This is a genomic window from Clostridium sp. AF28-12 (assembly GCF_003435225.1).
Taxonomy (GTDB): Bacteria; Bacillota; Clostridia; order Lachnospirales; family Lachnospiraceae; genus Pilosibacter; species Pilosibacter fragilis.
This window is the reverse complement of record NZ_QWGJ01000002.1, coordinates 1158-116500: the sequence shown is the minus strand read 5'-3', so window position 1 is coordinate 116500 and position 115343 is coordinate 1158. Positions and strand designations below refer to the sequence as shown.

General features: G+C 49.5%; 101 protein-coding genes, 1 pseudogene and 1 riboswitch. Of the genes and pseudogenes, 14 read left to right on the top strand and 88 right to left on the bottom strand.

Going from position 1 to position 115343, the window contains the following annotated elements; translation table 11 throughout:
* Positions 1-221 precede the first annotated feature (221 nt).
* From DWY93_RS02735 to DWY93_RS02715, 5 genes are all read right to left on the bottom strand, one after another.
* Positions 222-557 (bottom strand): hypothetical protein, encoded by a 336-nt coding sequence (locus tag DWY93_RS02735; protein WP_015554237.1) that lies wholly within the window; start codon positions 555-557, stop codon positions 222-224.
* An 84-nt stretch (positions 558-641) separates the two neighbouring features.
* Positions 642-1394 carry a 4-hydroxy-tetrahydrodipicolinate reductase gene (gene dapB / locus DWY93_RS02730; RefSeq protein WP_117469438.1) on the bottom strand — a complete coding sequence of 251 codons (753 nt, stop codon included), beginning with the start codon at positions 1392-1394 and terminating at the stop codon, positions 642-644.
* A 20-nt stretch (positions 1395-1414) separates the two neighbouring features.
* On the bottom strand, positions 1415-2299 hold the full coding sequence (dapA, locus tag DWY93_RS02725; RefSeq protein WP_015554235.1) for a 4-hydroxy-tetrahydrodipicolinate synthase: 885 nt from the start codon (positions 2297-2299) through the stop codon (positions 1415-1417).
* Between the two features lie 130 nt (positions 2300-2429).
* Positions 2430-2611: riboswitch (Lysine riboswitch) on the bottom strand.
* Positions 2612-2622: 11 nt separating this feature from the next.
* A complete protein-coding gene (locus tag DWY93_RS02720; RefSeq protein ID WP_117471740.1) occupies positions 2623-3129 on the bottom strand; it encodes a cob(I)yrinic acid a,c-diamide adenosyltransferase in 507 nt (168 codons plus the stop codon).
* Positions 3130-3271: 142 nt separating this feature from the next.
* The gene (locus tag DWY93_RS02715) at positions 3272-3910 is read right to left on the bottom strand and encodes a single-stranded DNA-binding protein (RefSeq protein WP_015554233.1); all 639 of its coding nucleotides are present in this window, start codon (positions 3908-3910) and stop codon (positions 3272-3274) included.
* 490 nt (positions 3911-4400) lie between these two features.
* Here DWY93_RS02715 and DWY93_RS02710 point away from each other — a divergent pair, with 490 nt between their 5' ends.
* On the top strand, positions 4401-5252 hold the full coding sequence (locus tag DWY93_RS02710) for a YihY/virulence factor BrkB family protein (RefSeq protein WP_117469437.1): 852 nt from the start codon (positions 4401-4403) through the stop codon (positions 5250-5252).
* 17 nt (positions 5253-5269) lie between these two features.
* Here the strand turns inward: DWY93_RS02710 and DWY93_RS02705 are convergent, their stop codons facing one another.
* The 9 genes from DWY93_RS02705 to ruvA form a co-directional block, all read right to left on the bottom strand.
* On the bottom strand, positions 5270-6076 hold the full coding sequence (locus tag DWY93_RS02705; protein ID WP_015554232.1) for an amidohydrolase family protein: 807 nt from the start codon (positions 6074-6076) through the stop codon (positions 5270-5272).
* Between the two features lie 69 nt (positions 6077-6145).
* Positions 6146-6598 (bottom strand): NUDIX hydrolase, encoded by a 453-nt coding sequence (locus DWY93_RS02700; protein WP_117469623.1) that lies wholly within the window; start codon positions 6596-6598, stop codon positions 6146-6148.
* Positions 6599-7009: 411 nt separating this feature from the next.
* Positions 7010-8026: a UDP-glucose 4-epimerase GalE gene (gene galE, locus DWY93_RS02695; protein ID WP_015554230.1), complete on the bottom strand. Its 1017-nt coding sequence runs from the start codon at positions 8024-8026 to the stop codon at positions 7010-7012.
* A gap of 395 nt (positions 8027-8421) precedes the next feature.
* Positions 8422-9852, bottom strand: a complete 1431-nt coding sequence (locus tag DWY93_RS02690) for a penicillin-binding transpeptidase domain-containing protein (RefSeq protein WP_242990508.1) — start codon at positions 9850-9852, stop codon at positions 8422-8424.
* Positions 9839-11173: an FtsW/RodA/SpoVE family cell cycle protein gene (locus DWY93_RS02685; protein WP_117469436.1), complete on the bottom strand. Its 1335-nt coding sequence runs from the start codon at positions 11171-11173 to the stop codon at positions 9839-9841. Before DWY93_RS02685 ends, DWY93_RS02690 begins: the two co-directional genes overlap by 14 nt.
* 10 nt (positions 11174-11183) lie before the next feature.
* Positions 11184-13403 carry a U32 family peptidase gene (locus DWY93_RS02680; protein WP_117471739.1) on the bottom strand — a complete coding sequence of 740 codons (2220 nt, stop codon included), beginning with the start codon at positions 13401-13403 and terminating at the stop codon, positions 11184-11186.
* 10 nt (positions 13404-13413) lie between these two features.
* On the bottom strand, positions 13414-13746 hold the full coding sequence (locus tag DWY93_RS02675) for a cell division protein ZapA (RefSeq protein ID WP_015554226.1): 333 nt from the start codon (positions 13744-13746) through the stop codon (positions 13414-13416).
* A 191-nt stretch (positions 13747-13937) separates the two neighbouring features.
* Positions 13938-14936 (bottom strand): Holliday junction branch migration DNA helicase RuvB, encoded by a 999-nt coding sequence (ruvB, locus tag DWY93_RS02670; RefSeq protein WP_117469434.1) that lies wholly within the window; start codon positions 14934-14936, stop codon positions 13938-13940.
* A gap of 207 nt (positions 14937-15143) precedes the next feature.
* Positions 15144-15761 (bottom strand): Holliday junction branch migration protein RuvA, encoded by a 618-nt coding sequence (gene ruvA / locus DWY93_RS02665; protein ID WP_117469433.1) that lies wholly within the window; start codon positions 15759-15761, stop codon positions 15144-15146.
* A gap of 320 nt (positions 15762-16081) precedes the next feature.
* Here ruvA and DWY93_RS02660 point away from each other — a divergent pair, with 320 nt between their 5' ends.
* Entirely contained in the window at positions 16082-17161 is a 1080-nt protein-coding gene (locus DWY93_RS02660; protein WP_117469432.1) for a ribonuclease H-like domain-containing protein, read from the top strand.
* A gap of 137 nt (positions 17162-17298) precedes the next feature.
* Here the strand turns inward: DWY93_RS02660 and DWY93_RS02655 are convergent, their stop codons facing one another.
* From DWY93_RS02655 to DWY93_RS02620, 8 genes are all read right to left on the bottom strand, one after another.
* Positions 17299-17880, bottom strand: a complete 582-nt coding sequence (locus DWY93_RS02655; RefSeq protein WP_117469431.1) for a DUF5662 family protein — start codon at positions 17878-17880, stop codon at positions 17299-17301.
* 4 nt (positions 17881-17884) lie between these two features.
* On the bottom strand, positions 17885-18769 hold the full coding sequence (hslO, locus tag DWY93_RS02650) for an Hsp33 family molecular chaperone HslO (protein ID WP_117469430.1): 885 nt from the start codon (positions 18767-18769) through the stop codon (positions 17885-17887).
* A 3-nt stretch (positions 18770-18772) separates the two neighbouring features.
* On the bottom strand, positions 18773-19534 hold the full coding sequence (locus DWY93_RS02645; protein ID WP_117469429.1) for a class I SAM-dependent methyltransferase: 762 nt from the start codon (positions 19532-19534) through the stop codon (positions 18773-18775).
* Between the two features lie 81 nt (positions 19535-19615).
* Positions 19616-20131, bottom strand: a complete 516-nt coding sequence (locus DWY93_RS02640; protein WP_117469428.1) for an SEC-C metal-binding domain-containing protein — start codon at positions 20129-20131, stop codon at positions 19616-19618.
* Positions 20132-20316: 185 nt separating this feature from the next.
* Complete coding sequence (locus DWY93_RS02635) at positions 20317-21615, bottom strand: CapA family protein (protein ID WP_117469427.1); 1299 nt, start codon at positions 21613-21615, stop codon at positions 20317-20319.
* A 331-nt stretch (positions 21616-21946) separates the two neighbouring features.
* A complete protein-coding gene (locus DWY93_RS02630) occupies positions 21947-23599 on the bottom strand; it encodes an ABC transporter ATP-binding protein (RefSeq protein ID WP_117469426.1) in 1653 nt (550 codons plus the stop codon).
* A 1-nt stretch (position 23600) separates the two neighbouring features.
* The gene (locus DWY93_RS02625) at positions 23601-25418 is read right to left on the bottom strand and encodes an iron ABC transporter permease (RefSeq protein WP_117469425.1); all 1818 of its coding nucleotides are present in this window, start codon (positions 25416-25418) and stop codon (positions 23601-23603) included.
* A gap of 238 nt (positions 25419-25656) precedes the next feature.
* The gene (locus tag DWY93_RS02620; protein WP_117469424.1) at positions 25657-27078 is read right to left on the bottom strand and encodes a hypothetical protein; all 1422 of its coding nucleotides are present in this window, start codon (positions 27076-27078) and stop codon (positions 25657-25659) included.
* Positions 27079-27659: 581 nt separating this feature from the next.
* Here DWY93_RS02620 and DWY93_RS02615 point away from each other — a divergent pair.
* On the top strand, positions 27660-28535 hold the full coding sequence (locus DWY93_RS02615; protein WP_117469423.1) for a phosphoribosylaminoimidazolesuccinocarboxamide synthase: 876 nt from the start codon (positions 27660-27662) through the stop codon (positions 28533-28535).
* A gap of 157 nt (positions 28536-28692) precedes the next feature.
* On the opposite strand, the gene DWY93_RS02610 is transcribed toward DWY93_RS02615, so the two are convergent.
* The 17 genes from DWY93_RS02610 to DWY93_RS02530 all read right to left on the bottom strand — a co-directional run bounded on the left by DWY93_RS02610 (position 28693) and on the right by DWY93_RS02530 (position 50036).
* On the bottom strand, positions 28693-29784 hold the full coding sequence (locus tag DWY93_RS02610; RefSeq protein WP_117469422.1) for a M20/M25/M40 family metallo-hydrolase: 1092 nt from the start codon (positions 29782-29784) through the stop codon (positions 28693-28695).
* An 82-nt stretch (positions 29785-29866) separates the two neighbouring features.
* A complete protein-coding gene (locus tag DWY93_RS02605; RefSeq protein ID WP_117469421.1) occupies positions 29867-30715 on the bottom strand; it encodes a response regulator in 849 nt (282 codons plus the stop codon).
* Positions 30716-30755: 40 nt separating this feature from the next.
* Positions 30756-32483: a sensor histidine kinase gene (locus DWY93_RS02600; protein ID WP_117469420.1), complete on the bottom strand. Its 1728-nt coding sequence runs from the start codon at positions 32481-32483 to the stop codon at positions 30756-30758.
* Entirely contained in the window at positions 32480-33514 is a 1035-nt protein-coding gene (locus DWY93_RS02595) for an ABC transporter substrate-binding protein (protein WP_117469419.1), read from the bottom strand. Before DWY93_RS02595 ends, DWY93_RS02600 begins: the two co-directional genes overlap by 4 nt.
* A 322-nt stretch (positions 33515-33836) precedes the next feature.
* Positions 33837-36482, bottom strand: a complete 2646-nt coding sequence (locus tag DWY93_RS02590; protein WP_117469418.1) for a hypothetical protein — start codon at positions 36480-36482, stop codon at positions 33837-33839.
* Between the two features lie 524 nt (positions 36483-37006).
* Complete coding sequence (gene hgdB, locus DWY93_RS02585) at positions 37007-38158, bottom strand: (R)-2-hydroxyglutaryl-CoA dehydratase subunit beta (RefSeq protein WP_021904088.1); 1152 nt, start codon at positions 38156-38158, stop codon at positions 37007-37009.
* 3 nt (positions 38159-38161) lie between these two features.
* The gene (gene hgdA / locus DWY93_RS02580) at positions 38162-39604 is read right to left on the bottom strand and encodes a (R)-2-hydroxyglutaryl-CoA dehydratase subunit alpha (RefSeq protein ID WP_117469417.1); all 1443 of its coding nucleotides are present in this window, start codon (positions 39602-39604) and stop codon (positions 38162-38164) included.
* A 78-nt stretch (positions 39605-39682) separates the two neighbouring features.
* Positions 39683-40474: a (R)-2-hydroxyglutaryl-CoA dehydratase activase HgdC gene (gene hgdC, locus DWY93_RS02575; protein WP_021904090.1), complete on the bottom strand. Its 792-nt coding sequence runs from the start codon at positions 40472-40474 to the stop codon at positions 39683-39685.
* A 123-nt stretch (positions 40475-40597) separates the two neighbouring features.
* The gene (locus DWY93_RS02570; RefSeq protein WP_117469416.1) at positions 40598-42367 is read right to left on the bottom strand and encodes a carboxyl transferase domain-containing protein; all 1770 of its coding nucleotides are present in this window, start codon (positions 42365-42367) and stop codon (positions 40598-40600) included.
* Positions 42368-42460: 93 nt separating this feature from the next.
* On the bottom strand, positions 42461-43270 hold the full coding sequence (gene gctB, locus DWY93_RS02565) for a glutaconate CoA-transferase subunit B (protein WP_021904092.1): 810 nt from the start codon (positions 43268-43270) through the stop codon (positions 42461-42463).
* Positions 43271-43291: 21 nt separating this feature from the next.
* Positions 43292-44392, bottom strand: a complete 1101-nt coding sequence (locus DWY93_RS02560) for a CoA-transferase (RefSeq protein ID WP_345941818.1) — start codon at positions 44390-44392, stop codon at positions 43292-43294.
* A gap of 143 nt (positions 44393-44535) precedes the next feature.
* Complete coding sequence (locus tag DWY93_RS02555) at positions 44536-45678, bottom strand: sodium ion-translocating decarboxylase subunit beta (protein ID WP_117469414.1); 1143 nt, start codon at positions 45676-45678, stop codon at positions 44536-44538.
* A 16-nt stretch (positions 45679-45694) separates the two neighbouring features.
* Complete coding sequence (locus DWY93_RS02550; protein WP_117469413.1) at positions 45695-46129, bottom strand: acetyl-CoA carboxylase biotin carboxyl carrier protein subunit; 435 nt, start codon at positions 46127-46129, stop codon at positions 45695-45697.
* A gap of 49 nt (positions 46130-46178) precedes the next feature.
* Positions 46179-46460 carry an OadG family protein gene (locus DWY93_RS02545; protein ID WP_015554205.1) on the bottom strand — a complete coding sequence of 94 codons (282 nt, stop codon included), beginning with the start codon at positions 46458-46460 and terminating at the stop codon, positions 46179-46181.
* A 457-nt stretch (positions 46461-46917) separates the two neighbouring features.
* The gene (locus DWY93_RS02540; RefSeq protein ID WP_015554204.1) at positions 46918-47718 is read right to left on the bottom strand and encodes a gluconate 5-dehydrogenase; all 801 of its coding nucleotides are present in this window, start codon (positions 47716-47718) and stop codon (positions 46918-46920) included.
* Positions 47719-47773: 55 nt separating this feature from the next.
* A complete protein-coding gene (gene kduI, locus DWY93_RS02535) occupies positions 47774-48616 on the bottom strand; it encodes a 5-dehydro-4-deoxy-D-glucuronate isomerase (RefSeq protein ID WP_117469412.1) in 843 nt (280 codons plus the stop codon).
* A 208-nt stretch (positions 48617-48824) separates the two neighbouring features.
* Positions 48825-50036, bottom strand: coding sequence for an MFS transporter (locus DWY93_RS02530; RefSeq protein ID WP_117469411.1), 1212 nt, complete (start codon positions 50034-50036; stop codon positions 48825-48827).
* Between the two features lie 165 nt (positions 50037-50201).
* On the opposite strand from DWY93_RS02530, the gene DWY93_RS02525 reads away from it, so the two are divergent.
* Positions 50202-51137, top strand: coding sequence for a ketopantoate reductase family protein (locus tag DWY93_RS02525; protein WP_015554201.1), 936 nt, complete (start codon positions 50202-50204; stop codon positions 51135-51137).
* Positions 51138-51342: 205 nt separating this feature from the next.
* Complete coding sequence (locus DWY93_RS02520; protein ID WP_117469410.1) at positions 51343-54045, top strand: heavy metal translocating P-type ATPase; 2703 nt, start codon at positions 51343-51345, stop codon at positions 54043-54045.
* 196 nt (positions 54046-54241) lie between these two features.
* Here the strand turns inward: DWY93_RS02520 and DWY93_RS02515 are convergent, their stop codons facing one another.
* The 24 genes from DWY93_RS02515 to DWY93_RS02400 form a co-directional block, all read right to left on the bottom strand.
* Entirely contained in the window at positions 54242-54508 is a 267-nt protein-coding gene (locus tag DWY93_RS02515; RefSeq protein WP_242990507.1) for a hypothetical protein, read from the bottom strand.
* Between the two features lie 150 nt (positions 54509-54658).
* The gene (locus tag DWY93_RS02510) at positions 54659-55666 is read right to left on the bottom strand and encodes a beta-methylgalactoside transporter (protein ID WP_117469409.1); all 1008 of its coding nucleotides are present in this window, start codon (positions 55664-55666) and stop codon (positions 54659-54661) included.
* Positions 55667-55685: 19 nt separating this feature from the next.
* Positions 55686-57218 (bottom strand): sugar ABC transporter ATP-binding protein, encoded by a 1533-nt coding sequence (locus DWY93_RS02505; protein ID WP_117469408.1) that lies wholly within the window; start codon positions 57216-57218, stop codon positions 55686-55688.
* Positions 57219-57327: 109 nt separating this feature from the next.
* Positions 57328-58455, bottom strand: coding sequence for a galactose ABC transporter substrate-binding protein (locus tag DWY93_RS02500; protein ID WP_117469407.1), 1128 nt, complete (start codon positions 58453-58455; stop codon positions 57328-57330).
* Between the two features lie 235 nt (positions 58456-58690).
* Positions 58691-59698: a galactose ABC transporter substrate-binding protein gene (locus tag DWY93_RS02495; protein WP_015554195.1), complete on the bottom strand. Its 1008-nt coding sequence runs from the start codon at positions 59696-59698 to the stop codon at positions 58691-58693.
* 12 nt (positions 59699-59710) lie between these two features.
* Positions 59711-60682: a substrate-binding domain-containing protein gene (locus DWY93_RS02490; protein WP_117471738.1), complete on the bottom strand. Its 972-nt coding sequence runs from the start codon at positions 60680-60682 to the stop codon at positions 59711-59713.
* On the bottom strand, positions 60672-62471 hold the full coding sequence (locus DWY93_RS02485) for a sensor histidine kinase (RefSeq protein WP_117471737.1): 1800 nt from the start codon (positions 62469-62471) through the stop codon (positions 60672-60674). The genes DWY93_RS02490 and DWY93_RS02485 overlap by 11 nt, the downstream gene beginning before the upstream one ends.
* Positions 62472-62491: 20 nt before the next feature.
* Positions 62492-64132 carry a response regulator gene (locus tag DWY93_RS02480; protein ID WP_117471736.1) on the bottom strand — a complete coding sequence of 547 codons (1641 nt, stop codon included), beginning with the start codon at positions 64130-64132 and terminating at the stop codon, positions 62492-62494.
* Between the two features lie 295 nt (positions 64133-64427).
* Complete coding sequence (locus tag DWY93_RS02475; RefSeq protein WP_181968479.1) at positions 64428-64823, bottom strand: GGDEF domain-containing protein; 396 nt, start codon at positions 64821-64823, stop codon at positions 64428-64430.
* 22 nt (positions 64824-64845) lie between these two features.
* Positions 64846-65040: a hypothetical protein gene (locus tag DWY93_RS02470; RefSeq protein ID WP_117483249.1), complete on the bottom strand. Its 195-nt coding sequence runs from the start codon at positions 65038-65040 to the stop codon at positions 64846-64848.
* A gap of 357 nt (positions 65041-65397) precedes the next feature.
* Positions 65398-66276, bottom strand: a complete 879-nt coding sequence (locus DWY93_RS02465; RefSeq protein WP_117469620.1) for an MBL fold metallo-hydrolase — start codon at positions 66274-66276, stop codon at positions 65398-65400.
* A 29-nt stretch (positions 66277-66305) separates the two neighbouring features.
* Positions 66306-67706: a Na+/H+ antiporter NhaC gene (gene nhaC / locus DWY93_RS02460; RefSeq protein WP_117469400.1), complete on the bottom strand. Its 1401-nt coding sequence runs from the start codon at positions 67704-67706 to the stop codon at positions 66306-66308.
* A 202-nt stretch (positions 67707-67908) separates the two neighbouring features.
* Positions 67909-68850, bottom strand: coding sequence for a translation elongation factor Ts (gene tsf / locus DWY93_RS02455; protein ID WP_117469399.1), 942 nt, complete (start codon positions 68848-68850; stop codon positions 67909-67911).
* 97 nt (positions 68851-68947) lie between these two features.
* A complete protein-coding gene (rpsB, locus tag DWY93_RS02450) occupies positions 68948-69673 on the bottom strand; it encodes a 30S ribosomal protein S2 (protein ID WP_021904111.1) in 726 nt (241 codons plus the stop codon).
* Between the two features lie 388 nt (positions 69674-70061).
* The gene (gene codY / locus DWY93_RS02445) at positions 70062-70844 is read right to left on the bottom strand and encodes a GTP-sensing pleiotropic transcriptional regulator CodY (protein ID WP_015554182.1); all 783 of its coding nucleotides are present in this window, start codon (positions 70842-70844) and stop codon (positions 70062-70064) included.
* Positions 70845-71080: 236 nt separating this feature from the next.
* Entirely contained in the window at positions 71081-73177 is a 2097-nt protein-coding gene (gene topA / locus DWY93_RS02440) for a type I DNA topoisomerase (RefSeq protein WP_021904113.1), read from the bottom strand.
* A 21-nt stretch (positions 73178-73198) separates the two neighbouring features.
* A complete protein-coding gene (gene dprA, locus DWY93_RS02435) occupies positions 73199-74305 on the bottom strand; it encodes a DNA-processing protein DprA (protein WP_117469398.1) in 1107 nt (368 codons plus the stop codon).
* A 17-nt stretch (positions 74306-74322) separates the two neighbouring features.
* Entirely contained in the window at positions 74323-75858 is a 1536-nt protein-coding gene (locus DWY93_RS02430; RefSeq protein ID WP_147324184.1) for a YifB family Mg chelatase-like AAA ATPase, read from the bottom strand.
* A gap of 500 nt (positions 75859-76358) precedes the next feature.
* Positions 76359-77294 carry an alpha/beta hydrolase gene (locus DWY93_RS02425; protein WP_181968478.1) on the bottom strand — a complete coding sequence of 312 codons (936 nt, stop codon included), beginning with the start codon at positions 77292-77294 and terminating at the stop codon, positions 76359-76361.
* Between the two features lie 341 nt (positions 77295-77635).
* A complete protein-coding gene (gene argF / locus DWY93_RS02420; protein WP_117469396.1) occupies positions 77636-78547 on the bottom strand; it encodes an ornithine carbamoyltransferase in 912 nt (303 codons plus the stop codon).
* Positions 78544-79728: an aspartate aminotransferase family protein gene (locus tag DWY93_RS02415; protein ID WP_117469395.1), complete on the bottom strand. Its 1185-nt coding sequence runs from the start codon at positions 79726-79728 to the stop codon at positions 78544-78546. Before DWY93_RS02415 ends, argF begins: the two co-directional genes overlap by 4 nt.
* A 143-nt stretch (positions 79729-79871) precedes the next feature.
* On the bottom strand, positions 79872-80741 hold the full coding sequence (gene argB / locus DWY93_RS02410) for an acetylglutamate kinase (RefSeq protein WP_021904119.1): 870 nt from the start codon (positions 80739-80741) through the stop codon (positions 79872-79874).
* A gap of 50 nt (positions 80742-80791) precedes the next feature.
* Positions 80792-81730, bottom strand: a complete 939-nt coding sequence (gene argC, locus DWY93_RS02405; protein ID WP_181968477.1) for an N-acetyl-gamma-glutamyl-phosphate reductase — start codon at positions 81728-81730, stop codon at positions 80792-80794.
* Between the two features lie 516 nt (positions 81731-82246).
* Positions 82247-82906 carry a Crp/Fnr family transcriptional regulator gene (locus DWY93_RS02400; RefSeq protein ID WP_242990506.1) on the bottom strand — a complete coding sequence of 220 codons (660 nt, stop codon included), beginning with the start codon at positions 82904-82906 and terminating at the stop codon, positions 82247-82249.
* A 190-nt stretch (positions 82907-83096) separates the two neighbouring features.
* Here DWY93_RS02400 and DWY93_RS02395 point away from each other — a divergent pair, with 190 nt between their 5' ends.
* The 3 genes from DWY93_RS02395 to DWY93_RS02385 are packed head-to-tail and all read left to right on the top strand — an operon-like array spanning position 83097 to position 85554.
* The gene (locus DWY93_RS02395; protein WP_117469394.1) at positions 83097-83801 is read left to right on the top strand and encodes a GTP-binding protein; all 705 of its coding nucleotides are present in this window, start codon (positions 83097-83099) and stop codon (positions 83799-83801) included.
* Positions 83798-84550, top strand: a complete 753-nt coding sequence (locus DWY93_RS02390; RefSeq protein ID WP_117469393.1) for an ATP-binding cassette domain-containing protein — start codon at positions 83798-83800, stop codon at positions 84548-84550. The genes DWY93_RS02395 and DWY93_RS02390 overlap by 4 nt, the downstream gene beginning before the upstream one ends.
* A complete protein-coding gene (locus DWY93_RS02385; protein WP_117469392.1) occupies positions 84547-85554 on the top strand; it encodes a hypothetical protein in 1008 nt (335 codons plus the stop codon). The genes DWY93_RS02390 and DWY93_RS02385 overlap by 4 nt, the downstream gene beginning before the upstream one ends.
* Here DWY93_RS02385 and DWY93_RS02380 read toward each other — a convergent pair.
* The 4 genes from DWY93_RS02380 to DWY93_RS02365 all read right to left on the bottom strand — a co-directional run bounded on the left by DWY93_RS02380 (position 85527) and on the right by DWY93_RS02365 (position 90969).
* Positions 85527-85889, bottom strand: a complete 363-nt coding sequence (locus tag DWY93_RS02380; protein ID WP_242990505.1) for a sigma factor-like helix-turn-helix DNA-binding protein — start codon at positions 85887-85889, stop codon at positions 85527-85529. The two genes, DWY93_RS02385 and DWY93_RS02380, sit on opposite strands and share 28 nt — an antisense overlap.
* Before the next feature lie 10 nt (positions 85890-85899).
* Positions 85900-87615: a recombinase family protein gene (locus DWY93_RS02375; protein WP_242990504.1), complete on the bottom strand. Its 1716-nt coding sequence runs from the start codon at positions 87613-87615 to the stop codon at positions 85900-85902.
* Between the two features lie 602 nt (positions 87616-88217).
* The gene (locus DWY93_RS02370) at positions 88218-89498 is read right to left on the bottom strand and encodes an SLC13 family permease (RefSeq protein ID WP_117469391.1); all 1281 of its coding nucleotides are present in this window, start codon (positions 89496-89498) and stop codon (positions 88218-88220) included.
* A 34-nt stretch (positions 89499-89532) separates the two neighbouring features.
* Positions 89533-90969 carry a M20 family metallopeptidase gene (locus DWY93_RS02365; protein WP_117469390.1) on the bottom strand — a complete coding sequence of 479 codons (1437 nt, stop codon included), beginning with the start codon at positions 90967-90969 and terminating at the stop codon, positions 89533-89535.
* A gap of 345 nt (positions 90970-91314) precedes the next feature.
* Between DWY93_RS02365 and DWY93_RS02360 the strand changes: the two genes are divergently transcribed.
* Positions 91315-92622, top strand: coding sequence for a hypothetical protein (locus tag DWY93_RS02360; RefSeq protein WP_117469389.1), 1308 nt, complete (start codon positions 91315-91317; stop codon positions 92620-92622).
* 225 nt (positions 92623-92847) lie between these two features.
* Here the strand turns inward: DWY93_RS02360 and DWY93_RS02355 are convergent, their stop codons facing one another.
* Positions 92848-93036 (bottom strand): hypothetical protein, encoded by a 189-nt coding sequence (locus DWY93_RS02355; protein ID WP_117469388.1) that lies wholly within the window; start codon positions 93034-93036, stop codon positions 92848-92850.
* Positions 93037-93483: 447 nt separating this feature from the next.
* Between DWY93_RS02355 and DWY93_RS17060 the strand changes: the two genes are divergently transcribed.
* Positions 93484-93660, top strand: a complete 177-nt coding sequence (locus DWY93_RS17060; RefSeq protein WP_158553079.1) for a hypothetical protein — start codon at positions 93484-93486, stop codon at positions 93658-93660.
* Between the two features lie 37 nt (positions 93661-93697).
* On the opposite strand, the gene DWY93_RS02345 is transcribed toward DWY93_RS17060, so the two are convergent.
* Entirely contained in the window at positions 93698-94012 is a 315-nt protein-coding gene (locus DWY93_RS02345) for a helix-turn-helix transcriptional regulator (protein ID WP_117504982.1), read from the bottom strand.
* 34 nt (positions 94013-94046) lie between these two features.
* Positions 94047-94325: pseudogene (locus tag DWY93_RS02340) on the bottom strand (sigma-70 family RNA polymerase sigma factor); the annotation flags it as partial.
* Positions 94326-94704: 379 nt separating this feature from the next.
* Here DWY93_RS02340 and DWY93_RS02335 point away from each other — a divergent pair.
* Complete coding sequence (locus tag DWY93_RS02335) at positions 94705-95271, top strand: carbon starvation CstA 5TM domain-containing protein (RefSeq protein WP_242990503.1); 567 nt, start codon at positions 94705-94707, stop codon at positions 95269-95271.
* A gap of 248 nt (positions 95272-95519) precedes the next feature.
* Here the strand turns inward: DWY93_RS02335 and DWY93_RS02330 are convergent, their stop codons facing one another.
* The 4 genes from DWY93_RS02330 to DWY93_RS02315 form a co-directional block, all read right to left on the bottom strand.
* The gene (locus DWY93_RS02330; protein ID WP_117469385.1) at positions 95520-96830 is read right to left on the bottom strand and encodes an FtsX-like permease family protein; all 1311 of its coding nucleotides are present in this window, start codon (positions 96828-96830) and stop codon (positions 95520-95522) included.
* Positions 96817-98733: a CARDB domain-containing protein gene (locus DWY93_RS02325; protein ID WP_242990502.1), complete on the bottom strand. Its 1917-nt coding sequence runs from the start codon at positions 98731-98733 to the stop codon at positions 96817-96819. The genes DWY93_RS02330 and DWY93_RS02325 overlap by 14 nt, the downstream gene beginning before the upstream one ends.
* Positions 98734-98810: 77 nt before the next feature.
* Complete coding sequence (locus tag DWY93_RS02320) at positions 98811-99659, bottom strand: ABC transporter ATP-binding protein (protein WP_117469384.1); 849 nt, start codon at positions 99657-99659, stop codon at positions 98811-98813.
* Between the two features lie 232 nt (positions 99660-99891).
* Positions 99892-100932 (bottom strand): hypothetical protein, encoded by a 1041-nt coding sequence (locus tag DWY93_RS02315; protein ID WP_117469383.1) that lies wholly within the window; start codon positions 100930-100932, stop codon positions 99892-99894.
* Positions 100933-101134: 202 nt separating this feature from the next.
* Here DWY93_RS02315 and pyrB point away from each other — a divergent pair, with 202 nt between their 5' ends.
* A complete protein-coding gene (pyrB, locus tag DWY93_RS02310) occupies positions 101135-102058 on the top strand; it encodes an aspartate carbamoyltransferase (protein WP_117469382.1) in 924 nt (307 codons plus the stop codon).
* Positions 102052-102474 (top strand): aspartate carbamoyltransferase regulatory subunit, encoded by a 423-nt coding sequence (locus tag DWY93_RS02305; protein WP_015554166.1) that lies wholly within the window; start codon positions 102052-102054, stop codon positions 102472-102474. The genes pyrB and DWY93_RS02305 overlap by 7 nt, the downstream gene beginning before the upstream one ends.
* A gap of 101 nt (positions 102475-102575) precedes the next feature.
* Here DWY93_RS02305 and DWY93_RS02300 read toward each other — a convergent pair whose 3' ends face one another.
* Entirely contained in the window at positions 102576-103574 is a 999-nt protein-coding gene (locus DWY93_RS02300; RefSeq protein ID WP_117469381.1) for an isocitrate/isopropylmalate dehydrogenase family protein, read from the bottom strand.
* 21 nt (positions 103575-103595) lie between these two features.
* Positions 103596-104447, bottom strand: coding sequence for a DUF6282 family protein (locus DWY93_RS02295; protein ID WP_242990501.1), 852 nt, complete (start codon positions 104445-104447; stop codon positions 103596-103598).
* Positions 104448-104678: 231 nt separating this feature from the next.
* On the opposite strand from DWY93_RS02295, the gene DWY93_RS02290 reads away from it, so the two are divergent.
* Positions 104679-105599 (top strand): LysR family transcriptional regulator, encoded by a 921-nt coding sequence (locus tag DWY93_RS02290; protein WP_181968476.1) that lies wholly within the window; start codon positions 104679-104681, stop codon positions 105597-105599.
* A 64-nt stretch (positions 105600-105663) separates the two neighbouring features.
* Here the strand turns inward: DWY93_RS02290 and DWY93_RS02285 are convergent, their stop codons facing one another.
* From DWY93_RS02285 to DWY93_RS02225, 12 genes are all read right to left on the bottom strand, one after another.
* Positions 105664-105858 (bottom strand): hypothetical protein, encoded by a 195-nt coding sequence (locus DWY93_RS02285; RefSeq protein ID WP_117469378.1) that lies wholly within the window; start codon positions 105856-105858, stop codon positions 105664-105666.
* A 532-nt stretch (positions 105859-106390) separates the two neighbouring features.
* Positions 106391-106936 carry a hypothetical protein gene (locus DWY93_RS02275; protein ID WP_147324183.1) on the bottom strand — a complete coding sequence of 182 codons (546 nt, stop codon included), beginning with the start codon at positions 106934-106936 and terminating at the stop codon, positions 106391-106393.
* Positions 106937-107025: 89 nt separating this feature from the next.
* A complete protein-coding gene (locus DWY93_RS02270) occupies positions 107026-108534 on the bottom strand; it encodes a recombinase family protein (protein WP_107001168.1) in 1509 nt (502 codons plus the stop codon).
* 400 nt (positions 108535-108934) lie between these two features.
* Positions 108935-109135: a hypothetical protein gene (locus DWY93_RS02265; RefSeq protein ID WP_107001169.1), complete on the bottom strand. Its 201-nt coding sequence runs from the start codon at positions 109133-109135 to the stop codon at positions 108935-108937.
* A 490-nt stretch (positions 109136-109625) separates the two neighbouring features.
* Positions 109626-110048, bottom strand: a complete 423-nt coding sequence (locus DWY93_RS02260; RefSeq protein ID WP_107001170.1) for a sigma factor-like helix-turn-helix DNA-binding protein — start codon at positions 110046-110048, stop codon at positions 109626-109628.
* Positions 110049-110856: 808 nt separating this feature from the next.
* Positions 110857-111393, bottom strand: a complete 537-nt coding sequence (locus DWY93_RS02255) for a hypothetical protein (RefSeq protein ID WP_107001171.1) — start codon at positions 111391-111393, stop codon at positions 110857-110859.
* Between the two features lie 635 nt (positions 111394-112028).
* Positions 112029-113444: a relaxase/mobilization nuclease domain-containing protein gene (locus DWY93_RS02250; RefSeq protein WP_117471734.1), complete on the bottom strand. Its 1416-nt coding sequence runs from the start codon at positions 113442-113444 to the stop codon at positions 112029-112031.
* Positions 113445-113523: 79 nt separating this feature from the next.
* Positions 113524-113814, bottom strand: a complete 291-nt coding sequence (locus DWY93_RS02245; protein ID WP_023042378.1) for a CD1845 family protein — start codon at positions 113812-113814, stop codon at positions 113524-113526.
* Positions 113815-113975: 161 nt separating this feature from the next.
* Positions 113976-114344, bottom strand: coding sequence for a VapD family protein (gene vapD, locus DWY93_RS02240; RefSeq protein ID WP_016306491.1), 369 nt, complete (start codon positions 114342-114344; stop codon positions 113976-113978).
* A 3-nt stretch (positions 114345-114347) separates the two neighbouring features.
* Positions 114348-114686: a hypothetical protein gene (locus DWY93_RS02235; RefSeq protein ID WP_016306492.1), complete on the bottom strand. Its 339-nt coding sequence runs from the start codon at positions 114684-114686 to the stop codon at positions 114348-114350.
* A 160-nt stretch (positions 114687-114846) separates the two neighbouring features.
* Positions 114847-115188, bottom strand: coding sequence for a plasmid mobilization relaxosome protein MobC (gene mobC, locus DWY93_RS02230; RefSeq protein ID WP_015553878.1), 342 nt, complete (start codon positions 115186-115188; stop codon positions 114847-114849).
* Positions 115188-115343: DUF4316 domain-containing protein (locus DWY93_RS02225; RefSeq protein ID WP_117471809.1), on the bottom strand; the 156-nt coding region annotated here is incomplete at its 5' end. The genes DWY93_RS02225 and mobC, both read right to left, overlap by 1 nt.

Genomic DNA, 115343 nt, shown 5'->3' with positions numbered 1-115343 from the left:
GGGTAGGAATTTTCTAAACTGAAAATTCCGTACAATACAGTGATAGCAGTGGATTTTGGTGATTTGGAGTGCGAAGCATCGGCAAAATCACGATGCAAAAGAAACAGGGAAATGATCTTCATACCCGTCCTGCAGACCATTTCCCCGCTGTCCTGTCTTTCCGGCTCTTTCTGCCGTGTTGAGTTTCATTCCCCGGCAGTCCTGGATTCCGGTCCGGATATTTAGTTTGCCTTGGTGGTCTCCCCAGCAGTGCCGTTCGCTCCCGCCGCAGTAGTTCCTGACATGCCGGTGACATCGTCCGTCAGGTTGTGGATGCCGTCACCCACGTCATCCACCATATCCCGGAGCACACCGCCACTCTCCCCGGCTGTCTGGGACGGCGCGTTCGTGCTCTGGTTTGTGCCGTTTGTCTGTCTCTCCATTGTGGTTCCCGCTCCCGCGCTCCCCGTATCCGGGGCTGTGGTCATATTATTTCCGTTCCCTCTTCCGCAGGCTGTGATGATTGCCGCGGTCATAATGAGAAGCGCGCATGCTCTGATCCATCTGATTTTTCCCATAAAAATAATCTCCTTTCTACGGCTATTATGTGCCATAGAAAGGAGAAGTATTTTGGAAAAAAATGTATAAAACTTTAACCTCTATCAACCGACCACATCAGCCATATCGTAAAGTCCTGCCGGCTTTCCTGCGAGGAATTTTGCAGCCTCCACAGCTCCCTTTGCGAAAATCTCGCGGGAATAAGCGGTGTGTGTGAAGGTGATGACCTCGTCGCGGCCCGCGAACATAATATCATGCTCACCGACGATGGTGCCGCCGCGCATTGCCTGGATTCCGATCTCCTTTGGATCTCTTGCGACACGCTCGGAGGAACGGTCATATTTATAATGATAGCTGTTGTCGAGGCTCTCATTGATGGCATCAGCAAGGGCGATGGCGGTTCCACTCGGGGCGTCGATCTTGCGGTTGTGGTGCTTCTCTAAGATCTCGATGTCAAATCCTGCTGCCGCAAGGACCGGAGCGACCTCTTTCAATGTCTTCATGAGAAGGTTGATTCCGATGGACATATTTGCGGAGCGAAGGACTGCGTCCACCTTGCTCGCCTCTTTCACATGGTTTAACTGGTCCTCGGAAAGTCCTGTGGTGCATAAAACCACAGGAACTTTCTTCGTCTCGCAGTAGTCCAACAGTCCGTCAACCGCCTTTGCGGTGGAAAAATCGATGATGACATCTGCCTCCGGGCATTCGTCGAGGGACTTAAATACCGGGTATCCGGCATAGTTTTCTGTGTTCATATCCACGCCTGCAACGATCTCGACCGCGTCATCCTTGGAAATAATGTCCGTGATCACATGACCCATCACGCCGTGGCAGCCATTCATAATTGCTCTGATCATGTTTTTCTCCTCGTATTTTATTACAGGATACCGAAATCCTGCATTGCTTTCTTTAATACTTCCTGGTGCTGCGGCTCCATCACTGTAAGCGGAAGTCTCGGCTCGCCTACGTTCTTGCCCATTAAGTTAAGCGCAGCTTTTACCGGAATCGGATTTACTTCGGAGAACAGGGCCTCGATCAGCGGCATTGCCTTTAACTGAATGCGTCTGCTGGCCTCGATATTGCCCTTGAAGAACTCTGCGCACATGTCATGTGTCTGCTTCGGAGCCACGTTGGAGAGAACGGAGATCACGCCCTTTCCGCCGAGAGCCAACATCGGAACGACCTGGTCATCGTTTCCGGAGTATACATCCACATAGCCGCCGGAGAGCTGAAGGATCTTCGCTGCTGCGGAGAAGTTTCCACTCGCTTCCTTGACACCCACAATATTCTCCACATGCCTGCAGAGATCAACGATGGTCTCCGGTGCGATATTCACGCCTGTACGGCTCGGTACGTTGTAGAGGATCGCCGGGATCTTGATGGAGTTGGCGATCTTTGTGAAGTGGGCCTTTAAACCGTTCTGGGTCGCTTTATTATAGTACGGGGAAACTAAGAGAACGCCGTCTGCTCCTGCCTCTTCGGCCTCAACAGAAAGCTCAACTGCTGTCTGTGTGCAGTTGGAACCTGTTCCGGCAACCACCGGGATTCTTCCGTTTACGACCTCACATACGAAGCGGATCACCTGAATGTGCTCCTCCTCAGATGTTGTCGCGGACTCGCCTGTTGTTCCCATTGCTACGATACAGTCTGTTCCAGCCGCGATCTGTTCCTCGATCAGGCTTTCCAGTACTTCATAATTTACCGTTCCATTTTCCTTAAATGGCGTTACAAGTGCTACGCCGGCTCCTTCAAAAATAGCCATCATGCGTCCTCCTCTTTATTATGTAAAAATTAAATGTCTAAGATAGATTGCGCTCTTTTGCGGAACAAAGAATCCTGTTTCACAAAAAAAGGAGCTGAAATCAAATAAGATGTCAGCTCCCGGATCTTTCAGATTAAGCAGCCCTCCATCTTTTTTCTAAAGATGACAGTCATACGGTTCTTCGCCGCATGCCCAGAAACGGGAGCCTTAGGGATTCACTTCCTGTCTCTTCGGCGCCATCCCCTTTTATCCGGCAGCCATTTCCCATTATCTGCCGGTCTACTCATGTCAGGCGCAACCTCTACTTATCATTTATGGTATCATCATTCCTGATGATTGTCAACGTCAATGTTTTCCATCCGTGAAATATCGGTTACATATTCTTCAATACCTTCCGGACACACGCGCCCGGTCATGACCAGCTCAGTCTCCTCATCTCTTGACTCAAGAAAACTCTGGAATTCTTCCTTCGAGATAATTCCCTGATCCACGATTCCAAGAATCTCATCCAGGATCAGGACATCGCACTCACCGGTCGTCATCACCTTTCTTGCGAAATTGAAGCCGTTTCGCATGTTCATCAGTTCCTCGTGCTTCTGATCTTCCGGAAGGTCCTCAAACCGCTCTTTGGAGTGCTCAAAACGGAAGAATTTGAGATCCGGCTCGAGACGCTTCAGGACGTCTGCCGCTCCTTCTCCCAGCATACCTTTCAAGAACTGTACCATAATGACCCTTTTTCCGCGGAAAACGCCCATCATTGCGTATCCCAATGCCAATGCGGATTTTCCGTATCCCGGTCCGCAGATCACACGGACTCTGTCACTTGCCATGATCATTCCCTCACTTTGTGTATACCGTTAGCTGAAGCTTTTTAAAGCTTCTATTATGCTATATTATCACATCTCTATCCTGTTTGCAAGAGATTTGCCTGTCTGTCAAAATTGCCCTCCCTGATGTCTTTAATATGTATTTCTACGACTCCGCATGATCCGCACATTCAAGCTTACTGACGGAGACTTCATAGGCCACACGCTTCTCGCACTCCGTCTCGCTGACCTTTTTCGTGTACTCCCTGCTCTGGACACGGCCCCAGATGAGGATCCTTGTTCCGACGCCAAATCCTGAGGCGTATCTGGCATTGCGGCCCCAGGCGATGCATGGGATATAGTCTGACTTGCCATACGGGCGGTTCACTGCTACTAAAAGGTCTGCGATCTCCCTTCCTAATGGCGTCTTCCGGTAGACCGGTTCTTTACAGATATATCCGTCCAGAAAGATCTGGTTCGTTTTCGTGTAGTCCGTGAACTCCTCCATAAAGCGGACCTCTCTGACAAACACGGACAATACCAGACGGTTCTTCGTCCCCTCGTGGCGGTTGTAGGACCGGAACTGACCGGAGGCCTCCATGGTGCAGCCCTGGTAATCCTTCGTCACATCGATCAGACGCTCTGATATCATAAGCGGAATAATGTCCGCCTGCTCACTCAAACGGTTCACGAGAAGATCCACAAGATAAAAGCCCTCCCCAAACACGGCATGGCTGAATGTGAATCCTGAAACGATCGTTCCAATTACGGTTACTTTGTTGTTTTCCATTCCTTTTTCTGTCATAGTATTTTCTCCTTTTTGATTGTTTTTTCCGCTATACGGCTTTTACCGTATATCTGTATGTAATTAGAACGTAAATTAGAACGGCTTTGTGTCATGTCTTTTCAGGTTTTTATCGACGGAAATCCCGGATTTTTTCGGTATTTCGGCATGATCTTCTATTTTTTCTCAATACAGTGGTGGCAGTGTTACTGTACACGGGTAGGAATTTTCTGAACTGAAAATTCCGTACAATACAGTGGTGGTAGTGGATTTTGCCGATTCGGAATGCGAAGCATAGGCAAAATCAGTTACTGTTTGCGCAAAGCGTGAACAGTAACGTGGCAGTGAATTCTGCCGCATGCTGTTTTTTTACCACTCTTGTTATTTTTCTCTCTTCATGTTAATATTTTATGATGTTGAGGTCAAAAAGTCTTTTGACCTCTCTGATATAGAAAGAAAGGGCATGACCGACAGGATACCTCCTTCGCGGTTATGGAAAGGTCAGGATCTTATGCTTCGCCTGCTACTCTTCGGACGACAGGTCTATTTGAAATATTCCATGGACGAAATGTCCGTTTATGCCGCACAGGCCTCATTTTTCATCATCATGGCGGCGTTCCCGTTTTTTATGGTGCTTCTGGCCCTGATCCAGGTGGCCCCCATGATCCATGAGGCAGATCTTCTGCGTTTTCTGCTGCCTGCGATCCCGGACCGGTTCCAGGGGCTTTTGATCTATCTCCTGGACAGCCTGCACTCCGATTCCCCGGCAGCGCTGATCTCTGTGACTGCTCTTGCGGCGGTCTGGTCCGCGGCAAAGGGAATGCTCGGGATCGAAAAGGGCTTAAACCGGGTATTCGGCGTCACATCGCCGCGAAATTATATCCTTCGCAGGGCCCTCTGCAGCGTTTATACCCTGGCATTCTCCCTGATGTGTGTGACGAGCCTTGCGCTCCTCGTATTCGGAAGCTTCCTGCAGGAGATGCTGTTAAAATGGTTCCCGGCCCTGTCCTATCTCTCCGGGATGATCTCCCTGGGACGCGGACTTGTGATGTTTATCATGCTGATGATCTTTTTCACCGCCATCTACACGGCACTTCCGCACCGGAGGCTCTCGATCTGCGGCCAGATCCCGGGAGCCATGTTTTCCGCCGCCGGATGGGCACTCACTTCCCTGGCATTTTCCGTTTACTTCCGGTATTTCGGCACATACGCTGTCACGTACGGAAGTTTGACTGCGGTGATCCTTTTTATGCTGTGGCTTTATGTCTCGATCTGCATCCTGTTTGTGGGGGCGGAGATCAACTGGTTTTTGCTGTTTTATAAAGAAAAGATCATGTCGATAAAAGAAAACGGACTGCCCTGATCAGGCAGTCCATTTTCTTATAATCCGTAGATTCTTTTCGCATTTTCATAAAAGACCTTCCCCCACTCCTCCTCAGGAATCAGCCATTTTACGACTTCGATGTAGTCTCCGTAGTTGGCTAACGGCCAGTCTGTTCCGAACATGAACTTTTCATACTGGCTGCAGTAGGAGATCCAGGTCTTTAAGGCATCAAAATATCCTCTCTGCTGCTCTAAAAGCTTCGGGAAATCGATCTTCCCCTCCAGAAGGCCGGAGAGATCCGTCATCACGTTCTCATTTTTCTCCACGACAGCCGCCGCGTCCAGGAGCCACGGATTGCCGAAATGGCACATGACAAAGTTTACATCCGGATGACGGACTGCCGCCTCGTCCAAGGTCAGCGGATGACTGTATTTTAAGTAGGCGCGGGAACCAGCTGTCTGGCCCATGTGGATCGCCACAGGCTTTTTGTACGCCTTTGCGAGATCATAGAGCGGCTCGTACACCTCATCCGTCACATACATCTTGTTGTATCCGGGATAGAGTTTGATTCCGACACAGGTATCCCGCTTTAAGTTCTCCTCCACCTGATCCAGGCTCTTCTTTTTGTCCTCGCTCACGAGAAAATCACGGTCGATCCCCACACAGTACCTTAGGAATTCCGGGTAGGAATGATCCACCGGGTCCACGCCCCGGTTTCCCATGACGACTCCTCCCTCAATATTGTATTTCTGATAGACCGCCCTTAAGTCTTCCTCTGTATTTTTATGTTCCGCCCGCACCGCGATCTCCTGGAAGTAGGGATTTTCCGGCACAAAGTGAAGATGTGCGTCGATGATCTTCATAGTCTCGCTCCTTAAGTCAATATACAGGAAAAACCCCTGTTTTAAGGGGTTTTCCTCCGTTTACGGGGCCTAGAAGTATTTCTTGCTGCCCCACAGATTACACCGTTTCAGATCCAGATATTCGTGATAGGCTTTCTCCAGAATCTGCTTCTCATTTGAGAATTTCAGAAGGTGGTACGCCTCATAATATTTGTAATATCCGGAATCTACGAAGTATTCTTCGCGCTGTGGTTTACTGTAATAACTGTCCGCCATCATTAAATACCAGTGGACTTCCTTTTCCACCGTATCCTGCGGCGTGTTAAATGAATACTGGCTCTTTCCGATGTACTTAATGATCTGGGCCTGGACCCCGGTCTCCTCCTTCACCTCTCTGAGAGCCGTTTCTTTAAACTCTTCTCCTGCTTCCACAGTTCCTTTCGGTAAGACCCAGCCTTCGTACTTGTTTCTGTAGTTCTTATAGAGAACCAGGATCTTGCCGCGAAATATAACCACACCGCCGCAGCTCGTTGCTTCTATCATTGCAATTCCTCCTGACAGGCATTCAAGGGATTCCGCCCGAAAGCAGATTCCGCAGGTGTGTTTTTTACTGAGTTTAGTATACTTCTTTTTACCCGTGTTTGCAACCACGTTTTCACTCGCAGAAATTTCCATAATGTGTTACAGTACACGGGCACTCCATGCCCGCGCACTGTAACAGGATTTTGCCGATGCTTCGCATTCCGAATCGGCAAAATCCACTACCCCCACTGTATTGTACGGAATTTTCAGTTCAGAAAATTCCTACCCATGAAAAGTAACCATAAGATATCTTCAGAAGGCCGATCATATATTTCACTGCGGTCCACACCTTACGCCGAAACAGAAAAACTCCGGCAGACCATACATCCGCCGGAGTTTCCTGTCTATGACCAAAGTTCAGTCATTCATTTTTTATGAACGATAACCATTCGGATTCTTGGACTGCCAGTTCCATGCGTCACGGCACATATCGTCGAGGTTTCTCTTTGCCTCCCAGCCAAGCTCCACCTTTGCCTTTGTAGCATCGGAATAGCATGTCGCGATATCGCCTGCACGGCGCGGTTTGATCACATACGGGATCTCTTTTCCAACCGCCTTGGAAAAAGCGTGGATCACGTCAAGAACGCTGTATCCGTGACCTGTTCCGAGATTATAGATATATACCGCCGGCTTATCATCAAATTTCTTTAATGCCTTTACATGGCCTTCCGCAAGATCCATCACATGGATATAGTCGCGGACACCCGTTCCGTCCGGTGTATCGTAATCGTTTCCGAATACGCCCACCTCTTTCAACTTTCCGATGGCAACCTGGGTGATGTACGGTGTCAGGTTGTTCGGGATTCCCTCCGGATCCTCTCCGATCAGACCGCTCTCATGAGCTCCCACCGGATTGAAGTAACGGAGCAGGATCACATTCCACTCCGGGTCTGCCTTCTGCATATCGGTAAGGATCTGCTCCAGCATACTCTTTGTCTGTCCGTACGGGTTTGTGCACTGTCCCTTCGGGCACTCCTCTGTGATCGGAACGAAAGCCGGATCTCCGTAAACGGTAGCGGAGGAGCTGAAGATGATCTTCTTCACGCCATGTTTTCTCATCACATCGAGAAGGATCAATGTACCGGTAATATTGTTGTGGTAGTATTCCCACGGCTTTGCGACTGATTCGCCAACAGCCTTTAATCCAGCAAAGTGGATCACTGCGTCGATCTTCTCCGCATCAAAGATCTTTTCCATCGCATCACGATCCAGCATATCTGCCTTGTAGAATGTCAGATCCTTTCCTGTGAGCTTCTTTACACGGTTTAATGCTTCTTCCGACGCATTGTAAAGATTATCAAAGACAACGACCTCATGTCCCTGTTCCAGAAGTGCCAGGCATGTATGGCTTCCGATATATCCTGCGCCGCCGGTTACTAAAATTCTCATGATGAACCCTCCCATGAATTTTGCCGTTCTGAGATACGGTTATTATTTCGGATCCTTTTCCCCAGATCCTGTCCTCGTTATCATTTTAACACTGCCCGTAATAAAAGAAAATATCATTTTTCTTTTATTCAATACAGATTTCTTTTTTTTACAGTAATTTTGTTACAGTTCAGCCATTACATCTTCTTGTTTTCATATTCATGAAAACAAGAAGCTTGGTGGTTCCACCATATGCTGATTTGGATGAAAAAGTGCTTATGCAAGCAAGCTTGCAACACACTTTCTCATTCAAACCAGCGCATGGCTGAACTGTAACGTAATTTTCTCCGCATACAGCACTTTTTCAGTTCCTCAGACACGTCCCGTATCTTACAGGCATATTTCCAAAAAGCACTCTACTGAAGCCATGCATCAAACAATTTCGCCGCGATCGGTGCTGCCGTATGCCCGCCGGAGCCGCCTTCCTCCACGATAACGCATACCGCGATCTTCGGATCATCCGCCGGTGCGAAACCGACAAACCATGCGTGAGTCTCTTTTCCCTTGTCGAATTCTGCGGATCCTGTCTTCCCTGCCACCTGGTAGGAATCCCGTTTCAGTGCGGATCCCGTTCCCACATTGACCACCTGTACCATCAGGTTCTTTAAGGCATCCGCCTCGTTCGGGACCATCAGCTCTCCTGCCACAGACGGGGAAAACTTCCGGATCACATCACCGCCGGAATTTTCCACATGATCCATCAGATACGGTTTCATTAAGATTCCGCCGTTTGCGATCGCCGCGGTGATCAGAAGATTGTGCATCGGGGACATCAATGTCTGTCCCTGTCCGATACTTGTCTGAAGCACTTCCCATGTCTCCGCATCCGGCTGCATGGAGAAGGTACTCTTATTGTACGGAATATCGAGAGGCAGGCTTCTGTTGAATAAAAGCTGCTCTGCAAGGTTCCGGTAGCTCGTCAGCTCAAGCTCTGTGCCGAGGTTCGCGAACGCTCCGTTGCAGGAATTTGCAAATGCCTGGGTGAAATCCTGGGATCCGTGTGCCTTCTTGTGATAGCACTGGATCTTGTTGTTCTCGAATGAAAAAATTCCACTGCAGTCATAGTGATAGTCATTGTACGCGCTCGGATGTTCTCTCATATACTCCAGGGCTGTGACGATTTTAAAGGTGGATCCCGGCGGGTAGAGTCCCTGAGTCGCGCGGTTTAACAGTCTCGCCTCCGTACTGTCCCCGTTTACGAGATCATTCCAGTTTGCCGCCACCTTATTCGGGTCGAAGGACGGCTTTGAAACCATGCAGAGGATCTTTCCGGTATCCGGCTCGATGGCGATGACCGCGCCCCGGTTCTTTCCGAAAGCATCCGATGCGATCTGCTGCAGATTTACATTCAGGGTCGTCACCACGTTGTCCCCAATGCTCTTTCTTCCCATGATCTCATCGGCGGTCTGCTCGATGAGGTTCGTGTGAGATCTCAAAAGGTCAAAGTTTGCCAGGGATTCGATTCCTGTCTTTCCCACCGTCGAATATCCTACCGCATGGGCAAACAGGCTGCCGTATGGGTATTCCCGCACCTCGGTACCGTTGGAATCCGTCGCCGTAACGGTCTTTGCAAGCACAGTCCCGTCATCCGCCAGGATCTTGCCGCGGGTGACCCGGTCCTGGAAAATAGTGGCTCTGGCGTTATACGGATTATCGATCACCGTATCGCTCTTTACCACGAGAAAATATCCCACATAGATTCCCATTGCGAGAAATAAAAATATTGCTGCATACACAAACCAGAGGATATTCCGGTTTGCCTTCGGATTCGGTTTACTCTTCTTCACTGGAATTCTCCTCCTCCTCTTCTTCCCCGCGTTTTAAGACATAAAGTCCCTGGATGACCTGGAATATGATAAAGGTCGAGACGATGGAGCTGCCGCCATAGCTCACAAGAGGCAGCGTCACACCGGTGGACGGGATAAACTTCGTCACCCCGCCGATGGTCAGAAATACCTGGGTAATATAAACACTTCCAAGTCCAAACGCGATCAGTTTATAGAACATCGCCTGCATCTTCATCGCGATCAGCATAAACTGCATATAACAGCCAAGGCATAAAAACAGGACGCAGAGCGCATAGAGTGCCCCCATCTCCTCGGAGATCGCCGCGAAAACGAAATCCTTGTCCACAACCGGGATCTTCTCCGGCATGCCCCGGTAAAGACCCATTCCGAACCATCCGCCTGTTCCGATGGCAAACAGCGCCTGTGCCACCTGGTAGCCCTTGTTTGCGATATCAGACCAGGGATCCGCCCAGGCCTCCACACGCCGTCTCACATGTGGGAACAGATAGTAAGCCGCAACCGCCGCCAGGGATCCGCCCGCAATGCCCGCACCGAACCAGAGATAGCTGGATGTGGCAACAAAAAGCATCGTCATGTAGGCGACGAAAAAGATCAATGCACTTCCAAGGTCCTTTGAAAGCACAAGCACCAACACATGAAGTGCCGCCACGACGGTGGTCTTTATGATCGTCTCCCTGTCCGTGGACTGGTAGAACATGGCTGCCACGAAGAACACAAAACTGATCTTCACAAACTCAGACGGCTGTACTGTAAATCCACCGAAGGAGAGGGAAAGCTGTGCGCCGTAGGAAGTATTTCCGATGACGCAGACCACTCCCAAAAGTACCAGCCCGAGTATTCCATAGACCCATGGGAACGTCACAAGCTGCCATACCCGGTCGATGATAAACGGGATGATCCAGGTGATCACCGCTGCCGCCGCCACGATCACGAACTGTCTCATAGCCCGGTCAGGGTTCAGCCTTGTGAGGATAATAAATCCCGTCGCCAAAAGCGTACACATATTGTTGACGAGCAGTCTGGAACTGTTCCTGTAAAACAGTCTCGTAAGGTAAATGTACAGCAGGAAAAATACCACCTGCGCACCGTAAAAGGCTAACATCGTCACAGATTCCGTGTTCAGCCAGATCAGGATATTCGCCAGAAAGTGCAGCATAAACATGCACACAAGCTGGCGTCCGCAGACGCGGTTTTTTCCCTCCTCATCCCGCATGGAAAAGAAGCGGAAATTGTAATAGGTATCCATGGCGATCAGAAGGATCATCAAGTATCTGGATATCTGTATGATCAGATTAGTCAATAATTATCACCTACTCCACTCCGCGCTTAAAGTGTCCGCGCGTAAACTGATTCCTTAAAACTGGCGGCTCCGCCGCTTTTTCACTCATTCCGTATTCCTCAAAGAACGCGTCCAGGATCTCGCCCGCCGCAGCTGGTTCCTCCACCGTGAAGTTCAGGCGGACCGCATTCGGCTTAAGCCCTGTGACCTGTTCGGAGAGTCCTAAAAGGGAAAGCGGCGCAGAATTGTAGATCGTATTGTAACAGAAACGACACTGGTTTACCACCGGGAACCGCATGTCCTTGCGGTCCTTTAACCACATGATTTCCGACTTTCCGGAACATCCAATCGTTGTTTTTCTGATACACTGGGCGGAGATCATCATCGGAAGATACCCGTATACGATCATCTCTCCCTGAACACCAGAATCCCGGATCTCTCTCTCGTTTAACTCCACAGGGATCGTCAATCGGTCTGCCCCATACCGCTCCATCGCCGCTCCCGCAAGGTGGTTCCAGGAATACATTCCCTGGTCGAAGTACATAGGAAGTTCAATTCCTGCTTCCCGGAGGAATCCCGGTTCTTCCATGGAACCGATACCAAGCGCGTCAAAACCGGCACTCGTTAAAAGCTCCATCTGCTTTCTGAAGTACTGTTCCGCCTCTTTCCGGAAGATCCTCGGCATCATAAGATAACACCGGACTCCCGCCTCATGACAGCGGTCCGCAAGCTTCTTCCACTCCTGGGCGTCAAAGCTCTCCGCCGCAAGATAAATTCCGTATGATCTTTCGGACAGCTTCCGGTACATCTTAAATTTCCCGAGAACCATCTCAAACTGCTGTTTCGTCTGGACAAAGACAGTAAATTCCGGTCTTTCTTCCAAATCAGCCTTTTCAGGCGCTCTCTCTTCTTCCTTTGTCGGTGGAACAGAACTGTTTCTCCGGTATCCGGAAAGGATCTCGTCCTGAAGCTTCTCCAGGACCTCGCGGCGCATCTTATTTAATGCCTGCACCGGCATAAACACATTTCCCTCACACTCCACGGTAAGGTCCGTGAACGTAAACATGGAATCACCGGTCTTTGAGAGCTGTTTTCTGATGCGCTCCGCGTCCATCGGGGCATTCTTTGCCTCCTCGGCGGGCTGGGATTCCTCCCAGGCTGTATTTCCCGCCGTATCCGACACGGAGCAATATCCCGGTTTTCCGACCGCGATGTACGCGCTTCCCGTCACAGGGATCTTCTTTTCCACATTCACATACGTGCGGTCCAGATAGTCGAAAAGTTCCTGGTCCACGTCGCGGTACTCCGGCTTTTCCTTTAAGACCACCATGTCCCGTCCGTTGTGGGTGTGGTAATAGCCCTGGGACTGTCCGCCCCGGTCGAAAAGAGCCAGCAGGGCATCCCTGTCTGCCTTCTCCACATGGTATCCGGCACGCCCCTCCTTCAAGTAGAGGTCCACGTATTTCCGGTAGATACTTACAACTCCTGCCGTGTAGCGCGGACTCTTCATGCGTCCCTCGATCTTTAAGGAACAGACACCCGCTTCCAGGATATCCGGGATCAGATCCAGGGTACAGAGATCCTTTAAGCTTAAGATATATTTTTCATTCTTTTTATTGACATATTTTCCGTTCTGCTCTGCGTCAAAAGGCAGACGGCAGGTCTGTGCGCACCGGCCCCGGTTTCCGCTCCGTCCGCCGATCAGGCTGGAAAACAGGCACTGGCCGGAATAGCAGTAACAGAGGGCACCGTGAACGAAGGTCTCCACCTCCAGACCCGTATCATCATAGATCTCACGGATCTCCTTTAAGGAAAGTTCTCTCGCCGGAACCACACGGACAGCGCCAAGGGCTTTCAGGTCTCTCGCGCTGTATTTCCCTGTCACCGTCATCTGGGTGCTGATGTGGACCGGAAGATCCGGGAAATGTTTCCGGATGTAGGTGAGCGCTCCCATATCCTGAACTAAAACGGCATCCAGTCCCGCCTCATAGTACGGTTTCAGATAGGAATACAGATCTGACATCTCTTTTTCCTTCACGAGCGTGTTGACCGTCATATAAATCCTGCATCCGTGAAGATGCATGAAGTTGATGGCTTTCACCATCGTCTCCTCATCCAGGTTGTTCGCGTAGGCACGGGCACCGAACCGGCTTCCGCCGATATAGACCGCGTCCGCTCCCGCGTTCACCGCCGCCACCATACTCTCGTAGGAACCGGCCGGTGCGAGTATCTCAACCGTTCTGTTTTTCATATTCTCTCCTTTATTCCGCCTTCTTCTCCGCGGATTCCTGCTTCATCTGAAGACCGATCAGCTCATGCTTTAAGCTGTAGATCTCCTTCTCCATCTCATCCTTCTGGCTGCGCAGCATCATCGCCTCCTGAAGTGTCTTAAAATAATCGTCCGCCAGGTTCAAATAGATCATGACTTCCTGGTAATCCTTATTCTGTCTCGTAAATCCCGGCTGTGCCTTTAAAACGGCGATCTTCTCATTAATATAGGCAGCCACCTTCTGCAGGTACTCCGGATCCTCCGCTCCTCCCAGCGTGTAGACATTTCCATTGATCAGCACTTCCGTATAGTTCTTCTCATCCATTTCTAATTCCTCACTTCTTTTGCATAACCGTCCGCCTGTTTTCCAGCCTGTACTCCCTCACGGCTCCACACGATCGATCCACAGATCCGCCGGACAGTTATCATCTATATAAAAATTGTCATTTTTTCTCTATCGTACAGATTTTTCAATTCAGAAAATTCCTGCCTGTATACTGCAGCAAATGTTTTTTTCTATTTCGCCGCATCCAGCCCAAGGTGCTTGTAGGCCAAATCCGTCGCCATTCTTCCTCTCGGCGTGCGCATAATAAGTCCGTTCATCAATAAATACGGCTCATACACGTCTTCCAGTGTCCCGGAATCCTCTCCGATAGACGCCGCCAGCGTCTCAAGTCCCACCGGACCACCGGAAAATTTCTGGATCAGGGTGAGAAGCAGGGTCCGGTCATTATTGTCGAGACCAAGCTTGTCCACATCCAGGATATCCAGGGCAAAATCCGCCACATGTCTCGTGATCACACCGTCGTATTTTACCTGTGCAAAGTCCCTCACTCTCTTTAAGAGGCGGTTTGCCAGTCTCGGCGTTCCCCTGGACCTTCTTGCGATCTCAAAAGCTCCTTCCTCGTCGATCTCAACGCCCAGGACCTTTGCGGAGCGTTTTACGATCACGCAGAGTTCCTCCGGTGTATAAAATTCCAGCCTCTGGATCACACCAAAACGGTCCCGGAGCGGAGCTGTTAAAAGTCCCACTCTCGTTGTTGCTCCCACAAGTGTAAATTTCGGAAGATCCAGTCGGATCGAGCGGGCGGATGAATCCTTTCCAAGCATGATATCGATGGCAAAATCTTCCATCGCCGGATACAGGACTTCCTCCACCTGGCGGTTCAACCTGTGGATCTCATCCACAAACAGGACATCTCCCTCCTGGAGATTGTTTAAGATCGCAGCCATCTCTCCCGGCTTCTCGATCGCCGGCCCGGAGGTCACCTTTAAGTTCACCCCCATCTCGTTCGCGATGATTCCGCAGAGCGTTGTCTTTCCAAGGCCCGGCGGGCCATAAAAAAGCACATGATCCAACGCCTCCCCGCGGCTCTTTGCCGCATCGATAAAGACCTTCAGCGTGGACTTTATCTTCTCCTGACCGATATAATCTTTTAAGTACTGTGGGCGCAGGGTCCCCTCTATTTTTTTGTCTTCCTCAGTTTCTTCGGTCGTAATGATTTTTCGGCTCATAACATTTCCTATCTATTTCTTCTATCAGACAGCCGTCTCCGGCTGCCATTTTTACAAAGTTTCGTAACGATTCAGTACCCTCACAGTTACGCGCAAAAATCCATTCTAAATCGGCTGTGCCGATAGGATTTTTGCCTTCTAGTCTAAGTTTTCTTACGGTCAGCGCAGTAAATGCGCAGACCTACCGAATAGTTACAAAGTTTCATCCTATAAGAATGCCAGATGCTTTAACGCGCCCTTCAGCACGTCCTCGGAAGTCATACCTTCTGTGATCGCAACCTTCTTTACTGCGGTCTGCGCCTCGGACGCGGAATAACCGAGGGCCGTAAGCGCTTCCACAGCCTCTTTTCCAGCTTCCGCCATTCCAGAGAGATCCGTTTTCGGGCTCTCCTCCAGATCTGCACCTGCAAATAATACGTCTTCTGCTTTTATTTTATCTTTGAGATCCAGGATGATCCTCTGGGCTGTCTTTGCCCCGACGCCGGGCGCCTTCGAGATTGCCTTCGCGTCACCGGAGATTACAGCCAGACGCAGCACATCCGGTTTCAGCGCGGAGAGGATTCCCAGGGCACTCTTCGGACCGACCCCGTTCACCCCGATCAGCTGGCGGAACATCTCAAGATCCTGCCTTGAGAGGAATCCGAAAAGACTCATTCCATCCTCACGCACGGAAAAATACGTGTAGATCTTCACTTCCTCCCCAAGACCCGGAAGCTCCCCGAGGACCGATGACGGAATAAAGATCCGGTAGCCAATATTTCCCGCCTCAACAACGACGGAATCTTCCCTCTTTTCTTCCAAGGGACCGCGTATATATGAAATCACTGAATGAACCTCCCTTTTCCTCATCATGTCATGATGCATGTCGTAATCATACCATAGCCGCCATTTAAGTGCAAGTGGAACCGCCGCGAGAATCGAACATATTTTCGATTTAGCTGTTTTTTGAAATATCTTCCCGGAAAACGCCGCCAGGCTTCTCCTTCGTTGACTTTCCATGTTTTCGCGGGTATAATCAGAAAACACGGAAGCAAAAATTCTTCCGCCTGTTCCATTCATGATTTGCCATATGCAGTTTTCCGAGCAGTCACCAGCATTTTTATGAACCCCAGGCGGATCAGCAATATAAGTATAAGGACTATCACATGATCACTATAGAAAAAACATTCCCTGGCACCATCGCCTATCCGTTGGAGCGCCTTGGCGATCCGGAAAAGCTTGTCTTTTTTGATATCGAGACCACCGGCTTCTCCGCCGACTACAACACCGTATATCTCATCGGCTGTATCTGGCCGGAGGGAGACCATCTCCGCTTCATCCAGTGGTTTGCAGACACGAAAGCCGCGGAGGCCGATGTCCTGACCGCATTTTTTTACTTTATAAAGGATTTTCGCACTCTCGTCCACTTTAACGGGGACATGTTCGATATTCCTTTTGTCACGAAGCGCGCCAAGGCCTTAAAGCTCACCCCCGCCTTTGACAGCGTGGAAAGCGTCGATATCTTCCGCCGGATCAAGCCCTTTAAGAAGCTCCTTGGTCTGCCGGACATGAAGCAGAAGACCATCGAGCGCTTTCTTAAGATCGGACGCAAGGACCTCTATAACGGCGGCGAGCTCATCAAAGTCTACCTGGACTATCTGAGGACTCACGATCAGGAAGAAAAACATCTTCTTCTCCTCCACAATGAGGACGACTTAAAGGGAATGCCTTCTCTCCTTCCCGTACTCTTCTATCCTGACTTTTTCGCCCAGGATTTCACCCTGGACGCGGTGCGGGAAGCTCCCGGCGAGACAGACCGGCTGATCCTCTCCCTCTCAGGGGACCCGGTGACGATCCTTCCGTCCCCGGTGGCTGCCTCCGTCCCCGCCTACGCTTTCCGGGCAGACAAAGACCGGATGGAGCTTTCCATCCGGGTCTACAAAGGTACATTAAAATATTATTATCCGAACTATAAGGATTACTACTATCTGATCTACGAGGATACCGCGATCCACAAGAGTGTCGGCGAATTTGTCGACAAGGACGCCCGGATCAAGGCGACAAAGGAGACCTGCTACACAAAGAAGGACGGCACCTTTCTCCCCCAGCCCGCAGATATCTGGGTGCCGGAATTCAAGACCTCCTGCAAGGATAAAACAGGATTCTTCGAAGTCCGGGAAGACTGCTTCTCCGATGCGGAAAAGCTGAACCGGTATATAAAAGAGATCTTCTCATTTCTCAAATAAAACCCGCTAATCCAGTATCTTCACACATCAGCCCTGCCGCCTGCGTCAGCTGCAGACGGCAGCGGTTATGCTGCAAATCTCATTCAATGCGAAAACATGCTTAGACACATTCCTGCACCGGACGCGAGTGCTTATTTCTAGTAATCCCCGTCCTTAAGAAGCTTCCTGATATATGCAAACGTCTTTCTCTCTCCCTTTTCCTTCAACATCAGCAGGATCTTATCCAGACATGCCTTCGTCTCCGGATGCATGACGATATATTCCTTATTTCTGGAAAAATATGTGTAGGGCGCCGCGTCCGTGTAGTTCTTTCCCTGGTAGATCTTCGAGGCCGCGATCCGGTCCATGACCATCTCCGCCAGGTAATTCACTGGCATCTTCACGCCGACGATCTTCCAGTGGTCCTCCGCTGTGGACACATCGGTCCAGTACTCGAAGTGATGCTTATTTCTCCCCTTGTGATGGAGCCATGCGGAGGAATATCCCTTTTCTTCCTTCTCCGCCGCGTTTGGACTCCGCGTTCCCTGATAATACTTCACGCCGGTCTTAAATTCCTCCCAGGAATACTTCGACAGATCGTGGAGCAGCCCCTGTTTAAAAAGTCCAACCTGAAAGCAGCCTTCCATGACCACCAGCTTGTGATGGGTGATGGTCAGAAAGTGATGCCAGGCGTTGTGGAGCAGCCGTTTTTCTTCCTCATTCAATTTAACAGAACTCATATTTTTACTCTCTCGTTGCCCTCTTAAGCATATCTTCCAGCTCATCCACAGAGAACTTATAATGCTTGTTGCAGAACTGGCAGTTGACCTCGATCTCTCTGCCCTCGTTGATCATGTCCTGGATCTCTTTTTTTCCGATGCTGATGATCGCCTTCTCCACTCTGGAGCGGTCACAGTCACAGTGGAACTGTACCGGCATCTTTGATAAGATCTCAAGTCCGAACTCGCCGAGGATGTCTGTCAGGATCTCCTCCGGAGTCTTTCCCGCATTCAGCAGTGCTGTGATGGAAGAAATTCCGGAAAGCTTCGCCTCGATCTTGTCGATGATCTCATCGGAAGCACCCGGAAGAAGCTGGATGATAAAGCCGCCTGCCTGACGGACCGTGTTGTCCTTATTCATTAGAACACCTAGGGCAACGGAGGACGGAACCTGCTCAGATGTGGCAAAATAGTAGGTCAGATCTTCCGCGATCTCACCTGTGACGAGCTGTGTCTGTCCCACATACGGCTCTTTTAAGCCAATATCCTTGATAACGCTCAAAACACCAAGGTCCAGGGAACCGCCGACATCGAGTTTTCCCTGTGCATTCGGCGGAAGCATTACATCCGGATTGAACGCATATCCTTTCACATCTCCATGGCCGTTGGCTGTGACAAGAAGTCCGCCCAGCGGACCGCTTCCCTCAATTCTAAGTGTTAAAAGGTCCTTCTCCCCTTTTAAGTCAGCGCCCATCATGGCAGCTGCTGTCATGAGACGTCCTAAGGCAGCCGTAGCCACCGGGCTTGTGTTGTGGGCATTCTTTGCGTTCTCCACCATATCTCTTGTCGTTGCAGCAAAGGCGCGGATCTGTCCCTCCGCAGCCGTCGCACGGATCATATAATCGTTCATGCTCTATTTCCTTTCTTTTCCATATTCTCTCGCGATCACATAAATACGTTCGCTGTCCTCCCGCGGCGGATTCTTCGTAAATGCATCGTAGGCGGCAACAAATTCCATTCCCGCTTCGTGGATGGCACTCTTCACCTCTTCCAGGGAATAAGCCCGCTGATAATGTGTCTCATGGTACTTTCGGAAGAGATCCCCGTCCTCACGGACAAAGATCGACAGATCATAGATATTGATCTGCTCCTCCTCATCGTACTGGTTGTCCCAGATAAAGCTGGAGTCATCCCGGTCTTCCGCGATCGTGTTGTCTCCCATGATCTCCCGGTATTTGTACTCCGTATTCATGTCGAAGATAAACACTCCGCCCGGATCCAGGTAATTGTTAACCAGGCGGAATACTTCTGTCAGATCCTCCGGCTCTAAAATATAATTCATACAGTCACAGATGGAGACCACCGCCGCCACCGTGCCGTAAAGTTCAAATTCCCGCATATCCTGACAGAGATACAAAATATCTTTTCCGGACTGTTCCTTCTTTTCCAGGGCAAGCTCCAGCATCTCCTCGGAGTTGTCCACGCCGATCATATCATAACCAGCGTCCGCGAGAAGCTCCGTGAGACTTCCCGTTCCACATCCGAGATCGAGAAGAATTCCCTCCGTAACCCCCTGTTCCTTTAAAAGCCCTGTCAGATATTCACACCATTCTTCATATGGAATATTATCCATGAAAGTGTCATAGACAGCTGCAAAACCTGTATATGCCTGCATTTTATCTCCTTGATCAGCCTCAGTCCGCGTACAATAATGAAAAAGCCACTACCCGCAATAGGTAATGGCTTACGTTTCATCTTATGCGTTGCGGCCGCAGCACTTTTTGTACTTCTTTCCGCTTCCGCACGGACACGGATCGTTCGGGTAGATCTTGTGGCCTTCGCGGCGTACGGTTCCGGAAGCTTTCTGCTTCTTGTAAAGCTCGGTTCTTGTCTCAGCGGAAAGGATCTCAGACCACTGCGGAAGCTCATAGAGCCAGGAAGCCTTAGCTTCTACCATATTGTAGTAAAGCTTTTCCGGATCGATCTCAATCTTAACAACGGTATCCTCTGCCATTGTGTCGATCGGGTTCTCATATCCCTTTAAGCTCTCATTGATTCCATCAAGGAAACCAGTCATAACGAGAACTTCTGTGCCATACTTCTCAGCAAGTTCTTTTACAGTTCCCTCAACAACTTCTGTCGGGTTGGAAAGGATCTTCTCGTAGATGCCTTTTTCGATCGTAAAATAGTTTGTCCAGAGTTCTTCTTTCTTTTTATCATCGAGACCATCGCCGTAAGCGAGGCTTCTCCATGTTTCAAGTAATGTTGCCATATCAGTTCCATCCTTTTCGTATACTGTTTCTATTTCTTTTCCGCACCATCCATTTTCAAAAGGGCAGACTGGTACAGAAAACGTCTAATGCACATTATAACATAGGATATTTTTTCTGTAAACAGGAAAATTTTTTGTGCATTGGAAATATTAAATGTGACAGGTCCGGTACGTGTTCTGTACCATTACTGGGCATTCTGCTTCGTAATATACCCCTCATCATCGATCACCGCCTCCGGAGAGATGCTTCTCATGTAATTGATGATCCGCTCCTTCTCCGCTCCTTCCGCCTTCGCCACGCGGCAATTCGACTGCTTCGCCGGAATAAACCGCAGGGATTCCAACCCCTCATCTCCGATCACCGCCTCCACGAGGCAGGAATCGAGCGTCTTTGAGTTGAAGAGATAGTTCCCGAGACTGTACACCACCGGGACATCTCCCTGGTAGCCAATGGGCTGCAGCACATGGGGATGGTCCCCGATGATCAGGTCCGCTCCTGCCGCCGCGATCTGGGGCGCCTGCTCCTGCTGCCAGTGATCCAGCTTATCAGTTCCTTCCGTCCCCCAGTGGATGTATACAATGACAAAATCGCTGTCCGCCTTCGCCGCGGAGATCACCTCCAGAAGTTTATTGATCTCCAGACACCGGAATACCCCCGGAGTTGTCTCCGTTGCCCCTTTGGTGTCCGGCGGAAGTGTCCGCTCGATCTGGGTTGCGGAGACGAAGGTGATCTTCCTTCCGTTTGCGATAAAGGATACCGGTTTCACCGCTTCATTCAGGTTTCGTCCCGCTCCCACATAGGGCATTCCGATGGCTTCCAGGGTGTCCAGGGTGTCTGTCAGGGACACTTCGCCGTAATCATAGGCGTGGTTGTTCGCCAGGGACACGAGATCCGCTCCCATGTCAAAGAGCCAGGACGCGTACTTCGGATCCGCACGGAACGTAAATTTCTTTCCCGCCGTGGGCGCTCCGCCCGTCGTATACGGAAATTCGTTGTTTACCATAAAGATATCGGCGCTCCGCATGATGGATAAGAGATCCGCGGAAATTCCACCCTCGATCCCCTGCCCCCTCTTTAAGAGGGATGCCATGATCGCGTAATGGGAGTCGAACAGGATATCTCCCGCAAAGACGATCCGCGTTTTTCCCGTCTCCGCTGTCTCTTTCACGTAGATCTTGTTCGCCGCCATGACTTCCGGGTCCTTTAAGAGGTCCGCGTAAGGATCCGCGGATCCCGTCTCCGCCTCGGAAGATTCCGTCTCATTCTGCTGCAGGACAACATGAGGTTTTTCACCGCCTGTTTTGCTGTCCACGCTCTCCTGTGTAGTATCACTATTCTCCGCAGGCTCAGCCGTTTTCATCTCCTGACTTACCTCAACCGCAGCCGTCGTCCGCACGGTCCCCGATGCCACACTGCTGCATCCGCCAAGCAGAACGACCGCCAACAGGACCGCTCCGCAAATTACCGCTATTTTTCTTCTCATCATACACTCCCATAAGCAGAATTCCTTTAAATTCCACCATTTTCCCTTTTGTTTTTTCTCCCTAAAGCTTACCAGATTTTTTCCTGTTCCGCAACATTACTATATAGAGAAAAAGGCGGCAAAGCCGCCCATTCGCAGCTCCACCGCCTTTATCCATCCTTTTATCGTAACTATTCAGTACCTTCATAGTTACACGCAAAAATCCATTCCAGATCAGCTGCGCTGATGCGATTTTTGCCCTCCAGCCTATGTTTTCTTACGGTCAGCGCAGCAAGTGCGCAGACCTACTGAACAGTTACCTTTTATCCTAACTTTTATCCTTTACTGCTTCTCAGCCTTTCACCGCAAGACTACCAGCTGTGATCGCCTTTCCAGACTTTCTGTCAAACAGAAGAATGTCCGTTCCCGCGATATCAACACCTGTCTCTTCGCCAAGTTTAAAAGTAACACCGCCGAAGATAACGCCTGTCAGCAGGTACTTTCCGATCCTGAGCTTCACGGTTGATTCCATGCCGGTCGGCATCGCACCGTAGATCGTGGATGCGATGGATCCGTCCTTTGAGAGTTTCAGCGCCTCCGGACGGATCGCCAGGACGAAGTCCTCGTTGGTGATCTCCGGCTCTTCCTCCACCGCATAGTCAGACTCGTCAACCTTCGCGATATGGTACTTAAATACCTCGTCCTTGTTGCTCTTCTCAACGGCCTTCTTATCCTTTAGCATCTCAATCCTCTGAGCTTCCAGATCAGCCGCGTCTTTATCCCTCTTTGCGAACCATGCCGCCATATCGATAGGCTCGTTCGGTCGGAATGTCGCTTCGAGATCATCCAGAATCTTAAATCTGAAACTTCCATCAGCCTGTTCTTTTCCCTTCGCCTCCACAAAGTTGATGGACGGATTTCCGACGAAGTCCGCTACGAAAAGGTTTGCCGGCCTGTTATATACATCAAGCGGGGCATCATACTGCTGAAGCACACCATTGTTGATCAGACAGATCTTTGTCGCCAGTGTCATGGCCTCCATCTGGTCATGGGTGACATACACAAAGGTACTTCCCGTCTCAACATGAAGTCTCTGCAGCTCATATCTCATCTCGAGACGGAGCTTCGCATCAAGGTTTGACAGCGGCTCATCCATGAAGAGAACTGCCGGTTCCGGTGCCAAGGTTCTCGCGATGGCAACACGCTGCTGCTGACCGCCGGAGAGCTCTGCCGGGTAACGGTTCATGAACATGCCGATCTTGACGATCCTGGAAACTCTGCGGACGGATTTATCGATCTCTTCCTTCGTGAGTTTTCTGTCTTCTGTCAGAACTTTTCCTCCGGATACGATGGCACATTCCTCATTTAAGGACTGCCCCTTTGACTCATAGGACTTCTTGATTCCGTCAAGCTTCTTTATCAGCTCCTCCGCCTTCGCCTTTGCGGCTGTGTCCGGATCTGCCGCGTCCTGAATCCCGTATCCGTAGAGGATCTTCGCGGTATAAATAGAGAGGATGAATGCGTCGATAAATTTCAGATAGACTTTATCCGTGTCGAGCTTACCTCTCTTATCGCGGCACTCTTCCACTAACTCTTTGATCTTCTTTCCGCTCTTCAGCGCCCGGATCAGCTCCCCCGTCGTCATGGCATCAAAATCGTATTTCGGAAGTTCTTCCTTGATATTGCTTAAACCAAAAGAAATATTCTGGTAAACGGTCATGTTCGGCCACAGCGCGTAGTTCTGGAACAGGAATCCGACCTTACGCTTATTGGCCGGAATGTTGATTCCCGCCTCACTGTCAAACACAACCTTATCTCCGATCTTGATCTGACCAGTCGTCGGTGTCTCGAGCCCCGCGATCATGCGGAGGATCGTTGTTTTTCCGCATCCGGACGGTCCGAGCAGTGTGATGAAGGAGTTATCCGCGATGTCGAGGTCCAGATGATCGACTCCGAAGAATTTTCCCCAGCGTTTTGTTATATTTCTCAATGTGATTTCCGGCATATTAATTTCCTCCTATTCCATCGTCAAGGCTTGCACCTGTCAGCTTATTGACTAACGTATTGAAGATCAGGATGGTAACGATCAGGATCAGGTTGATCGCGCTCGAAAACGCGTACAGACCCATTTCATCGAAATAGTCCAGCGTCGTCGAGAGGATGAAGCCCTGCGTACATAAGAGCAGGAACAGTGACAGTTCACGGAGACATGTCATAAACGGAAGCATGTATCCACTGATGATCGCGGATTTCTGGATCGGGATAATGATCCGGAACATTCTCTTCGTCCATGGAATGTCCTGTATGATCGCCGCTTCCTCGATCTCATTGCTGATCTGCAGCATGGAGTTTAACGCACTCCGGCTCGCAAACGGAATGTACTTGATCGTACCTGCGATGATCAGCAGCGTATATGTATTGAAGAGGTTGATCTTCTCGTTGGAGAACAGGATGAAGAATGCAGCACCGACAGCGATGGAGGGCATCAGATACGGAAGGAAGGCCACGCCGTTTACATAGCTTGCCCAGCGGCTTCTGCGGTTCTTCGCAACCGCGTATCCGATCAGGGTACCGATGGTACCTGCGATCAGCGCACAGCAGACAGCAACTAAAAGTGTACCGGCAAACGCGTGCCAGATCGTACTGTTATAGAGGATACCGTGCTGTCCGTACATACCGTTCTCGGTGATATTCTCTTTCGTGATCCACCATTTCGTGGTCAGGTTGCTTAAGTCTTTCGTGTAGAGGAAGCTATAGTCGCCCGGGTTCGGGAGGAACGTCTCAAGGGCGAAGGAAAAGATCGGGAAGATACTTGTGAAGAAGGTCAGAATGATCATCACAACTGCAATCGCGTATTTTCCGACTTTTCCAAGGTTCATCTTCGATAACTGACCGGATTTGCCGGTGACGGTCGTATAGTTCTTCCGGCTCTTTAAGCTCACCTGATTCATCGTGAGGATCGCCACACCGAAGATCATCATGATGATGGCTAAAATACTCGCCTCACCGGTGTACTTGGAGTTTAAGGAAATGTACTTCGTGGAAAGGGTGGTAAGTCCAAGATAATGCGGTACCGGGTAGCTTCCCATGGCGCTTCCGAATACGAGAAGGATCGTCGAGAGGATCGCCGGTTTTACCATCGGAAGCGTAATGCGAAACATCGTCTTCCATTTCGGTGTATCGAGGATCGTTGCCGCTTCTTCCAGATTTGCGTCCATATTCCGGAAAATTCCGCCGATCAGGATGTAAGCGAATGGCGCGTAGTGAAGTCCCAGAACCACAGAGCTCGGGAATAATCCCAGACACCACCATTTCGGCATGCAGATGCCGGTAAGGGATGCAAGGAGTCCGTTGGATGTACCAACGACTGCGTTGCTGTTAAATACGTTCTGCCATACAACCGCTAACGTCCACTGCGGCATGATGTACGGGAAAATAAAGATGGAGCTTAAATACTTTTTGAATTTCAGGTTCGTTCTTGTTACCAGAAACGCAAAGGTTCCGCCGTAGAGGATAGAGATCGTACAGGTAAAGACTGCTAAGAGGATCGTATTCCACAACGGCTTCCAGAGGTTTGTCTTCGCCAGACGGCTTGTAAAGAGGTCCACATAGTTGATCAGCGTGTAACCGGACGCCTTTCCGGCGAGATGGGCGTCAATGGTTCCCGGATGGATCGTGATCGTATCTTTTACGATGGCGATGATCGGCGCAACAGTGGAGAACGTCAGTACGATGCCGAACAGGAGAAGGATGATGTTCTGCGGTTTTGAAAAATATGTTTTTACACGATTGTATCTGTTCACAGAATTGTCCGCTCCTTTCATTTAAAACATGGATGCCGTTTTTCTCTCACGGCAGATGCCATATGTAACATGAGGGCGCCGCACACATGTACGGCACCCTCGAACTATCTTGTTTCATGCAACTGTTCAATAGGTCTGCGCATTCACTGCGCGGACCGTAAGAACGCGTCGCGCAGTAGGCAAAAATCCCATTGACGAAGTCAATTTGGAATGGATTTTTGCATGTAACTGTGAAGGCACTGAGCAGTTACAGGTTCATTTACTTTGCAGAGTCGCTGTACTTCGTGAGAAGCTCGATCCAGCTGCCGACTGTAAAGGAAACAGATGCACAGTAGTCCGGATCTTCCAGAACTAATTCGCCGTCTGTTGTCCACCAGTCATATCCACGGTCGTCCTTGCACGGGAACTGGTCTTCGCCGGCCTCGTTGTAGCCGCCCTTGCTGTGCTGGTAAGTTTCCTCGATCGCTGCTGCAACTTCCGGGTTAGCGGAGTAGCCGCCCATATCTTTGCCCCATGCGGAGAAGCCGTCCTCTGTACATGTCATGTACTGGATGAATGCGCATGCGGTCCACGGAAGCGGGCTGTTGTTTGTAACGAAGAGATAATGGCAGTAACCGTAACCACCGATGCCTTTGTAGCCATCCTGATAAGCGGCAACCTTAATGTTATTTAAGGAAACGCCTGCGGACTCTTCTACGGAACGAAGTTTGGAATAAACTAATAATCCGGCCTGGTCTGTTGCGGAATCCGTTACAAGTGTGTTGCAGATCGGGCCATCGTCTGTCTGCTCATTGTAGTTCTCAACCCAGAGCTTGATCCATGCGAGGGCATATGCGCCGTTCTCGCCAAGTCCAAGATCCTCAGCATCTGTTGCCATCTCGTCGATAACCGGTTTGAAGTATGCCTTCTTTGTGTCATCGAGAGCATCGTAAGCATCCTTTAACCATCCGGCATACTTATCTTCTGTCAGCATATATAAGAAGTTCTTTCCAACGATCTCGGAATCGATATCCATGTATAACGGATGAACGCCCTCTGCTACGAAATCCCAGCAGTTCTTATATTCAGCGCTTCCTGTGCTGTTATACATAAATACTTTATTTAATGTCTGTAACGGAAGGAATCCTTTATATGCGTCCGGTGTTGTTCCGTTTGCCTCTGCCCACTCTTTCGGGATGTAGGTCTTTAAGATTCCCGGCTGAACCATCTTTGACTCGATCTGGTTGCCATCCTGGATCAGGGTCATCGCGAAGGTTCCTTCTGTCTTTAAGGAGTCTGCGGTCAGCTGCTCAAAGATCTTATTGTTCTTCGGCTGCTGCCACTCATATTCCATTTTGTAGGATGGATCGATGGACTGCAGGTATTCGATGAATAACGGCAGTGCGCTCTTTCCGCGGCTGGAGTTACCAACACCATAGAAGGTCTTTCCGTTGGACTCTTCGATGGCTTTCTTCGCCAACTCTTCCATGGACATTCCTTCTGCTTCCTTGATGATCTTTTCAACATCAGAAAGATTGGTATCGTCTGTGGACGCAGCCTCTGTTGCCGCCTCGCTTGCCGCCGCTGTGGTCTCACCGCCGGCTGCTGCTGTCGTAGCTGTCGTTCCGCCACCGCCGCATCCCGCGAGGGACATCGCTGCCATGGAAACTGCAAGTGCCAATGACAAAGTACGTTTTCTCATAAAACTTTTCCTCCTTCATTTACTGGGTCATCTTGTTTCTCTCACGACTCATTTTATACTTTTATTATACCGGCGCGCAGAAATTTTTAACAGTGGACAAAACTGCGATAGTTTGTGGAATCCTGTGAATCTGTATAATTTTATTCCATATTTCTGATATTTTTGTGCATTTTCGACATATATTTTTCTGTGGCAGAATTGGAAGCACCGGCATATTGCTGTATATTCATTTGAGCATCATTCGTCCGCACACATTTTTCCCCATCATGCTGATCTGCAGGATCCCGTCAGTTCCGGACACCGGAGTTCAAAGTCGTCCATGTCTTTCTTATAACTGGTCGCGTACTTATTGGTATAGCTTATTTATAAATATTAGCACAACTTTTATATATTTTATCAAAAGCCTGTAAAATTCTTTATGCGATCCTATTTCCAAAACATTTATTTTTTCTTATGTAAATATTGTGCAAATTGAACATTGACAGAAACCGCCATTTAATGGTAACTTTACTGTAAGTTCGCTCAGCGTTTTTATGATACGACAAACGCTGCATAAGAAAATATAATGAAGAGGTGTAGACATGCAGGAATTAAAACCGATCAAAGAAGGAAAAGTACGTGAGATCTACGACAATGGTGACAGCCTTATCATGGTTGCTACCGACCGTATCAGCTGTTTTGACGTGATCCTTCACAATGAGGTTACCTCCAAAGGTGCTGTTCTGACCCAGATGTCCAAATTCTGGTTTGACCTGACAAAAGATATTGTTCCGAACCATATGATCTCCGTCGACACAAAGGATATGCCGGAGTTCTTCCAGCAGAAAAAATTTGAGGGCAAAACCATGATGTGCCGCAAATTACATATGCTCCCGATCGAGTGCATCGTCCGCGGTTATATCACGGGAAGCGGCTGGGCAAGCTACAAGGAAAACGGTACCGTCTGCGGAATCCGTCTTCCGGAAGGTTTAAAGGAATCCGACAAGCTCCCGGAGCCGATCTACACCCCGTCCACAAAAGCTGAGATCGGTGACCACGACGAGAATATCTCCTTCGAGCAGAGCATTGATCATCTCGAGAAATATTTCCCGGGAAAGGGCCGTGAATATGCAGAGCTCCTTCGCGACACAACGATCGCTTTATATAAGAAATGTGCAGAATATGCACTTACCAGAGGCATCATCATTGCTGATACAAAATTCGAATTCGGTCTCGATGACGAGGGCAATCTCGTGATCGGCGACGAGATGCTCACACCGGACAGCTCCCGCTTCTGGCCGGCAAAAGGCTATGAGCCGGGCCACGGTCAGCCGTCCTTCGACAAACAGTTCGCCCGCGACTGGCTCACTTCCCATCCGGGCAACGACTGGACACTTCCGCAGGAGATCGTCGATAAGACCATCGCGAAATATCTGGAAGCATATGAGATGATCACCGGGAAAAAATTAGAGGCATAACCCCCACAAACCTCCGCCTCTGAGTTTTTCCATTTAGTTCCTCATTTTTACGGAAAAAGCGTCCGGAATCCATTCCTATGGATCCGGACGCTTTTTTCTGTTGTTCTTTCTTCACCTGCCTGAGGGACACTGCCGTTTTCGGGTCCCTGTGATCTTCTTATTTTAAAATATCCTGTCTGCAGATATGGCGGATCTTTTCCGCGTCAAGTCCCCGGATCACTTCCACAGCAAGATCTGCTGCCGCTTCAAGGTCGGACTTCGCGCAGAAATTATAATGGGTATGAACATACCGGCTCGGGACGCCGAGAACCAGAACCGGAACTGCCTTTGCTGTCAGGCTGATCTTTCCCGCGTTCGTGCTTCCGCCGCGGCGGACTGTCTCCTGAAATGGAATTCCGAATTTCTTCGCAAGCTCCTCCGCATACTCAATAAACACCGGATTCGAAATATAGCTCTTATCCATCCTGCGAATCTGGACACCGCCCCGCATGTGCCCCTGGGTCTGGGCAGCACTGAAATAAAAATCATCCGACGGGGATCCCTCAAAAACAATCGCCAGGTCCGGACGGACAATCTGGGATGTAACTGTGGCACCTCTTGTTCCAACTTCCTCCTGAGCCGCAAACGCTCCGGTCACCCGTACCGCCAGCTGATCCTTCTCCCCGCACAGACGGGTCATGGTGTCGATAATGCATGCACATCCTGCACGGTTGTCAAACGCTTTTCCAAAGCAGAGGTCACGTTCCTCATCGTAGGAAAATGAAACTTCCGGGACTGCCGGATCTCCGATGGAAATGCCGAATACTTCTGTCACTTCTTTCCTGCTCACCGCGCCGACATCCACGATCAGCGTCTCAATACTCAACGACTGGGAGGCCCGCTCTGCCTCATTCATAAAATGAATCGGCTTGGACGAAATAATTCCCCGTACAAGCTTCCCGCTTCTGGTCCGGATCATCACTGTGTGAGCCGGAAGGTTCGTAAGGATCACGCCGCCGAGCATGAGGATCTCCAGGCTTCCGTTTTCTCTGATGCTCTGTACCATAAATCCACACTCATCCGTATGGGCATCCAGCATCACGACCGGTTTCTCCGGATCCTCACCGGGCATACGCGCATAAAGGTTATTCATCGCGTCATTTTCCAGCTCCAGACCTTTGCAGTACTTCGCAACCGTGCGGATTACATCCTCCTCAAATCCGCTCGGTCCAAACGCATCGCAGATCTCCCCAAACATCTTTACATTCATACTGATTCCTCCTATATTTTCATTTTAATTCTTACCTTTTTCCATTGATGGCCTCCAACGGCTTGTTTTTTCAGGATCCAGATTATTTTTCCTGTATCTCCGATGGAGCAACACCCGCAATTTTTTTAAATGTGTTAGAAAAATACGCAATATCTTTATATCCGACTTTTTCTGCCACTTCGTACACCTTGTTCCGGTGGTCCGAAAGCAATTCCACTGCCTTTTTCATCCGGTACCGCGTGAGCCACCCCATCACCGTATATCCCGTCTCTTTCTTGAAACAGTGGCTCAGGTGGCCTTCGCTGATCCCCACCGCACCTGCAATCTTCGCCACATTGATCGCACTTTCCCCGTAATGAGATGCCATGTAAAGCACCGCGTCCCGGACATATCCGGTAAGGCCCGCGGTATTTTCATCGAATGGCAGACAGAGCCGGATCACCGCGGCATTGATCTCTGGTCCGTCACCTTCCAAATCGTCCGGATATTGCCCCTTTACCGGTGCCTTATCCGGGACAGATCTGCTCAGACCGGTATCTCTTTGCTTCCCCCGATCTGTCTCGATCCGCTCTTTTGCCCTGAGGATCGCGCTCTCCAGCTCCCCGTCCTCGAACGGCTTTAGCAGATAATCAAATGCATAAAGCTTCAACGCCTCTCTGGCGTAGGAAAACTCGCTGTACGCGGTCAGAAAGATCACCTGTACCGGATTTTTCTCTTCCCGAAGCTTCTTTAACATCTCAAGACCGTTCATCTTAGGCATCCGGATATCACAGATCATCAGCTCCGGATTCTTTTCATGGACCAGCTCCAGCGCGTCCAACCCGTTTTCCGCCTCACCGACGACCTCGCAACCCAGCGAGGCCCAGTCCGTCTCACCGACAATGCCCATCCGGACGAACCGCTCATCATCTACAACGATCACCTTGAGCATAACAGCTCCCCCCTTCCCTTTTTCCATTCCCCATCGGTCATCAGGATCTGTTCTCCATACTGGGCGCAGGCTGTCCGGAGCCATTCACCGGTATTCTTATCGTTACCTTTGTTCCGCCTGCAGCCAGCCGCTCTGCCCTGAGACCGTAGTCTTTTCCATAATGAAGCCGGATGATCGTATCCACATTGTAAAAGCCGATGTGGCCATTCTTCTGTTCCTTGTCCCGGTTTCCGAGCCGTCGGATCACTTCATCGCTGATCCCGCATCCGTCATCTGAAACCTCGATCACAAGCTCCTTCCTTTCCAGATATGCCCTGACAAAAATATGCCCCCCATCCGCATCCGCCAGCCCATGGATCACCGCATTTTCCACAATGGGCTGAACGATGAGCTTTGGAACCAGGATCTCCTCCGTCTCAGGAGCGATCTCATAGCGGAAATCAAACTTTCCGTTAAACCGGATCTTCTGGATCTTTGCATAACTTTCCACCAGTGTCATCTCTTCCTGCAGCGTGATAAACTGGGCGCTTGAAATACTGGTCCTTAAGATCTTCGCAAGCTTTGCCGCCAGCGTCGCGATCTCCGGAATATGGTTCGCCTTCGCCACCCACTTCATCGTATCAAGGGTATTGTAGAGAAAATGCGGATTTAGCTGGGACTGCATCATGGCGATCTGGGTCTCGTTCAGCTCCTTTTCGCGCCGAACCCGCTCCTCCATGTAGGAGGAGATCCTCTTTGTCATGATATTAAAATTTTCCGCCAGTTCCCCAAACTCGTCCTGACGTTCCATGTCCACATGGGTATCCAGATTTCCCTCCTGAACCTCATCCATGGCATCATGAAGTACATGGATCGGCTTGGAAAGAAAGGAGCTGATCCCGATCGCGACACCAACACTTAAAAGAAAGCTTCCCGCGGCCATGAAAAGAAGAACTGTATACATGGATCTCGTGGTATCACTTGTAAAAACATGGGGACGGATCAGAACGCTGTAAAGCCCTGTATCCCCTAACTTTGAGACGTAGATACTGTTGTTGTTCCAAATCTCCGTCAGAGGTTCCCCCTGTAAAAAACGGTTTCTCAGAACATCTCCGACCGTCTCCCCCGATGCCGTGCCTACGCTGTACACAGTCTCCAGAAATCCATTGAGGATACAGATTCCGTCCTGACCGCTGTATGTACCGGAGAGCGCCTTCGCGAAATGCTCCGCCGTCATTGTGGCCACAAAATATCCGGAACATTCCTCTGAATTTCCGGTCACCGCTCTGGCAAACCGCAGGACCTCATCACCGCCAATCTCCAGATCACTCCGGATGATCAGGTCATTCGGATGGGCATGGGCCTCTCTCAGGATCCCCCAGTATACCGGCAGCGTCTGTCCGTAGGTACGGTTTCCTGTAGAATACAGGCAGGATCCGCCCGCATTGTAGAGATGAAATCCCGCCATCTCACGACATGCAGCGGTCGCCCCGTACAGACTGCGATACACTTCATTCTTCTTTCCAAAGCTTTCTTTTTTCAGCGCCTCGGCGACCAGCGGATCCGTACACAGTTCCTCCGCTGCGTCATGGTAAGCGTCAAACAGCGTCATCAGCTGCTGCTCTACCGCACCGGCAAGCTCCATATCCTTTTTCTCAAAATCTCTTCCGACCTTCACATTAAACATCTGAATCAGAAACACACAGCACACGATCAGTGGAAGAACAGACACAGCGAGAAAACTCACAAGAAGCTCACGCCGGAAAGATCTCTGGATAAAGTTCTTCATGATCCACCTCCGTTTCCTGCCATGAGCGCCGCCCATCTTTCCAAAATGGATTTCTGGTTTTTTACTGCCCATCCAAGATCGAAGTCCATGATCGATCCCTCTTCCTTCTGATCCGGGGTAATATCATCGCGGACCGTCCGTCTGTAAAGCTTCTCGACAGCCAGTCTCTGGACATCAGGACTCACGATAAAATCCACAAAAAGCTTCGCGTTTTCTTCATGCTCTGTCCCCCTGATCACCGCGCATCCGTCTGCCACCGCGCTGGTTCCCTCCCGTGGATAGACGATCGAGATCGCCGCGCCGCGGTCGATATACTTTTTCGCAGTTTCCTCCAAAGTCAGACCAACCAGATATGTTCCCTCTGACACCTCATCGAGCACGGCGCCAGATCCTGCCGCCATCCGGCGGCCGAGCACTCTGGCAAACTGTTCCAGGACCTCGTTTTCACGCATCGGCAGGACCTGGATCATCGTCTCCAACATCGTGCAGCTGCTGCCGGATCTTCCCGGATCCGCAAAGGACACCTTTCCGTCCCAGTTCCCGTCAAACAGATCCTCAAATCCCCGCGGGGCGGAAGCCGCGTCCACCAGCTTATTGTTGTAGATCAGAACAATGGGAAGCTCCGTAAACGGAGTCCAGACATGATCCTCAGTCCGGTATATACTCTCGATATGATCGCTCTGGGTGCTCTCGTATGACACGAAGCAGTCCTTAAAGACCTCATAGCTCTCCACACCTCCGCCGAACATCACGTCACAGGATCCCTTTTCCCCCTCTTCCCGGATCCGCTCCAGAAGCTCCGTTGTTCCTCCGGGAACCACTTCTACCCAGATTCCGGTCCGCTCCTCAAACTCCTTTATGATCGGCGCATAGACCTCCTGCTTGTGGGAAGTATACACCGTAAGCCTCTTCTCCTCACTCACCTTCTCCGGTCCCTGTCCGCTGCTCTCCCCTGCGCCACAGCCCGCCGCACTCATCGCCGCAACTGCAATTCCAAGGAATACCGCCCATACGTTTCTCTTTCCCTTCACTCCCCGAAATCCCCCTTTTGATTCCGATCCTGACTCTATCTGTAGATTTTTAGTAACTGTTCAGTAGGTCTGCGCACTTGCTGCGCTGACCGTAAGAAAACATAGGCTGGAGGGCAAAAATCCCATCAGCGAAGCTGATCTGGAATGGATTTTTGCGTGTAACTATGAGGGTACTGAATAGTTACGATTTTTATTATTCTATCTCTTATTTCGCAGCTCTTTCTAATCTATTCTAACACATTTCCCATAAAGATACCACTAAAAAAGATCCGCCACAAGAGTTTCCCCTTATAACGGACCTTTCCAAACATGATTAATTTTTTTACTGGAGCCACGCACCATCTGCACCGACCTTATAGCCGTCCGGTGTCGTCGCGTTCTTTACAAGAGATCCCTGTGGACCACCTGTCAGTTTATTAAAGTAGTACCAGATGCTGTCGATCTGATGCCATCCTGTAAGCATCTGACCTCTCGTACCGTCAGAAACCGGATTCAGATAGTACGTATAACCGCCATCCTCTCTCCATCCAGTTACCATATAGCCGCTCTCATTAAAATAGTACCAGCTGTTCACGCCATTCCACCCCAGCTCGATCCACTGACTCTTCGGCCAGGAACCGTCTGCTCTGCGATACCACCAGCCCTTTGCGTCCTGAACCCACTGGCCGGAAGCATCGGTCTTCTTTCTTCTATATGTGGTGCTCTGAGTGCCGGAATCGTCCGAGTCATCGGAGCTGCTATTGCTGCTGTTACCATCATTATTTCCATTACCTGGCTTATTCGGAGTTACCGTAGTTGTAGAATCGTCCGGTGTATTAATGATATTGTTATTACTTCTTGTTGCCTGTAACTCAAATGTACTGAAAGAATTTGTACGGATTTTCGCAGTTTTCATATCAACAGAAAGCTCCAGGGAAAGTCCATTCTTTGACTGACCATCCTTTACAATATCTTTTGTTCCATCTTCTCCAGTATGAACCAGCTTATACGTATATCCATATTTGGAATACATTCTCTGAACATCTTCCGGAAGCTCGATTTCCATAATAACCGGGCTCTTTAACTGTGTAGGATTTTCATCCTCTCCAGCATAAAGCTTTGCGTCAAATTTCATGAGCGCATTGCTTGCTGTCTGGGCAATCCGGAGCGTAACAGAATCTGCTTCATGTTCCGAATTTACACCTGCTGCCGCAAGTAATCCTTTTGCAGAAACTTCACCAAGCTTTTCCGTTTCTTCGAATTCTTCGGTTTCATCCTTTTCTACACCAGTCGTTACACCTTCATAAACTGCATTTAACGCTTCATCAGCCTTAACAATTACATCATCATGTAATGTATTTTTCTGATCTGTTGTTAAATTATTCATTCCACTGACAAGCTGATCAGCAAAATTTGTCTTCTCCCCCTCATCTGCTGCATCATTGTTAACAACCAGTTCAAGTCCATCAGTAAACGTCTTTACCGTTTCAGCACTATATGGTGCTGCAATCTCTACAATTATAACACCTGTAACTTTTCCATGGTCAATCGTGTATTCATTCATACCGACCTTCCATGATCCTGTATAGTCAGTTCTCTTATAACCTTTTGCATTAACCAGCCATAAGCCCATATCATCATCGATTTTGGTTCCCGCAATTCCATTCGTTACAAGAGCACCTGTTTTATCACAGTAAACCTTCTGTCTGCCACGTTCTACCCATTCACCACATGCAAGAATATTCCCTGTCCAGTTACCTTCATCATCATAAGAATCCTTATAGTAATATAACTTTCCATCTCTTTCAACCCAGGAATCACTATACTTGATGATTCTCTGACTATCCGGTATCATTTTAATCTGAACAGTCTTATATGTTTTATTACCATTCTTCAATACCGGCATAACTGTAAATGCTGATTTTCCTTTTGCAACAGCAGACAAGCTCCGAGCATCATTTTTGTCAATCGTTTTATTATTGGCATCTACATACTCGCCAGTATGTCTATAACCAACTATCTTGTTATCATAAGTCCTTTGTTCGAACAGTTTCATAACATCCGAAATCTTTGTCTTGGATGCATCAAAATATTTTTTCTGTTTTATGTTCGCGTCTGGATCTGCATCTGGGTTGGAAACATCTTCTCCCACTTCACCAAGAAGTTGCATTTCACCATCTTCTTCATACTCCGCTAATGCAACTTCCGCTGTCGCCATTTTTCCAACCCAGACATTCACATATCTCCTACGTGTATGTCCATTATCTTTTTTACTTGAATACAAAATCGGAATTTTATAACGTCCCAGTGGTAAAATTTCTTTAGAACATATTCCCGTAGATGTTATCTCAAAATTATCCTGGTACCATTGTATATCATCACGTTTATTTGTTGAGTCAATTCTAAGATCCGGTACATCAATTACAGATACTGTCTTAGATCCAAGGCGTGCAATGAGATCAACATTAACAACTGAAGGACTATCATAATATGTCTGCTTCGCGGACACGATATATCCTCTATCTTCATCTGGAATTGCATCCCAATCATCACCAATTCCCTGCGCATCAACCTCCGCAACATAATCGGCATCAATTGTACAATTTCCCTGTACCTCCCAGTCCACATGAATGTTTCCTATTCCATCCTCGCTCGGCGTAACAGTGTCTTTTCCATTTTGTACAATATGTACTGTTTTCGGATATGAATCAACTGTTGACTCCAATTCTTCCGAATAATAACCTATAGACCAAGCCTCAATCTGCAGTTCTGATCCTCTTGGAATCTGAACTTTTTCACCAATAGGCAGATATTCCATTTCCCGGTCCATCTCCTCTGGATATTCACAAAGGACTTCAATTGCACCACCCCTACAATTCTTCACTTCCACAGTGACCATATCCGACTTATCCTGGCTCGCCATCGCTGCCGTTGACAGAGCCACCGCCATACCCGCTGCCAGAAGCAGACACTTCTTCCACTTTCTCATATCGTTTCCTCCACTTTTCCTAACGGACCTCAAATTCCGTCATATAAAATCAGTATACCACCTAATTTCCCCAAAGTATACCGAATTCGCCACATTTCCGCCACAAACGCCAAACATTCTCTCTTTCCCCCTCGCTCCCTCCATCCATCCCCCAGCGCAGGACCGTCTCCGGACACGGGTGCCTGATTCCAGAGGCATGGCTTCCTCTTGGCTCCCGGGAGAATGCGTTGGAGAACAGGGGACACTTGTTTGAGCCGCAGGCGAGTTGTGTCCCCTGCTCTCCGCCCTTAGCATTCTTCCGGGAGCTTAGAGGAACCGTCTCTGGAATCCACCAGTACCCGGGGCCGGAGACGGTCCTGCGCGTACCCGGAGCCATTATGAAGCACCATCTTCCCACAACAAAAAAACCGCCGCACCTCCACGATCTTCCCGAAAGGAAATCATGTTCGGTACGGCGGTTTTTCGCCTGACTCCGCGTGAACACTAAGAAACAGGAACGCCTGCCCCTATTTATTATGAATTATTTACTTTCTCATCTCAAGAACATCCGCAAATGCCTCGATAGCAGTTGCAGCCTGTCCGAAGTCTCTCATCTGCTGGTCAACACCAAGCTTGATGTGCGGGATACCTGCGTTGTCGAGAGCTTTCTTGAGGTACGGATACTCCATCTCCTCCGGATCGCAGAACTGCTGCATGAAGAGTACAAGACCCTGAGCGCCGCTCTTCTTAACCATGTCAGCTACGAACTCGCCGCGGCGGTTCTTGGAAGACTGCGGATCATAAAGAAGGATATCGTAATCCATGTTTGCAAACTGTTTTGCAAGAGCTCTAAGAGCATCCTGCTCGTCCTCCGGAACATCTGTACGGAAGGAACGGCTCTCATGAGCAACATCATCAGCTGCGATCGCGATGTTGTTGTTCTCGAAGATTTCAAGAAGCTTCGGGTTGTCTACGATGATACCGGATGTAACAACCTTTGTTCCCTTCCAGTCACATACCGGAAGAGCTGCGAGCTCTTTGTTTAACTCTTCAAGTTTTGCAGTGTATTCCGGTTTCTCCATGAAGAAGAATGCCTTTAATACTGCGGAACGCTTTGTAGGAGTTACAACGTCGCAGTGCTCGTTAGCGAGTTTTACGAACTCACGGCGGGCTGCACGGCTCTTGTTGTAAACCTTAATTGCGTCAAGGATCGCATCGTTGGTGATCTCGTGGCCACATACTTCCTCGAGATCAGCCTTAACGTTTGCGTACTCCTCCTCACAGAACTTAAGTCCGAACTCTTCGAAACGGTTCTGCGGATGAGCAAGGAAGATAACTTTCATCTTGTCGCCCATAGCAACACGGAAGTTCTGGCTCATCGGACGTAATGTATCACAGATTGTTGGTGTGATGATTCCGTCTAACTGATCCATTGTTCCGTCAAGGAGCATCTCAAGTGCGAGCTGAGCGATTGTGCAGTAGAATGTTGCACAGTACTCTTTTGCACGGCTGATCGTCTTGTTGTTGGAGCCCCAGATTCCCATCGGAACCATGCCTGCAGCATATACAAGCTCTTCCGGAGCGTAGTACGGGAGAACGCCGATGACCTTCTTGCCCTGTGCTTTATATTCAGCAAGCTGCTGTTTCGGAGTTGCAGCTTTTACCTTAAATTCGTCTAATAATGCGTTGATACTCATGGTCTATTTAGCCTCCTTTGCCTGGATGTTTGCTTCCATAGCCTCAACAAGACCCTGTACTCTAGTCTCGTACTGAGCGGCATTGAAGTTACGCGGGTCAGCCTGGTCACCATCGAATCCTGCGCACGGAATACCAAGATCCTTTGTGAAGCGGCGCTGCATCTCTGCCATGTAACCGGACCACGGCTTACAGCTTCTGTTGTAGTGAACGAGAACGCCATCTACCTTGTTGTCACGGCAGATGCCTTCACGCCATGCAACACCCTGCTCGATACATACAGAGTTCGGTGCTTTGTAGTAAGCACGTGCCATCTCATCCAGACCATTATATACGAAACCGAATGCCGGTGCGTATACAACTGCTGTTACGTTGACGCCGTTAGCCTTTAACGGTTTGAACAGTGCCGGAAGCTTCGGCCAGCACGGAATACCCTCGAACATTACACGGTATTTCTCCGGGAACGGAGTTGTTGTCTCGCCCTTAGCGATCGTCTCGTCAAGGTCTTTTGCTAACTGCTCAAATGCCGCAGCAGCCTCAACTCTTGCACGTGCGGTTACAACGTCAGCCATATGGTTGAACAGGTCGAAACCACTGTACGGAGCCGGTTTATACTGTAAGTAATCACAGACTTTTAACCATGCCTTTGCTGTACGGTTTGCGTTCTCACATGCATGCTCGAACTTCTTCTCGTCGAACTTCTTGCCTGTGAGTTCCTCTAACTGTTTGATTGCCTTATCAAACTGTCCACGAACATAGCGAACATTCTGATCAGCAACTTCTACAGTGTTGTTGTACGGGATATCGATCATGATAAGCGGAACATTGCACATACGGGCGATGTTCTCATACCACTTTGTCATACAGTTACAGATGTTGTTGCAGCAGAGAACGAAATCCGGCTGCGGGATCTGCATCTGACGGATCGGGGAGATCGCTGCAATACGGCGCTCTTTATCCGGTCCATCCGGAAGCTTTTCAAGCTCAAGAAGGTTTACAAGCTCAAGATACGGAGTCTGAGTCTTCGGATCTTTCTTCGGCTTGCCAGTTGCCTCATCGATCACTACGTTTCCGTCTGCGTCCTTTAACGGCTTACCTGTGCTCGGATCGATGATGTATTCACCTGTCTCCGGGTCAAACTTACGAGCAACACGGACACCAGCTGCATATGCAAGGCTGATACGTGCATAACCGCAGATATCGTTATCGTAACCCATATCCTCAGCTGCCTGGCACATAAGCTCACCGTAACGGTTTGCTGCGATACCAGCTGCCTGGTTCTCCGGGTACATAACGTTTAAATCAAATGCTGCTGCGAGCTCGCACGGGAATTTGGAAGAAGACCAACCAACTAACTCGCCTCTCTTTTTGGCTTCGCGCGCGTCTTTATGAACGTCATCTACGACTTTACGCAGCGCAAGAACACCAGGGCTAACCTGCTTTGCCATAATAAATATCCTCCATTTCTTATCAAACATGGCTGCTTATGTTATTTACAGCCATAGATCTGCATAAACTAATAATGATTATGCGCGGCGGCTTGCTGCCTGATATGCATATAAAGCTGCACCAAGCGCACCGTTATACTGTGTCAGAGGAGATCTGTGGATCTCACAACCAAGCTCATTCTGAAGAGCCTTGACTACACCCTCGTTCTGAGCAACTCCGCCAGTCATAACGAGTGCCGGAACAACTCCGATCCTATGGGCGAGTCCAGTGACACGGTGAGCCACGGAGCGGTGGATACCCGCGATAATATCGCACTTATCGGTTCCCATCGACAGCTGGCTGATAACCTCACTCTCCGCAAACACGGTACATGTGGAGCTGATCTCCACTCTCTTCTTGGACAGGGAATCAAGATGTCCCAGATCCTGGACCTTAACCTCAAGAACGCCTGCCATAACATCCAGAAATCTTCCGGTTCCGGCAGCGCACTTATCGTTCATCTGGAAATTGGTCATTGCACCGTTATCAATATGAAGGACCTTAACGTCCTGACCGCCGATATCAATGACGGTATGAACGTCAGGGAACAGGAAGTAAGCTCCCCTTGCGTGGCAGGATAACTCACTCATCTGTTTGTCTGCAAAATTCATTAAGGAATTACGGCCATAACCTGTTGCCAGGGTAAAAGCCACATCCTCTTTTTTCATGCCTGCGTTTTCCAGCACTGCGTCGATCGCGCGCTGGGGGCCGCTGGTACCTGCACCTACATCGATCAGGGATTTCGCTACGATCTCCTGGCCATCCTTAAGCATAATGCATTTGGAAGCCGTGGATCCAACGTCAATTCCCAGGGTGTAAATTGCACTCATAATAACCTCCGGGTATACTGAAAATGTAAAATGAAACTGGCTTTGTTATACCAGTATATCCAGGCCAGAGAAAGACTCCCCCGGCCTGGATACATATCATTTTACTCTATCCTTCAGTCAAAATCAAGCCTTGTGAGCGTCATTCCACTCGCGAATTGCACGCGGTGTTACCATCTGGTGCATCGGGCAGATAGACTTCGGATTCTGGTAAGCAGCCTCTGTAAATGCCTGAATGTACGGACGGATATCTGTCATGTCAACGATCTCATCTACCATACCAACCTTAGCGCAGTATGCCGGACGGGACTTATCATGATACAGCTGGATCATATCGTTCATCTTCTTGATGATCGGAGCAAGATCCTCTCCTGCCTTGCTTGCCTTAACAAGCTTTCTGGAGTACATAGCGTTTGCAGCGGTTTCACCCGGCATTACATAGTACTCACATGCAGCTGTACCAAGGGAGTATACGTTTGTATTGTTACCCTGCGGTCCACCAAGTACATAGTGAGCAGCAGCGCTTGCTTTACGAAGAGTAATTTCGAGAGACGGAAGCTTGGAGTTCTCGATGGAGTAGATCAGGGACTGACCTAAACCAAGTAATTCAGCCTTCTCTGCTTCGTCGCCTACATCGATACCTGTTGTATCCTGTAACCAGATCAGCGGAATACGGTCACGGGCACATAAGGTTACGAACTCGTTCATCTTGATGAGACCCTGACGGTACAGCTTTCCGCCGATACCAACGGAGTTCTGCTTGTACTCCGGATAATTCATAAGAAGACCCTGAGTATTCGCGATCACACCAACTAAAAGTCCGTTAACCTTTGCAAGACCTGTTACCATCTCCGGACCATAGCCCTTCTTGTACTCATATAACTGAGAACCATCGAAGAGACGGCCGATTACGTCGTAAATGTCATACGGACGTTTTCCGTTCATCGGGATGATGCTGTAAAGATCTTCTGCCGGAAGACACGGTCTCTGTGGATCATCAACACGGAAGAACTCGAGGTTGTATGCCGGAAGGTAGCTGATGTACTTCTTGATGCCCTCGATTACGCCGTAGTCGTTCTCGTAAACCTCACGGAAGAATCCTGTCTCGTCATAGTGGATCGGAACGGAGCCCGGAGCCGGAACGTGCTTCTTGCTGTTCTCGATCTGGGCAGCAACGATCTGCTCAGCAGCTTCCTCGTCGATATATCCCTTCGGGTTCATACCGGAAAGAATACCAGCACCGCCGACTGCCATGTTAGCCTGGCTGTGTGCGATCAGGATTGTCGGGGAAATGCTGTGGTATCCGCCGCCGGCCGGGTTTGTACCGTAGATGCCTACGATTACCGGAATGCCTAACTGGTTTAACTCAGCGTTACGGAAGAACGGAGTACCGCCGCCGCGTCTGTTCGGGTAAACCTGATCCTGATACGGGAAGTCTACGCCTGCGCAGTTTAATAAGTAGATTAACGGAAGATTTAACATCTTAGCAGCATCGGAGCAGCGGATCAGGTTCTCTGCCTGTCCCGGTTCCCATGTACCAGCCATCTTCTTGTTATCAGAAGCGATGATGTAAACCCATTTGCCGTTTACACATCCGAGACCGTTGATGATGTTTGTGGAACCCATCTTATTGTCGTTCGGGTTGAAAAGGCTGTTTAACGGGCAGAAGGTTCCTTCATCTACAAGAGCATTGATACGCTGCATTGCGGATAACTGACCACGCTCGTTTAACTTCTCTTCTGTTGTGATACCAGCAGCAAGGATCTCAGTAACTTTGTCGTGGATCTGCTTCTCGATCTCTTTGATCTCTGTCTCGTTTTCCGCATTCGGATTAACTAATGCCTTACCAACGGTAGGCATGTTCTGGAAATATTTCGGCATGGAAAAGTAGCCCATGTTCTTCCTCCTTATATACGCGATCGCTGCGGTCAGCGGATTTTGCCAGCCGCTGACCGCGGCATTTATGATTTTACTTTAAATCAGTTTCGATTACTTTGTTTCCTTCGGAACTTTGATGAATGCCTGACCTGGGTCGATCTCTTCACGAATTACGCGGATGATCTCCGGATCCGGACCTTCCATAAGCTGAGCTCTTGTGGTATCGATCTCGAAACCTGTGTTCTCCTGAACCATTTCCGGAGAGGAGAATGGATAGTAGTAAGCAAGGTACATTCTCTTGGTCTCTTCGTCGAACTTCATGATACCAAGATCTGTAACTACCATCTGCGGTCCACGGTTGCCCGGAAGACCTGCTCTCTCACGTCCGCCAGGGCCGTCCATCCAGCCACAGCTTGTGATGTAGTCAACATGCTCCATGAATCTTCTCTTCTGGTGCTGCATCATGATGATTGTGTTACAGAATGTAGCGATACCGTTAGCTCCGCCGGAACCTGTGAAACGTGTGGTCGGCTGAACATAGTCGCCTTTACCGAAGATACATGTGGAGTTTACGTTACCATACGGGTCGATCTGAGCGCCGCCGATGAAAGCGATCATACGGTCAGCGTCATGAAGCCACTCATTCGCCTCGAAGCCTACGAAACGAACGTTCGGCCACTGTACTGCACAGTGAGCCATGAAACGGTTATCACCTACGGAACGCGGTACCTCTACCGGTGAGCAGTCCATAAGTCCGCTCTCTACGATCGGGTGGCAGCTCGGGCAAACCACACGCTTCGCAAGGGAAGCACCGATTAACGGAAGACCAGTACCAACGATAACGATCTGGTTTTCTTTAATATTTTTTGCGATGGCATAAGCCTGCATTTCCTGCTTTGTATACTTTGTATAATCAGCCATTTTTGAATTTCCCTCCCTCAATTAGTGTCTGGTAGAATAGCCAAGATGCGGCTCATTCTTAAGGTTCATGAGGCGAGCGCCGCCAAGGACATTAAGAAGATCATCCTGATCCTTGCAGCCGTATACGTATTTCTGGAGGTAATCCTTGAAGGTCTCCGGAATCTTTGTGCCGTTAGCAGCATCCTCTGCAGCCTGTTTTGCAACTTCTGCAGCCTTTGCAAGCTTCTCGTCTTCCGGTTTCGCAGCAGCAGCCTTCTCAGCCTTTGCAGCAGCCTTTGCGAGCTGTGCCTTTGCATCTTCAGCGTCAAGGTACTTGGAAGCCTTATCGTACTCCTTAAGTCCCTTATCATCATCATCATAGTAGCCATAGCACTGTGCCGGCCATGCACCGTACGGAGTACGAACGACAGCGTCTACGCACTCGCCGAAGATTCTTGTCTTTGTCGGATCACGGCGGATATATTCATCACTTACGATCTCCTCGCAGGTAACGATCGTACGCTTTGCAGCGATTGCGATATCAACATCGTGGAACTCATCACCCTCGATGATACAGGTTCCATCCGGAGATGCCTGCTGTACATGGATGATCGCGCAGTCAAGCTTCGGAACCGGAACAGCAAGAAGCTTCTCGCCCGGCTCAAACGGGTTCTCGATATCTACGCACTTTAAGTTGTCAACGCCTTCCATTGTTTTTCTCTTCTCTTCGCTGATACCCCAGAATTTAACAAGACCGGAGCCCTGCATCATTCTTACCGGGAGGTACGGAAGACCAAGGGAAGCTGCGTGAAGCTGTAACATAAGAACGTCCTGGGAGTAGTCCTCATATGTAAGCTCACCTTTCTCGATTGCGGCACGGAAACGACGTGCAACGTTTGTATAACCAGAGTTTGCTGTGTAGCAGTTGATGTAAGCTCTTACACGACCCTCACCGATTAAGGAGTCCCAGTCTCCGCCTGCCGGACCGGACCAGCCTACAAAACCAGTTTTACCCTGACGAAGGATCTCGTAAACAGCAGCGTACGGTTTACGGTTTGTTGTAAATCCGCCGAGGCAGAGTACATCGTTATCATGTACATACTTCTCTACGGCATCGTGTAATGACATAACTTTATTAGCCACAATAAAGCCTCCTTTATTTATATTTGCAGTTAAAAGGCCTGCCTGTTCTCCTCAGACAGGCCTGAACTGCTTTTAATTCCTGTAAAAATATACCACGATACGGAATGAATTTCAACTTCTGGTTCCGTTTCGAAGGGGTTCGATCAGGCCTTGAACATCAGCATGAAGTAACCGGCTGCTACTGCAGAACCGATAACACCTGCCACGTTCGGACCCATAGCGTGCATCAGAAGGAAGTTGGTCGGATTTTCCTTAGCACCAACCGTCTGGGATACACGAGCTGCCATCGGAACGGCAGATACACCTGCAGAACCGATCAGTGGGTTGATCTTGCCGCCTGTGATCGCACACAGGACTTTACCAAGCAGGATACCTCCGACTGTCGCAAACGCGAAAGCAAGAAGACCCATTGCAATGATAGCCAGTGTCTGGACACGGAGGAAGATCTCTCCGTTTGCTGTAGCGCCTACGGTTGTGCCGAGCATGATCGTAACGATGTTGCAGAGTGCGTTCTGTGCGGTATCGGAAAGTCTTCCGGTAACACCGGACTCACGGAACAGGTTACCGAGCATCAGCATACCAAGAAGCGGTGCTACGGACGGAAGAAGCAGGGAGCAGAACAGAACAACGAATACCGGGAATACAACCTTCTCGACTTTGCTGACTTTTCTTAACTGCTTCATAACGATCTGACGCTCTTTCTTTGTTGTAAGAAGCTTCATGATCGGCGGCTGGATCAGCGGGATCAGAGCCATGTAGGAATACGCGGCTACGGCGATCGGAGCTACAAGATCCGGAGCCAGGTTATTTGCGATATAGATCGCGGTCGGGCCATCAGCACCGCCGATGATACCGATCGCTGCACACTCACCCGGTGTGAAAAGTCCGGTTGCATTTGCGAGTGTAAATGCAACATAGATACCGAACTGAGCGGCTGCACCGAGAAGAAGGCTGACCGGGTTCGCGATCAACGGACCGAAGTCTGTCATCGCGCCGACTGCCATGAAGATCAGGCACGGGAATAAGCTGGACTTAACGCCCATGTACATAATTCTTAACACACCGGACTGATACCAGTGATCTGCCTCATTCATAAGACCTGCAAGCGGAAGGTTCGCAAGGAACATACCGAATGCGATCGGGAGCAGAAGGAGCGGCTCAAACTGCTTCTTGATTGCAAGATATAATAAAACGAAGGATACAAGGAGCATTACGCACTGCTGCCAGGTGATTGCGGCGAAACCTGACTGGGCGAGCAGCTCCGCGAAAACTGAAAGTATATTCACGTGTGGCACCTCCTGCTTAGTTTAAGGTAACCAGAACTGCACCTGTCTCAACGGAATCGCCTGTGCTTACGTTGATGGATGCAACAGTTCCTGCTGCCGGAGCTACGATCTCTGTCTCCATCTTCATTGCTTCCATAACGATTACACACTGACCATAACCAACTGCGTCACCAACTTTAACTTTGATGTCAAGGATCTTACCTGGCATCGGAGCCTCTACTGTCTGTCCGCCTGCTGCTGCCGGAGCTGCTGCCGGTGCTGGAGCCGGTGCCGGTGCTGGAGCTGGTGCCGGTGCTGCTGCCGGTGCCGGAGCTGCCTTCGGTGCCGGTGCTGCTGCGAGGATCGGAGCCGGTGCGCTAGCCTGTGCGCCTCTGTCAAGCGGTCTGTACTCGTCTACTCTCTCGATCTCAACTTCATACTTTTTTCCGTTTAATGTTGCAACGTATTTCATGTTATTTACTACATCCTTTCCTTTTTCTGCGTTTTAGGTTTTTTGTTTTTTACAGTTCTTTGATACTTGTTACACGGAACTGCTCTCCAGACAATCTTGCTTCCTCACTGACTGCCGCGAGAAGCACTGCATAGGATTCCTCATCGATAGCCGGAGCCGGTGCTGCAACTGCCGCAGCTGCCTTTGGCGCACTCTCCTTAAATAATGTACCGATGACCTTAGAGATAATGATAACCGCGATTGCGAGCACTGCAAGTGCCGAGAATACGACTAACAGTCCAACAAGTGAAATGATGATCGAATCCGCAAAGGTCATACCGCCTGTCCACATATACTTACCGCACCTCCTTCGTTTCGTTTCACTTAAGAAACTTTTGTTGGTTAGTTATTTCGTATTGTGGAATGCATTCCACATTTTCCTCAGCGCATACGGGCACATCTCAAAAATGTACCCGTCTTGCGCCTGTTTCTATGCATTTTTCACAATATCGTAATTTGAGTATATCAGCTTTCTGCAAAAATGTCAACAAAGCCGCCCGAAAAAATTTATCAAATATACTAATTTCAGGTCACATAAAGACAAGCAGTACTTATGTCTTTATATGACGAAATGTTACAGTTCAGCCATTACATCTTCTTGTTTTCATATTCATGAAAACAAGAAGCTTGGTGGTTCCACCATATGCTGATTTGGATGAAAAAGTGCTTATGCAAGCAAGCTTGCAACACACTTCCTCATTCAAACCAGCGCATGGCTGAACTGTAACGACAAAATCTTTTTTCTGCCTTTACGGCTGTTTTCCGATATAAGCGAGGATACCTCCGTCCACATAGAGGATGTGTCCATTTACAAAGTCAGAAGCCTCGGACGCGAGGAACACCGCCGGTCCCTTGAGGTCTTCCACGGTGCCCCATCTTGCTGCCGGTGTCTTCGCGATGATAAACTGATCGAACGGATGGCGGGAACCGTCAGCCTGACGCTCTCTTAACGGAGCTGTCTGGGATGTGGCGATGTAGCCCGGTCCGATGCCGTTGCACTGGATGTTGTACTCGCCGTACTCGGAGGCGATGTTCTTTGTGAGCATCTTCAAACCGCCCTTTGCCGCTGCGTATGCGGATACGGTCTCTCTTCCGAGTTCAGACATCATGGAGCAGATGTTGATGATCTTTCCGGCTTTCTTTTTCATCATGCCCGGAAGGACAGCTTTTGCCATGATGAACGGAGCATTCAGGTCAACATCGACAACCTTGCGGAACTCATCCGCGCTCATCTCATGCATCGGAATTCTTTTGATCATTCCCGCATTGTTTACAAGAATATCGACCGTTCCGATCTTCTCCTCGATATCCGCGATCATTTTCTTTACCGCTTCCTCGTCCGTAACATCGCAGACATAACCGTGAGCATCGATCCCTTTCTCTTTGTATGCGGCAAGTCCGCGCTCTAAGGATGCCTCGCTGCTGCAGTTAAATACAACCGTTGCGCCGGCTTCCGCATAACTCTCCGCGATGGCAAAGCCGATTCCGTGGGCGCCTCCTGTCACGAGAGCGATCTTTCCTTCCAGGGAAAACATGTTCTTCTTGTCCATTTTGATCCTTACCTTTCCTGTTTTATATCAGTTTTTTATCAGTCTCTGCGATATCTTACTTTAGGTCCGTCGGAGCGATGTTGTCCATATCGTCGAACTCCTGATTCTCTCCTCCCATAGCCCAGATAAAGGTGTAGTTGGAGGTTCCCGCTCCGCAGTGGATGCTCCAGGACGGGCTGATCACAGCTTCCTCGTTTTTCATGACGATATGTCTCGTCTCCGTCGGCTCACCCATAAAGTGCATGACTACCTGATTCTCCGGAACTTCAAAGTACATGTAGATCTCCATACGGCGCTCGTGGGTGTGGCACGGCATGCTGTTCCAGACACTGCCCGGCTCCAGCGCTGTCATTCCCATGGAAAGCTGGCATGTTTTCAGCACATCCGGATGAATGAACTGGTTGATGACTCTCTTATTGGAAGTATTGGCATCACCCAGCGGGCGCTTTGCGGCATCCTTCAAGGTGATCAGCTTTGTCTCGTAGGACGTGTGGGCCGGCGCACTCACCATGTAAAATTTTGCCGGAGTCTCCTCACTGTCACTGGAAAAGATCACTGCCTTTGTGCCTTTTGTGATGTACAGGCAGTCTTTATAGCCAAGGCGGTACTCCATTCCGTCCGCTGTGATGGATCCGGCACCTCCGATATTGAAGATTCCGATCTCGCGGCGCTCAAGGAAATAGTGGGTACCGAAATTTTTCCAGCAGTCGATCCCCTTTTCAATGGAGACATGTTCTTTCACCGGCATACATCCCAATGTCACCATGCGGTCCACGTGGGAGTATACGGATACCACCTCATCCGGATGGTAGAGATCCTGAATCAGGAACTCATCCCGAAGTTCTTCGGTTGTGTAGCGTTTTACGTCTCTTTGATTTGCGGAATAACGAATATCCATATGTTTTTACCCCTTATTTATATTCAGGACGGTTTTTATGCCATCCCGGTTGACTTTTTTATCTCAGTCGAGAAGACTCCCACCTCTTTTAGGTGGTGAGTAATAGTAAATTTGTCTCAGCGGGAGTCAGGTCTCTGACTGAGATAAATGCTCCGCGAGGATGCACAGTGATATGTCAGCTTTACTGACCAGAATCAAGCGCCAGGTCTCACGGACGTTCGACTTGAATTTTCTGATTAGTGGCATATCTCAGAGCCCCGGCTCCAAAAAGTGCCAGCAGGAATGCGTCCAGCACTAAAAACAGGATCGCCGCCTGGAATCCAAGCTTATCCGCAAGGACTCCAATGACCTGCGGGGTAAGGATCCCGCCGAGGGAACCGATCCCTGTAAACACTGACATTCCAAGTGGGGAATTTCCCATGAGATCGCCGGTAAAGGCCGTAGTTGTCGGAAACGCCCCCGCCATTCCAAGTCCTAAAAGGATCAGGGCCGCCACTGCCATTGTGGTATGATCCGCGAAGACAAGGATCAATACCGAGACAAACTGGAGTGCGGAGATCACTGCCAGAATCTTTGCCGGCGGCACGCTCTTTGAGATGGACGCAATGACGATCCTTCCGATCATGATCATGATCCAGGTCACGGATACCATCACAGTCGCAAGACTTGTGGACATAAAGCCGGTACTTTTTAAATAAGTAACAAACCATCCGTTTACGGAGTTTTCAAGGCCCATATAGAAGAACAATGCCCCAACCGCCAGAAGGAATCCCGTGTTCTTTAAAAACCAGAATTTTTCTTTTGTCATCGACGATCCGCCGTTCTCCTCTCCCGCCTTCTTCTCCACCTCTTTTTCGATCTTTCTGTAATCCATTGTGGCGTAGGAAAGAACGATGAGAACCGTGAGGACTGCAAGGAGGCGAAGGATCGTCTTCCAGTTCATACCCGCTCCCATGAGGAGCATCGTAACGAATGGGGACAGGAAAGCCCCCACCGCATACCACATATGAAGCAGATTCAGATATTGATTGGAACTTCCCGTCACCTGACGGATCGCATGATTGTTGATGATCGTGATCATGCCCTTCGTGATTCCGATCAGGAAGATCATCACATAAAGCACCGGGACCGGAAGTCCCAATGTAAACAGGAAGAGGCACACCGGATAGGGGACCGCCAGTACGACTACCGCCGTCTTCTGGGACATCATCCCGCAGAATACCGGATAGACCAGGCTTGAACATAAATTTCCGATTGCCAGAAAGGAAAGCAGTCCGCCGGCCGCGGTAAAGCTTAAATTTCTCTCCTCGATCAAGTTTGGCAGAATGACACCGAAGATCAGGATGACCATTCCGCTGATAAAATAGGTCAGATAACAGTGGTCGATCACCGACCGTTTATCTTCTTTTGTGATTTCCATCCAGTATTCTCTCCCCCACACATATTTGTTAATTTTTCTCCATACTTTTCCATCATATCATCTTTTATCCCTAAAGACAAGGTTGTTTTCGTTGACACCCCAACGGTCTTACTATACAATAGAAGGAACGCAGCTTGTTTTACTTTTAAGGAGGAAAAGGGAGTTATGAAGGACATAAAGAAGGTGACGTTGATCGGTCTCGGTGCGATGGGGGTATTTTTCGCACCGCGTATCTCAGAAAAGCTGGGGGCTGATTTCCGGATCCTTGCAGACGGCGCAAGAAAAGAGCGTCTGGAGCGAAAAGGGGTAACAGTCAATACGATCAATTACCGTTTTCCGATCATCACACCTGATGTCGAGGGGGATCCGGCAGATCTCGTTATCATTGCGGTAAAGGGATATGACCTGGAGCAGGCGATCAGGGATATTAAAAATCAGGTTGGCAAAGATACGATCATCCTCTCCGTATTAAATGGTGTGGAGAGCGAAAAACAGATCGCCGCCGTCTACGGCAGCGAACATCTGCTGTACTCCTATATGCGGATCAGCATTGTCATGAAGGACGGAAAGACGGAGTTCGATCCGCATAAGGGTCTGATCCACTTCGGCGATCTTAAGAATGATCCGGAACACTATTCCGGGAATGTTCTCGCTGTGAAGAGTCTTTTTGATCTCTGTGGGATCGACTACAAGATCGATGCAGATATGTTAAAAGGAATCTGGTTCAAGTTCATGTGCAACGTTGCCGAGAATATGACATGCGCCATGTTCGGCGTTCCCTTCGGAGCATTCCAGAAGAACGATGACGCCAATTTCTTCCGCCACAAGGCCATGTGGGAAGTGATCCGCATTGCAAATAAGCTGGGCATTGATATCGGCCAGAATGAGATCGACCGTCAGGAGCACACGCTCGGACGTCTTCCTTATGAAAATAAGCCGTCAACGCTTCAGGATCTTGAGGTCGGAAAACGCACGGAAGTCGATATGTTCGCCGGAACGGTTGTCCGCCTCGGAAAAGAGCTTGGCGTTGAGACTCCGGTCTGCGAGTGTTTCCTTCACGGAATCCATCTGATCGAGGCGCGGATGTTTAAAGAAATCTAATATCTATATGTACATAGCCAAAGCTGCCTGCGGCATATCGCCAGGCAGCTTTTTTCTGCTCTCCCACCTTATTTTCTTAATTCTTTTCCTAATATCAAAAAACAGTCTTGCATTTCCCATAGAGCTGTACTATATTTAACATATGAACGATGGTTCATATGTTAATATGATAATTAAAAATTATAATTCTGAGGAGGTCTACTCTATGGAGGAATTAGAAAAATCCAAGCAGAAGTCAGCAGACCACGAGGACGAAGAGGTTTGCTGCTGCGGACACCATCACCATCACGATGAGCATGATGACGGGCACGAAGAGCACTGCGGCTGTGGACACCATCACCATCATGAGGACGATGATGATGACGGGCATGAAGATCACTGCGACTGCGGACACCATCACCGTCATGAGGAGCATGATGACGAGCATGAAGAACACTGCGGCTGTGGGCACCATCACCATCATAAGGACGATGATGATGACGAGCACTGCGGCTGTGAACATCACCATCATCACGACGATGACGATGGCTGCTGCTCCGAACACGATCATCATCATGAGCACGCCGAACACCACCACGGTCCGGCACCGAAATCCACCTGTGTGGTCTACGTGATGAAAAACATCGACTGCGCGAACTGCTCCGCAAAGATCGAGAAAAAGATCCAGGAGCTCCCGGAAGTCGATGACTGTATTTTGACTTTCGCGACGAGACAGCTCCGGGTCTACTCTTCCGTGGGAACAAAGCTGCTCCCGAAGATGCAGGAGATTGCTGATCAGATCGAGCCCGGCACCGTCATTGAGGTCCGCCCAAAGAATCCGAAAGCGATCTGCACCGTCTATGTAATGAAAAACATCGACTGCGCAAACTGCTCCGCAAAGATCGAGAAAAAGATCCAGGAGCTCCCGGAAGTCGATGACTGTATTTTGACTTTCGCGACGAGACAGCTCCGGGTCTACTCTTCCGTGGGAACAAAGCTGCTCCCGAAGATGCAGGAGATTGCAGACAAGATCGAACCAGGCACCATCATCGAGGTCCGCGAGGAAGGAAAACCGGCAGATGCAAACAGTGACGACAAGCATGCCCACGATCTTCCGGAGCTGATCGCCGGAGGCTTGCTCTTCATCGTCGGAGAGCTTCTCTCCCACTCCATGCCGCAGATCTCCGCCATATGCTTTGTGATCGCCTACCTGATCCTTGGACGGGAAGTTCTCTTAACAGCCCTGAAAAACATGAAGACCGGCCACGTGATGGACGAAAACTTTTTGATGAGCATCGCGACCATCGGCGCTTTCTGTGTCGGCCAGTTTGGGGAGGCGGTCGGCGTTATGCTCTTCTACCGGGTCGGTGAAGCATTCGAACACCGCGCGGTTGAAAAGAGCCGCAGTCAGATCATGGAAGCCGTTGATCTTCGTCCGGAGACCGTTCTTCTTGACGAAAACGGTACTGTCCGCGAGGTTCCGGCCGGTTCCGCTGTTGTCGGCAATATCGTAGAGATCCGTCCCGGTGACCGCATTCCGCTTGACGGCGTTGTCGTAGAGGGCGAGAGCCGGATCGATACGTCACCGATCACAGGTGAACCTGTCCCGGTATCGGTAAAGGTCGGAAGCCAGCTGACATCCGGCTGTGTCAATACTTCCGGTCTCTTAAAGATGAGAGTCGAAAAGGAACTTTCCGAGTCCATGGTCACAAGGATTCTCGATTCCGTGGAGAACGCCGCAGCCAGCAAGCCGCAGGCCGAGCGCTTCATCACGAAATTTGCACGGATTTACACCCCGTTCGTCGTTGCCCTGGCGGCCGCGACAGCGATCATCCCGTCTCTGATCACGGGAAACTGGTCCCACTGGATCTACACAGCTCTTACCTTCCTCGTAATCAGCTGCCCGTGTGCCCTTGTTTTAAGCGTTCCGCTGGCATTCTTCTCCGGGATCGGCGCAGGTTCCAAGAAAGGAATCCTCTTTAAAGGTGGAATCGCACTTGAAAACCTGAAAGCTGTAAAAACGGTTGTCATGGATAAGACAGGAACCATCACAAAAGGAAACTTCGTGGTTCAGACGATCCTTCCGGCAGGCACAGCTTCCGAGCAGGAAATCCTCCAGATCGCGGCGGCATGCGAGACCGCATCTACTCATCCGATCGGAGTCAGCATTGTCTCCGCTGCAAAGGATCAGAATCTTGTGATCGAAAAGCCCGCCGAGATCGAGGAAATCTCCGGCAAAGGCATCCATGCAAGGCTCTCCCAGGGCGAAGTGCTCTGCGGAAACAGAAAGCTTCTCACCGAGTTCAACGTGGACTGCGGCGCTTACGATGAGAACGGTGCTGTCACCACCGTCTATATATCGGTAAACGGAAAGCTTGCAGGAACGATCCAGATCGCCGATACGATCAAGCCGGAGGCAAAGGATGCCATCAGGTCCTTAAAATCCATGGGGATCCGCTCCGCTATGCTCACAGGCGACGGCGAGGCAGCCGCTGAGGCGGTAGCCGCCGAGGTCGGAATCGACAATGTATACGCAAAGCTTCTCCCGGCTGATAAGCTCGAGATCTTGCAGAAGCTCCGCGCGGAGAACGGAAGCGCAATGTTCGTCGGTGACGGAATCAACGACGCACCGGTGCTTGCAGGCGCTGATGTGGGCGCAGCTATGGGAAGCGGCGCTGACGCAGCCATCGAGGCCGCCGACGTCGTCTTCATGACATCAAGCATGGATGCCATTCCGGAAGCCATCAAGATCGCGAGAAGCACAGGCGCGATCTCCAACCAGAATGTGGTATTCGCCCTTGCGGTAAAAGCTCTTGTCATGATCTTAGGTCTCATGGGAATCGCCTCCATGTGGCTCGCGGTATTCGCCGACACCGGTGTCGCGATCCTCTGCGTGCTGAATTCCATCAGAATTCTTTATAAGAAATAAGACTCCTGCTGTAATTTTCCTCTTTAGGGAATCAGCAGACAAGACAAAGAAAAGCCCTGGAGAACCTTTCTCATATCGTTCTCCAGAGCTTTTTTGTTATCCACTTCGATAGTTTCAGTTTCTGGCATCAGGATCTTTTCCTGTCGTTGAACATTTAGGCTGCGGCGGGCATAATCTCTGTCAGCGCTTCACTCTCTTACTTCAGCATCCCCATCACCACAACAGCCACAAACAATACGCACATGCACCCGATAAAGATATCAATCGTCCGCACCGACACATTGATCTTATCGTACATCCGCTCTTTTATGGATCTATTCTTCAGGCGCTCATTTTCCTCCTGCAGCCGTTTATTCTCCTCAGCGAGTTCTTCTAAAGTCTTCTCACCAAAGGCCTCCACAGCCTTTTCTGCGGCTTCAGTCACTGTTCCGATTCCGCTGACCTTCTCAATCTCTTCTTCCATTCCTTCACCTCCACTCTCCCGGTGTAGGTTTTATCAAACCGCTCCAGCTTTCTTTCCATGAGGCAGGCTGCTAAAACCCACAGTGCACAAAAACGGGCGTTGGAACTCGTCCTCCGCCCGTTTTTTAACTGTACCGAAACAGTCAGTCTATTACTTCTTTGCAATGTACTTTCTGATATCGAGAGCGATCGCAACTACGATAACGATACCCTGTGCGATGTACTGGTAGTTTGTATCAACACCAAGGTACTGTAAGCAGGTCTTTAAGATCTCGAATACAAGAACACCGATAAGAACACCAGAGATACGTCCGATACCACCGTTTACGGATACACCGCCGATGGTGCAGGCTGCGATCGCCTCAAGCTCCCAGCCCTGACCCATGTTGACGGAGGAACCACCGGATTTTGCGCCTACAAGGAAACCGCCCAGTGCGTAGAGCGCTGCTGCTGTCATGTAGATGATGATCTTTGTCTTCTTTGTGTTTACACCGGAAACCTCTGCGGACTGCTCGTTGCCGCCGATCGCATACATATACTTTCCATGAGGAGTCATGTTATAGATGAACCACATAACAAGACCAACCGCAAGGGCGATCAGGAACAGGAACGGGATCGCGCCAAAGAGTTTTCCTTTTGCTACTGCTGTGTATGCGTTATGATAACCACCGATCGGAGTCGCGTTTGTGTAAACAAGGCAGACACCGTAAACGATCAGCTGCATACCAAGTGTTCCGATGAAGGCCGGAACCTGTAAGTAAGAAATTACGATGCCATTGATGAAACCAAAGATACAGCAAATTGCCACACAGATCAGAAGAACCGCGAGAACCCATAAGCCCCAGGCATTTCCGAAATCCGGAAGGTTCTGGAAGAACTTGCCGCTGTAATCCGGCTTCTGAAGTAAGGTACCTGCTAAGCAGGCAGAAAGACCAACCATACGTCCTGCGGAAAGGTCTGTACCTTTTGTAATTAAACATCCGGATACACCGCAGGCGATGATGAATCGCGGAGCTACGTTTAATGCGATGTTGATTAAGTTGCCGCGTGAAAAGAATGTAGGCTGCTTGATCGCAGTAAATACTGCAAGTAATAAAAGAACGACGATGATTCCATTATTGATAAGGAAATCTTTTGCACTTACTTTTTTCGCTGTCATGACTGAACCTCCCTGTAATCTACTTGTTTTCCTTGCCGCTTAAAGTGAATTTTGTGGCAAAGGACATGATCTTCTCCTGAGTTGCGTCTTCTCCTTCCACCTCACCGGTGATGTGACCGTTGCACATTACGATGATTCGGTTGGACATACCGATCAACTCCGGCATTTCCGACGAGATCATAATGATGGATTTGCCCTGTTTTACGAGATCGATCATGATCTGATAAATCTCGTATTTGGCTCCGACGTCGATACCACGGGTCGGCTCATCCATGATCAGGATATCAGGATTGTTTGCAAGCCATCTTGCGATAATTACTTTCTGCTGGTTGCCACCGGAGAGAGACTGGATCAGCGTCTTTCCGCTCGGTGTCTTGATCTTTAATTTCGCAATGCTGTCCTTTACGACCGCATCGACTTCTTTTTTGTTGATCTTACCCATATGGGTGTAATTCTTGTAGGAAGCGATCGCAGTATTGTCATCGATGCTCAGGCATCCGAAGATACCGTTTCCGCGTCGATCCTCTGTGATCATTCCGACGGAGCTGTTGATCGCATCCTGCGGTCTCTTGATGTGAGTCTCTTTTCCGAGGATCTCCACGGTACCGCTCTCAATGTGGCGCATTCCAAAGATCGCTTCCATAAGCTCGGTTCTCTGCGCTCCTACCAGTCCGCCAAAGCCCAGGATCTCACCTTTCTTTAATTCAAAAGAGCAGTCCTTGAAGGAATTCGGCAGAATACTTGTCAGGTGGCTGACCTTTAAGACCGTCTCATCCGTCCGGTAATCATCCTTCGGCGGATAGACGTTATTTAATTCACGTCCAACCATCTGTTTTACGATCTCCTCATCGGAGATATCCTCGATCGCCCAGGTTCCAACGTATGTACCGTCGCGCATGATCGTGATATCGTCGGAGATCTGGCGGATCTCAGCCATCTTGTGGCTGATATATATCATAGAAACACCTCTGGATTTCAAGTCTCTGATGATCCGGAATAATGCTTCTACCTCGTTATCAGTCAGTGAGGAGGTCGGCTCATCCAGAATTACAAGGTTTGCACTCTGGCTGACCGCTTTTGCGATCTCTACTGACTGCATCTGTCCGATTGATAATGTGCCGAGTTTTGCTTTCGGGTCAAAATCCATCTTGACATCCCGAAGCCATTTCTCAGCTTCTTTGTTCATCGTCGCATGATCAACGACCTTGACCGGTCCGTAGTTTTTCATCGGATACCGTCCAAGATACATATTCTCAGCGATGGAGCGCTCCGGAATTGGCTGAAGCTCCTGATGAACCATGGCAAGTCCTTTTTTCAGCGCGTCATCCGGGTTTGCGATCTCCGTCTTGACGCCGTCGATATAGACCTCGCCTTCATCCATTTTATAGATTCCGAAAAGACATTTCATCAGTGTCGATTTTCCGGCACCGTTCTCTCCCATCAGTGCGTGGACCGTTCCGGGGCGAACCCGTAAGTTAACTCCGTCAAGCGCTTTTACGCCCGGGAAAGTTTTTTTGACTCCTCTCATTTCGAGTCTGTACTGTTCTGCCATCCCAAAACTCCTTTCAGTTACACTCCCCCGCATTTCCGGGTGGCATATTTTAATCAACGAACCGGATGTGTTAGACAACACACCCGGTTCTCATTTGTTACAGTATCAATTACTTTAACATATCAAGGATTTCCTGAGCGTTATCCTGAGTAACCTTCTCGTAGTTAACCATGTTGACTGCGTCAACTTTCTCACCGCTTAAGAACTTAACAGCGATATCGCTTGCTGCCTGAGCCTGTGCGAAGTGGTTGTTGAATACAGTACCTGTCTGCTTGCCGTCGATTACGTTCTGAACAGCCTCTGTCAGAGCGTCAACGCCTACAAGGTAGATATCCTCGTTAACTTTACGTCCTGCTGCTTCGATTGCCTGTAATGCACCAAGTGCCATTGCATCGTTGTTGCAGAAGATTACTTCGATCTTGTCACCGTACTGGTTTAAAGCGTCCTGTGCGATCTGCTGAGCCCTAGCCTGATCCCAGTCACCACGCTGTTTTAAGAGCTCCTCAACTTCCATTCCTGCGTCTGTAAGAGCCTTAACAGAGAACTCTGTTCTGTACTGAGCATCTACGTTCTCCGGGTCACCCTGGATCATGATGTAGGAAACTTTGCCGTCGCCGTTGATATCGCCCTTGTTTGCAGTCTCAAGGATCTCTTCGCCCTGGTATGTACCGGACTGTCTTGCGTCACAGCCTACGTATGTAGCGTTAAGACCTTCAGATTCCCATCTCTCTTCTTCTGCTGCGTCCGGCTCACGGTTGATGTAAACAACCGGGATACCAGCTTCTTTACACATATCTGTGATCTCCGGTGCGGAAGAAGCCTGTACAAGGTTTAAGATCAGAACGTCATATTTCTGAGTGATGAAGTTCTGGATCTGGTTTGTCTGCTCTGCCTGATCGCCCTTACCATCCTGAACGACTACGTTCTCAGCCTTGAATCCAAGGTCTTCTGTTAAGTAGCGAACTAACTCTGTTCTGTAAAGAGTCATGAAGTTATCATCGAACTTGTAGATGCTGATGCCGACTTTCTTGTCTGCTACATCTGTGGTTGCTGCTGCGGCTGCAGCTGTTGTTGCAGCTTCTTTTGCTGCCTCGGTAGCTGCTGCTGTTGTCTCTTTTGCTGCCTCAGTAGCTGCTGCTGTTGTTGCTGTTGTGGAAGAGCTTCCTCCGCATCCTGCTAAAGACAGGGCCATCATGGAAGCCAGTGCCATTGCTGTTACTTTCTTTGTCATTCTCATGTTTTGAATCCTCCCATTCAAAAAATAATTTTGACCGTTTAGGCATTTTTCCTTAACGATGAATTCATTATAGCCTGCCTTTGTGCATTTTTCCATACTATTTTTTATGATAAATTATTAAAATTCTTTGATTCCTGTAAAAAAACCACAATTTTTTGTCATATCATGGCAGAAATCAGCTTAAATATAACAGTACAGGCATGTGCCGCCTCACACATGCCTGTAAAAAATGATGTCAGTTAGCGATGATATGCTGGGGACACCAGAAATATTTTTCCTGGGTCACCTCTTTTCCCATTGCGAGCTCCTCTGCCGTATCGAAGATCCTCTTCGCGTAGATATCCTTGCTGGACTCAACCGTCCCGAAGAGCTTTCCCTCGCGGAACGCCTCCTGACCGGCCGGTGTCCCGTCGATCCCGACAAGCTTGATCGTCCCGGCAACGATCCCTGCCCGCTCGATGGCATCGATCGCACCGATTGCCATGTCATCATTGTTGCAAAGCACAAGCTCGATTTTGTTCCCATAATCCGAAAGCCACTGTTCCATGAGGGCCGAGGCCTGGTTTCTCTCCCAGTTCGCGATCCCGCCTGTGATCTTCTCGATCGGAACGCCGCCATCCTTCAGGGTCTCGATGGACCACTCCGTGCGGATCAGGGAATCCTGGTGGTTCGTCTCCCCCTCAAGGAGGACATACGAAACAACCCCGTCCCCGTTCCGGTCAAGGGTGGACGGATTCTTCCGGTAGGCGTCCACGAGGATCTGCCCCTCCAGAACCGCGGACTCCTTTGCGTCCGCTCCCACATAGTACAGTTTCTCCCAGCGGTTCATGTCCTCCGCGACCGGCTCCCGGTTGAAAAAGACAATGGGAATATCCGACTCCATGGCCTGATCGATCACGCCGGACGCGGCGGAACGGTCCACCATATTGACGCAGAGCACGTCGCAGCCAAGATCGATCATACGCTCCGCCTGGCTGTTCTGCGTGAGCTGATTTCTCTTCGCGTCCCGGACATCCAGCGTCACGCGGACCCCGGTCTCTTTTTCATATTCCTTCGCCGCCTGCTCCATGGAATTCCGGAGAGTGCCGATGAACGTGTCATCCCCGCGGTATAACAGGACACCGATCCGCAGGGACGTCTTTTTTTCCTCATGCCCTCCGGTCTTTTTCGCGTACAGCCAGGCGCTTCCCCCGAGAAGCGCCGTCGCCGCAATGGCAAGGATCAGAACATTTCCCTTTTTCATACCTGCCTCCCCCTATTCCATCGGATATAGCATCTTTTCGAAGATCCCACTCCTTAAGATCTCCCCGTCGATATACTCCGGTGTCAATGTGATCCGTTTTTCCTTCCACTCTCCCCCAGCTGCCTGAACCGCCTTTTCAACACTTAAATACCCCTCGTCGAACCGGTTCCATGCCATCAGACCCTTGACGATCCCCCGGTCGAGCTGGTTTAAGAGCGCCGTCGTACTCCCGATCCCGTAAAGAGCCGTCACATGTTCCCGGTACACACTGCTGCCCTCCAGGATATCCGCAAGTTCGGATAAGGCACCAACATCCATGCCGACCGCCATAAAATCACCGCTCTCCGGATATACCGTTTCCTCGATAGCCTTGCGGTATGTGTCCTCTGACTTTTTCTCGATCAGACGTACGGTAAAACCGGCGGGGTCCAGCACAGAGCGGATCCCGTCATACGCGTCAAGGTTCCCCGTGTACTCCATTCCCTCGGAGAACAGGCATACCGGCACAGCCGGATCCTCGCTCTCCGCAATCTTCTCCCCAAGCGTCCGTCCCATCTCGTAGCGGTCCACAGAGATGGAGCACGCCACCGAGCTGTTGATCGCCGTGGGACCAAGAAAGATCACCGGGCAGCCTGGCGAGATCTCATCGAGCTTCATGACCGCGAGATCCTCGCGGACCGGTGCAAGGATGATCGCATTCGCTCCGTCCTTTATTTCACGGACGATCAGTTCTTCCTGCTGTTCCTCATCGTTTTCCGCGTACAGCGTGATGAAATTGACATCCGCCTGATACTTCTTCTCCGCCATATCCATGCCCGCGCGGAAGCTCCCATAATAGTTGTCATTCACGTTGTCTATGATGACGGAGATCCGGCAGATCTCCCTCTTTTTTTCCTTGATGATCAGATCCGTGGACGACAGCAGATAGAGCATCACAAGGAGAAGGACGCCGGCACACCAGCTGATTTTTTCTCTATTTGACATGGATCTTTTCCCCCTCTGCAGTCTCAGCGTAAGACACCGCCCGCATGTGGATCGTCACGACCGTCCCCTCATCGAGCTCGGATTCGATGGACAGACCGTATTCCTGTCCAAAATACAGCCGGATCCGCTCATTGACGTTCCGCACCCCAATCCCGGAGCCACTTCCGGACTTCACATGCGGCTTATCCATGAACATGCCTTCCACCTGTTCCTTCGTCATCCCGAGTCCGTTGTCGGAGACCTTCATATAAAGATCATCCCCGTCCCGGTACACCCGGATGTGGATCTCCCCATCGCCGTCCATAAACTCCATTCCGTGATAGATCGCATTCTCCACGAGCGGCTGAAGGATCAGCTTCACGCTCGCGAGTTCCATGACATCCTCATCCGCCTCAATCTCATAAGTAAAACGATTCTTAAACCGCATGTGCTGGATCATCAGATAGTTTCTCACATGTTCCAGCTCATCCCGAACGGGAATAATGCTCTTCCCACGGCTTAAGCTGATCCGGAAAAATCTGGCGAGCGCCGTCACGACCTTCACCGCGTCCGCCTGTTTCTCATTCTCGATCATCCAGACGATGATATCGAGGGTGTTGTAAAGGAAATGCGGGTTGATCTGCGACTGTAAAACATCAAATTCATTTTTCCGTTTGGATTCATGCTCCGCCACGATGTCATCCATCAGATGCCGGATCTGGGTCGTCATGTTCCGGATGGAGGTGCCGAGGTGACGGATCTCATAGGAACCGCCCACATAGACTTCCGTTTCCAGATTGCCCGCCTCAATCCCGTTCACAGAACGCTCCAGTTTTTCGATCGGCGTCGTAATCCTCGTAGAAATGTAAGCATTGATGACCGCGAGGATGAATACGACAAAGGCAACAATAAACACGATCAGGATCCTTGTCTTCAACGCGTTTAAGGATGCGCCGCCGAGTGCCGCCGCCCCGACGATCTTCCAGCCGGTATAGCCGACCGTCTTGACCGTCACGGCACGCCCCTTTCCTTTATATTCCTCCCGATGGATCCCGTCCCTGTATTCCGCTGCCGCCTCAAGGTTCTCATCCTCGAGCCCTGAGTAGATCAGCTGGGACTGCGGATGGTAGATCAGCTCCCCGTCCGCGCCGAGAAGATAGACATAGCCGCCGTTTCCCAGGGTAATCCCGTCAAACAGCTGTTCCAGGCTGTCATAGCGGATGTCGATGAGGAGAACGCCCTGCTCCGTGGACGAGCCCTCCGTGATCTCCACCGCGCGCGCCGCCGAGATCACCCAACGGTACTGGTTCTCCCCCGCGTCGAACACCCGCTGGACATGCGGGACTGAGAAGTGAAGATTCTCCGTCTTTTTCAGCGCCGCCTCAAACCACGGTTCCGCTGCCGGATCTGCCCCCGTCCTGAGTCTCGTGGCGGGAACGGCCTCCAAAAGCTCTCCGTCTCTGGAAAACAGGGCGATATTCTCGACATTATCCTTGTTGTTGTCGTAGAGAAGCGTCATCTCTTTGTTGACACTCTCATTCCTCAGATCCGTGTTTTTTACGATCCCGTAGTATGTGGTGTCCGAAAGCTTCATGATTCCGCGGAGCCACACATCCACAGACCGGTTCAGCTGGTCGATCAGGATCTGGTTCTCCTCCTGCATCGTATCCGACATCTGCTTTGACATCCGGCTGTACAGGGACAGTCCGATAAAGATGCTCGCCGCCAGGGCTGTCACCGTAAAGTAGACGAAGATCATATAGCGGATGCTGGTCCGTTTGAAAAAGCTGCCCTCATTTTCCGGTTTCATACCCCTCTCCCCCGCCGGCCCTACGACCGGCTTCCTCTGAATTTCGTCGGTGAAACGCCGAATTTTTTCTTAAATACGTAGCTGAAATAATTCTGTTCCTGGTAGCCGACCTTTGCCGCGATCACATAGGTCTTGTCATCCGTCTTATTCAACAGCTCCACAGCCTTATTGAGACGCACATCCGTCAGGTAACCGATATAGGTCTGCCCCGTCGCTTTTTTGAACATCGTCGAAAAATAGGCGGGACTCATGTGCAGCGTCCGGCAGACCTGCTCCACAGACAAGTCCGGATCCTGGTAATTCTCCATGATATACCGCTTCGCGCGCTCCATGCTCTGGCGCGTCGTATTGTCACGCTCCTGGTCCATCGCCCCGTTGATCCTGAGTGCCGCCTCAAGAAGCCATTTTGAGAACTTCTCCCGGTTCATCACCTGCCGGATCATCATAAACGGGTCCGTCCCCATCCCGGTATCCCCAAAAAGCACTCCCATCTCCAGGTCGTACTGCTGGATGAGCTGGACCAGACAGTTCGCGGTGCTGAACATGTAGGTCTGGTACTGCCGCGCATGGACCTTCGCGTCAGACATCCTTCCGATGATCCCGGATACCACGGACCTTATCTTCTCCTCCGGACCGAATTTTACCGCCTGGATGAGGGCAGACTCGTCCTCCGCGGTAAACTGGAGCTTTCCGGTGTTCACCGGCTCCACATCGTTGATGTAGATCGTACTGCCGCTCCCGACAATTGCGCAGTAGCCCAAGGCATCGAGCGCTGACCGGAAGGACTCACAGATCAGACCGAGCTCCGTCCGGCTGTGCCCGATCCCGATCGTTACCGGGATCATCAAGATCTTCCGGATCTCCTTGCAGATATCGCTTAAGATGTCGATCATGCTGGTCTGGGAGTTGTTCTCATCGATCGCCACGATCCCGGCGATCTCCGCGTCAGCCGCCCCGGAGAACGAGAACAGGGAGAATCTGCAGTACGGTTTCAGGTTCTCCTCAAGGATCTGCATCACAGAGATCGGGATCAGCTCCCGCTCCTCGTGGAGCGGAAGGATCAGCTCCCCTGACACTTCGGAAATTTCCGCTTTCACCGCAATGGAGATCCACTTTTTCGCTCCCGCAAGTGGGATATCGTACTGTTCCAGGCGGTCATTGACCGTTTTCCCGTCCATCTGGTGGCTCACAAGATCCTTTAGGAACTGCTCGCGCAGGATCGGCAGGCTGCGTCTGTAGTTTTCCCGCAGAAGGCTCACATCGCGCTTCTGCTCGATCTCCTCGTCGAGGCTCTCCTGGATCCTCCTCAGGATCGCCGTCAGCTCCTCCACATTCACGGGCTTTAAAATATACTCCGTCACATTCAGCTTGATCGCGCGCTTCGCATAATCGAAATCATCATATCCGGAAAAAATGACGATCTTCATCGATGGATACCTCTGGCGGATCTTCTCCGCAAGCGTCAGCCCGTCCATGTATGGCATCCGGATATCCGTGAGGACCACGTCCGGCTCTAAGGCTTCGATCTTCTCCAACGCGTCCTCCCCATTCTCCGCGTCCCCGACAACGGTAAATCCAACCGCCTGCCAGTCGATCTTGCGGATAATGCTCTTACGCACTTCCTCCTCGTCATCCACAAGGATAATTCTGTATAAGTCCATTTCCTGCTCCTATCTTTTAAAAGATCTGTTCCAGATGCTTCCGGATGACCGCCTCATCGGTCAGTTTTGCGATATGACCGTTCATGCCCGCCTTGATCGCTCCTTTTCGGAAACCGCCGTTTCCCCATTCTGACAGCCTGCCAGACCCGGAGTGCAGAGAAGGAGCATAACGGCTCCAAAGATTACAGAGCGCCTGCCCCCTCCTGTCCTTTTCTTTCTATTCAACGCAACAAGGTCCTGCATGTATTCCATCCTTTTCATCCGCCCCGGTCACCTTGCCTGTTTCCGTGCTTTTTTATTCGCATACATATTCGCGTCCGCGCGCGCTTTTGTGTCGGAAATGCTCTCCTGCTCCTCGATCAGGGCACTGCCGTATGAGGCACCTGGGAGCATATGCAGCGATTTTTTCTGTGATCCAGTAAAATTTCTCCCTGCAGTATTTTTCCTTCTCCGGTTTCCTGAACAGGACGCAGAACTCATCTCCGCCGATCCGGTAACAGTTTCCATAGCGGGAATACGCCTTTTTCAGACATTCCGCGATCACCTTCAGGCACTGGTCCCCCGCCTGATGACCGTATGTATCGTTGATGTACTTAAAATTGTCGAGGTCGAGGACGATCAGCATCTTATCCTCCGGCTGGAGGTTCAGTGTCCGGTTCAGATAGCTCTTCTGGCTTAAGAGTCCCGTCAATCCATCCAGCTGGTTTCACATTTCATTGCAGTAGAGGTAATAGAGCACTGAGATCAGGGTACTTTGCCATGATATTGACCGGGCGGAGTCTTACCGGAGTCCCATCCACGATCACGGTAACCAGCTCAAGGACTGAGATCACGCCGATCAGGATGAAGGTCAGCAGAAAAGTCCTTCTCTGTCTCGGAAACAGCGCTTCACTGAAATTGACGATCATACACATGAACCCAAGGACAAAACAATTGATAACCGTCAAAGAAAAAAATAGAGATCCGGCATATCAGGTTCCTCTCTTTCAGATACTAAACGGGCACGCCGCCTTCCGGCGACAACGCTGTTACGTATAATTATACTGTGGAAGCATATAATCGTCAAGCCAGCCCTCCGGTAGGTTTGCGCGCCCTTTCCCGTCCCGGTCCAGCCTGAACTGTGGTTTGGCCTGTCCTCTTCGTTTTTTATTAAATATCATTATACTGCTTACTACTGTTTCTGGCAATGCTGCGGTCAGGTGTTTTTAAGACATTGGGCTGTAACGAAAAAGAGTGCGCATCTTTGGCACGTCAGTGCCTGTTTTCTAAAAGACATCCAGGTCCATTCCATTCACCACAGGACCTTCGTAACCGGCATTCCGTATCTCCTCAAGGATCGCCTCGTTTCTTCTCGCCATCTCGGCTCCCACATCCACCGTGTTGTCCTGGATCTCCATGTGATAGATCCGGTGGTATGTGACGAGAAGCTTTGGTCCTGCCTTCTTCGCGATCTCTGCAAGATCCACACTCAGGGTGTGAACCTCCCGATGGTATTTCTGCCACTTCGGTTCCCTCGCGGCAAGACCTGCCGTGTATTCTACTTCATGGAGAAGAATATCACAGCCCTTTGCCTTTTCCGCAACGATCTCAAGCGGCGCGGTATCCCCACTGATCACGATCACCCGGTCCGGCGTCGTAAATTTGAAGCCATAGCTCTCAAGCGTCCCATGGCTCACCGGGAAGGCTTCGACCGTCACACGGTCATCCCGGTAGATAACTCCGGAATTTATTTCCTGTGTTTCCACCCGGTATCCCACTTCATTTGCCTTTTCAAAACCGTTGATCCGGAAATCAATATCCACCTTGTAGGCCTTTAGCAAATGCTCTGTCATATCCCGGATCCCTTTCGGTCCAAATACCCGGAGTGGTTCTTTCCGCTCCAGGACCCATGGGGTAAAGATCAGGTCCGGGTATCCTACCGTGTGATCCGTGTGCAGGTGTGTGCAGAACGCGGTCACCAGCCTGTCCGGGCGAAGCGCGTCGATCCCGTTCCGGTATGCCTTCGCTGCCTGGCGGACGACCCCCGGACCGAAATCAACGAGGTACGCCCGGTCGCCAACAACGACCGCAGAGGACGGACCGCTGGCATCCGGGCACGCGTTCGGCGTTCCGGTACCGAGAAGTACAAGTTTTGTCTCCATCATGATTTTCTCTCCTTTTTCCCTTCCGCGCTTCATCCCTGCTTCTGTTCGTTTTCATCCTCCACATGCCGGATCGAGATTCCGGTAAAGCCGTAAAAGATGCTGAAAAACGGAGTCAGATATAACAGGAACAGATATGGGAAGAACGCAGACCATGCGACGCCGAGCGTTCCCGCCATGTATACGCAGTACCCATGCCACGGGATCATCGGTCCAGAGAGCGTTCCCGCATCCTCCAGGCTTCTCGATAAAATCTCCGGGGCAATCTTTCTCTCCTTAAACAACGGTTTCATCATGTTTCCGGTCAGGACATGGGACATCGGCTGGGAACAGCTGATCAGGCTTGTGATATAACCGACGAGGAGCGTCGCGAAGATCAGGCCGCCATCGCTGTTAATCCGTCCGGTGATCGCGCGCAGGATGTTGTCAAGAACACCCAGCCTGTCCAGCATGCCGCCCATTCCGACCGCGAAACAGATGATCGCCACATACTGCAGCATGCTGCTCATACCGCCACGGTTTAAGATCGTTTTCAGAACAGCCTCCTCAATCTGGGTCGTATAGCCGTTGTAAGCAACACGGATGATGCTCTGGAGCGTCGCGCCCTGGCAGAAGAACGCAACCGCACCGGCGCACACCGAGGACAGTCCCAGGGATACGATCGCGTTGACTTTACATAAGAGCAGGACAATGATAACCGCCGCCGGGATCAATGTCACAAGACCAAGTTTAAATTCTCCCTGAAGTGCCTCCGTGTAGACAAGAAGGTTTCCCTCTTCATAACCACCGGAGGTCTGACTGATCCCGAGAATGACAAACAGGACCAGGCTGATCACAAAGGTCGGCAGCGTTGTCCATAACATGGACCGCACGTGATCGTTGAGTTTCGCGCCCGCAACAGCCGGGGCAAGATTCGTCGTATCGGAGAGCGGGCTTAACTTATCCCCGAACATGGCACCGCAGATGACTGCGCCTGCCACCATTCCAGGATTGATTCCCATCGCATTTCCAATCGCCATCATCGCGACACCGGCACTTCCGACCGAGCCGTAGGATGTTCCGGTCACAAGGCTTAAAACGGCGCAGAATACAAGTGTCAACGGCAGGAGCCAGGTTGGATCGATCAGTTTCAGACCGCCTGCGATGATCGTGGCGATCGTACCGCTCTGGAGCCAGGTACCGATCATGACGCCGATCGCCATAAGCAGACATAGTGTCGGAACGACCACACGGATCGCGTCGTAGGCACCACTCACAACATGGTCATATTTGATCTTTAACCATTTACAAAACAGATAGATGATGATCCAGCTGAAAAACAGTCCGATCATCGGTCCTCCCGTCTTCAGCCGGATGCAGACTGCGACTGATCCGATGATCAGAAGCAGGAGCAGAAGCGACTGAGGCATATTCAGTTTCTTTTCTTCACTCATAACAATTTTCTCTCCCCTGAAACTCATTTTTCAATTTAAAGCATTAAACTTTAAAGTGCTGTATTATTATATCGAATATTCAGGAAAATTGCAAGAGCTCACACAAATTAAAATAGCCGGAACCCACAGAAATACTGGATTCCGGCTGTTTTTAACAGCTTATATGAATTATTCGATATAAGCAGCATTTTCGCTTTATGAATTATTTACCCATCTGAGCAGCAACCTCAGCTGCGAAGTCCTCGTTTTTCTTCTCAAGACCTTCACCAGTCTCGAAACGAACGAAGCTCTTAACTTCGATGTTAGCGCTGTTCTCTTTAGCAACCTGTGCTACATACTGAGCTACGGACTGCTTGCCGTCCTCTGCTTTTACGTAAACCTGGTCTAAGAGACAGATCTCTTTCATCTCTTTGTTGATACGACCCTGGATCATACCCTGGATAACCTTCTCCGGCTTGGAAGCTTCCTTCGGATCGTTCTGGATCTGAGCCATAAGGATGGATTTCTCATGCTCGATGTAATCTGCGCTTACTTCGTTGCGGTTTGTGTACTTCGGGTTAAGAGCTGCAACCTGCATACAAACGTTCTTTGCCATCTCTTTTACAGCGTCGTTTACAACATCTGTCTGAACGTCAAGAAGAACACCGATTCTGCCGCCTGCATGAATATAGGAAGAAACGAAACCGTTCTCCTCTGTAACCTGTTTGAAACGACGGATGCTCATGTTCTCACCGATGATGGAGATTTCAGAAGAAAGAGCTTCCTTAACAGTAAGGCTCTCATCTGCTGTCCACTTCTCGTCCATAAATGCATCCATATCTGTCGCTGTTGTTGTAAGAGCCTGAGCTGCTACCTGAGCAACGTATGCCTGGAACTTAGCGTTCTTAGCAACGAAGTCTGTCTCAGAGTTAACCTCAACGATAACAGCTTTCTTCTCGTCTGCTGCCATAGCTGTGTCAACGATACCCTCAGCTGCGATACGTCCAGCTTTCTTCTCAGCGCCTGCAAGTCCTTTTTCTCTTAAGAACTCAACTGCTTTGTCCATGTCGCCGTCTGTAGCAGAAAGGGCTTTCTTACAGTCCATCATTCCAGCGCCTGTCATTTCTCTTAAATCTTTTACCATTTTAGCTGTAACTGCTGCCATGTTTCATTTCCTCCGAATCATATTAAAGAATCAAAACGTGTCTTTTCGGAAGAAGGTGCTGCCACTGACAGCACCTCCTTGGATTCCTTATAACAACTTAAGCCTCTGCGTTCTCCTCAGCTGCTTCTGCTTCCTCAGCCTCGCCCTGTTTAGCCTCGATGACAGCGTCTGCCATCTTGGAAACGATAAGCTTAACGGCTCTGATAGCGTCGTCGTTACCCGGAATTACATAGTCGAGTTCTTCCGGATCGCAGTTTGTATCAGCGATACCGATCAGAGTGATTCCAAGTGTGTGAGCTTCCTGTACACAGATTCTTTCCTTCTTCGGATCTACGATAAAGATAGCGTCCGGGATCTTCTTCATTTCCTTGATACCGCCAAGGTTCTTCTCAAGCTTCTCCCACTCTTTCTTTAACTCGATAACTTCCTTCTTCGGAAGTACGTCGAATGTTCCGTCCTCAGACATCTTCTCGATTGCTTTTAATCTAGCGATTCTGGACTGGATGGTCTTGAAGTTTGTAAGCATACCGCCAAGCCATCTCTCGTTTACGTAGTACATTCCGCAACGCTCTGCCTCAGTCTTGATAGCGTCCTGAGCCTGCTTCTTTGTACCTACGAAAAGGATTGTGCCGCCCTCAGCTGCGATATCAGCAACTGCCTTGTAAGCCTCATCAACTTTGCCTACAGATTTCTGAAGGTCGATGATGTAGATACCGTTTCTCTCTGTGTAGATGTACGGTGCCATTTTCGGGTTCCATCTTCTTGTCTGGTGACCGAAATGTACGCCGGCTTCCAGAAGCTGTTTCATTGAAATTACGCTCATGTTTTTTTCCTCCATTTGGTTGTTTTCTTCCGCCTGCATCTCACTTCCACGAACACCTGAGCTTCTCAGGCACCACTCGCAGAATCCGCAGACGTGCATAATATCAGCTTTTTCACTATATCATAAGTCATTTTTCACTGCAAGCACTTTTTTCTATTTTTTTTGATTTTTTTCCATTACATTTGATTTCATAAAAAACAAGGTCATTCGGGCATGCGGCGGCAGGGATTCTTCTATATATGATAGACCTTTTAATAGTCTTTTCTCTCCTTAAATCCCTCATGCACCAGATACAGCCTGATCTATCTGATGTCATACAACAATTCATATTAAAAAAGAGGCGCGGCTTTTCACCCAGCCGCGCCTCTTTTCCACAGGTCTCCCTGTCTTATTTTGTATTTACTGCCTTTAAGGCTTTTAACTCATCGAATACCACATCGTTTAAGACCTTAATGTAGGTTCCCTTCATACCGGAAGAACGGGACTCGATAACCCCGGCACTCTCGAATTTGCGGAGTGCGTTTACGATCACGGAGCGGGTGATCCCGACTCTGTCGGCGATCTTGCTGGCTACAAGGATTCCCTCGTTTCCGTCAAGCTCCTCGAAGATATGGGTGATCGCTTCTAACTCGGAGAAGGATAAGGTGCTGATCGCAGATTTTACGATCTGGACTTTTCTTGTCTCCTCGGCGTTCTCCTCGTTTACGGAACGCATCATCTCCAGGCCGACAACGGTCGTGCCATACTCGCAGAGGATAATATCATCGATATCGTACTGCTCGTCGGATTTGTACATAAATAAGGTTCCGAGGCGCTCACCTGCGATATCGATCGGGGCGATGATTGCCTGATACTTCTTTACATTCTCCTCAGCGAATCCGAGAGTCGCAAGGTTTACATTTTCCTTGGTGGAAAGGACACTTAAGAGGCGTTCGTTAAACATTTTATCGACATAGCCGCCTACCTTGTCCTCAATCAACTCATGGATCTCATCAACACCAGGACAGATGCTGACACCCAGGACTTTTCCTTTCTTGCTGATCACGAGAATGTTCGACAGCAAAATTTCGCTTAAAACTTTACAGATGTCGTTGAATACGACCTTGTGCGAATTGTTGTTGTGGAGCAGTTTGTTTATTTTTCTGGTCTTATCCAATAATTCAACACTCATTTCCGAAAACCTCCTTTACTTTCTGATATCGTACGAATAATATTTGATCGATTAAATTGTAACACGATATTTCCAGAATTTCAAGACTTTTTCGGATAATTAAGATAACTCGAAATAAATTGTCAAGTTCTTATCACATTTTAAAAGTTTGAATCATTGAAATTGTACCATTTGTTTACGGCAAATATCCGGCAGAGCCTCTTCTGGGCACCCTGCCGGATCTTGATCTCGCTATATTAATCTTCTTTTTCTTCCTTATTTTCCTTCATCGGCATCACAAATCCGCACTGCTCATTGGCGCAGACGAGTTTGTTTCCTTTTTCCACCATGTAGCTGCCGCACTCCGGGCACTTCTCAGTGGATGGTTTCTGCCAGGACATGAAATCACAGTCCGGGTTGGCTTCACAGCCGTAATACTTTCTTCCCTTTTTCGTCTTCTTAATGATGACTTCTTTTCCACACTTCGGGCACGGGATTCCTGTCTTCTCCAAATACGGCTTTGTGTTGCGGCACTCCGGGAATCCAGGACATGCGAGGAATTTTCCATGGGGACCGTATTTGATGACCATCCTTCTTCCGCAAAGTTCGCAGATCTCGTCGGACTCCTCGTCTGCGATATGGACAGTCTCTAAGGTTCTCTGGGCCTCTTCCACCGCTTCCATAAGATCAGGGTAGAAGTTTCTTACGATGGTCTTCCACGGGGTCAGGCCCTCGCCGACGCTGTCTAACAGGTACTCCAGGTTCGCGGTGAAGGCAATGTCCACGATGCTCGGGAAGCACTGCTTCATGATCCGGTTAACGACCTCACCGATCTCGGTCACATAGATGTTCTTGTTCTCTTTTACCACGTAACGGCGGGCTAAGATCGTTGTGATCGTCGGTGCGTAGGTGCTCGGACGGCCGATGCCCTGTTCCTCCATGGCTTTTACCAGGGATGCCTCTGTGTAATGGGCCGGCGGCTGGGTAAAGTGCTGGGCGCTCACGAGATCCGCAAGCTCAAGCTCCTCACCTTTTTCCAGCTTCGAGAGGATCTGGTTTTTCTCCTCTTTCTCATCCGCCTCGATATAGACGGACATGAAGCCGTCGAACTTCAGTCTGGATGCCGTCATCGTAAACTCGTTTCCGCCCGCTCCGATCTTTACGGATGTTGTCTCATAGACAGCCGCGGACATGCGGCTCGCCGTGAAGCGCTTCCAGATCAGCTGGTAGAGGCGGAACTGGTCTCGTGCCAGGGATTCTTTTACCTTTACAGGTGTTAAGGAAAGATTTGTCGGACGGATCGCCTCGTGGGCATCCTGGATCTTTCCGCTGTTCTTCTTTGTATTTTCACCCTGGGACAGGTAATTCTCGCCGTAGTTTTCAGCGATGAAATCACTTGCCATCTTCTCTGCTTCCTCAGCCACACGGGTGGAATCGGTACGCAGGTAGGTGATGAGACCGACGGTGCCATGGCCCTTTACATCAACGCCCTCGTAGAGCTGCTGGGCGAGGCGCATGGTCTTCTGGGTAGAAAAGTTCAACGCCTTGGACGCCTCCTGCTGCAGGGTACTCGTTGTAAACGGAAGCGGCGGTTTCTTCGTGCGCTCCCCGTTTCTGATATCTGTCACGATAAATTTCTGTCCCTTTAAGGACTCAAGTAAAGCGTCAAGCTCCGCCTTGCTCTTGATCTCCGTTTTTCCATCTTTGTCATTATGAAAATGGGCTGCTGCCGGTTTCTTTGAACCCGGAGCTTTTAACATCGCGTCGAGGCTCCAGTATTCCTCCGGGATAAACGCGGAGATCTCCTCTTCCCTGTCGCAGATCATGCGGAGGGCCGCAGACTGGACACGGCCGGCGCTAAGGCCTCTCTTAACCTTCTCCCAGAGGATCGGGCTGATCTTATAGCCAACAATACGGTCCAGGATACGCCTCGTCTGCTGGGCGTCCACCAGGTTCATATCGATATCGCGGGGTGCCTTTAAGGACGCCTTTACCGCATTTTTCGTGATCTCATTGAAGCTGATCCTGTATACTTTTTTATCTTTTACCTCGTCAAGCTTTAACGCTTTCATCAAATGCCAGGAAATCGCTTCTCCCTCACGGTCAGGGTCAGTTGCGAGATAAATTTTATCTGCTTTTTTTACTTCCTTCCGAAGCTTCGCAAGGATATCTCCCTTGCCCCGGATCGTAATATATTTCGGTTCATAATCATTTTCCACATCAATTCCGAGCTGGCTCTTCGGAAGATCTCTCACGTGTCCGTTGGACGCGTCGACCTCATATGTGCTTCCCAGGAATTTTTTAATTGTTTTAACCTTTGCAGGAGACTCTACAATCACAAGACTGTTCGCCATATTCTTCACATCCTTCTGCAATCATTCCGCTTTTTTATAATATTGATTCCCGGTTCCAAAAACAAGTCCCGCAAGCTCCAGCTTTAAAAGGGCTTCCATACATTCTGTCACGGAGAGTCCGCAGAGTGCGGCGATCTCTTCCAGATATCTGGGGCGCGAATCAACCGAAGCATACACCAAATTTTCGTTCTTGGCAAGCCTATTTTGTGAAAATTTATGAATCGTTAATTTTCTTTCGTATTTCATCCCAAGGAATTCCAGCACATCCGAGGGGCTTAAAAGCATGTTCGCACCGCCCTGGATCAGGCGGTTGCAGCCACCGCTTAATGGGTCATTTGCCCGTCCCGGAAGGGCGAAAACTTCTTTTCCCTGTTCCAGGGCAAAGTCCGCCGTGATAAGGGATCCGCTCTTCTCCCTCGCTTCTATTATAATAACCGCATCAGCGAGGGCGCTGATGATCCGGTTGCGCATGGGGAAATTCATGGCGGCGGGGCGGGTTCCCGGGACGAACTCCGAGAGGATGCCGCCGTTTTCCTCCATGGCATGGAAAATTTTGTAATTTTCCCGTGGGTAGCAGACGTTTACCCCGCAGCCCAAGACTGCGTAGGTGGGCTTTCCACGCTCAATGGCGCCTCTGTGGGCATAGCCGTCCACGCCGGCTGCCATGCCGCTGATGATGTTGACTCCGGCGTTGGCGAGTTCCCCGGCGTAGAAGCCTGCCGCTTCCTTCCCGTACTCCGTGCAGGCTCTCGCGCCCACGATGGCCACCGACGGGACCTCGTTTTCCGGGAGACTGCCTTTTACAAAGAGGGCTGCCGGGCGATCTTTATATGGAAGAAACCGGGTCGGATAGTCCGGGTCGCATTCCGCGATGACGCGGATGTTCTTCTGTGCCAGGCCGGCAAACTCCTTCCGCCATGCAGATTCGTGTTTTCTCGACTCCCGGAAGACCTCCGCACGCCGCTCCGTGAGGACTCCTGATTTCTGCAGTTCCTGGGGCTTTACCCTCCAGGCAGACAGGTAGGTCCCAAATGTGTCTTTCAGGCCTCTGATTGTTACGCCGCCGAAACCGGGAACGTGGCAGAGGCAGTAGAGAGCTTCGCGGTCGGTGAGTGTATTACTTGTCATAATTTCATATTCTCCTTTTAATTTCCCCAGAATTTATCGCGGCTCTTCACATAAGACACTGCTTCACAGAGATCCGCAAGCCGGATTTTCTCTTCTTCTGCAAGATCTGCCGTTGTCCGTGCTACTTTCAGGATTCGGTCATGCATCCTGGCTGAAAGGGCAAGCTTTTTAAAAATTTCTTCCATAAACTTTTCTTCTTCGCGTCCGAGCCAGCAGAACTTCCGGATATGACGTCCTGACATTTCGCCGTTGCAGCGGATATTTTCACCTGCAAAACGTTCTCCCTGGATCTTCCTTGCCTGTTCCACACGGGCACGGATTTCACGGGATGATTCGTTATTTCCGCTGCTTCTGATATCTCCGTAAGTGATCGGTGATGCCTCCACGCAGATATCGATCCGGTCTAACATCGGTCCCGATACTTTCTGTAAATACCGGGTTATTTGTCCATCGGTGCAGCGACAGCGGGAACGGTCTGGGAAATGACCGCAAGGACAGGGGTTCATGGCCGCAACGAGCTGGAAATTCGCAGGATATGTTACGGAAGCTTCCACTCTCGAGACAGTCACCTCCCGTTCCTCCAAAGGCTGACGCAACGTCTCCAGGGCTGCTCTGGAGAATTCCGGAAACTCGTCAAGGAACAAAATCCCGCCGGTGGCAAGAGATATCTCCCCCGGCTTCGGTCTTCTCCCACCTCCGGTCAGTGCCTGAACCGACACGGTGTGATGGGGCGCCCGGAACGGACGTGTCCGGATCAAAGGCTCTTTGGCTGTCAGGAGATGGCTCACACTATAGATTTTTGAGATCTCGATGCTCTCTGCGATATCAAGCCCCGGCATGATCGTCGGCATTCTTTTTGCCAGCATGGTCTTTCCAGCTCCCGCAGGACCAACGATCAAAAGATTATGTTTTCCAGCTGCCGCCACCTCGGCTGCTCTTCTGAGCAGCGGCTGACCGGAAAGTTCTGAAAAATCCACCTCGTAACGGTTCATGGAATTCTGCAATTCGTCCATATTTATCGTTGACTCCGCCTGCATAGGAAGCTTTCCCGAAAGCACCTCCAGGAGATGTCTCAGATCCCGGATCCCATAAAGTTCCATTCCCCCTATAACGGATGCTTCATTCACATTCTCCACAGGTAAAAATACACGTTTAAAACCACTTTCCCGTGCCTGGTCTGTAAGTGCCATAACCCCAGGAATTCCCCGAACAGTCCCGTCCAGCCCCAGTTCTCCGAACAAGACAGCGTCTTTGAGATCTTTCGCCCGAAATCCACCGTAGGCGGATAAAATGGCAGCGGCGATCGCGAGGTCGAATCCGGTCCCTTCCTTTCTAAAATCTGCCGGGGACAGGTTGATTGTGATCTTTTTGGGCGGCAGGGAAAGTCCGAGATTTTTGATCGCCGTCCGCACCCTGTCTCCGCCTTCCCGTACCTCGGACGCAAGGTAACCTACGAGGATCAGCCCCGGAAGTCCATCGCTGACGTCCGCCTCCACGGTCACATTCTTTCCCTCCATGCCGCGAAGGTATATGCTGTTGATTTTACTGAACAAAAAGACTCCTTTCCAAACATGTTTAAGATGTTTTTGCTTTGCTGAATTTTTCAGAACTATTTTTGACAGGTGGATTTTTCACCATTGTTGATAATATAGATGTATTTAAGAATGTTTAAGAAAAATATTGGTAACTGTCCAGTAAGTCTGCGCACTTGCTGCGCTGACCGTAAGAAAACATAGGCTGGAAGGCAAAAACCCCATCAGCGAAGCTGATCAGGAATGGATTTTTGCGTGTAACTATGAAGGTACTGAATAGTTACAAATATTGAATTTATAGCAGACTGACCCGCAGATCAGCGCAGCCAGTCTGCCGCTTTTATCTCAGTCGAGAAGACTCCCACCTCATTAGGTGGTGAGTAATAGCAAATTTGTCTCAGTGGGAGTTGGGTCTCCGGCTGAGATAAACGCTCCGCGGGGATGCGCAGTGATTCTGTATGGAATATGTCAGCTTTGCTGACCAGAATCACGCGCCAAGTCTCACGGACGTTCGACTTGAATTATTTGTTGTTCTCACGCTCCTCGATCCACTCCAGAATATCCCCAGATACCTGTTCGCGGTTGAGTTCATTTAAAAGTTCATGCCTCGCACCCTCATAAAAGCCGATGGAGAGATCTTCTACCCCTGCTTTATCATAGCGGTCGTAAACTCTCCGCACGCCTTTTGTCTCCTCTCCCACCGGATCTTTGCTTCCGGAGAGGATCAGGACCGGGAGGTCGGTGCACATTTTGCCTGCTTTTTCGAGTTTTGCGGTCTTTAAGATCACCTCGAAGAAATCCCGGTACGCGCCCGCGGTGAAGATGAAGTTCGTCAGCGGGTCATCCCCGAAGGCACGGTCTCTCTTCTCATCCCTGGACAGCCAGTCGTAAGGCGTCTTTGTCGGCTTGAATTTCCGGTTATAGTTTCCAAGGGACAGGTTGTAGAGCATTTTGCTCCTGTATCTCGTCCCTTTCCTCTTACAGACAGAGTCCGCCAGCATATATCCGAACCGCACCTCAGCGTCCTTCGGTGCTCCGGTTCCGAGCAGGATCACACCGTCGATTCCGTCCTTGTAGACGGTCAGATATCGTCTCGCGAAGAACGACCCCATACTGTGCCCCAAAAGGAAAATCGGCACACCCGGATATTTTCTCTGTGCATGGACCGTCACACGGCGCATATCACGGATCACGGAGACAGCGCCCGCATGGTCACCGAAATATCCCCTGTCCTCCTCCGCTGCCGCGGTCTTTCCGTGGCCTAAATGGTCATTCCCGAGAACATAGATCCCGTGTCCCGCAAGGAATTCCGCAAACTCCCGGTATCTTCCCACATGTTCCATCATTCCATGGGCAATCTGGACGACGGCTTTCACCTCGCCGTTTGGAATCCATTCCATACAGTGGAGATTCGCAAGACCGCTGCTGGATGGTATATAAAATTCATGGATCTCCATAATTTCTGCCTCCTGTGCATAAAACATTTTCGATTTTAGCTAACAGGCACTCAAATACCCATTCCGCCTGTCATCAGTACTCATCGAAGAGTTTTATAAATATAGTCCTAGTATAACACGCACTCAAAACTTTCCCTAGGAAACATCTGTTAAAATTTCATAAACTTTATCTAAACCGAAATTAAATGTGTCAGGCGCATTCCGCTATCCTGTATGGTCACCCACACCGGGCTGCACTCTGCGCAGGCGCAAAAAAGCCCCGCAGGCGCTCTCACACCAGCGGGGACTTTCTAACTTTCCAATGCTTCCAACCTCAATTACAAGACAGTCGTCATGTCCGATCAGTCTTTCTTCATCAGCTTTACCATAACAGCCTTCTGCGCATGCAGGCGGTTCTCTGCCTCATTGAAGATCTCGTCGGCATGTTCCTCGAAGACTTCCTCGGTGATCTCCTGTCCGCGGTATGCCGGGAGACAGTGCTGGACCATAGCGCCCGCGTTTGCGGCCGCGAGGAGCTGTCTGTTGATCTGGTAGTCCTTGAAGATTTTCTTTCTCTCCTCTTTCTCCGCTTCTTCTCCCATCGAAGTCCATGTATCTGTGATCAGAATATCCGCACCGGACGCCGCCATAAACGGATCTATCTCCAAGGCAAACTTATCGCCGTAGCCCTTCGTGAATTCAAGGACAGCTCCGTCCGGCTTGTATCCGTCCGGTGTCGCGACCGCCACGTTCATTCCGACCTTTAAGCCACCAACGATCAGGGAGTTTGCCATATTGTTGCCGTCACCGATGAAGCACATTTTGAGTCCGGAGAAGCTTCCGAACTTCTCACGGATCGTCATGAGGTCCGCAAGGACCTGACACGGATGACAGAAATCCGTCAGGCCGTTGATGACCGGGATGGAACCAAATTTTGCGAGGTTCTCCACTTCCTTCTGCTCAAAGGTACGGATCATGATACCGTCAAGGTATCTTGACAACACGCGGGCAGTATCCTGAACCGGCTCTCCACGACCGATCTGCAGATCTCTGGAGGACAGAAACAATGCATGTCCACCCAGCTGATACATTCCTGTCTCGAAGGAAACCCTCGTTCTTGTGGAGGATTTCTGGAAGATCATTCCCAGTGTCTGCCCTTTTAAAAGCTCATGAGGAATGTTGTGCTTTCTTTCATATTTTAACTGGTCTGCCAGATCCAGAATTCCGGTGATCTCCTCTGTGCTGAGATCCAGTAATTTTAATAAATGATTCATGATTCAAATACCCCTTTCATGGCCTCAAGTGCCTGATCGATCTCTTCATAGGTGATAACAAGAGGCGGCAGCAGACGGATCGCGTCTGTTCCGGCCGTCAGGACGAGAACGCCCTGTTCCATAAGCTTTGCAACATATCCGGCGCGCTTTTCCGGATCTACGATGATGCCGAGCATGAGTCCCATGCCGCGAACATTCTTCACTGCCGGGGAGTGAAATCCCAGGACTTTTTCTTTGATGTAAGCGCCCTTTTCCTCAACCTCTTTTAAGAATTCCGGCTTCATCACCGTGTCGAGGACCACATTCGCAGATGCCGCGCTCACCGGATTCCCGCCGAAGGTGGAACCGTGGGTTCCCGGTCCCATAACATCCGCGCAGGACTTCGCAGCCAGCACGCCGCCGATAGGCAGACCGCCGCCGAGACCTTTTGCCATGGTCACGATATCCGGAGCAATTCCGTACTGCTCATAGGCGAAGAGGCTGCCGCATCTTCCGATGCCGGTCTGGACCTCATCCACGATGAGCAGGATATCGTTCTCCTTACAGTATTTTGCCACACCCTGGACAAATTCCTTATCGAGCGGCAGAACGCCGCCCTCGCCCTGGATCATCTCCATCATGACGGCACAGCAGGTCTTGTCTGCCTTTGCGGTTACATCAGCCAGGTCATTTGCCTTCGCGTAGGCAAAGCCTTCCGTGAACGGGAAGAAGTACTGGTGGAACTTCTCCTGTCCGGTTGCCTTTAAGGTTGTAACAGTTCTTCCATGGAAGGACTGGATCAGTGTCACGATGGTGTTCCTTCCCTCGCCGTATTTATCGAAGGAATATTTTCTCGCGAGCTTGATGGCGCCTTCATTCGCCTCCGCACCGGAGTTTGCAAAGAAGATTTTTCCCATCCCTGTGGCTGTCACGAGCTTCTCTGCGGCGCTCACCATGGGCTCCGTGTAATAGAGGTTGGAAGCGTGCATGAGCTTTTCCGCCTGTTTTGTCATGGCATTTACGATCGCCGGATTTCCGTGGCCTAAGCTGTTTACTCCGATCCCGGAGGTCAGATCCACGTACTTTTTTCCGTCGGCATCCCAGAGCGTCGCTCCTTTTCCGTGGTCAAGGACGATGTCAAAACGTCCGTATGTATGCATGATATATTCTGAATCTTTTTTCTTGATCTCTTCCGCTGTCATATCGTACCTCCTGTGGCAACTAATTCGGCAGATCCACGCTTTTTCCTGCGTTCTCTCTGCAAAAAACGTGACTCTGGCACATTCCGCGCCGGATACGTTTTCTTACAGGAACCTGCATCTTCACATGGATCTGCGTCTGCCTTTTATGAAAACATGGTTCCTACACCTTCATTTGTAAGCAGCTCGATTAAGATCGAGTGCGGCACACGGCCATCCTGAATGTTCGCGCGCTCCACGCCCTGACGGACACACTCCACGCAGCAGTTGACCTTCGGGATCATGCCGCCCTTGATGATGCCCTCCCTGACGAGAGACGGAACTTCCGAAACCTTCAGGCGTTTAATCAGTGTGGATTCATCGGACGGATCTCTCAAAAGTCCTCTTACATCCGTGAGCATGATCAGCTTTTTTGCCTTTAACGCGATGGCAAGCTTCTCAGCCGCCGTATCCGCGTTGATGTTGTAGTTGCAGGTATCGTCAATTCCTGCGGCAACACAGGTAACTACCGGGATATAGCCTTTTTCCAGCATATCAAGGACGATCTGCGGGTTTGTCTTAACGATGTCACCCACATAGCCGTATTCCGTTCCGTCCGGATCGTTCAATTTGACCGCCTCAAACAGTCCGCCGTCCATTCCGCTTATTCCTACGCCTTTTCCTCCGGCATTTTTTAAGAGTGTTACCAGATTCTTATTGAGCTTTCCGCAGAGGACCATCTGGACCGCTTCCATCGTCTCTTTGTCTGTATAGCGCAGACCCTTGATGAATTTGGACTCTTTTCCGGTCTTCTTTAAAAGTTCCCCGATCTCCGGACCGCCGCCGTGGACGAGAACGACTTTCACACCCACGAGATTTAAGAGGACGATGTCACGGATGACCGCCTGCTTTAAATCCTCGTTGATCATGGCGTTTCCGCCGTACTTTACGACTACGATCTTTCCATTGTATTCCTGAAGATACGGGAGCGCCTCCACAAGGACGCCCGCTCTTGTCTCCGGTTTCAGATTTTCCATAAATTTTCTCCTTCTTTTCAGATTGCCCCCAATAGAATCAGGCGATTTATTTATAAATTCAGTCCCGCTGTCTCCTCAAATCCCAGCATCAGGTTCATGTTCTCCACCGCCGCGCCGGAAGCGCCTTTTCCGAGGTTGTCAAACAGCGCCGTGATGATCGTCTGACCTTCATGTCCATTGACGACCAGTTCCATGCTGTCCTTTCCCGCCATGGTTCCGGCGGCGATCATCGGATCCTCATATCCGAACGGATGGACTTTTACGACCTTCTTTCCGTCGTAGTGGGCAGCCAGCGCCTCGTGGATATCTTTCGCTGTGGGATTTCCCTTTAACATGGAGTTCTGCAGCATGACGGTGACTGCCATTCCTTTATAATAGTCATCCACGATCGGGCAGAACACCGGAGGAACATCAAGTCCACAGATCTTCTGCATCTCCGGGAGGTGTTTGTGTTTCAGGTTCAGACCGTAGATTCTCGGCGTGTTGTAGAGTTCCGGCTTCTCCGGGGACTCGTACTCCGCGATCATCTTCTTTCCGCCTCCAGAGTATCCGGTGAGGGAAAATACAGTGAGGGGCGTCTCCTTCGGGATCATTCCAGACGCCACGAGCGGATAGACCGGGATCACGAATCCTGACGCATGGCAGCCCGGATTTGCTGTGAATTTTGCATGGACGACTGCATCTTTATGCATATCGGAAAGCTCCGGAATCCCGTATGCCCAGCCGGGTGCTGTACGGTGCGCCGTGGAAGCGTCGATGATCCTCGCGGAATCCTTCTCCACAAAACTCACCGCCTCCTTCGCCGCCGCATCCGGCAGGCAGAGGAAGGTGATATCCGCCGCGTTGATGAGTTTCTTTCTCTCATCCGGGTCTTTCCTCTTTGTTTCATCAATTAACAGGAGTTCAATGTCGTCTCTTGATGCAAGTCTGTCGTAGATCTGGAGTCCTGTGGTTCCTTCTTTTCCGTCAATGTATACCTTTGGCTTCATAATTGTTCTCCTCTCGCTCATAGATTGTTCTGGATTCCAGGTTCGCCTCCATCCGCCGTGAATTTGTGGGGTGCGGATGGAGACCGTGAATATTTTTGAATAATTTTGCATAATTATAACTCTATGTGTATATTTATGCAAGTATTTTTTTGCCTTTTTGCAGCGTTTTTATGAAACTTTCTTTGTAACTGTTCAGTAGGTCTGCGCACTTGCTGCGCTGACCGTAAGAAAATATAGGCTGGAGGGCAAAAATCCCATCAGCGGAGCTGATCTGGAATGGATTTTTGCGTGTAACTATGAAGGTACTGAATAGTTACCTTTCTTTTATCATAATTTCCTGCTGCACAAAAAGCAGAGGTTTCATGCACACGGATTCGTGCATTCGCAAAACCTCTGCTTCTTATCTGTTATTTCCCATACACGGGAACATTCATATTATTTCGATTTTTCTTCCGCAATCTGTTCCGTCTCCGGATTTACAAACCGCCTTCCTGTCTTCTGACCACAGCCGTCCCTTTACGCGTATAAGATCTCTTCCAGTTCATCCGGCCTCAACAGACAGATCTCTCCGTCCCGCAGGGCGATGAGTCCCTGTTTTGTCAGACTTGCAAGTTCCCTGAAAAGGGAAGCGCGGCTGATTCCGAGGATCGATGCCAGTTCATCTCTGGAAACGTTCTTTCCAAACGCCCTGCCCTTATCCGGTTCCTCCAACAGGTACTGCACTAGCTTCTTCTTTCCGGACTGCATGGTCAGGAACTCGATCCTCCGGATCAGAAACTGCATTTTCCGATTGCAGAATCCGGCATACCGGAGTGCCAGTTCACTTTTTTTCTCCATGACCGCCAGAAGCTGGCTTTTCGGCATCGTCGCCAATGTGGTATCCGTACGGCACCGGAGTACTGTCGGAAATTCCGTGTTTGTTAAGAGATTTACCACTCCGAAACAGTCTCCCCTTTCCAATTGAGAGAGCAGGATCTCCCTCCCATCAAGGGCGATGCTGTAAACGTCCATACTGCCCTCCATGACAAGACCGATGATCTCCTCATTTTTCTGTCTGTCGCTCACGATCTGACCTTTATGACAATATTTCACATTCATACCAGAAACCGACAGATTGCAGCCGCCAAGCAAAGGGGATGCCTCGACAGCCGCCTTTATCTCTTCTTCTCTTATCATATGTCTCTCCTATGATCCGTCGTTAGTTAGTTGTATCTAACTAGAATGGTATCACAACAACAATTATTTTACAAGCCCAAAATATACCCCCGCCAGTCTCATTTGATACTGACGAAAAATCCCCGGCTCTGCTATGCTTTTTACATATTGTGACACGTTCTGTTCATTCAGGACAGACAAAGGAGTTGTAATGCCAAAGCATGTATTTTTATTTTCCGGATCTTCTGCAGTTGGAAAAACATCCATCCTGCGGTATCTGATCCCTTTCTTAGAAAAAGGAGGAATGCGGACAGCCATCTGTAAAATCGACTGCCTGTCCTCCAACGATGAATCTGTATATAAGAATCTCAATATCCCCACGGTAACAGGACTCAGCCGGGATATCTGCCCGGACCATTTTCTCGTATCAAATCTCCCAGAGCTCTGGGACTGGTGTGACAGCCTCGGGCGGGACTGCCTTCTTATCGAGACAGCCGGGCTCTGCCACCGTTGCTCTCCTGCGACAGAACTCTGTACCGCGGGATGTGTCCTGGACTGCACCGCCAGCAGCCACTCCCCGGAGCGCCTTGGTCCCATGGTCTCTGGCGCTGATTTCATTGTTCTCACAAAGATCGATATGGTCTCCCAGGCGGAGCTTGAGATCATCGAATGGCAGCTAAAAAAAATAAATCCGGGTGCCAGGATTTTCCCTGCGGACGGTCTCGCCGGATACGGGACAGAATTTTTAGGGGGCTGGCTTTTGGAGCGGCCGGAAATTGAATCCCTGAAGGAAGACCGGCTCCGCCACACCATGCCCGCCGGAGTCTGCTCCTACTGCGTCGGTGAACAGCGGGTGGGATCCGCCTACCAGCAGGGTGTCGTCGGCAAGATCTTTCAAGGAGGTATCCACAGATGAACTTTGAATCTTTGACGATTCTACCAGGAACCAACAAAGCCGGGGAACCGGAACATTTTGCCCCGGTCACACTCCATCCCGGCGAGCTCTGTGCCATCGCCGGAAACACAGGGGCTGGAAAAAGCCGTCTCATAAAAGACATTGAGCAGCTTGTAAACGGTGACGGAATCAGCAGGCGGGGCATCCTCATAAACAATGTCCCGGTCACCCTGGCAGACCGCTCCAGCCTCTCGAAGGAACTCATCGCCCATCTCTCCCAGAGCATGCGCTTCGTCCTGGATCTCAGCGTCCGGGAATTTTTAAAGCTCCACTGCCAGTGCCGGAACCATCCGGAGATCTCCCCGGATGATGTGTTAACCATGGCGAACCAGATCACGCCGGAGCCGGTTCTACCGGAAGAAAGTTTAAACCTCCTAAGCGGCGGCCAGACCCGGGCACTTATGATCGCCGACCTTGCCTGCATCTGTGACAGCCCTATCGTCCTCATCGACGAGATAGAAAACGCAGGAATCGACAAAAAAGCGGCGCTGCGGCTCCTCACCGACCAGAGCAAGCTTGTCCTCATCGTCACTCATGATCCCCACACTGCCCTGATGGCATCCACACGCCTCGCAATGAAAGGTGGGGAGGTCTGCCGGATCAGAAAGCGGACAGAGGCGGAAAAAACGCTTTATGCAGAGCTGGATGCTGCCTACGAGTGTCAGAAACATCTTCAGGAATTACTTCGACAAGGAGAAGAACTTTTATGACAACCATCAGACTTTACTGGAACAATATCTGCGTCCTGCACCGGCAGGAGCTGCAATTTTTAAATGAGATCCGGGAGGAACTCAGAAAGGATAACATCGACCTTGATATCACCTGCTTCGGTCTCGGATATGGCCGCCATATGTCCGACTATCTGAGGGAGGAAGATTCCGTCCTTCCAGATCTCGTGGTCTCCACGGATCTGGAAGTATTTGAGGATGAGCGGATCTGGAACCGTTTTAGAGAGCATGGACTTCTTCCATTAAAAGAGTTCTTCCCGGTAAAAGATATTCCGGAGCTTGGCGGACTCAAAAAAGCTTCCGCTCTCCTTCCCTATCTTGCGATTCCTCTCGTGTTTTACTCCGACGTGGAGCTTCTACGCCAGACCAGCATGGATGCCAGGAGCATTAACGCTAATTTTTTCACAGGAACCGATGCAGACAGTGAGCAAAGTATCTCTCTTAACCGGCTCGTTGAATCATCCTTTCCCCTCTCCTATGGCGGCATCAACAACTCTGCCGTAAAGACTGTCGCAAAGCTCACATGGGAGTCCTTCGGTATGGAAACAGCAAAACATTTTCTTACTGCATCAAATGTTTTCGACATGCCGATCCAGGCCTTTCATCAGGTTTCCATCGGTGCGTCACCTCTCGCCCTGGTTCCGTCCGTCTATGCGCTCCGGGCTGACGGCAAAAAAAATAAGGCCTATTGGCCTCTGGAAGGCGCTCCGGCAATCCCCTCCTATATCTGTGCGGGCACCTCGGTCCCGAAAGATGCCCTTTTCGCCGTCATAGAAAAGCTGCGCGGTCCGAGATTCAGCCACTTTTACACAACGAATGGATGCCTTTACAGCTGCGCTCCTGCCGATCCGCTGCCGGACCTCTCGTTCCTGGAAGGAAGCCGGACGAACCGGGGACTTCTCGTTCCGTCCGAATCATTCTTAAACTCCCTTCCCGCAGAAACTTTCTACAAAATGTATCACCGGGTGTTCCCGGCAGGCTCATAAAACGCCTCCCGCATATGCCCCACCGCCCGTTTTTCGATCCTCGACACATAGGACCGGGAGATCCCGAGCTTTTCCGCGATCTCCCGCTGTGTGTGTTCCTTTGTCCCGAACAGTCCATATCTCATGCGGATCACGGTCTGCTCCATATCCGTGAGATTTTCCTTGTACGCCTCGTAGAGGATCTTCACGTCCTGCTTGATGATCACAGTCTCAAGGACTTCCCTGTCCCCCGCCTCAAGGATATCCAAGAGGCTCACGGTCTCCCCGTCCTTATCCGCTCCGATGGGATCATAGATGGAAACTTCTCTGGAGAACTTCTTTCCGGTCCGGAACATCATTAGGATTTCATTCGCTATCCTCTCCCAACGGATACATAGGTTGCTCAACAGGGGGAAAATCCGCCTCTCCATCCACCGCAAAGAGGTAAACATAGGCATTTTTGCCGTCCCAGACCACCTTTTTGACGATGGTGCGCAGCAGGCGGCGTTTTTCCTCCAACGTGGCAGAATCCACCGCGCTGGCGAAGGATTCGATCATCTCCTGATGGAAGGCGAACTCCTGATGGAGCATCCGGCTCTGCTCGGTGAGGGCTTCCAACTCGGAAAGTCTTGCCTGCTGAGTCTCGCTCTCCCGATGCAGTTCGTCGATCTGCTCCATGACGTACTTTGCAGAGGTGTCGCTGGCAACGGACAAGGACTCCACCAGCCGTTTGATGCGTTCTTCCGTCTCGGCGTGTTTCTCCCGGAGCAGCGCAAGTTCTGCATCGTAACCCTCCTTGCTGCCGCTGATGACCTTCTTGGTCTGCGCCAGAAGCCGGGTAAGGGTCTCCTTGTCGGCAGACAGCTTGCGGATCTCCTCGATGATCTTGGCGTCCAGCGTGTTGCCGTTGCAGTTTTTCATAGAGCAGACTGTACCGTGGCTGCGCTCCTTGCTGGAGCACATATAGGTGTAGATCAGCTCACCGTCTGCCGTGCGGCGGTTGGTCAGCTTCGGGCGCATATAGTCGCCGCATTCGCCGCACCGCAGAAGCCCAGACAGCAGCGCCACGTTGCTACGGGGCCTGCGGTAACTCTTAGATTTGTTGACATCCAGCATGGCCTGCACCCGCACCCAGTCGCTGCCTGCGATGATGCCCGGATGCTTGCCCACCGCCACGATCCATTCCTCCATGGGACGGATCTGATTCGCCTTGCCGGGGCGCTGGAGGGTGCGGTTATAGGCCATGACGCCGTGCTCGCCGTCGAATTCCGAGCGTTCGGCAAACAGGTCAACATTGTTTTCTTTCAGATACTGATACGCCGTGTCGTCGGCGATCATATAGACCGGGTTCGTGAGAATGCCCCGGATGGCAAAGCGGGTGAACTGCTTGCCGCGCTTCGTGACGCAGCGATGCTCCAACAGGTACTGGTCGGTCTTACTTAGAGAGCCTGTCTCCATGAATACGGAGAAAATCGTTTTAACCAACTGAATTTCCTCTGGAATAGGCCCCAGCTTGCAGGCTTTTTTCACCTTGCCGTCCACCGTCACGCTGGACAGGCTTTCAGAGGCATATCCGGTGGGGGTCGTTCCACCCAGCCAGCGTCCGGTCTTGGACAGCTCATGCATGTTGTCCCGGATACGCTCGGCAATAGTCTCCCGCTCCAACTGGGAGAAGACGGACGCAATATACATCATGGCACGGCCCATGGGGGAGGACGTGTCGAACTGCTCGCGGATGGAAATGAAATCAATGTGCCGATCGCCCAGATCCTCGATGAGCTTTGCAAAGTCACCGATGTTGCGGCTGATGCGGTCAAGTCGATAGACCACGATGGCCGCAAACACGATCTCCTGCGAATCCTTCATCATTTTCTTGAACTGTGGGCGCTCCAGATTGCCGCCAGAAAATCCCTCGTCCTCATACACCAGCGCATTTTTCGCCGCTTTCTCACCAAAGTGCACGGCAATATACTGTCGGCACAGCTCAATCTGGTTCTCGATACTCTCGCCCTTCCCGGTAAATTTGGATTTGCGGGAATAGATAATATATTGCTTCTCCTGTGGCTTGTCTTTCATTTTCATATCGGCACCTCACGTTATTCGTTAGGATGTTAGAAATATTATGACGGATTGGAATCCATTAGAAAGGGGGGGCTATAGAAGAATATGAAAATATTTCTGAGAAAATGTTCTCTTTCTCCGGTTTTGAGCAAGAATCATGTCCTTGCGCGCCGTCAGCGTACGCTTCCACATTCTGCCAGCATGAGACGACAAAACAATATCCGCGGGCATATCAATCACGTGATAAATCGACTCACAATAAATCTATCTCATATTTCCAGGAAAATCGCTCCAAGACACGTCACTGTCCGTCAGAGTTTCTTCACCAAAACCACGGTGGATGCCGCAAAGGAGTTTTTCTCCGGATGCTGTTTTGGGAGTATGTTTGGCGTTGCTCCATCTGCATAAATGGCGATGGCGGTGAAATTTTGACTGAACTGTCATGACGGGGCGATCCCTAACAATTTGCATATGTAATTCGGCATTTACTGATTTCGGTAATATGCCTAGATGGCACGGGACGTCAAAAAAGAGCAACCCCCGAAACACTACGGTTTCGGGGGTTGACTGTGCCAACAACTCTTTTAAAGTTCAACAAATCACAGAACAATTTTTTGTTCTAATTAAAACGCTGGGAATATGGTCATTGCTATCGCAGTACCAAGCACGCCACGAATTATACCGTGAACAATACCAGCCTTAAACACTGTCTTTGCGCTGTAGCCGCCGGCGTTCATCGCCATGGGAACTACAGCAGTAGACAAAGGCGTGATAAGGGAGGACATAGAGGCCAGGGCACACAGGATCACGGGGCCTCTGGGATCACAGCCCATCGCACCGCAGGTGATGACCGCCAGTGGAACCAGGACGGTGCTGACAGCACGGTTATACAGTAAAGACGTCATGATATAACCGACCGCATAAAACGCAAACCCTATAATATAACCGTTTGTCACACCGCTCAGCACTCCAGCCAGCCAATTGCCAAGCTGTTCCGCCGCGCCGGTTTCCGCCAGGGCGGAACCCAAAACGGTGACACCGATGTAGAGCAAAATCGTACTCATATTCAGGTTATCGATCGCTTCCCTCTCTGTCAGAACGCCGGAAATTACAACTACCACAGCACCAGCCAGAGTGATCTGCCAAGAGGGGAGCCCAGCCATCAGACCAATGATCACTGCGATAAATACACCATACCCCAGCACCTCGCGCATCGGACTAAGGGGTTCTTTCTCCTGCATTTTCCGCGCTGTGACATTGCCCAGGGCCGTCTCAGGATTGTCAGGCAACATTTTGGGAGTGATAAAAACAGCAACCAACATTGTAACAATGCCTACCGGCAGAAAGACCAGTGTTTCGCTCCACATGCCAAGCTGACTGGCGGTCCAGCCATAAGATTCCAGATAGCCGTTTTGGGTGACATACCAGGCGGCATAGGGGCCGATAGGTTCAATAATAAAACTTGTGGACACACAGGCAACGGCAATAGGGTACATCATCTTGGATGGGCTAATCTTCATGCGGTCACACATATTCTGTACCAAGGGATACACCAGCGCAAAGAGGGCCACAATGCTGGGCACAAACTGACCCAGAATACAGGTGATGACCATATATGTAGCCAGCACCTTGGTAAAGGAGCCGTCCGTCACCTTATACAGCATCTGGGATATCCGATTGATCATCTGAGTACGGGTCAGACCCGCAGCTACCACGAACATAGAAGCCATAGTGACAACCGTTGAGTTGCCAAAAGAACTCAGCGCAGTTTTGGACTCTACACATCCAGTCACCACCAACAGCACCACAATCAGCATTGCGCTGAACGACATGGGGATCTTCTTGATGAAAAACAGTACGATCATCAGGGCGAAGAGCAGCAGACAAAGTGTCATTTGATTCATAGATATTCCTCCTGTTAAAATATTCGTGAAACCGTCAAGAGATATGAGGTTTTACATCGTCTGGGATTGGGGAATCATATTTCCGGCCTCCGGTGCGCCTGTACAGTTCCTCCTGTGCTCTCCGGAGGATGTCCTGATTCTCCAATACATCAATGGCAGATCCAGCCATCACCTTTGCAGCGTAGAGCATCCCTTTCTTGGCCATCGAGCTTTTCCCCACAGCCACCATCTGCCAGGAGTGCATTGCCACTCCGGCGGGCATGGTCACCGCATTGATCTGGGCGACCGGGCAGTTCCAGCTTACATCACCCACATCAGAGGAAACAAAGCCCTGCCGCTCCCGTGCCAGAGGCAGTGGGACTGCATGGATCAGGGAATCCATATCCGCCTGAAAGCGCTTTTGATCCTCTGGATCCGTTGCCTCTGCCGCCAGTGCATCAAAATAAGTGCTGGTTTTCGTTAATGTCGCCCGGAACTGTCGGGCCTGTTCCAAATCCGCATCGTCAAAAGCCTGCGGAGGTATCTGCTCCAGATTACGCTGCATGACATGATTGAGCTCTGTGTTGATAATCGAATTTGAACACGCTTTGATGAATTCAATATCCACTGTAGTTTCCGTCATCAAGGCCGCCCCCTGGGCTATGTTGTTTACCCGTCTGTAAAGCTCCTTGACCTGGGGGAGCTGTCGTGCCCGCAGAAGATAAAGCCCTTCCGCATAGGCCTGTACTGTTCCGGGAGCGTTTCCCCCAGAATTTGTAATGGCGTAATGGATCCGGGTGTCCGTGGGAACATGCTCCCGGAGATACTGTACACCAGTATTCATCAACTCCAGAGCATCCAGCGCACTGCGGCCCAATTCAGGGGTCATGGCCGCATGGGAGGCCACTCCGTGGAAGTGGTAGCAGATCTGGTAATTGGCCATGGTGCTTTCCGTGGCCACGCTATTGACTTCGCCGGGATGCCAGCAAAAAGCCGCGTCCACCCCATCAAATACACCGTCCCGCGCCATAAACCCTTTTCCGGAACCGCCCTCCTCAGCCGGACACCCAAAAAACTTTACAGTACCTGGCAGTTTATTATCCTCCAGATACTTTTTTACGCCAAGCGCCGCAGCCAGCGCGCCTACACCCAACAGGTTATGTCCACAGCCGTGGCCTGGTCCGCCCTCCGTTACAGGGCACATTCTGGTAACATTGGCCTGCTGACTCAAACCGGGCAGCGCATCAAATTCGCCCAAGAAACCAATGACAGGTTTTCCGCTTCCATAAGTGCCAGAGAATGCAGTTTCAATGCCCGCTAGTCCCTGTTCCACTTGGAATCCCAGTTTCTCCAGCATGCGGCAGTATAAGCGGGCAGCAAAATGCTCATGATAGCCCGTTTCCGGATGATCCCACAGCGCATCACTCATGGACTCCAGCAACTCCTTGCAGGCATCAATGTTTTCCAGCGCTGATTGTTTTTTCAACTCCATTCGATTGCTCCTTTCCCATTTCATTTACTGCATATCTTTATATAATTAAAGACATATTTTGGAAACAACATAATTATACAATTTCTGCCTAATTTTAGCAAGTATCGAATATATACCATTTTTATTTTCTCTGTTTTATATAAATATTAGACTTTATCATTGTATAAAACGACATATTAAGGTCTAATTATGGTCATATTTCAGTCATATAAGGCTTTGGTAGTGATTTGCGACATATTTTCCGACACTCTCTTGCCCCTGAGGACTTTATCAGATATAATATAAATTAGAATTTATGATCCCGCTGGGATTTTCTGATTCCCGGCAGGCAAAAGGAGATAATATATGTATTCCGTTGGTGTATTCACTACAGAGCGATCCCTGCGCCACATCATGCTTATCGACCAGAAAATGCAAGAGCACAGCAATATTACCTATCTGCCCTACTCATCCCCTGAACACCTCAAATATCTCTATGAGCAGAACAGCAACCGTTTTGATGGATTCCTGTTTACAGGTTCTTACCCATATAATGTTTTGCGCAAAGAATTTGGCCCGCTGAGCAAGCCTCATGCACATTGCAATGTCTCTGACCGGGATTATTATAAGCTCATCGCCCAGATGGCCGTCCAGCAACCTGGTTTGGACTTTTCCAGGGTCTATTTTGACCGTCCAGAAATCCCTGTTGATTTCCATCATATTTTTCTAAAGCAGGGGGTTCCACTGCTGGGTAGCGCTCCAATCGACTGGAATATGGTAGCCGCCACAGATTGGTACGTCCCCCTAAAGGATTATTATCTGAGCGTATGGAACAGCGGAAAGGTTGATCTTCTGGTTACACGTTTTGGAAGTATGGATGATTATTTTCGCCAGCATCAAATCAACTTCCGATATCTGGCTCCCTCTCCAGAATCAATGTTGGAAGCCTTTCACGGCCTTCTCATGCAGCTCCAGGCCGGTGAGATGCATGACACCTCTGCATGTCTTGGATTGGTTCGTTCCCCCAATGCGTTATCAAACGAACAGCATAGCGCTTTGGAGATCCAACTTCAAAATTGTAACAAGCTGTTTAGTATGCCGTTTTTAGTCTATGAACATGGCGACCACTTTGAACTGACCGCAAATGTCTCCGTATTAAAGGATATCTCTCAGCAGTATACTGTCTGCCCCGTCACCGCTTTTTTGGAAAGCAGGCTGGATTTTGACGTTTGTATAGGGTGGGGATGTTCCAGCAATGTAATTGATGCCCATCGAAACGCCCAGCGCGCTGTGAAAGAAGCGCTGCTGTGCAAAAGCTCATCTGCTTTTATTGTTATGGACGATAACAGGATCATTGGCCCATTGTCCAGCCCCCGACGCATCGACTACAGCGACGCACCCAGTCAGCCTCTCTCTAAGCTTGCTGACCGTTTGTCTATCTCTCCGCTATACTTGAGCAAAATATCCGCTGTCCTCTCACAGCGGGGAGACGATACACTGTCCGCCGAAGAACTGGCCTATTTCCTCAATGTCACATCCCGCAGTGCCTCCCGCATTTTATCCAAGCTTGAGGCTGGAGGATTAGCTGTTGTGCAGTATCATCGCCAGCTTAATTTACGTGGACGTCCCGCCAAAATCTATAAAATATACCTGCAGGATATTCCGCAAATATAAGAGTCATTCCCTTGCCCCTTACTATTGTGGACGTTATCAGCAGATGTGTATGGCTATGAAAATCCGTCCAAAAAGTGTGCCACTGTATCCAAGGCAAGTAATCAAACTTCGTGTGCACTCCACATTGGAAATTACGGAGTTCTACTAGCTAAAATAACTTACGGTAAGCAAAAGGCTTCAGAGCAAAACTGATTCCCAACGGGGCTATCGGCTGTTCCAAACACCTTATGCAAGCCTTCGCAGATATTCTTCCATGTTCAGATACTCAATGTCATCTACCACATAGCTCTCCCCTCGATAGAGGACGAACATTCCGGTGATCAGACCGTAGCGGTGCTCCACCTGGGCGCAAGCACCGCTGCGGATCAGCGCGCCTGAGCATAACGCAAACCTGGCTGCACAGGTTACAACCACCACCTCGATGATATGAGTGGTGGTTTAATATTATTAGCCCTCCTAAGGTCTATGCCACTGCTCGCCCCGAAGGGCGGTATCGCAAGCACTATTACCGGCTCTACTATAAAACGATGCTGCCGGAAACTTCTCTTCCCGATTCTTCTGCTTGCTCTTTATATATTTCCGTACGTTTTCCTCTTTTATATTGCCGATTGTCTCTACATAGTATCCTCTTGCCCAGAATGCTTTATTCCACCTATTTCGTAGCTTTGAATGTCTGTCATAAATTCTTTTTCCTCAATCGTTTTCCTTTATGAACACAGAAGTACATTCTCCACCAACCACAGTTCGCAAGCGGCAATATGATTTCCCATATAAATAAGAAAACAGGCTCTATCTGTCTACATACATATTGGAAATCACGCATAGATTGAAGCAGCAAATGCTCTGGAAAGGATGGCTGCGATGGAAGTGTTTCTGATTTTCCCCAAATCACAGCAGGCAAAGCAGGAGCTGGTAAAGGAGCTGGCGAAGTTTCAGTCCGGGCAGATACTGAAAAATGTACAGAAGCTGCCCTGCTCCACGGAGCAGAAGCTGGAACTGGTAGATGCAACGATGAAGCACTTGAAGGGACAGAGGTGATACATACGCAAATAGCTTTGATTTACTCCTTCGTATCTTAGCCCCGTCCTGCTTCTTCATAATGAATGTAAGTGCTGCGGTCGATGTCTGCATAGTCCGCCACACTGCGCTGGCGAAGTCCTCTCTGATAGCGATACCACCGCAGCTTATCCGCGATTTCTATGATCTCGGATGTATCTGAAAACCGCAGATTGAACCTCCCGGCATCCAAAAACTTGTGAGGGAGAACGACCGGGAACTTGAGAATTCGGAGCGGCGCAGCTTTTAACGAACCTGCATCATTCGCTGCCAATATATAGCTGCAGACCTTCAGGCGGCAGAACATAGCTCCATTTTGCACCAAAAGTTTCATGATTTTCCACTTGAAACTCCCGATTGTTCCGTTACGTTAGCATAGCATTCTCCACACATTTCGCCGCATATGTGGCAAGTCGTGATCCTTTCTCCACATTAAAGGTATTTACTGCCTTTATAAGTCCTATGGTCCCCACCGACAGGAGATCATCCATATCGTATCCGGTCTGCTGGTACTTCTTTATGACATGGGCAACAAGACGGAGATTCCGGTTGATCAGCACTTCTCTCGCTTCCAGGTCGCCCTCTTTGTAACGCTTCAGGTACTCCCGCTCTTCCTGTATGCTCAGTGGTTTCGGAAATGTCTTCAAAGAAAGCCGCCTTAAGCTTCATTACCTTATTTTATGCGGGCGGATCTGTTCAGGTGCTTTTACAATTTCGATTGTTTTTCCTTTACATCAAGATCTGGATCTGCGGTCTTTCTTGCCTGTATCTCATCGTATCCGCGCCGGATGCTCACCTTTTTTTGTTAATTTTTCGTATCGTTACTACTATTTTTTTGCAAAAATCTTGCATATTTTTACCGGCAGGGGTACAACAAATTGATTTTATAAAATTTTTATAATTTTAATCTGTGTTCTCGCAGTTTTAACTCTCTGCGCCATCGGTTATGCTTACAAGTGGAACGCAGTTCATCCGGATCAGGCATTAAAGGGCGCGACAGCGATCTTCGGAGGCGGTATCGCTCACATGATCGACGATATCATCCCGGGAAGCTACAGCATCTTAAACTCTTTACTGGTACTTACTTATTCTGCCTTCTGTCTTACTTCCCTTGATACCGCAACACGTCTTGCGCGTTTCATGTTCCAGGAATTCTGGCTTGAGCCGGGTGAAACTGCTGCCGACATCAAAGAGGGCTGGAAAAAGGTTATGGTAAATCCGTACTTCGCTACGATCCTCACAGTTGTCCTTGGCATCCTTCTCGGCATGAACGGATATGGAAAGATCTGGGGACTGTTCGGAGCTGCCAACCAGCTTCTCGCGAGTATCGGCCTCTTAGCCGTTGCCACATGGCTCGGAAACATGGGCAAAAACAACAAGATGTTCCTGATCCCGATGGCATTCATGATCATCGTTACGATCACCTCCCTTGCACTCACAGTTAAGAACCAGATCGGCATGATTGCCGCAGGCGGCGCTGACTGGGGTCCGTGGGCACAGACGATCCTCGGAATCCTTCTGATCTTCCTTGCGATCATCCTTGTTATTGAAGGTGTACAGACACTGTCCAGACAGAAGGCGGCCAAGGCTTAAGTGCCGGGTAAATGATCAGATATTTTAAGAATTGAAAAAGACACGTCATACAGGTTTTAAGTGAAACCTGTATGGCGTGTCTTTTGTTTTACCGGATCTTTTAATCCCGATTTTTCTGTTGCCTGTCAACCGTCCGCCTTTCCATGTGCGGCTTTACAGTGGAATTTTTCTGCCGCTTTCCAACCTGCCTGTGGACTGGCTGAAATGTCAGATTTTTAAGGTGTCAGCGCACCCAGGACTCATTTATCTTATTCGTTTCTGATCGCCGCCAGCGGACTTAATTTCATCGCCCGCAGTGCCGGGAAAAGTCCGGCCAGCATGCCGATGAGGACCGCAAAGACCACAGCGGATCCGGAAAGCCACAGCGGGATCCTTGAGATCGCTCCGGAGCCGCCGGTCATGCCGGAGAGACTGGCTCCCAGAAACTTATTGATCGCCGCGGAGACGCTGTAGCTTAAGCCAAGTCCCAGAACGCCTCCCATAAATCCGATAAATCCTGCCTCCATCAAAAACATCGTCCGGATATCTCCAAGCGCACATCCCAAAACCTTCAGCACACCGATCTCCTTCGTTCTCTCATAGATGGACATCATCATCGTGTTTGCAATTCCGATTGCCGCCACAAACAGCGATACAGCACCGATGCCTCCGAGGACCGCCTGGATCATATCCGTCTGCTGCTGGGCCTGTTCGAGCCACTGCATGCTGCTGTAGGCCTCATAGCCCATATCTGTGATCGCTTTCTGGACCTCCGTCACATGTTCCATATCGTCCACATTCACATAAACCATATTGTAGACAAAATAATTGTAGGGTTTTCCCTTTTTATTTGTCGGCTGTCCGGGGATCGGGTTCTTCCGGTAGATTTTTTTCAGCTGGGTCTTTAACAGATCAATATCCGTGTAGATCTGGTATCCATACTCAGAAAATCCGTTCTCGCCGCCATCCACCAGAGCACAGGCCGGGAAAAGATACTTTTTCTGGCTGTTTTCATCCCCGTTTCCCATATTCTGGAACATGGTAAAAAACGGCTTGTGTATAAGATCCACTTTGGAAAGATCCTCACCGTCCCAGCTTCCCTTTCCGGTCTTGCTGTTATAAAAGTTGTCGGAAACCATATTTCCGACGATAAATTCCAGAGTCGCCGCATTCTTATCCGGAAGCTTTCCCTCCGCCAGCGGAATCTGTTCCAACTCCTCCCTTGGCATTCCCACAATGTTCGAATATCCCTGATAAACTCCCTGCTTCAGATTCACATCTGTCTCCAGGATCGGGGACACACTCTTCACATGTGGGATCTTCGCAAGCTTCGTCACCGTGGCGTCCACGAGGTAATCGTCCTCGGACTGGTTCCCGTATCCGGAACTGATCTGGATCCTTGTGAGACTTCCGAAGGAAGCATAGGATTCCACGGTATTTTCCTTCAATCCGATTCCCAGAGAGACCATGACTACGATGGAGGCCGTGCCGATGACAACACCCAGAACGGTAAGTCCCGTCCTGAGTTTCCGTCTGCGCAGGTTATTGATGCTCATGATGAGCAGATCAAAGAATCTCATCGTCCATTCCCGCTTTCTTCTTTTTGCGTCTGATGACCACAAGGATCACAGCTGCAAGGACCACTCCCACGATTCCCACCGGAATTGCGAGATGTTTCAGTTTATCCGTCGTGGACGGTTCCGGCTGTATATCGTCACTGCTCCAGGTATCATCAACATTGCTTTCATCCATGCTCTGATCCTCATTTACCATAAGCTGGATCTCTTTCTCGACCGTAGAGACTTTTCCGTTCTCATCCTCATATGTAATGGAGAGTTTTACCTTTCCGTCATCCATGGTCGGGGCGATCCCGTTGATCATCGTATCCACGTTTCCGCTTTTTCCGGGTTCGATATTTCCAACATAAGCCTCATTCTTCTGGATAGAATCAGCCTCAAAGACCGCGTTCACGTTATAGAGCATGACTTTTCCGGTGTTGTTGATGGAAAACATCACGTTTGACTCTTCGCCTACGGAAATAGCATCCGGCATGACCTCGATGGTGCCGGTATTTAACCGTGCCTCCTGCTTTAATCCAACCGCGATCTTTACGGCTTCCTTCGCGTTCTTGAATTCCGGGCTGTCATACTGCTCATTGATCGTGATCGTGTAGGAACGCTGTTCCGCTGTGGGACTTGAAGAAAATTTTATCGTCAGCGTGTCGGATGCTCCCGGTGCCAGAGAATTAACAACCACGGAGTTTGAACCGTTCACCGTCGTAAATACCGGACTGTCGCTCACTGTTTCCGACTCGAAGGTAAACAGGATGTTGCTGGCTGCGATACTGTTGGAAGCGTTTTTCATGCGCACCTTCAGCGTAAAATCCTGTCCGGCATAGATCTCCGCAGGATCCGTCTCAAAGCTGTCGACGATGATACGCGCCTTTGTTCTTTCGTTCTCGCCTGCTTCAGAATCCAGAGAATCATCCTCGTCTTTTCCATAGACCCGCACATAAAAGGTATCCTCAATGGGAGCAGCAAAGTTTCCATTCTCATTTTCCCGGTAACGGATCTTAAACTTGATCGGATAATAGCCGGATTTCGCCTTTTCCCGCACCGCCATGCTGAATGGAACCGCCACCGTCTGATCCGGATTCATATTTCCCATCTGCCGGTCATAATTTCCGTCATTGATCTCGAACGGAAACTTCGCGATATCCTCAGAGAGCTCCATATCGACACGTACATCGTAGGCGGTCTTATAACCGGTATTTCTCACATTTACATCGAAATTCATGACCTCGGAATAGTTCGCGGACGGGGTGGGCTGATTCTCGCCGAGGGCGAATGCTACCGGCTCGGAGTTGTCCTCATTTGTCTCACTGGTTCCTGTTGTCTTCTTTGTCTCGATCCACGCCATGATCGTCTTTGCGTACTCGGATGACATTCCGTCCTCGCCCTGAGCGCGCTTCGAGATATAGATCAGGATCGGATAGTATCCCTCTTCCAGACCTTTTTTTACATTGACATTCAGGTTGACGGTCTTTTTCGCTTTTTTATTTACATGACCGACCTTGTAATGGCGGTTTAAAGAATCTGTCACCTCAAAGGGATAGATCGTCTTCATAGACTGAACGATGCTGCTCTCCTCGCTGTCGCGGTCCTCCGTCTTTGTGATCTCATCGGAATAATGGTTCCGGAAATCATCCTCGGAGGCGATCCAGATCTCCGTCTCGATCCAGTCTTTGTCCTCCATGTTCATGAGTGTCACGGAGACGGTTCCGTTTTTTCCGATATATAAGGTCGGCGTCTTTCCGATCACAAGGCGGACGGTATCATTGTCGTCATCCATCCGGTATACCTGTGGGATCGTCTCCGCCGCTTCTGTTGTCTCCTTCGCCGCGAATGCAGTTGCCGGGACTGCGCCCATCAGCATGCACGCGGCAAGGAATGTTGCCATCCAGCGTAATCCTTTTATTTTCATACTGTTCCTCTCCTCCTGGCTGTTCTATTTTAGTTATTTGTGCCAGCTTTCCATATTTTTGCGTTTATTCCAAAATTTTATTCTGACTTTCCCTCTATCCGGTGTTCTTCTGCTTCCACAACTGTCTCTATTTGCTCTTCTTCTGCCGGATTCTTAGATTTCCCCTCCGCCTGCGCCTCTGCCGCCGCCTGCATGGACTCTTCTAACTGCACCAGGTCCACCTCGTGGTGATTCTCCTCGATGCTCACGATCTTTCCGTCGATAATCTTAAAGATCCGGTCCGCGTAGGTCGCCAGATTGTTGTCGTGGGTAACCATCACAAGCGTCTGCTTCTGTTCCCTTACGACCTTCTGCATGAGTTTTAAGACTTCCATCGTTGTCTTCGAATCCAGGTTTCCTGTCGGCTCATCCGCAAAGATGATCTGCGGGTTCATCGCCAAAGCCCTTGCGATCCCGACTCGCTGCTGCTGTCCACCGGACATCTGGTTCGGCATATGGGTCATAAATTTCTCAAGTCCCACAAGCTTTAAATACTGTTTCGCCCGCTTGATCCTCGCTGCCCTCGGCATTCCCCGAAACGATAACGGCAAAGCCACATTTTCCACCGCATCCATCGTCCCGATCAGGTTGTAGGACTGGAAGATAAACCCGACCCGCTCTCTTCGGAAGGTCACAAGCTGTTTTTCATTCAACTTTTCTATATGTTTTCCGGCGATCACGATCTCTCCTTTTGTCGGGTGTTCCAGACCTGCCAACATATTTAAAAGCGTCGATTTACCGGAACCGGACGGTCCGGTAATCGCGCAGAACTCGCCCCGGTGGATCTCAAAACTCACACCATTTAACGCGTAAACCTTCTCCTCGCCCATGCGGTAAACCTTATACAGATCTTTTACCTGTATTACCGCATCTTCCTTCTGCTGCATCCGTCCGCCCCCTTCTTCTTAAATTTTTACAGCGTTTTTTCGCCGATTCTTTTTATATTTCAAGTATATCGTTCCCATCGTGTTCTGACTATATAAAATTACTTAATTATTCTTACAATTTCTTACGTTCTTCCGGATCCGCAGAACCCACGGTCAATTCTCTCCGCAGTCATAGAAAAAAGGGAATCTCTCCGGTTTTACTGAAACCGTAGAAATTCCCTTTGCGCCTGTCCTATTCCATTTTTTCTGAATCTGTTTCTTTTACATCTGCCTCTTCTATGTCTGCTTTTTCTTCGTTGTTCGTTTCCGGCTGCAGGTTTTCAACCGTTCTGTCCATATTCCACTGCTCTCCCTGCTTATTTTCCTCCTCACCGGAAAGTCTCCTCTTAAATTCTTTCAGGTACTCTTCCAACGACACATACTGTCCATTATTTACCCGATATGACGGATTCCACATCCGCACGACCCGGACCTCTGCCTCGTCCTTCTTTGTTTCCTTCACCGGTCGGTAGTCCCTGTCCGCAAAGAATACATCTCCCCGGACCAGATCCTTCCATTTCATATAGATCTCACGGTTCTTTTTCTGCTTTTTATTCTGGAAAACTTCCATAACGATCAGGCGGAAGAGATCCTCGCCGCAGCAGACCACGGTCTTTGGATTTAAGAGACGGATCTGCTTCTTGATAAACTCGATATAATACTGGCCGTAGTCCATGCTGATTTCGTCGGCCGCGCCTTTTCCACCGCGCTTATTGATATAGAGGACTGCTGCCTTTTCCCTTAGTTTTTTCCCCGGAAGCCTGCACTCCTCGCCTGGATGTTTTTCCTCCCACAGGATCTTCTGCATGCTTGTGAGATAATCCAGATATTCCACCCGGCCGGAGGGACTTTTTCCGGATAGGAAATCCGCGCGGATGTCCGATGCCACCGGCATCGTCTCACCCTTCTGGATCATCTTTCTCATATTTGTCTCTTTTAATATGTAAAGCGTCCCGTCATAATGTTCCGGATCCGCGATTCCGTCGATATGAAAATTTCTCTGATCCAGCTCCGGATAGCAGGTGTTCCCAAATGGATCTTCCTCCATCTGCTGCATCAGCTCCCACAACACATAAAGTTCCTCTATAGAGCGGCATTTCGCGACCTGCCCTTCCAGAACGATCTGTTCCATCGTCTTTCTCATAGTTCCTCCACCGCGCGTTTCCCGCAGTTTTTCATTTGCATTTCTGACTTTCTCCAATGTCCTTTTTCCACGGGATTTCACGAATTTCATCTGGCAGTTCTTCCTGCCCTGCAGAATTTGTCCACTTATTTTTCTTTTGTTTCTCTGCGTTCACTATTTCATATTTTAACACAATTTTCTTTAAAAAAATAGTGGAAATTCTGTTTCAGATTCGCTATAATAGTGAAAATGCCTAAGCGCTGTCACATACGATGCGGACCGCCGTGAGGCCTGAAAGGAGATTATAAACATCATGAGACACATGTTAAATCCTCTTGACTTTTCTCTTGAGGAGACGGAAAGTCTTTTAGAACTTGCCGCCGACATTGAGAAAGACCGTTTCCGATACGCACATGTATGCGACGGAAAGAAATTAGCTACTCTCTTCTATGAGCCCAGCACAAGAACCCGTTTAAGCTTTGAAGCTGCCATGTTAAATCTTGGAGGTTCCGTTCTCGGATTTTCCTCCGCTGATTCCAGTTCCGCTTCCAAGGGCGAAAGTGTTTCCGATACAATCCGTGTTATTTCCTGCTACGCAGATATCTGCGCGATGAGACATCCAAAGGAAGGCGCCGCTTATGTAGCCGCCACCAAATCTTCGATTCCTGTTATTAACGCCGGAGACGGCGGTCACCAGCATCCCACACAGACTTTAACCGATTTATATACGATCCGTTCTTTAAAGGGCAGACTCTCCAATATGACGGTCGGACTCTGCGGAGATCTGAAATTTGGCCGTACCGTTCACTCCCTGATCAACGCGCTGTCCCGCTATGAGGGAATCCGTTTTATCCTGATCTCCCCGCCGGAATTAAAGGTACCGGATTATATCAAGGAGAGTGTCCTTGATGCCAAAAATATCGAGTACCGTGAGACGACCAGTCTTGATGACGCGATGGAAGAACTGGATATCCTCTACATGACAAGAGTCCAGAAGGAGCGTTTCTTCAATGAGGAAGACTACATCCGCATGAAGGACTGCTACATTCTTGATAAGGATAAGATGAAGCTTGCGAAACCGGATATGTATGTGCTTCACCCGCTCCCGCGTGTCAACGAGATCTCTGTTGAGGTGGACGATGACCCGCGTGCCGCTTACTTCAGACAGGCCCAGAACGGCGTATATGTCCGTATGGCACTCATTATGACATTACTGGAGGTAGAAAAGCCATGTTAAATATCAGCGGAATTCAGGAAGGCGTTGTCCTTGACCATATCCAGGCGGGCAAGAGCATGGATATCTATCGCTATCTGCGCCTCGGCGAGTTAGACTGCACAGTCGCGATCATCAAGAACGCAAAGAGCAACAAGATGGGAAGAAAAGATATCATCAAGATCGAGGGACCGTTAGACTCCATCGACCTCGATATCCTCGGCTATATTGACCACAACATCACCGTCAACATCATCCGCGACGACAAGATCGCCGAGAAGCGCACCCTGCATCTCCCGAAGATCTTAAAGAACGTGATCCACTGCAAGAACCCGCGCTGCATCACCTCCATCGAGCAGGAGCTGCCGCATATTTTCTATCTCGATGATAAGGATCATGAGGTATATCGCTGCAGATATTGTGATGAGAAGCACAGTTGATTCCGCTTCCGCAGGTTGCGAAGTGCTGTAAAACGCAGCAAAGAGAACCATCCCCGGCGATCCGCCGGGTTTTGGTTCTCTTTTTTTCTATCTTTCTTTTATTATAATCTCGCGATCACAGCATCCACATACTCTTCCGTAGATGCCTCACCATGGAGATCTCTTGTCAGGTGCTTTCCTTCCGCAAGGACCTCATCCACTGCTTTTCGGATGCGGGATGCTGTCTCATTTTCACCGAGATACTCAAGCATCATGCATGCGGACCACAGGAACGCCGTCGGATTTGCAAGGTGCTTTCCGGCAATATCCGGAGCGCTTCCGTGAACGGCTTCGAACATTGCGTAGTCGGCACCAATGTTGCTGGACGGTACAAGACCAAGGCCGCCGATCAGACCGCTGCAAAGGTCGGAGAGAATGTCGCCGTAGAGGTTCTGCATTACCATCACATCAAACTGGTTCGGGTTCATGACGAGCTGCATGCAGGTGTTGTCGATGATCTTGTCATCAGCCTCGATTTCCGGGTAATCCTTTGCGACTTCACGGAAGATCGCGAGGAACATGCCGTCAGACATCTTGAGGATGTTTGCCTTGTGAACGCAGGTAACTTTCTTTCTGCCGTTCTTCTTCGCGTACTCGAAGGCGTCGCGGATGATGCGCTCAGATGCTTTCTTGGTGACGATCTTGATCGCGTGAACCGTGTTCTCATCAATCTGTTCTTCTTTTCCGACATACAGACCTTCGGTGTTCTCACGGAAGATCACGATATCCACGTTCTTAAACGGAGTTTTTACCGCGTCATTGGACTTTACCGGGCGGATATTCGCGTAGAGGTCATACTTGCCTCTAAGGGTAACGTTTAAGGAACGGAATCCCTTTCCAACCGGGGTCGTGATCGGGGACTTTAAGAGAACTTTTGTGCGCTCGAAGGAAGCATACGCCTCGTCCGGGATCAGGGCACCGTTTCTCTTCCACTCATCCTCGCCGACATTGTAGATCTCATACTCTAACGGCGCATCTGCCGCTTTTAAGATCTTTAAGACATTGTCCACTAACTCCGGACCGATTCCATCGCCGCGAAATACTGTTACTGTGTGTTTCATAATTAAAACTCCTCCTGATTTTTAAATTCCCAGCAGATCTGCCGGTATCGTATGTGTCATATGGTATACCTGCTCTTCGGGGATCCCATGATCCAGCAGGTACTGCATATATTCTGCCATTTCAATTTCCCAGTGCGGGTTTTCTGTCTGGCCGCCGTCTGTGTCAACCATGACATTTTTGTATCCGGCTTCTTTGATGATCTCAAGGTTATCCGGCAGATTGCTCTTATACGTTCCGCCGCCCATGTTCTGGGCATAACAGCGCTCCAGGATCACATCGTAGTCCTTTACCATGCGGATCTGATCCTCCATGGTCATTCCCACGACCCACCATTCCGGATGGGTGATTACGATCTTCTTCACCCCAAGGTTTCTGGCCGCCTCCACCACCGTGAAGGATTCCTCCGGTGAGATGTGCGCCGTGCCGAGAACCGCGTCATAGTCACGGACAAGCTCCAGAATCGTTTTCAGCTCCGGAACGATCATCCCGTCTTTTACGACCTCCACGCACTGGCTCGTGTCCTGCTTCATCTTCTCCAGATGGTTCTTTGCCGACTGGGTCGGAAGCCAGACGACCTTTGCGCCCATGCGGAGTGCCACGTCAACGGCCTTCGGATTTATTCCGCCGACCGCCCGGTTCAGCGTGATCCCGCCGAACATCGTGAAGTCGTTCGTCTTCCCATGTACAATCTCATTGTGGCGGTTGCAGAGATATGCCCGTTCCACCGTCGATCCCTGATGAGTCTTGATCACGATAGCCCGCGCGCCTGCACGGATCGCGGCTTCCATCAGTTCAAAGTCATCATAGGCACGAAGGCGCAGATCCGGATTTGTATGAACATGCATGTCGATAACGCCCTTCATAAGATCCATTTTCATCTGCTTTGTCCCTCTCTGATCATTTTTTACTGTTGCTTTCTTACGGGAATCATTTTATACTAAATTTGTTATTAAAAAAAGCCCTAAAATCATATACCCGGTATCGATATTTCCGATATCTGCTTTTGAACATGATCCGTTACCCTGCAGGCTGCGAAATGGAGATACCGCCTACTATTCCGATATTTTCTTACCGACTATATGACTGAAAGGAAAATATATCCTATGGATCTCAAGGAATTAAACTATGTTGTGACCGTTGCAAACGAGGGAAGCATCTCCCGAGCCGCGGAGAAGCTTTTTATGAGCCAGTCCAGCTTAAGCCAGGCGATCCGTGTCCTGGAGCAGGATCTCGGGACCTCTGTCTTCGTCCGCACCACCCGCGGAGTCCGGCCAACTGCCGCCGGAGATGCCTTTATTTCCCACGCAAAGCAGATCCTGCAGCAGTACCGCGCCGCATGCAGTGAGGCCGCAGACATCGAAAATCTCAACGGCGGTACCGTGATCTTCGGGATCAGCACCTACCGCGGCACGTATCTTTTGCCGCCGGTTTTAAAGCGCTTCCGCGCCCTCTATCCAAAAGTCCATGTTGAGATCTGTGAGATGGACAGCATTGACCTCGAGGACCAGCTCTTAGAAGGTCTTCTTGACCTGGCCCTGATCGCCGCCCCGCCGGTCCGGATCAGACACGGCGTTTCGCCGTTCATGCGCGATGAGATCATGATCGTTACCACCGCGGATCACCCGGTCATGGAATTTGCCAGAATATGTGAATCCGATCCGGAACTTTCATGGATCGATCTCAAAGACACTGCCGCCTTCGAATATATTTTCGGACCGCCCAATACCGTACTCGGCCGTGTCGCTCGTCAGGCGCTGCGGGATGCCGGAATCGAGCCCATTGGGCAGGGCACCGATCTCTCCGCCTCCTTCGCCGCCGCTATGGCAAGAGAAGGTGCCGGTCTCGCCTTCACCTACCGTTCCTGCCGTGTCCCAGGAGATCATTTCCGCTATCTCCGGATAGGAAAAGAAGGAATATTCCTTGACCTCGCCCTGGCATGGCCCGCCGTAAAATACCGCTCCCGGGCAGCGTCAGCACTGGCAGAACTGTTTCAGGAGATGGCTCCGGAGCTGCTGCAAAGGTGATGGATGCCGGACTACAAAAATGAGCCCGCAGGTATAGAAAAGCTGTTACCGTGGAGTGTTGTGGTCAAGCTTTTTTGTAACACTTGTGGCTAAAAAAGCTTGACCACAACACTTTATACAATATCGCTTCCAAAAGTCTCGGCTGTGCACTGTCTCTTTCTTTCCATATCCGATTGAATGACCTAGACGCTTTCACATACCCTTTATGTTCCACATTATCTCTTTGCGAACAGCCATTGTTTTCAATGTCTTCTGCCATAGATGGTCATTCCTCCTTTCTCGGTCATACTCAAGACTCCTACTGATTCGGTCCTTCACCTCTCGGCTACTATGACCTCTGCTGACTTCTGTGCGTTCAGCATTGCTTTATGCAATGGTTACCTCTTTCAAGGCGTACCGCACAGACCTCCCTAGGTACCACACGTTTCTTCCTCTCCATCCATCTGCCTCATCTATCATGCATGATTCCGTGTAGTTATTGGGCTTCAACGTGTCTGGCAGTCTTACCCTCATGCATGACCTCATATGAGATTTCTGTTCGTCAGACCAGAGATTTGCCCGTGAGTTAGTATGTTCCTCACATCCAGCTTCCTCCAGATTCCATCTCACGATGGACACCCTTGCCTTCGGCTATATCCTTCCCACTACCGGGCGGATTCGGGACTTTGCCCCGTTAGAAACGTGCGCCGTCAGGCGCACCAGAAAAAAAGCTGATAGAAAGATTTTTCTACCAACTTTTTTACGTATTAATACAATCAAACGCTATCTATATTATCCACCGAAATAATGGCTTACTCATTACTGTAATTGCTCTCAAAAAGTCCTTTTATTAAAGGGATCAGAGATTTATTATAATAATATTCATACATATTCGACTTATTAAATACATTTTCATCTTCTGAAATAAGCATAATTCCTTTGTTATTTTCTTCTGAAAATGTTGTATCAAGAATAAATACGTAAGATATAATCTTAAATAAATCTCCTTCATTGCTACTGTTAATTACATTTTTCCACTTTATTGGTTCCTTATAATAAAAGCTTATTAAAATATCTTGATTTGAAAGTTCTTTTTCTGAGAAAGTATTTAATATTTTTATTGGCGCATCCATATCTTTTAAATTGGCATCAGTAAGAGGCTCATTGATATCTTTAATAGTCTTCCACCAATTCCTTTCAATTAAAGCAACCACTTCTGAGAACTCCAACTGCTCCGGTGTTAAATATATTTCCGAAATACCATTATTTACTTTAATGCTTGTTGGTGTCGATAATACTGCTTGTGGAAAATCAATTCTATCATTACTGTGCCCACATGCAGATAACATCAACATCATAAGCAACGGTGTACAAGGGGTACAAACAAGATTAAAAAGAAAAGATAGATTTGAAAGTAAGTAGAGTGGGATAATCCAGAAGTTAGAGCTTAGATTTTCCACTCTACTTGAACGTGGTCGCTAGTTGCGCTGATTGAAATAATCAGGCCGTCAACGGCTTTCCTTTTGTCGTCAAATTCAATGCTGTCCCAATGGTCGAGGTAATAAGAGAGTTCCTGCTCCTTTTGGGGTGACATTGTTTCAATGGACATTTCCGCAATCTCCTTTGAAATGGTCTGGCGGCGAGTGTCCAGTTCTTCAATTTTTTTGTTAGCATAGGCAAGAAGTGTTGCGTTGGCTCCGGTTAGCGTATCAAGTAGTTTTTCAATCTCGGCTTCAACTTGCGCCAGTTCAATTTGATGGGCGGTCAGTTTGGGATTGACTTTTTCCTCCCGGCTATGGCGGACTTGAAAATTTTTAAATCTCGCCCGCATAGCACTGAAAATAAATTCCTCAAATTCAGATTTACGGATTTTACCACAGCCCGGGCAGCCTTTATTTTCAGTCCGTTTACTACAGCGAAAATAGCCTTCGCTGTTCGGAACGTGTGTTGCCTTTAAGGCATATCCGCAACACCCGCATTTAACTTTTCCGGCAAGCCATGTATTTTTCGGCTTACGTCCTTGTTGAAAACTCTTATTTGTCATTAGCTTCTTCCTGCATTTCAGCCATACATCAGACGGTATGAGCGCTTCATGTGGAGCGATTACAAGTATCTGGTCTTTCAGGCTCCTGTCTTTATCCTCCTTCACGTCCCGGCCCTGATAGAGATAACAGCCATTGGTTCCGGCAAAATCGGAAGCGTCATTGACAATAGCCGCCCCCTGGCTTTTAAAAAATTCGTAGAGTTCTAAATCTGCTTGTGCGTAAACAGGATTTCTTAAAAGCTGTGAAATAAAGGTACGGAATAGCGATTTACCGTAAACTTTGATGTTCTGTTCCTCAAAGTACCGTGTAATGTCACCAAAAGACGTTTCCGGCTCGGAATACATTTCAAACATGAGCTTTACATATTGGGAAGTTTCGGGGTCTGCCACCATCTTTTTTGTGCGGATACCTTCAACCACTGTCGGCTCCAACTGATAACCATAGGGGGCCTGTCCGCTCATGTGAAAACCTTTCAGGCACCGGGAGTAGTAAGCGTCCGTGACGCGTTTCTGGATTGTCTCACGTTCAAGCTGTGCGAATACGATACAAATATTCAGCATGGCCCGCCCCATTGGGGTTGAGGTGTCGAACTTTTCTGTGGACGAAACAAACTCCACGTCATATTCCTGGAACAGCTCCATCATGTTTGCAAAGTCCAGAATGGAACGGCTGATTCTGTCCAGCTTATAAACGATTACCCGCCGCACCCGGCCCTTTCGGATTTCTCCTAACAGCTTTTGAAACTCCGGCCTGTCCGTATTCTTCCCGGAATAGCCTTTATCCTTGAATACTTTACAGCTTCCGCCTTTCAGCTCATACTTACAAAAATCAATCTGGCTTTCAATGCTGATACTGTCCTTACGGTCTACCGACTGTCTCGCGTATATACAATCTTCTCTGATAATGTCCATATTGGGCTCCTTCCGTATGGAATGGAGCTACCAACCTTACAATTATATTATACCATAGGCAGCCCCGGACAACAATGTTGCGGTTGATTAGTAAAATCTGTCCGTGTATTTACTGAACACATCATATAAGTGATTTTCGATTTCTCTTTTTCGCTTGTTCTTTTCATCCGGGGATAGTACCGGAATTAGATTTTCCAATACGATAAGTTTCCCTTGAAAATATACGGATTGTTTTTCGCTTTGGTATGTAACAGATTGAACCATCGAAAACCTCCACTTTTCAGTACGGATGAACAGCGGCCAGCTTCCCTCTTGTCTGCTGGGGAAACCTAAAAAAGCGGCTCCCTGGAAGGAACTGCCCTTTGAGCTTTCCCCAGCCTCGGGCCACGTTGGCCCGAAGCTAATAATCGCCGTTATAATATTTCTGTTCAGCCTCGTTGAGTGTGTATAAGTCAAACACTCCATAAAGCTGATTTACTACACGGCTAATATCTTTATGGGTGAATCCACAGTCCTGCATGGCCATAATCACATAGCCCCGGCAGGCGTCATTACTCCATATATTCAGCGTTAATTCTGGACTAGATATATTTTCCTTCATAAAATTCTCCTGTTCATAGAAAAATATGGGGCCCAGCCAGAACGGTTGCCCTATCATCAGACAGTAATAGAGGAAGGGCCCCACAGGTTAGAAAGTTTTTTCAGATAGACCGGACGGACAGTTGACTTTTTGTCCCATAGCATTTCAGCTCTCCCCATTCTGATGGCAAGGCGATCTCATTACCTGCGACGGCTCACGGTTCGCAACACCGCTGCACGCTCGGATTGTGACTAATCGCAAGTATCCGGGTTTTGTGTTTTGTCCGGCAGACCTGCCACAGTCTGCCTACGGCATGGGCCTGGTCGCTCTCTCTAGTGTAAAAATAGAGGTCATGGCGGGCCTGTCACTGGACACAAGCACCCTTCGTATCCGTCTATCTTTTATTCAGTTTTCAATCTGCGTGAGGCGTGTCCCGCTTCGGGCCAATGTGGCCCGAGGCTTTGACTGCCTCTCATAAGCCATTTCATTTTTGAGGCGAAATCGGTACACCTTATAAAAATTTTTTTAAAATTTTTTCCAAGTTCCGAAGGCCGCGCTCAATGGCGAGCCGCACGACCTTTTCATCCACACCCTCGGCCCGGGCAATGTCTTGTTTCGTCAAGCCGAGAATGAAATGAGCGTAAATGCGCTTTGCCTGTTTGTCGGGCAGTCGTGAGATGGCGGTATAGAGTTCTTGTATCGTCACTTTACGCTCATACAGTTCATAGGGAGAGAACGCAACGAAAAGCGCCTCATGCTCAATTCCATCATTCCGATCCAGGGAGTAATAGGCTTTGTGCCGGTATGTACGCAGACGGTAAGCGGCTTCCTTCCGGTCAAACTCCTTGAACATTTCAACAACATCTTCTGGTACTTCCATAAAGTAGTCTGACGTATAAAAAGGGTAATAGTCCCGTAAATTTATAATAGCCATATTGAACCTCCGCTTTGTTTTGTGATGGATGGACAACAAAACAGAAGCGGCGGGGAGCGTATATGTAGGCTGAAATTTCTGAAATTTTCAAAAAATAACAGTGAAAAATCTATAAAATAGTAAAGATGGCTACTCGTTCTAAAAAAGCCTCGACAGCTTATCTCAAGACTGGCTCTGTTTCGATAGCAAATCCTGAAATAAGGTGTCGAACATAAAAAAAGCTCAAACAAATAACAGCTTGTTTGAGCCTTAAAAAAGTTTAAATTGGAATAAAACTCCTCCCATCTAGGAGGAGGTAAAGCAAAAGGGGCGTTGCTTCATCTATTTTTTCTCAATAATCTAACTCATGTTATTAGCAACCTCCGCGTAAAAATCTCGTAGTTCTTTTATTATCATATAATGTATTTTTTGCAAAATTTGTCGTAGATAGGAGGCAAAAATAAAAAAATAGAGTAGAGGATATGTTAATGGTTAACGTACCTCTACTCTATCTAATTGTTACTAAAAATTTTCTTTTAAAAAGGTTGTTACAAAACAGACTCAATTTACTATATATAGTATATGTCAATTATTAAATCTACCATATACAGAACATTACTTTTCTCTTTGCAACAACCCTTTTAAATTGTATAATTGCTTTCACTTAATCAGCATTATTTTTTATCTGATTGAATAGCCATCCTATAATTCGAGCTATACAGTATAAAACACCAAGTCCAAGGACGGAGCATACAACTAGAAAAAATATAGACATTGCCGACATATTTACATCAACACCTTTTTGAATAGGACTCTACTTATATTATTCTTAATTTAATACGGTAGAAACTTCTCCATTAAAAACTTCCGTTCTTAAAGCGAAAGAAAGTGTTCCTACTCCGCCGACTACATTTGCTCTCATAGAGCCAGTCACTTCGGCCGCTTTGCTTGAGGTAGATGTTGCACGGCCAATGGCTAAACTTTCATCTTCAACCGTTCCGCCAACACAGTAGGTATTTAAATCACGTGCATTAGAAATTTTCCACTGGCTACCACTCTTTGATAAGTCAAATCTGTAATCCATACCTGCGACACCCCAAAATGCATCCGATTTCCACGTTCCTTCAGTAGCAGGATCACGAGTTAAAGGAGGCGTATAGCTAAGTGTCACTGTTACCGGCTGACCGTCCTTCTCGAAATGTAATGTTTCCGAATAGGGCTGGCTTTCGTCAAAATTATTCAGATCGACACTGAATGTTTGTCTCTGTTCTGGAGAATCAGCAGCAAGAGCACTAAATGCGCTACCAACTACCATGAGACTCAGCGCTACCAACAGACCCAATGCCTTTTTCAAACCTTTCTTCATAAATGACCTCCTTGAGACTTTACCATAGTAACAAACTCAGATTTTTTAGCGCCCACCATTATGTAAGGCACTATTCTCTCAAATTCTCCTCCTCTATAGCCCCAATGGTATCCCTCCCTTTACTAATCGGTTATGAGCTTTTTATAACTAACTGTAGTATACCACAGAATCCCTATATATGCAATATAATCTAAAAATGGTAAATAAAACTTAATAAATTGTTAATTATCAACATATATCGTATATTTTTCTGATATAAAAACCGGGTATTCAAGTTTTGTGTTTTGATGTTTGAGTTAAAACGATAAAAAGAAAGAGAACTTGTTGATATAAAAAAAATATCATTCTTTTTGCATAAACATATAAAAACTCGAAAAGCGATTGATAAATCACCGAAAATTTGTGGCGAATTTTCTTAATATAGATATTTTAAGGAGGTATTGCGTAAAACAATAGATGTTGTATAAACTCAATAATCTTTTTTGCAGTATATTGCTAAATAGCTAAATGGCAAGCAATGCCTCTGTGGCCACAAGTGGCACAAAGGCTGCTTGTTGGGGCTCGCCCCAAACCCATATCTTCGGGCCAACATGGCCCGAAGTGTCAGCGTCGCTTTGCTCCTTATTTTCATAACCTTAACGCTCCTTTTCCTGCTTTCTTCCCGGCTCGGTGTAGCCCATCAGAGTGTCAATGTTCGCCTTGATTGTGACGATCTCCTGCATATCCCGTCGTGCCTTCTGGTATTCTCCATAGAGCTGTTTTTTCTTTGCTGTGAGCTTACGGCCTTCTTCCTTCAGCACATCCATTTTGGGGAGCTTTGCCCCGCCCAGCAGAGAGCGCATTTCCGCTTGTGCAACCCGGTACAGTTCAAGGTCGGCCTCATGCTCCGCAAGGAATTTCCGGCTGTACTTCGTCGCCTTATACTGCTCAAAGACTGGGCGGGTTTTGGCATACTGAACCGTTGCAGCCTTTAGCCCGGCATTGGTTTTCATAGCCTGTTCCGTCTGCTTGACCTGCTCGGAAATAGCATGGAAACGGTCTGCCGCCTCGGTGGCTTTCTGCGCCAACTGCTCATAATCGGTCAGGTTATTGTCCTGTATATAGGCAAGAGCGGCGGCCATCTGCTTAATGTTAAATACCTTCGCCCAGCGTTCATATCCAGGCCCCTTACCGGCAGCCAGCTTTGCTTGAATATCCACCGCCAGACTGATTTTCCGTTCCGAGCGCCCGGGGCGTTTTTCTTTGCCCTCAATGGCAGACAGAACATCTTGCAAGTCGTAGCCGTCTCCCAGCGTGGAAGCCCGCAGACGGGTAAAGCGTTCCTGTCCCTGCCCGGTCAGCCGGAAACTGATACCGCCGCCCCGAACCGTCTTGACCTCATATCCGGCCCGCTTCATCAGATTGAGAAATTCGTCCAGATCAGCGGGGCGTTCCGCCAGCGCAGTATCAATGGCAAGGCGCAGTCTGTCCTGATAGGAAAGCGGCCCTTTTCGTTCTTTCTGCCATTCTCCATAATTCCGATACTTGCCCTTGCTCCGGGGCTTCGGGTTCTCTACAATGGACAGCCCGTTTTCAAGGCACAGCCTGTCAGAGAGCCGCCGGAGGGCGAAGCTGGAGCCCCAAAAGTTTCGGAATTTCCGGGTGCAGTCAAGGGTGGTGGAGTTGTAATAAATGTGACAATGGATGTGCTGCTTATCGATGTGCGTGGTAACGATAAAAGCGTGCCGCCCCTTTGTCCAGCGCATAGCCAGCTCATAGCCGATACGGTTCGCCTCCTTCGGGGTGATCTCGCCCGGATAGAAGGATTGTCGTATCTGATAGCACAGCACATCATTTTCTTTTTTCTGTTCCCGGCCCGTCATAGCGGCATAGCTGGCTTTTGCCAAAAGGAACTCGTCCGCCACGGTGGCCGGATCACATTCATAAGCGGAGATATACTTTCCGCTTTCTGTTTTCTCCGGGTCCTTGCCATAGTCCAGACAATCCCGGATTGCCTCGGCAATCGTTTCGCCTTCGCCCGCATGGCGCTGCAACAAAGTTGTGGTAGCCAGAAATCATCCCTCCTTTCCATGAGAAAAGGGCGGCCCATCCAGACCGCCCCGACTTCGGGCCAACATGGCCCGAGGCTGTTTAACTTGCCAGAAACCGGTACAGAGCGGATTTGCCTCCGTCCAGCGCCCAAAGAAGGGAGCCCGCCGCCGCTTGCAGTCCATACGGCGAAAGAAGGAAAGCGAGAAACAGAAATACAATCCCGCCTATGGGCGTCGGCGTGAAAAAGAGAGCGACACCCAGCACCACCAGAATCACAGAGGCAATCGTCAGCAGGACGGCACAAATATCAAACAGGAATACCAGCAGAGCCGCCAGAAGGGACAACGCTAAAGCAAAGGGAGCAACCAATATTTTCAGCAGTATCTTCATCTTCAAAACCTCCTTTATCTATCCTTCCTACCTCTATTTTATCATGCCTGCCCGGGGACATAAATGTTGCGAAAGATTAGTGAATCCTGTCCCAAACCTTCGGGCCATGATGGCCCGAAAACAGAAAAAGCAGGACACATTCATGTCCTGCCAAATTTCTGCTATTCTGTTTCCTGCTGCGGGCAATCGGGAACTGTCAGCAGCGAAGTGTCGATAACAATATCCTCTGCTGGTTTCAAGAGCTCTGTCAAATCGTGCTGCCGTCCCACGTTGGTCACATCAATTTTATTCACGCATATTCCAATCCACGGAAACTGTCTGCTTAATTCATCCATCAAGTCGTATATATCAGCAGTTGCCAGCTTATCATCCGATATGTAGCCGGAGCCTTGACGGTGAGAAAAACGATGCCGTTTGAAGAACCGGCGCAAGTCGTCATACGCCTGCCGGTAATTGGCTCCGGGGTAATGCTCTTTTAATTGATGGGTGTCCAGATCAAAATTTAAGGCTTTGAAATATTTTCTCTCCAAAACTCAAGCCCTCATTGCTGTTTTTTCCTGATAGTGGGTCAACAGATCTTCTTCATTGAAATCATCTGGACTGTCAGAATCGTCACTGTCACAAAGACGCCACACAGAAACATTATCCATGAACCATGTCTGCCGCTTCAAGGTATTGACGATCCGGCCGAACAGACTAAAATCCCTCGCTCTGCCGCAGTCACGGAATACCAAAGCGCCGGAACCATCCTCCATACGGGGAAGGCCCACGGTTTGGAATGTATGATTGATTGTGTTGTAAATGCCATCCAGCCGGTACTTATTTTCGGCTGTGATTTTATCATCATTCATGCGAATAACCATTTTCAGCATGGTATCAGCCTCCCTTCTTGAATTATTATATCATTATAGAGCTGGTTCTACAATCTTGAAAATCTGAATTTTTTATGACGGGCTTCGGGTCATGCTGGCCCGAAGTGGTAAAAAAAGAGCAGGGCGGCAAGCCCCACAACGGAAGCCTGCCGCCCTCGTCTTACTTTGCCACCAGCTCGGAGAGCTCCCGCAGCACCTTTGACACCTCGCCCCACAGCTTTTCATAGTCCCGCTTCAATCCGTCGATTTCCTCCGGGTACACGCCATAGGTGTGTGCGTGTACGGCGACCTGATTGAGATTGTTGGAACAGCGCCGTTGCAGAGAGATCAATTCTTTTACGGGCGCAAGGTCGATGTGCAGGATATACCCGTTCAGAGCCATTTTCCGTACATAGGCCCCGGCGTTGGAAATGCCCGCCTCGGCCATCCGTTCATGGATGGCTGCCAGCTCGTCCGGCGTTACCATGACGTGCAGATGGACATTCCGCTTGCGGTTCTCCATCATCGTTCCAGCTCCCGGCCTTTCCGGCGCTTTTTGGGTTCCTTTACCTTATCCAGCGGTTTTGCGTCCAGCTCCGGGGGCGTGGGTTGGATGGGCGTGTTGTTGGGTACGCCGTCAATCATGTTGCAGTTCTGCTCCGTGGAGAGCTCGGCGGT

Excerpts from the sequence above, each read along its gene's own strand:
- DWY93_RS02735 (WP_015554237.1), bottom strand. The coding sequence starts at position 557 with ATGGGAAAAATCAGATGGATCAGAGCATGCGCGCTTCTCATTATGACC.
- dapB (WP_117469438.1), bottom strand. The coding sequence starts at position 1,394 with ATGATCAGAGCAATTATGAATGGCTGCCACGGCGTGATGGGTCATGTG.
- dapA (WP_015554235.1), bottom strand. The coding sequence starts at position 2,299 with ATGGCTATTTTTGAAGGAGCCGGCGTAGCACTTGTAACGCCATTTAAG.
- DWY93_RS02720 (WP_117471740.1), bottom strand. The coding sequence starts at position 3,129 with ATGGCAAGTGACAGAGTCCGTGTGATCTGCGGACCGGGATACGGAAAA.
- DWY93_RS02715 (WP_015554233.1), bottom strand. The coding sequence starts at position 3,910 with ATGACAGAAAAAGGAATGGAAAACAACAAAGTAACCGTAATTGGAACG.
- DWY93_RS02710 (WP_117469437.1), top strand. The coding sequence starts at position 4,401 with ATGCTTCGCCTGCTACTCTTCGGACGACAGGTCTATTTGAAATATTCC.
- DWY93_RS02705 (WP_015554232.1), bottom strand. The coding sequence starts at position 6,076 with ATGAAGATCATCGACGCACATCTTCACTTTGTGCCGGAAAATCCCTAC.
- DWY93_RS02700 (WP_117469623.1), bottom strand. The coding sequence starts at position 6,598 with ATGATAGAAGCAACGAGCTGCGGCGGTGTGGTTATATTTCGCGGCAAG.
- galE (WP_015554230.1), bottom strand. The coding sequence starts at position 8,026 with ATGAGAATTTTAGTAACCGGCGGCGCAGGATATATCGGAAGCCATACA.
- DWY93_RS02680 (WP_117471739.1), bottom strand. The coding sequence starts at position 13,403 with ATGAAAAACAGAACGGTTGAGATACTCGCACCGGCCGGTTCCTACGAG.
- DWY93_RS02675 (WP_015554226.1), bottom strand. The coding sequence starts at position 13,746 with ATGGATGAGAAGAACTATACGGAAGTGCTGATCAATGGAAATGTCTAC.
- ruvB (WP_117469434.1), bottom strand. The coding sequence starts at position 14,936 with ATGAGCCGAAAAATCATTACGACCGAAGAAACTGAGGAAGACAAAAAA.
- DWY93_RS02660 (WP_117469432.1), top strand. The coding sequence starts at position 16,082 with ATGATCACTATAGAAAAAACATTCCCTGGCACCATCGCCTATCCGTTG.
- DWY93_RS02655 (WP_117469431.1), bottom strand. The coding sequence starts at position 17,880 with ATGAGTTCTGTTAAATTGAATGAGGAAGAAAAACGGCTGCTCCACAAC.
- hslO (WP_117469430.1), bottom strand. The coding sequence starts at position 18,769 with ATGAACGATTATATGATCCGTGCGACGGCTGCGGAGGGACAGATCCGC.
- DWY93_RS02645 (WP_117469429.1), bottom strand. The coding sequence starts at position 19,534 with ATGCAGGCATATACAGGTTTTGCAGCTGTCTATGACACTTTCATGGAT.
- DWY93_RS02640 (WP_117469428.1), bottom strand. The coding sequence starts at position 20,131 with ATGGCAACATTACTTGAAACATGGAGAAGCCTCGCTTACGGCGATGGT.
- DWY93_RS02635 (WP_117469427.1), bottom strand. The coding sequence starts at position 21,615 with ATGAGAAGAAAAATAGCGGTAATTTGCGGAGCGGTCCTGTTGGCGGTC.
- DWY93_RS02630 (WP_117469426.1), bottom strand. The coding sequence starts at position 23,599 with ATGCCGGAAATCACATTGAGAAATATAACAAAACGCTGGGGAAAATTC.
- DWY93_RS02625 (WP_117469425.1), bottom strand. The coding sequence starts at position 25,418 with ATGAAAGGAGCGGACAATTCTGTGAACAGATACAATCGTGTAAAAACA.
- DWY93_RS02620 (WP_117469424.1), bottom strand. The coding sequence starts at position 27,078 with ATGAGAAAACGTACTTTGTCATTGGCACTTGCAGTTTCCATGGCAGCG.
- DWY93_RS02615 (WP_117469423.1), top strand. The coding sequence starts at position 27,660 with ATGCAGGAATTAAAACCGATCAAAGAAGGAAAAGTACGTGAGATCTAC.
- DWY93_RS02610 (WP_117469422.1), bottom strand. The coding sequence starts at position 29,784 with ATGAATGTAAAGATGTTTGGGGAGATCTGCGATGCGTTTGGACCGAGC.
- DWY93_RS02605 (WP_117469421.1), bottom strand. The coding sequence starts at position 30,715 with ATGCTCAAGGTGATCGTTGTAGATGATGAGCGGTTCGTCCGGATGGGC.
- DWY93_RS02600 (WP_117469420.1), bottom strand. The coding sequence starts at position 32,483 with ATGAAGAACTTTATCCAGAGATCTTTCCGGCGTGAGCTTCTTGTGAGT.
- DWY93_RS02590 (WP_117469418.1), bottom strand. The coding sequence starts at position 36,482 with ATGAGAAAGTGGAAGAAGTGTCTGCTTCTGGCAGCGGGTATGGCGGTG.
- hgdB (WP_021904088.1), bottom strand. The coding sequence starts at position 38,158 with ATGAGTATCAACGCATTATTAGACGAATTTAAGGTAAAAGCTGCAACT.
- hgdA (WP_117469417.1), bottom strand. The coding sequence starts at position 39,604 with ATGGCAAAGCAGGTTAGCCCTGGTGTTCTTGCGCTGCGTAAAGTCGTA.
- hgdC (WP_021904090.1), bottom strand. The coding sequence starts at position 40,474 with ATGAGTGCAATTTACACCCTGGGAATTGACGTTGGATCCACGGCTTCC.
- DWY93_RS02570 (WP_117469416.1), bottom strand. The coding sequence starts at position 42,367 with ATGGGCTACTTTTCCATGCCGAAATATTTCCAGAACATGCCTACCGTT.
- gctB (WP_021904092.1), bottom strand. The coding sequence starts at position 43,270 with ATGGCTGATTATACAAAGTATACAAAGCAGGAAATGCAGGCTTATGCC.
- DWY93_RS02550 (WP_117469413.1), bottom strand. The coding sequence starts at position 46,129 with ATGAAATACGTTGCAACATTAAACGGAAAAAAGTATGAAGTTGAGATC.
- DWY93_RS02545 (WP_015554205.1), bottom strand. The coding sequence starts at position 46,460 with ATGTGGACAGGCGGTATGACCTTTGCGGATTCGATCATCATTTCACTT.
- DWY93_RS02540 (WP_015554204.1), bottom strand. The coding sequence starts at position 47,718 with ATGGACAAGAAGAACATGTTTTCCCTGGAAGGAAAGATCGCTCTCGTG.
- kduI (WP_117469412.1), bottom strand. The coding sequence starts at position 48,616 with ATGGATATTCGTTATTCCGCAAATCAAAGAGACGTAAAACGCTACACA.
- DWY93_RS02530 (WP_117469411.1), bottom strand. The coding sequence starts at position 50,036 with ATGGAAATCACAAAAGAAGATAAACGGTCGGTGATCGACCACTGTTAT.
- DWY93_RS02525 (WP_015554201.1), top strand. The coding sequence starts at position 50,202 with ATGAAGGACATAAAGAAGGTGACGTTGATCGGTCTCGGTGCGATGGGG.
- DWY93_RS02520 (WP_117469410.1), top strand. The coding sequence starts at position 51,343 with ATGGAGGAATTAGAAAAATCCAAGCAGAAGTCAGCAGACCACGAGGAC.
- DWY93_RS02515 (WP_242990507.1), bottom strand. The coding sequence starts at position 54,508 with ATGGAAGAAGAGATTGAGAAGGTCAGCGGAATCGGAACAGTGACTGAA.
- DWY93_RS02510 (WP_117469409.1), bottom strand. The coding sequence starts at position 55,666 with ATGACAGCGAAAAAAGTAAGTGCAAAAGATTTCCTTATCAATAATGGA.
- DWY93_RS02505 (WP_117469408.1), bottom strand. The coding sequence starts at position 57,218 with ATGGCAGAACAGTACAGACTCGAAATGAGAGGAGTCAAAAAAACTTTC.
- DWY93_RS02500 (WP_117469407.1), bottom strand. The coding sequence starts at position 58,455 with ATGAGAATGACAAAGAAAGTAACAGCAATGGCACTGGCTTCCATGATG.
- DWY93_RS02495 (WP_015554195.1), bottom strand. The coding sequence starts at position 59,698 with ATGAAAAAGGGAAATGTTCTGATCCTTGCCATTGCGGCGACGGCGCTT.
- DWY93_RS02490 (WP_117471738.1), bottom strand. The coding sequence starts at position 60,682 with ATGTCAAATAGAGAAAAAATCAGCTGGTGTGCCGGCGTCCTTCTCCTT.
- DWY93_RS02485 (WP_117471737.1), bottom strand. The coding sequence starts at position 62,471 with ATGAAACCGGAAAATGAGGGCAGCTTTTTCAAACGGACCAGCATCCGC.
- DWY93_RS02480 (WP_117471736.1), bottom strand. The coding sequence starts at position 64,132 with ATGGACTTATACAGAATTATCCTTGTGGATGACGAGGAGGAAGTGCGT.
- DWY93_RS02470 (WP_117483249.1), bottom strand. The coding sequence starts at position 65,040 with ATGATCGTCAATTTCAGTGAAGCGCTGTTTCCGAGACAGAGAAGGACT.
- DWY93_RS02465 (WP_117469620.1), bottom strand. The coding sequence starts at position 66,276 with ATGATGGAGACAAAACTTGTACTTCTCGGTACCGGAACGCCGAACGCG.
- nhaC (WP_117469400.1), bottom strand. The coding sequence starts at position 67,706 with ATGAGTGAAGAAAAGAAACTGAATATGCCTCAGTCGCTTCTGCTCCTG.
- tsf (WP_117469399.1), bottom strand. The coding sequence starts at position 68,850 with ATGGCAGCAGTTACAGCTAAAATGGTAAAAGATTTAAGAGAAATGACA.
- rpsB (WP_021904111.1), bottom strand. The coding sequence starts at position 69,673 with ATGAGCGTAATTTCAATGAAACAGCTTCTGGAAGCCGGCGTACATTTC.
- codY (WP_015554182.1), bottom strand. The coding sequence starts at position 70,844 with ATGAGTGTTGAATTATTGGATAAGACCAGAAAAATAAACAAACTGCTC.
- topA (WP_021904113.1), bottom strand. The coding sequence starts at position 73,177 with ATGGCGAACAGTCTTGTGATTGTAGAGTCTCCTGCAAAGGTTAAAACA.
- dprA (WP_117469398.1), bottom strand. The coding sequence starts at position 74,305 with ATGACAAGTAATACACTCACCGACCGCGAAGCTCTCTACTGCCTCTGC.
- DWY93_RS02425 (WP_181968478.1), bottom strand. The coding sequence starts at position 77,294 with ATGGAGATCCATGAATTTTATATACCATCCAGCAGCGGTCTTGCGAAT.
- argF (WP_117469396.1), bottom strand. The coding sequence starts at position 78,547 with ATGAATCATTTATTAAAATTACTGGATCTCAGCACAGAGGAGATCACC.
- DWY93_RS02415 (WP_117469395.1), bottom strand. The coding sequence starts at position 79,728 with ATGACAGCGGAAGAGATCAAGAAAAAAGATTCAGAATATATCATGCAT.
- argB (WP_021904119.1), bottom strand. The coding sequence starts at position 80,741 with ATGGAAAATCTGAAACCGGAGACAAGAGCGGGCGTCCTTGTGGAGGCG.
- argC (WP_181968477.1), bottom strand. The coding sequence starts at position 81,730 with ATGAAGCCAAAGGTATACATTGACGGAAAAGAAGGAACCACAGGACTC.
- DWY93_RS02400 (WP_242990506.1), bottom strand. The coding sequence starts at position 82,906 with ATGATAAGAGAAGAAGAGATAAAGGCGGCTGTCGAGGCATCCCCTTTG.
- DWY93_RS02395 (WP_117469394.1), top strand. The coding sequence starts at position 83,097 with ATGCCAAAGCATGTATTTTTATTTTCCGGATCTTCTGCAGTTGGAAAA.
- DWY93_RS02390 (WP_117469393.1), top strand. The coding sequence starts at position 83,798 with ATGAACTTTGAATCTTTGACGATTCTACCAGGAACCAACAAAGCCGGG.
- DWY93_RS02385 (WP_117469392.1), top strand. The coding sequence starts at position 84,547 with ATGACAACCATCAGACTTTACTGGAACAATATCTGCGTCCTGCACCGG.
- DWY93_RS02380 (WP_242990505.1), bottom strand. The coding sequence starts at position 85,889 with ATGTTCCGGACCGGAAAGAAGTTCTCCAGAGAAGTTTCCATCTATGAT.
- DWY93_RS02375 (WP_242990504.1), bottom strand. The coding sequence starts at position 87,615 with ATGAAAATGAAAGACAAGCCACAGGAGAAGCAATATATTATCTATTCC.
- DWY93_RS02370 (WP_117469391.1), bottom strand. The coding sequence starts at position 89,498 with ATGAATCAAATGACACTTTGTCTGCTGCTCTTCGCCCTGATGATCGTA.
- DWY93_RS02365 (WP_117469390.1), bottom strand. The coding sequence starts at position 90,969 with ATGGAGTTGAAAAAACAATCAGCGCTGGAAAACATTGATGCCTGCAAG.
- DWY93_RS02360 (WP_117469389.1), top strand. The coding sequence starts at position 91,315 with ATGTATTCCGTTGGTGTATTCACTACAGAGCGATCCCTGCGCCACATC.
- DWY93_RS17060 (WP_158553079.1), top strand. The coding sequence starts at position 93,484 with ATGGAAGTGTTTCTGATTTTCCCCAAATCACAGCAGGCAAAGCAGGAG.
- DWY93_RS02345 (WP_117504982.1), bottom strand. The coding sequence starts at position 94,012 with ATGAAACTTTTGGTGCAAAATGGAGCTATGTTCTGCCGCCTGAAGGTC.
- DWY93_RS02335 (WP_242990503.1), top strand. The coding sequence starts at position 94,705 with ATGATCGACGATATCATCCCGGGAAGCTACAGCATCTTAAACTCTTTA.
- DWY93_RS02330 (WP_117469385.1), bottom strand. The coding sequence starts at position 96,830 with ATGAGATTCTTTGATCTGCTCATCATGAGCATCAATAACCTGCGCAGA.
- DWY93_RS02325 (WP_242990502.1), bottom strand. The coding sequence starts at position 98,733 with ATGAAAATAAAAGGATTACGCTGGATGGCAACATTCCTTGCCGCGTGC.
- DWY93_RS02320 (WP_117469384.1), bottom strand. The coding sequence starts at position 99,659 with ATGCAGCAGAAGGAAGATGCGGTAATACAGGTAAAAGATCTGTATAAG.
- DWY93_RS02315 (WP_117469383.1), bottom strand. The coding sequence starts at position 100,932 with ATGAAATTCGTGAAATCCCGTGGAAAAAGGACATTGGAGAAAGTCAGA.
- pyrB (WP_117469382.1), top strand. The coding sequence starts at position 101,135 with ATGAGACACATGTTAAATCCTCTTGACTTTTCTCTTGAGGAGACGGAA.
- DWY93_RS02305 (WP_015554166.1), top strand. The coding sequence starts at position 102,052 with ATGTTAAATATCAGCGGAATTCAGGAAGGCGTTGTCCTTGACCATATC.
- DWY93_RS02300 (WP_117469381.1), bottom strand. The coding sequence starts at position 103,574 with ATGAAACACACAGTAACAGTATTTCGCGGCGATGGAATCGGTCCGGAG.
- DWY93_RS02295 (WP_242990501.1), bottom strand. The coding sequence starts at position 104,447 with ATGGATCTTATGAAGGGCGTTATCGACATGCATGTTCATACAAATCCG.
- DWY93_RS02290 (WP_181968476.1), top strand. The coding sequence starts at position 104,679 with ATGGATCTCAAGGAATTAAACTATGTTGTGACCGTTGCAAACGAGGGA.
- DWY93_RS02285 (WP_117469378.1), bottom strand. The coding sequence starts at position 105,858 with ATGGCAGAAGACATTGAAAACAATGGCTGTTCGCAAAGAGATAATGTG.
- DWY93_RS02275 (WP_147324183.1), bottom strand. The coding sequence starts at position 106,936 with ATGATGTTGATGTTATCTGCATGTGGGCACAGTAATGATAGAATTGAT.
- DWY93_RS02270 (WP_107001168.1), bottom strand. The coding sequence starts at position 108,534 with ATGGACATTATCAGAGAAGATTGTATATACGCGAGACAGTCGGTAGAC.
- DWY93_RS02265 (WP_107001169.1), bottom strand. The coding sequence starts at position 109,135 with ATGAAGGAAAATATATCTAGTCCAGAATTAACGCTGAATATATGGAGT.
- DWY93_RS02260 (WP_107001170.1), bottom strand. The coding sequence starts at position 110,048 with ATGGCTATTATAAATTTACGGGACTATTACCCTTTTTATACGTCAGAC.
- DWY93_RS02255 (WP_107001171.1), bottom strand. The coding sequence starts at position 111,393 with ATGAAGAAAGGTTTGAAAAAGGCATTGGGTCTGTTGGTAGCGCTGAGT.
- DWY93_RS02245 (WP_023042378.1), bottom strand. The coding sequence starts at position 113,814 with ATGAAGATACTGCTGAAAATATTGGTTGCTCCCTTTGCTTTAGCGTTG.
- DWY93_RS02235 (WP_016306492.1), bottom strand. The coding sequence starts at position 114,686 with ATGCTGAAAATGGTTATTCGCATGAATGATGATAAAATCACAGCCGAA.
- mobC (WP_015553878.1), bottom strand. The coding sequence starts at position 115,188 with ATGGAGAACCGCAAGCGGAATGTCCATCTGCACGTCATGGTAACGCCG.